We start from the raw sequence: 115,343 nt of genomic DNA, 5'->3' as shown, positions 1-115,343 counted from the left end.
GGCGATGTCATCTCAGGAACAGAGTCGCTCTCATCGCAGTCTCTTATGACTAAACGGTAAACCTATTAGAGTATGTAATGGAAAGTATACAATGTTTTAAGAAAGTTTTAATATGACATTATTATAATATCTCAAATGGTGTGAGCCAAGTTTGCAAATGAGTATAACCATGTCTACTTTATCATCCAGTGTTGCCAGTTGCGAATCTCATAGTGAATTGGTCAAAAAGCTTACTAAAGCTTATTATGGGGACGAACAACAAGAAAAATTTATTGACCTGCAAGCGGAAGTAGATTCCCTGCTACAACAGTTACAGAACCTCAAGAGCCAAAGACTAGAATCTTCTAGCCACGAAGAATAAACCCAAGAATTTGCTCACTATTCTAGGCGCTGATTAGTGGCTGACCAGCGCCTCAAGCTATATTTATCATTATTTTCTACCAACAAAGCTAGAGATTGGTCACTGTTAAGTTTAGCGATCGCGATCAGCGTTTGCGGTGATTTGGCAGCAAAATCAGTATAGATAACCTCACCATTAGCCGAAAAAATCACAGTCCGGGAACGTTTATTCTCTTTTCCATTGCCCCAATTTTCATTTCCAGCCTGAGTCAAAGAGGCTATAGCTGAACCAGAAATAGTCAAAACCACATCAAGAGTGCCATCATTGGTGATATCAATCATCTGCACAGGCCAATTACTCATTTTTCCCTTTATTTCCTCAAAGTTGGGAACCTGACCAGGAGAAATATCGCCAGACTGCTGCAAAGAACGCCACACACTCGGTAAAATTGTCTGTACAGCTTGAGGATTTTGTTGATCAAGAGCTTCAATACTGATGGGAGATGCTTGTACCCATTCTAATGCAGCGGAAGTTAAAGCCAGAGGTTTGGGTTGAAGAGAACTATCTTTATTTTCCCGAATCAAATCACCAGCGGCTAAAAGTCGTAAAACCCCGTTCCTCATTTGTACAGCTTTAATAGTAGCGGTATTTATTTGCTGTTCTCCATTAGGTAGCCAAACAACTATTTGGATATTGGGATCAGCACTAATTCCCAAAATTTTCGCCCAAAATTGGCTAGTTTGAATTTTTGGTAGTGAGAAATTAGCAAACGGGTAACTTAACCAACTTGTTCCATCATGGAATGCACCCACATCTACCTGATACCAAATTTGGTTATCTGCAATTTTTACCTCTGCTTGACCATCTACTGGTAGCCAATCAATATTATTAATCTTGGAAATTTTTTGCACCCCACCGATAATCTGACTCTGATGAGCATTTGTCACTTCGTCATTGAGTTTTGCTAACATACCTTGAAGATAAACTAGAGTTTCTTCATTAATGTTTGGCTGTCCTTGTAACCAAGTATTAGCTCGTTGCTCTCCCCTTTGCACAGTTAATATCAGATATGCCCAAGCTAACACGGCCTTTCTACTGGGGTTTAGTTGCAAAGCCACAGTTGTCCGATTCCATAATCTACCTCTATCACTTTTAAGTAGGTTAGAAATTTCTTGCTCGTTATTATAAGATGTTGTCAAAACCTGTAAAGCTCGTTCCCAGCGACCATCAATTAAAGCTGTCAGCACTTGTTGACTAGGACTAGCCCAACTTTTATCAGCTTGAATTTTGGTAAATTGAGAATGCAGGCGAATTAAATCAATTTGCGCCTGGACAGAATCTGGAAAAGGCTGTTGACGCTGTTTTTGGAGAGATGTCAACCAAGCATCAGCTGGTGTCCACAATCCATTTCGCGCCAATAATAGGGATTTTTGATAACTAAAATCCTCAAATAAAGATTTAAGGTTAATTGGTTCTAGTACCACAGAATTCTTAACTAATTTGCCTTCTTTGATTTGATAAACTTGTAACTGTGGATCTAAACCTACTGTTTGGTCTATAAATAACTCTTTTGTAGCACTACCGGTTATCTGCTGCCATTTGGGTAATTGCCCATTAGGATTTTTCCAAGATAACATTTGTTGTAAACTGCGAAGCTCTTGATTGTAGTGAACAATTTGTCCATAAGCAATCGCCCCATCTCCTTGTTTATGTTCACCACGCAAATAAAACCAGAACCCTGGTGATAATGGAGAATCATTAAAAGCTTTTATCTCAGTTAAAGGTAACTGAGTTTTTCCCTCCTGCTTCTGGGACTCGGAAACATTTTTACCCAGGGGAGATTCCACAAAAGACTTTGTAAGTCCAGTGATAGCCAGTTGTGTGACTAGATGGTAGTAGGTTTGTGCTTGAAATTGATATTCTAAATCTTTTGAGCGTTGATAAACCCTCACTTCCACCAGTTCTTGACAATCAGACTGACAATTATTACGTTTTTGGAAAACTGGCAGTAGAAATAAATTTGCTTTTTGATTATTTTTTGGATTTACAGCATCTAAAGATAGACTTTCTCCAACTATGCGGTTTTGTTTCTCTAAGGTAAGTTCGATTTCGGCTAGGGTTTGGGGGATATCTTTTTGACTGACATCAATTTTCGCGCCTTCTGGTAAATATTTATTTAGCCAGCTAACCTGTTCTGGATTAAGTATAAAAAGAATGCTAATCCAGCCAAAAGCGATAATTACACCAGCACTACCCAACAAAATAATCCATGCCAAGGTTGACAACAGCCAACTGCGCCATCGAGATTGTTTTTGAGATTTTTTAGCTATTCTTTTCAATGCACCAGCACGAGGCTGATCAGTTCTAGCTGCTTTTGGTTTCACCTTACGCGAGTGCTTGGCCATCTTGGTTTTCAGTCAATGCGGAGAATCTTTTGGAACTGAGTATTTTTACTTTTATACTCGTGATTCGAGCAGTTGCCCATAATGATTAAGTTTAAATTTTTACATTTTATTTTACATTTTACAAAAAAGTACAATTTATCAGAATAGACATCTCCGGTAATTAAATGTGCGTGGTTTGAAACCCTTGTAGAGACGTTCCGGCGGAACGTCTCTACCATATTTCCGGAGAGGTCTAATAGGCATAACCTATCTTTACACGCACCTTAAACAGTATCCCTGGTTGGTTAAAATTACTTCAGATCCTCACCTTTTCTAACAAGTCTGGGATCTTAATTTAGGACTTACGCAAGATTGAACTCAAAACCTGATTCTTGCGTAGGGGTAATTCATGTAGCTTGCTTGCCCGTTGCAGTATTACTCCTACTTCCGTTCTGTTTTGCGTAAGTCCTGACGCAACAAAAACTCTCCCAAACTCTTATTCAGACCTTTCCTCAGTGTCCTCTGTGGTTAGTTTTGACCTTACTTGCGCGTAAGTCCTGTTCTTGTTCAGTAGCGTGTTTGTAGAATCTATGATTTACTATTGCTATATGCTGCGGTTGATCAACCCCTACCGACTGGATGTAGCGATCCTGGCAAATCTGTATTACTTTCTTGCTGACGGCTAAAGTTCTAAATGCTGATAAACAAAAAAGGTTTGGTGGTTAACCAAACCTCAATATAAATCCAGTGCATAACAACATCCCAAACTAATTTAGCCTGTCTGGTTTTGTAGCTGCATCTTCCTAGAGGATGTATGCAAATATGCGAAAAACTGATAATAGATGATGCGGTTGCAAAAAAAATAAGTTATCCTAGTTCTCCAACTTTAAAAAACGTAATACCCATATCCCCGACTTATTGGAGAAGTCGAGTCAATACTTGTCGGTTAAGCTCAAAACCATGAAATTGGGTAGGTTGGGTTGAGGGACAAAACCCAACATTTACAGAGATTTGTTGGGTTTCACTTTGTTCAACCCAACCTACAAAAATCCTTAACCGAACAGTATTGGAAGTCGAGTATCTATCTGGTGAGAATTTTCTGTTTAATATCAAAAAAAAGACGGGGGGTTATCCCGTCCGCACTAATAGCTTGAAAGTGGCAATACACCTTGGAATATGGAAAAAAATAGTAGAAATAAAATTCAATAGGTTGTCAGGATTGTAAATGAAATAAACAAGAAGAACGGGAATTTAACCCGTGCAAATTGTTTTATTCATTAATTAATCGCTGCAATTTTTATCAATATAGCACAATTATTCTGTTAACTTCTGCCAAAATGGCAAATCCTCAAATGACAAAAAAGACGGGTTTAATCCCGTCTCCTGTATAAAAATTAAAAACATCTTGGTAATTTCTGCAATATATCAAGTTACTTTACTAGACGAGTGCCAAAATGCCAAATAGCTGGGGATTGGGGACTAGGAAGAGGGAATAAATAATTGTTACCCCTGCTTCCCTTGTCTCTAATTAAGAATTACCATGTTGCTTTTAAAGCAAAAATTTTCTCAATGATATCTTCTACTACCTTATCGGGTGTAGAAGCACCAGAGGTTATACCGACAACTATTTCTCCTGCTGGTAACCAGTTTTTTGTTGTTACCAATTCTCCTGTTAGTTGTCGATTTTCGATGGCATCACCTGATTTAATGCGTTCAACACTATCAATGTGATAGGAAGGAATACTGCGATCAAAAGCAATCTGTTGTAGTTGAGTAGTATTTGATGAATTAAACCCACCAATTACTACCATTAAATCTAGTTTGTGTTCGACTAGTTCCAACATTGCATCTTGGCGTTCTTGGGTAGCGTCGCAGATGGTGTTAAAATTTTGGAAATGCTGATTTAATTCTGTTGTCCCATATTTTTGCATCATGGTTCGTTCAAGCAGTTTACCAATTTTTTCGGTGTCACCTTTGAGCATGGTGGTTTGGTTGGCAATACCTACCCGTTCTAAATCTTGATCAGGATCAAATCCGGCTGAACAAGCTTTAGCAAATTTAGCTAAAAATTCCTCACGGTTGCCACCATTGAGAATGTAGTTAGTTACATATTCTGCTTCTGGTAAATTCAAGACAATCAAATATTTACCTGCAAAAGAACTGGTAGCAACGGTTTCTTCGTGTTTGTATTTTCCGTGAATAATGGAGGTATATTCGCCTTTTTTGTGTTTTTCAACTGTATTCCAAACTTTGGAAACCCAAGGACAAGTTGTATCCACAATTTGACAACCTTTATCATGTAAAATCTGCATTTCTTGAACGCTGGCACCAAAGGCAGGTAGGATGACTACATCACCTTGATCAACAACAGAAAAGTCTTTTTTATGGGCTTCAACAGGGATAAATTTTACTTCCATTTCCTGCATCCGTTGATTCACAGAAGGATTGTGAATAATTTCGTTGGTAATCCAGATGCGTTCTGTGGGAAAGTGCTGACGGGTTTCATAAGCCATAGCTACTGCACGTTCTACACCCCAGCAAAATCCAAATGCCTGTGCTAGTCGGATGGTAACATTGCCTCTAGTGAGGATGTAGTTGCGATCGCGTATTTGTTGAATTAAGTTACTTTGATACTCAGAATGCAACTGGGTGGCCACCTCTGCTTGATGTCCAAACCCTTTACGATTGTAATTTTCTGAATGTTGGAGGCTGCGTTTGAAAGCTTTGGTATCCATTGAGGTTTTGCTGATAAAATCACTATTTATCATTTTCTCGTGCTAGGACACAATTCAGTTGTTATTAGTCATTAGTTATTAGTTATTGGTCATTGGTCATTAATTATTCTCCCCTGTTCCCTGTTAAGAGTTCCCTGTTCCCTGTTCCCTGCTCCCTGTTCCCTGTTAAGAGTTCCCTGTTCACTGTAAATCTGCAATGCAGTGCGCCAAACTGTATAGCCTTGGGGATTGAGGTGTAAGCCATCGGTGCTAAATTCTCGACGCATATCACCTTGCTTGTTAGTGAACAAGGGATGCAAGTTGAGATATTGAATCCCTTGCTGATTAGCTATCCTTTGTAGTTCCTCGTTTAACTTGCGAATATGACTGTTAGAAATAGCCAGTAGTTTTTCCCGTCCTTCCCAAGTTACTTCTTCTCCCCCGTGAGGCAAAATCGACTGGAGGACAATTTTTGCTTTGGGGTGCGTTCTCCGTAGATAACGGATGATTTGTTTTTGATTGGCTAAAATTTCTTCATCACCTACCCTGCGGATCAGGTCATTAATCCCAACCATGACTAAAATTATCTCTGGCTGGGTACGGTCAAATAAATCTAATCTTTTTAATAATCCCTCGCTAGTTTCACCGGATATTCCCTGATTTAGCCAATTTCTGTCTTCGGGTAATAAATCAGGTGGAAACCATAAACTTAAAGAATCTCCGGCCAATACAGTTAAATGCTGAGGCGGGTTTTCGGCAGCTACTTTGGCTTCTTGTTTGAGGATCTCTAGCCATTGCTTGTAATTGAGTTTATGGCGGGGTCCTAACTCCGGTACGAAAGCTTGGTTTTGAGGGTTGAGGTTGACTTGTTGTGGGGAAGTGCTGGTTGCAAACGCAGTGGTCAATTTCTGCTGTCGCCAAATCAGTAAAATGATGGCTAACATCAGGATACCGTTGGTTATCAGTAAGAAAAATCCCCAGATAGGAAATGGTTTTGCAGAAGTGGACACGACTAAAAAATTAAAAATTAAAAATTAGAAATTCAAAATCAGTTCTGTGGTCAGTTGATGCCGAGTAAGTTAAATGTACATCAAGTTAACAAAAATTTAGCAATTTTGCATCTGATCGTTAATAATAAGATCCCCGACTTCTCTAAGAAGTCAGGGATCTGAGACTGTTACCATTAAGGGAATAGGCAAAAGAAGCAGGGGGGTAGGGGGCAGGGTGCTGAAGAGAGGTATTTCCCCTTCCGGGTTCCCAGTCCCCAGTCCCCAGTCCCCAGTCCCCAGTCCCCAGTCCCCAGTCCCCAGTCCCCAGTCCCCAGTCACTCTAAACGTTGATCCGATCGCCAAACTCGGAGTTATAACCTTCTTCTCCGTGTTCGCTGATATCTAGACCTTGATTTTCTGTTTCCTCTTTGACACGCAAACCGATGGTAGCATCAATAATTTTCAGAATGATCCATGTACCAGCAGCCGCGATGATATAAGCTATGGCGATCGCTGTTAATTCAATGAATAATTCCCCGAAATTACCACGCAATAACCCTTCTTTACCTCCTGAGTTGACTTCAGTGGTGGCAAAGATAGCAGTTAAAATTGCTCCTAGTGTTCCTCCTACACCATGTACAGGAAAAGTATCTAAGGCATCATCAACATTGAGCTTGTGCTTGAAACTCACAGCATAGAAGCACACGACGGCAGTAGTGAACCCAATTAAAATCGCTGCTAAGGGTGTGACAAATCCTGCGGCTGGAGTAATACCAACTAAACCAGCTACTGCACCGGTGGCTGCACCAACGGCGGTGGGTTTACCTCTGAGGGTTGCTTCTAAAATTAACCACATTAACGCACCAGCAGCGGCTGATGTATTAGTAGCAACAAAGGCTACTGTAGCCACACCACCGGCAGATAAGGCGCTACCAGCGTTAAAACCAAACCAGCCAAACCAGAGTAAGCCAGCACCCAATAAAATAAAGGGGACGTTATGGGGTGGACTGAGGCGATCAGGGTGGTTTTTCCGGGGACCGAGGACCATGGCTGCGACGAGTGCAGAAACCCCAGAACTAATATGTACGACTGTGCCACCGGCAAAGTCAAGAGCGCCTAAACCGCCGTATAAACCTAGAAATCCACCTTTTGCCCAGACCATGTGAGCTAGGGGTGTGTAGATAAAGGTTGACCACAACAGCACAAATAGGCAATAGGCGCGGAAACTCATGCGTTCGGCGATCGCCCCGGAAATTAAAGCAGGGGTGATAATTGCAAACATGGCTTGATAGATCATGAATGCTTGATGAGGTATTGTCCCCGCATAGGAAACAACTTCCGCAGGGGCTGAACCTTGCAAATAACCGGTTGTTTCTAAACCTACACCGTTTAAACCTAACCACTGTAACCCACCGATGAAGGGTAAACCAGGAGCAAAGGACAAACTATAACCCCACAGAACCCAGGTGACTCCGACAATGGCCATCAACACGAAACTCATCATTAAGGTGTTGAGGATATTGCGCGATCGCACAAACCCACCATAGAAAAATGCTAATCCTGGTGTCATCAGCAATACCAATGCTGACGAAATCAGCATAAATGCTGTGTCTCCAGTATCAGGGGGAGGAGCCGCTGCTTCAGCCCAAGCATTACCTATCAATGGAAATCCTAACAAAAATAGGGTCAAAACCCCAACCATGAAAACTTTCTTCAGCACTTATTTTTGTTCCTATGCACCAATCACTGGACGTTACTTAAATAGCTTCCGTAATCTTGGATAAGACTTCTGTCTTAAAAGTTACTCAAGTTTAAGTTTTCGAGAAACTTTAACAAAAAAATAATCCTGATTATATTGACTAATTGCCCAATTAATTATTGGGTTATGTATTATTTACATAATTTAATATCAAAAACTACATCGAAGCGCACTGGGGACTGGGGACTGGGGACTGGGTAAGAATTTTACTAATAACTAATGACTAATGACTAATGACTAATAATTTTAAATCTTGAAGAACAGCAGTAGCAGATTGATAGCGATCGCCAAAATGGTAACAGACCATTTTATCTAAAATTGCTCCTAATTCATCGCTGACATTGGTTCTTTGTCGCCACATAATATTACCAGTTTCTGGATTTACCGGCAATTCCTGGGGTGGTATGCCAGTAATAGCTTGAATACCAATTATACCTAAAGCATAAATATCACTTGATAAGCGGGGATGACCTGCAAATTGTTCTGGTGGTGAATAGCCTCTTGTGCCGATAGCTACTGTAGCTAATTCTGTTGCCTCATCTATTCTGGGTTGAATTAATTTGACCGCACCAAAATCTATTAATACCAAGCGATTATCTTGAGTAGATCTCATAATATTTGTTGGTTTAATATCCCGATGAATTACACGATGATCGTGTACAAATGCTAAAATTTCTAAAACTTCTTTAAGCATACTCACAACAAATACTTCATTTTTGACAGATGTTTCTGGTGGTAATTCTTCGCTTAAAGTATGTCCAAGAATATATTCTTGAACTAAATAAAATTCTTGATTTTCTTCAAAAGAAGCAAACAATTCGGGAATCAGAGGATGTTTTCCCACCACTGCTAAAATTTGAGCTTCAGTGTTAAATAACCTGCGGGCAACGTCCATAAATCTTGGATCTCGACGGGCTGGCATTAATTGTTTAACTACACAGATAGGATTACCCTGTTTTTGTGTATCTTCTGCTAAATAAGTACGTCCAAAGCCACCGGAAGCCAGAGTTTTTAAGATTTTGTAGCGTCCAGCTAACAGTAAGTCATCGGTTTTGAATATTGATATTTCTGAAAAATTAAACTCATTAAATTGGGATGGAAGTGCTGTTGTCTGTTCTAATAGTAAGCTAATTTGAGCGATCGCTTCTTCTTGTTGTTCAACTTGGAGGAGAATAGCTTGATTTTGTTTCTGAGTTTGGTAAGTAGTGTAACCCATGACAGCAAAACTAGTTATTACCAAAGCTAAAGAAGGTGTAAATAATGGTATCCATATTGCTTGGAGATACAACCCAGCCGCGATTCCTACCACACCAACAAGAATAAAACTTTCTACTATTATTAACATCACAGGATGTCGCCATTGCCATGCTAAAACAGCACCCACCAAAGCACAACTCCAAATCCACAACCATTCAGCCCAGTCTGGCCAATAATAAATTAGAGGTCTGCCATCGAGAACTGTACTAATAATTTGACTTGCTATTTGGGCATGAATAAAAACACGAGGCATTCTCGCAGGTTGGTCTGATAAACTGCTATATGGTGTATAGTAACCAGGATGCACACTAGCCGCAGTAGTCCCAACAATTACCAAGCGATCTTGTATCCAATTAGGGTTGACTTGATCTGTGAGAACTTGTGTAAGGGTGACTTGTTTGGCCAGGTGATTCGGATGGCGGTAATTTAATAAAATTTGATAACCATAGGCATCTGTATTCTGATAACTACCTGCATTTTTATCTAAGCGAGGAAATATAGTTTTACCTATTTGCAATTGCTCATTTTTAGTGAAATTATATTCAATTCCTTGTTTTTCTAAATAACTCATAGCTAATAGAAATGCCAAGGAAAATCTTGTTTGACATTTATTGTCTGTATTTGTAACATCAGTGAATAACAAAGTACGACGCAGAATTTGATCTGTGGCATTGTCGCTAACTACATCATCAAACCCGATATTATCTATAGGTAAGTTGGGAGGTGGAGGAATTTCTGTTCTCGCAATATTACTTAACAAGCAAGTGCCAATCATCAGATCTTGCTTGTGCAGATTAGCCGCTAAATTTTTTTGTCCTTGTCGATAAATGTTTAACCCAATCACGCGGGGTTGATAAGACTCTAATTTTTCTAATAATTTATTGATAGTTTGGTCTGACAAAGGCCATTTTTCCCGTGTCAGATCCTCTTGTGTAATTGTGACTAATAAAATTCTGCCATCAAGTGGTTCTTGAGGACGCGATCGCAACATCCTGTCATAAATGCTTAACTCCCCAGCTTGTAACCATTTCAGTTCACGCACTCCCCATACCAAAGCAGTCACTCCCACACTACTTAGCAGAATAATTGACAGGAAATTAGGGAATCTAAAAGTTAGACGTGAACCTTTATCTTGAATGAGAACAGCACGGAATTTTGCTAAAAGTCCATTAATCACGGTACTATGGCAGCAACCTGGTGTTATAGATGTGGAATAACTGAAACCTCAGTTCCAGTTTATGAGTTAGTTGATCTCAATTGTATATAGTAGTTCCCATGCTCGCGAGGCACAAAGTTTTTTAGTTTTAGGGAACAGGGAACAGGGAACGGGGAACAGGGAATAAATTGGTGTGTACTTCATTAGACGGGGAAACGCTATATAATGTAGCCATTTATTCCTGTGGAGATTTTTGAATTTCTTCCACAGGAGTTAACATAGTCAAAGAAATTGGAGTTGATGAAATTGAAGTTGGTGGAGTTGATGCGTCTAACTTCGGTAGTTCGGGTAAAATTTCCGCTTGCACTTCACTGAAATAAGACCCAACAATTTTATCGTAGTTGGAAGCAACCGCTAAAAATGCTCCGCCTAAAATATAGATAGGTAATGGTAGAGACAATTCTTTTACCCAGTCAAAAAATTCTGCTAAGGCAAATAATACAAAGAAACAGGCCAGCCAAACCCTCATCTTTTCTTCCCCTGCTTAGAAACAACTATCTTATATGTTAAACAGCTTGCATAATACTCGATGTACGCCACAATCACAAACATAATCACAAATCTTTTGCTAAATCCTGTATCACCTGGTGATAAGATTGTTGCACATCCTTGCAGTCTTGTGCTTCTGGTAAACTCTCTTGGCTACCATTATTGATCATATCAGCATGATGGCGCAAAACTGAATGGTATTGGGGATTTTGGGTAAAAGGGACGATATACCCCTCTGACTCGCTCTTCATACTCCTCATCAACTGCCAAATCTTCACTAAATTCTGGCAAATTTTCCACTTGTCCTTTAGTTAATCTCGGCACTAAAACACGTCTATTTTCATAGTCAATTTCAGCCAAACCAACTGGTAGTAAAACTTTTTACCAAACACCCAAAAGCCTGTATCAATGATAAAATATCGAAAACGACCATCATCTTCATCAACTAAGACATTTTGGACAGAACCAACTTTGTCATCAACAGCATCAACATCAAATGTTTTGATGTCATAACCATCAAAATCTTCAGCTTTATAATCAGGATAAAATTCATCAAGTTTATACCATAAAAACCCAAGTATCACTATTACCAGCAGTTACAATCTTAGCAGTAGTTATTTTTGGCAGCTTTTTTGGATTTTTAGGTGTATTCTTAGCTGTTCCTTTAGTAATTATCTTACAAATTTGGATCAAAGAAGTTATAGTTAAAGATATACTTGATCACTGGCATAGTAAGTGGGAATAACTGCTATTTATCCCCACTTAGATGATGAGAAAAAACCAATAATTTAACTGAAGCGTTAACTTATGTTATGCGATCTCGTCTATCAATGATTTCCACGTCTTATGGGGTAGTAGTTCGACCTGCATATATGTCAGTGTTTCGATTTACCGTACTAGTGGGAGGTAAATCAGAATTGTAACGACCATTTGAGATATCATCTACTCTCCAAGCCCGAATAGCCTGAGTGCTTAAAATAGAAGCAGCACGTCTGATTTCGTCCTCAGATCCTTCTAAAATTACCAAGTATTCCCCTTGGGATACTCTTTCACTGTAGTCTCTCGCTTCTTCTTCAGGAATACCTAAACCTGTAATAGCGCCAATTAATCCCCCTGCGGCTGCACCAATACCCGCACCAGCTAAGGTGGTGGCAATAGTACCCGCTGCCAGAAATGGTCCGGCTCCAGGTATAATTAAAGCTTCTAAACCTACAAGTAAACCACCAAGACCTCCCAAAAGTGTGCCTGTTGTTGCACCAATACCCGCACCTTCTTGAGCTTCAGTGTCACCACGATCTTCAACCCGCGCTCCCGCAATTTTTTCATTAGGGTCTGTGTCTTTCGCTAACACAGAAACTGTATTCATGGGAAAACCGGAATTTCTCAATTCAGACAGTGCTTGTTGAGCTTGCTGACGATTAGCAAATGTACCAATGGCACGTTTATATGGTTGAGATGTCATTTTACCTCCTGACATAATTACCAGTGTGTTTACAAAGAAACAAACAAGTAATTTTTACTATAGTCACTTACTTAATTTTCTCTTCTCAACCCTATATCTTCATCACTCTATAGGTTTAGCTTGCTATCTATCAAAAGAATTGTCTTACTATTAGACCTCTCCGGAAATATGGTAGAGACGTTCCGCCGGAACGTCTCTACAAGGGTTTCAAACCACGCACATTTAATTACCACCAGATGTCTATTGCTTGCGATTTGTCCCACAGTACAGATATCTCTGCTTTCATGCCTCAGCCTCACTCGTTAGTCGTTGCTGATGATAGTTAAAATATCAGGCAATCGAATCTTACTGGGGGTGATAAATTGGTTGACTAGGAGAGGGATTTTTTACCCACTCAAATCAAAAACCACCGTAAGTTGCGACAGGTATAAGTCAGCAAATCACAGCGGTTTCTTTGTAAGGAAATGATTCAATAAAATGGTTTAATCCGAATTAACTACATCAACTAGGGTGGACACTATTCGCAATCTACCAATCAGAATTGTGCATCCTTAAATTCCAACTAGGCAGGCATTTCTGGCTGTGCGTTTAAAGACCTCCAATAACAACTCGATGAAATCAAGGCTAAAACAGCAGGAAGCCACAACCTAACAGTGATTACGAGGACATTAGAGCAGGAGGCACAGGCTCTAATTCAGTTGTTTTTGGTTTGAATTGTTAACCTTTCTGTACCCTGCTCTTAATCTATCATGGGTTTTTTCCTTTGAGCAGTATATTTACTAAAGTTGAATTTCTGTAATATCTCGCAACAATTCTGAAATTTTTCTGAAAAAGATTAATATAATTTTTGTTATGCGATATCGTAGTGAGCTAAAAATTTAAAAAATGCAGAAGTTAGATTTTGGTCTAATTGCTGCATTTTTAGAATTTATTTATCAAAAACTAAGTTTTAACCTTGATATGGGTTGTCGAGCCTGTCCACAGAAACGTTGTAAGATAATGGCAGACGACCAGGATTTAAGCGTGGTTCTGCGGCATAACCTACAGGAACTAAGAGAGCGATCGCTAAATCAGGATTATCTGCTGCACCTATCACAGCCTTTACCTGATCCTCAATCCAACCATTCATAAAGCAGGTGGATAAACCCAGGCTTTCCGCAGCTAATACCAAATGGGTAGCAGCAATTACTGCATCCTTAATTGCATATTCGCGGCGCTTGTCTCCTAACCCTGCTTGAAATTGGGGAATAGCATTTTTAAAATAGTTTACAGTCCCTTCATTCCAAGCCCCAGTTTGTAAACCGGCTTCTAAAATCGGAGTCAAATCTTGTTCTCCAGTAGTAGGATCAGCTGCAAATACGAAGGTAACAGGTGCTTGAATTATTTGCTGTTGATTCCAAGATGCGGCTGATAATGCGGCCTTTTGTGCTGCATCTTGGACGAGAATAATCCGCCAGTCTTGAATATTAAAACTACTGGGTGCTGCTACTGTCAACTCTACCAATTGCTTCAGTAAATCTGGCTCTATGGGATCTGATTTAAAAGTTTTAATTGAGCGCCGTTGAGTGATAGCAGTGGGTACATCTAAAGCTTGGATTTCTGTGATTGTACTCACAAGATTTTCCTCATGTTTTGATTCACCGGTTTAGAGTACCGCTTTTTACGTTTAGAGTCAATAGACCTATCGAGAGAATAGGTTTAAAACCTTGACAAATAAAACTTTTAGGCTAATTTATTAATATGTATAATATTAAAACTAAAGCTTTCAAGATGACCAATATTAGAGGATATCTTCAAAATATCCGGCGAATATAATGTTGAAATTTGAGACATAGTAGTTATTAGCGATCGCCTGTGGCACAATCGCACATATTCAAAAATAGGCAACAAATAAAAATATATGGTTATTCTTCCCAAAAACTTCCTAGACTCAACCCAAACACCCCACAGCGGCTACCATTGGGACGGTACAAGTCGCCGCTTCTTTGAAGGTTGGTATTATCGCGTTACACTGCCTGAAATTGGGCAAACCTTCGCTTTTATGTATTCCATCGAAGATCCCATCGGTAGTAAACCTTACAGCGGTGGTGCTGCCCAAGTTCTTGGACCAGATGACGAATATCTCTGTCGGACATTTCCCGATGTCAGCAAATTTTGGGCTAGTCGAGATGTCTTAGCTTTAGGACACTGGGGAAAAACCAACTTACAAGTATCACCCCTCTATCTCCTCCCCCGTGAATTTGCACATCATATTCAAGAAGGTTATCAAGCCACAGCCACCTTAAATCAAGGCATCATTACCGATCCTGCTACTGGTAATTATTGCCGTTGGCAGTATGAAATTAAACCTGTTTATGCTTGGGGTCATCAAAATAGTCTTCAGCAATCAACCGCTGGCTGGATATCATTTTTACAGATTTTTGAACCGGGATGGCAAATTTTAATGGCTCACGGTTTGGCCACTGGCTGGATAGAGTGGAATGGGAAAATTTACGAATTCACAAACGCCCCAGCCTACGGGGAAAAAAATTGGGGCGGTGCGTTTCCCCAAAAATGGTTTTGGCTAAATTGTAATTCTTTTGACAACAAACCCGACTTAGCTTTAACTGCTGGTGGGGGAAAGCGTGGTGTATTATGGTGGATGGAATCTGTAGCCATGATTGGTATCCATTACCAAGGCAAGTTTTATGAATTCGTTCCCTGGAACTCACAAGTAAACTGGAAGATTCAGCCTTGGGGTAGATGGCAAATGCAAGCCAGAAATTCTCATTATGAGGTAGAATTAACAGGAATTACCGATTTACCAGGTACACCCCTACGCGCACCAACAAGCAATGGTTTAGCAATCTGTTGTTGGGATACCATGCAAGGTAAACTAGATTTGGAATTGCGACAATTAAATGGCAGCAAATCCAAAATTATTCTCAAAGCACAGAGCAATCTTTGTGGTTTAGAAGTTGGTGGTGGTAGTTGGGAGAATAGTTGGCAATCTGACTAAAACTACTGCTATCATTATATATGGTACTTAATTTGGGGCTGTAGCTCAGTTGGATAGAGCGGTCGCCTCCTAAGCGACAGGTCGTGCGTTCAAGTCGCACCAGTCCCGTATTTTACTTCAATTTCCGATATTCTTGTCCGCAATTGGAGATTCTCACCTGCTCGAAAATTTAAACGGTTTAGTCTTGAGGCTGCACAATTGATCAATAAATGGGGTCTTTACCCCTATAATATATTGTCTGATATAAGTTAGGATAGTGCATCGAAGATAGCAACCACAGTTACACCGTGGCTGAACCCTTTTGTTTATAAATAAAAATTCACCAAATCCTTATTTGGGTTTATTTCGCTTAAATTTTTTAGTCTACATAATTTTTAGATAAAATTCTAATGTTCGCAAACACACTTAGACAGCCTTGAAAAAGCTATTGTTTAAAGGTAAATCTTTGCGGGTTATGTCTTTTATCCTACCTCTGTTAGTTTGGTGGGGATATAAAGAAGTACAAATCCGATTTGTACATCCACAAGCCGTGTTAGTTTTGGGCGGTTCTACTAAACGTCTAGAAAGAGAGAAGTTTACAGCAGATTTTGCCAAAAAGCATCCAAATATACCAATATGGATTACTGGAGGCAGTCCACCTAGCTATACTAAAGAGGTATTTGCTAAAGCTGGAGTTGATTCGCGGCGTTTATATTTAGATTATGAAGCCGTAGATACAGTTACTAATTTTACTACATTAGTAGATGATTTACAAGCAAAGGGCATCAAAAGTGTTTATTTGATTACTTCCGATTTTCATATGCGCCGTGCTTGTGTGATTGGTGAGATTGTTTTGGGCAGTCGGGGGATTGAGTTCAAAGCAGTATCTGTTCCCTCAACAACAGCACCGGAACCTATCGAAAAAGCTATCCGCGATGGAGCTAGAGCCATAATATGGGTAGCAACTGGTTATACAGGGGCGGATAAAGTTAAAAATCAACGCTAAACTCAGTCAATTGGGAGTTAGGTATTATTAATGGTGAATTTTCTTCTATATACCTCTAATTTGCGGTTTGATTTTGCTTATGACTGCCGATGAGAGTTGAATTAACAATTGTGCTTATGTGATATTAATCACATAAAATTAGTTCAGAGATCGTATTTTAGCTTGTTTATTTGCTCTAATATACCTATTATCACATTAGGTTAATTGATATTTAAAGCAAAAGTTCCGAGTTTATACGGAGGGATTTATATTAACAAAACTTAATATCTATGTAATAATTGTAAATGAAATTCCATCGGGCTATCCCAAATCGCCAAAAAACCTAATTTACTCATAATGGATTAAAAAGGTTGAACAAATTTCTTTCAAGCTCAGATAAAGCAGTTATAAATTTTCTGGTTTATCACCATAACTTGTGGAGAAATTACTCATAAAGCAACTTACTAAGAGTATGGAATTTAACCTTCGACGGTCTTACTAGGTATACACATCGGTATTGAATTCATCAAAATTACATCGCTTAAATCTGGGTAAAAAAAGTATGGATAACTATCAAGTCATGGAATCAAATAAACTTATTAAGGAATTTAATATTTCTACCCAATTCAAATACACTGGGCAGTTAAAGGTAAAGAATTCTCAAGGAAAAACTTGGAAAATTTATTATCAAATTGGAAAGATTGTTTGGGCAACAGGAGGCACACATCCCTATCGTCGTTGGCTGAGAAATATAGCTCAACATTGTCCACAAATAGATCTTAATAATATCCAGCATTATGCTGAAGATATATTGGTGGACTATTGGGATTATCTATTGTTAGAGAATTTATTTGCAACTCAGAAAATTAGACAGCAACAAATTAATAATATTGTTGAAAGTACAATCACTGAGGTTTTATTTGATCTAGCTCAACAGACGAATTCATCATCTTTGAGTTTTGAACGAAATCAAGAAATGATCTTGAAATCACCTCTCATTTCCACAAATGGGAATATGTTTCTCAAACAAATGCAAGAATGTTGGCATAAGTGGTTAGAAGCAGGATTAGCGGATATTTGTCCTTATTTAGCCCCAGTGTTGCAGAAACCAGAGCAACTCAAGCAGCAGGTAAGTCCATTGGTATACACAAATTTTCAGAGATTAATTAATGGCAAATATACCCTCTGGGAATTAGCAGTGAAGATGAAGCAGAGTGTTTTATCCGTCGCTCGTTCATTGCTTCCTTATATCCAGCAAGGAATTGTGAATTTAATAGAATTACCTGATGCACCGTTACCGACAAATAAGGTTAGTAAAATCCATCAGGTTACAGAAGAAAATAGAACAAATTCTCCACTTGTTGCCTGTTTGGATGATAGCCCCCAAGTTTGTAAAATGCTAGAGCGAATTATTACCTCTCATGGGATGAGATTTATTGGTATTCAACATCCTTTACAAGCTTTACCAACTCTAATTGAGAAAAAACCAGACTTGATTTTTCTGGATTTGATGATGCCAGTTGTCAATGGTTATGAGGTCTGTAATCAATTACGACGCATTTCTTTTTTTGCCAAGACACCAGTGGTAATATTAACTTCTAGTGATGGTGTGTTTGATAGAGTCCGTTCCAAGGTATTCGGTGCAACAGAATTTATCACCAAACCTGTAGAGACTGATAAAGTCATCGAGATAGTGGATAAATATTTACAGCCTGCATTGACAGTTGACAATCTATCTAATTTGGCATTTTCTTATTAAAGATGCTCTAGATTCTCTGGATTCGCTGGATTGTTGGGAATAAATTACTCAAAGTTGATTGGTAAACCATCCTGAAATACTAGTATTTCTCCTGGTTGGATAGGTGTCCAAAATTCATTATCTGTCAAGGGAGTAGTAGCAATGACAGCAACGCGATCGCTGGGTGTAGTTAATTCACTAAAATCTACAGTCATCTCTTCATCAATCAGGTGTGCGGCTGCAAAGGGTGCTTGCCGGATAATGTAACAGAGTTTGGTGGAGCAATGGGTAAAGAAATGTTCTCCGTCAGATAGCAAATAGTTAAAAATACCTAAAGAACCTAATTCCGCCGTGATTTCCCTCAAGACAGGGTAAAGTAAGCGTAAAGGCGGTTTACCTTTAGGAAAGTTATTTCGCAAAGTGTTGAGAATCAAACAAAATGCTTTTTCGCTATCTGTGTCACCCACAGGTTGAAAAATGCCATGATTTTCAGGATGGAAGTCTGGTAAATTACCATTATGGGCAAATACCCAATACCTACCCCAAAGTTCGCGACGGAAAGGATGACAGTTTTCCAGGGCAATTTTACCTTGGGTAGCTTTACGGATATGAGCAATGACGTGGGTAGAATGGATGGGATAGCGTCGAACCAACTCAGCTAGGGGAGAATCGATGGAGGGTTTGGCATCTAAAAAAAGCCGGCATCCTTTACCTTCAAAAAAAGCAATCCCCCAACCATCGCTATGATCATCGGTTTTTCCTCCCCTAGCTGAAAAACCTTCAAAGGAAAAGCAAATATCCGTTGGTACATTGCAGTTCATTCCTAGCAGTTGACACATCACTCTGAATTTTCAATCGATGTTTCTCCATCAACATACTTCAGAATGGCTTAATTGTGCTGATGCGATCGCTGCAATCTGAAAATTTAGCCTTGTGATCTAATTTTAATCAGTTTATCAGGGTTTTCTCAGAGCGATCGCTGATGATATGTAAATCCTCAACTGGAGTTACTTGGCTAGGAAGGAAAAAAATAGCAAATAATAGATATATGGACAAACGCCATTTTTTACAGATTAGTGCCGTATTAGTTGGCACAGCCTTTTTTTCACGTTATCTCAATGGGAGTTCAGAAACTATGGCAGCTGCGGATACTAAATTTGAAGTTACCAAACCAGAAGAAGAATGGAAATCGATTTTAACACCGGAACAGTTTCAGGTTTTGCGGAAACATGGCACAGAACGCGCTCACACCAGTCCCCTGGATAAAATTTATGACCCAGGTACGTTTGTATGTGCTGGGTGTGGACAACCTTTGTTTACTTCAGAAACCAAGTTTAACAGTGGTACTGGCTGGCCAAGCTTTTTTAAACCTATTGATGGTGCGATCGCTACTACTGTAGATCGTTCTTTTTTCATGACCAGAACTGAAGTTCATTGTAGCCGTTGTGGTGGACATTTAGGCCATGTATTTAATGATGGTCCTAAACCGACAGGCTTGCGTTACTGTATGAACGGTGTGTCATTGCAGTTTGAACCAGCGTAAATTTAGGTGACAGGTGACAGGTGACAGTAAGAAGAGAATAGGTAACAGGTAACAGGTAATATTTATTTTTTATCCTGCCTTCTGCCTCCTGCCTCCTGCCTCCTTCTGCTATAACCAATCTCGATAAGCAGAGATTTCATGTACGCCAATTTCAAAGGGCATTCCTTTACCAAAAGGCGGATAAACTCGAATTCTTGCGTTTGTGGTAAATCGTTCTAACCTATTACCTAATTGGGGAATGTTGCTGACTATATGCCAGTAAGATACTATGTCAGGAGCGTCAATAATCAACATTAGGGTACTACCATTCCTGGTGATGTACCAATGACAGTTAGATAACAGGACTTGGGTAATGCGATCGCAGGCATAATAAAAGCATCTCCCAAGAGACTGCTCTAATTCCATCTGTAGCATTCCATCCTGTTTTGTCACCTCTACAGGCGGTAAATCATCAGGAGGAAGCAACGGAAGTTTAGACATAATTTCGCACCTCTTGATTGTAACGCTGCAAACTCTCAATATTTTTTTGCAGAGATAAAGATGAGGGTTTGAGTGCTATTGTGCCGAGATTTAATTCGTCCTGGAATTTTTTGATTTTGTCGCGACAGGTTTGGACATCCCCAATAATCGAATTCTCAAGCAAATAATCTTCTTCAAAACAGATATTTGTTTGATCATAAGGTTTCTGGGGATGCGGACTATTCTGCATTACTTGAGTCGAGTTAGCTATCATTTTCTGGCTAAATTTACGGATGAAAGGTAAGGCTTCATTCACGGCTTCATCATAAGTTTTAGCCACAAAAAAGAACCGCGCTAACAGGAATTTATCTGCACCACTGTCATTTATTTGCCGATATTTGCTGACAGTATTTTTCAATCTTGTCAGGGAAAAAGGTGGCCCTCCCATCAAGCCGAAGGAGTTGTCAGCAGCATATCTAATAGCATCATCATCACCACTAGCGATATATACAGGAATGGGTTTTTGTAGTGGTTGGGGATAAACTGTTAAGTCGGCGCATTGATAGAATTGCCCATTAAATGATACATCAGTTTCATATAAAAGCTTTTGAATCAATGCGATCGCTTCCAGCATCCTGACACGAGATTCTTGCATCAAAACGCCAAAATGCTGATTTTGTTCAGGAAAAGGACCACCTTTAGCTATCCCAAAAGCCAATCTACCACTACAAAGATTATCCAAAGTCGCAATATCTTCCGCTACCCGAATTGGGTTGTGAAACGGCAACAATACCGCCCCCGTTCCTAAGCGAATAGTGGAAGTAACACCCGCCAAATGTGCCACTAACAGCAACATTGACGGGCTAAGATTGGATTGACTAAAATGATGCTCACTTATCCAGGCTTCTTCAAAACCTAAGTTTTCCGCCTGTTTCACCAGTAAAACTTGTTCAAAGATGGCGCGACGGGCATCTTGGTGATGATTTTCGTAATTGCAGAAAAGTCCTGTTTTCATTTTTGGCTATTTTTTAGGCTACCACTTAGGCTGCCACTAAATGCAACTCCAACCATAAGCGCGGTTCAGAATGCCTGAGCTTGGAAAGCGGGTCGCGCAACAATCGCTTGGCATTTATACAAACTACTTGAATAAGTCCCATATTGGCTGCCACTTCCCTCAATATTTCTTTTTGTGCTTGCACATAGGGCATTATTTCGTCAGAACAATAAACCCCTATATATTGAAAGCGTTTAGCAGGTCGTCCCCAAAAGGAGGTAATAACTTTCACATGGCACTTTGCCAATATTTCCCCAGTTTTAGGATAATAATGGGTGACAATCCTTGTGAATTCTTGAGCTAGGATATCTTCAGCAATCATTTGACTGATATTTCTGTAGCGTCCATAACTACTATTTAGCATAACATAATTTTGTCACTTAAACCTGACAAATCGCCAATTTAAGTTAAATAAATTATTAAGTTTTTAGGAGTCAGAAGTCAGAAGAATTTTAGATTTTAGATTTTAGATTTCTTAATTTCCTGTTCCCTGTTAAGAGTTCCCTGTTCCCTTGTTTACGAATTATAAAAAGGGGTGTACTCTGATGAAGTATCACCCCTAGATAATGACCATATATAATGAATTCAAAATCTTTGAACTAGCACAAATAAATTTTGAACTTTACTTATCGGGAATTGCGTTCAGCAACTAAAACATCAGCGATGATATCTGGTAAATTTTTTAAATCCAGATATCCCTCAGAACCAGAGATAGGGGAGATAAATGTATAGTTGGGGTCACAGGCTCCTGTATCATAAACTTGAATAAACCACTTATCAGGAAAACCTTCAACACCCAATTCTACAATGTACCAATACTCCCCCGTTAACCGAGAGTTAAAGATAGTAAACCAATCTCTGTAATCTTCCGAGATGTTCCAGTCTGCTAATAGGAACTCTAAGGCTATTTTTCCAGCATCAGTTGAAGTCAATAGCATTATTACTCCTGAGTTGCAACCTCATTAGAAACTTCAGGATATAAACCCAGTTGTTTAGCTAACTCCCGCGCTATAAAAAATAAAAACTGAGCGCCATCTTGATTGCCTTCATGAGCAAACATAGTAGCAACTTGTAGCATTGTATGAACAAAACCGGAATCAATTAATTCTGGTTGAGATTCCAAAACTTCCGGTTCTTGACCATTAGGACATCTGAGCAATTCATCAATCAAATTAAAATACTGAGTCTGGCGTTCTTCTGACATGGTAATTTAGTTTATGGTGAATAAGAAAACTGAAAATTATTGCTCGATGCTCTGCTGCCAAAGCTTTTCTAACATTTCAACTTGCGCCTTGAAAACAGCAGCACGATACACAAGATACCTATCGTAACCAATAATCCCAAAGCCGATACAAATAGGTATAGTCAAAACCAACCATTGCAAAATTGTCGCGATTTTATATTGTTCGACTAAAATTTGCATCTGGACAAAAAAATTATGTTGAGATAATTTTTGGTTAGCTGGAGACTGAAGAGTAGTTATACTCTGTGGCTGAAGAGATAAAGAGTCAGAACCTTTATTAATCTTGGTGAGTTCACAAGATAAATTCTGTGTCCTAACTAACTCTATATGTCGTCCCCAAATTAAATTAAAGACTATTATTCCCGGAGAAAGCACAGCTAAAGCAACCAAACCAACTGTCAGCACATTTAAAATTTTTAATTTCATCTTCGCTCTCCCTTGCTAGGTTACAATCACCCAGTAAGAAAATGTATTTTATGGCTTATTGCTGCACCTTTTTTTGCTTTTTCTCAAACAGCTATTAAATTTTAGATTTGATTTGGTAAATTTAGATTCTAAATACAAATTTGGTAGATGATATCTAATATTTTCAAATTTTCTGTGAATCTAAAACTTTAAATCTAAAATTGTCAGGTTTATGAGTTACAACTGTATGTGCAAACTACTCATAAATTATTACTAAGCAATTGAAAATTAAAAATCCCAAATATACTCCTCCAAATACACTCCATTTAGTAATTAGTAATACTGACAGGATTAAACGGCTTGTGAATTGAGATTACCATTGAATTAGGGTTAAGAAGTCCCCCCTAGTTCTCCAGACTTGCATCTAGGAATTTCGGGGGGTAGAGGGGAATCTCTGCGTAAATCCTATATCGTTTATATCAGCCACCTCTACACAACACAGTTTACCCCACCGCAATTGAAATTATTAAAATCATTAAAATAGCACTCAAAGCCTGTAAGACTTATCTGGTAAGAATTATAAAAATTATTTGGGGTAGAGGTGCTAGTGTTTTTGGTGGGGGGTACTAGCATTTATCAGGTGGGGTGCGGGGATTTTTGTACTCAACCTAAACGCTTTATGGGCTAAAGCTTGAGGATATTTGAATCTGATTATTGAGGAGAAAACTTGTACTCAAATAACAGTATATCATGACAAAGTGGAACTGAATTAAAAATAAATCAAAAAAATAAAAAAAGCAATTAAAATTTGTTCAATATATTTTTTTATCTTGATAAATTCAAAAGTCAGGATATCTCGTTCCCAATCTCCGCCTGGGAATGTCATCACCGAGGCTCTGCCTCTACTTTCAAAGAGAAGTAGTCGAAAATGATATAGCGTTTCCCAGTCTAAGAGGTTGTTTGAAAAGTATTAGATGAAACCAATAATCTTCAGCAACCTAACCCCCCTTCCCTACGAGGGAATGGGGGTTTCAAAGCCTCTCCCCGCGTCGGGGAGAGGTTTGGAGAGGGGTTTATTTATACATTCAAAACTTTTAAAACATCCTCTAATGAAGCACACACCCATTTATTTCCTGTTCCCTAAAACTAAAAAACTTTGTACCTCACGAGCGTGGGAACTGCTATATTTAGTGATATTTATTTAACCAAATGTTACTCAGCTACCAAACAAATAACTAAAAACCTAGTATGATCAATAAAGGCTTAGAATGATTATTTATAATTTTAGGAGTTAATAAATGCGAATTGCTAAAGACGTAACAGAACTTATTGGTAGAACTCCTTTAGTTCAGCTAAACAAAATTCCTCAAGCTGAGGGAGTAGTAGCCAGAATAGTTGTCAAACTAGAAGGCATGAATCCAGCAGCTTCTGTTAAAGACCGCATTGGTTTAAGTATGGTACTTTCAGCAGAAGCAGAGGGTTTAATTACACCAGGAAAAACTATTTTAGTTGAGCCGACTTCAGGAAATACTGGTATAGGTTTAGCAATGGTAGCAGCTGCACGAGGTTACAAATTAATATTAACCATGCCAGAAACCATGAGCCAAGAAAGACGGGCAATGTTGAGGGCTTATGGTGCTAATTTAGAACTAACACCTGGTGTTGAAGGAATGCGGGGAGCAATTAATAAAGCAGAGGAAATAGTAGCAAATACTGCCAATGCTTTTATATTGCAACAATTCCGCAACCCAGCTAACCCGAAAATTCACAGAGAAACCACCGCTGAAGAAATTTGGACGGATACAGATGGGGAAGTTGATATATTAATTGCTGGGGTAGGTACTGGGGGAACTATTACCGGAGTAGGGGAAGTTATTAAACAGCGAAAACCGAGTTTTCAAGTTATTGCTGTAGAACCTAGTAACAGTCCTGTGCTTTCTGGTGGGAAACCTGGTTCTCATAAAATTCAAGGTATTGGTGCTGGTTTTATTCCCGATGTTTTGCGTCAAGATTTAATTGATGAAGTGGTTCAAGTTAATGACACAGCAGCAATGGAATATGGACGCAGATTAGCAACAGAAGAAGGTTTATTATCAGGTATATCTTCTGGTGCGGCTTTGTGTGCAGCTATTGTAGTGGGTAAACGTCCAGAAAATGCAGGTAAGTTAATTGTCATGATTCAACCTTCCTTTGGGGAACGTTATTTGAGTACGGCTATGTTTCAAGAATTGATGAGTTAAATATTCTGTAAGTTGGGGAGCCATCGCCGTGGACGGTTTCCCCGGCTTGTGGCCAATGACCTTTGATGCAAGGAAACCCAACAAAATAATTTTTTAAAGATCCGCGAAATTCCCCATCCCTCTACCGGGTGGGGATGGACACAGGGTAAGAACGAAATATCCTTTCAAGGATAGTTGAGTTTTTAGCAATTTTTAGGTATTGTTTCATAGTAGTTGATCAATCAAGGAGGTGATAAACATTGGCATTACGTAGAGCAACATTTAGGCTTTATCCAACCAAGAAAATAAATGAAATACTTTACTATCACCGCAGACTCCACAAGGATCTGTATAATGCCGCTGTTTATCACCGCAAAACCCAATATCAAAAGTTTGGCAAATCAGTCAAATATCTAGATCAACAAAATTGTTTACCCGCATTCAAGGAGCAGTGGACAGAATATACAAATATCAATTCTCAAGCATTACAAGCAACTCTAAAACGAGTTGACTTTGGATTCAATAGATTTTTCACAGGTTTAGCAAAATATCCCAAACTAAAATCAATTAGACATTATTCTAGTTGGACATATCCTTTATTAATTTCTCATCCTTTTTGGTAATTTACATTAGGCGTATGAATACAACATTGAAAGATTTTTTGGAAGCTTGTGAAAATTTAGGAACTGTGCGTTTGATTGTCACTAGCAGCGCGGCTGTATTAGAAGCACGCGGAAAAATAGAAAAACTATTTTACGCAGAATTACTTAAAGGTAAATATGCGAATCTGCATACAGAAGGATTTGAATTTCACTTGAATATGGATAAAATTACTCAGGTGAAATTTGAAACAGGTGAAGCTAAAAGAGGTAATTTTAAAACCTACGCTATCCGGTTTTTAGATGAAAAACAGGAAGCTGCTTTAAGCATATTTTTACAATGGGGTAAACCCGGAGAATATGAACCAGGACAAGTAGAAAATTGGCTGGCTTTACGGGAGAACTATGGTGAAATTTGGCAACCTTTACCTATTGAAACTTTGTAATTTTCAAAGCTAAAAATCCCCAATTTATTCAATAAATAAGGAGGGGAACTTTAGTTTTGTTATTAATTTATTATTTATCTGGTTTTGTTATGTTGGTGAAATTAATTTTAAGTAGTTACTTAATGCTTTTATTTCTACTCACAAACGGAGACGCACAAGCAGGTGAATTAGCAGAAAGATTAGCCAATTTTCCTCACTGGGAAAAATTAACATCAGTCAAACCCGCAGAGGGAGATTTAGTTTACCCTGACTGGATGGCTGGAACTTGGCAAGTTACTAGTACCTTGGTAGATTTAGCCGCACCTTTAGCACCAGATATTATCACCCCTGGATTTGAAGGAAATCGCAGTCAATTAAATCAGCCTGTGAGTTTTTTAGTGAGATTTGTGAAAGTTAAACCGCAGATTTTTGGGATAAAAACTCTTCCTAAAATAGATAATCAATCAGGAATATTAGTAGCTGATAGAGTATTTAATAGCTTGAATTTATCCAAAGCTTATTTAGGTGATAAAGCTGTATTAGCAGTTAAAGTAGATCCAGAATCTCCTAATCGTCAAATTACCCTTTTTCGCGGTGAACGTCAATTAGTTTCTCTCGTCACTGCACGCACAACAGAAAATACACCTAATCAGTTCATCACCACAGAAGTTTTTCAACAATATTTTAAAGGTGGTTCTCGTGCCTATTTCAATACGGTAGAATCTACAACAGCTTATCATCTATTTTCTCGAGCAAACCCAAAAATTGAAGCAGATCAAGTTACTGCTGTTTACCTTTCTCCCCAAGATCCCGATTATTTTACCGCAGGTTCTCGGCCTGTCGCGCTTTATCGTTATCGGTTAGAATTTGTTCCCTCAGTACAGTCAAATCAGTAAGTCAAGATAATTCAACATAAAACGCTCAGGACATAGATAGATCACCGACTTCTTTAAGAAGCCGGATATCTGGGTATTACTCTTCAAGAAGGATTTTATTGTTTCACCCTTGACAGCATTGTATTATATATGTAGCATAAATATTCCCGGCTAACAGTTATGCTTTGGGATGGTGTGCATCATGGCGAATTTTCGAGATATTGTCAATTATTTTCGTCCCTATTGGAAGCTGAGTATTTTTAGTATTACTGCGTCCAGTCTTTACGAAATTATTGATTTAGTTGTACCTTATGCGATTGGACAAATTTTAAATGTTTTATCTAACCAACCTTTAGACAAACCAGTACAAGGAGTAATTGTCACTTTTTCCAACATAACAAATTACCCAGTTAATCAAACTCTATCTTTATTAGTATTACTGGGCTTAATCTTCCTTGTCACCGTAGTTAGAGCGCCAACACAACCTTGGTTAACCACTTGGTTTCACTGGGATATAGCCTTAAGAGCGCGTCGAGATAAAAGCCAAACAGCCATAGAAAAAATTCTCACTCTTCCACTGGAATTTTATGATGAAAATAATCCTGGACGCATCGCCGGCAGAGTAGCGAGAGGAATTTTTAACCATACTTGGGGTTATCCAGAAATTGCTGGACAATTTATTCCTAAACTCATGCGTGTGGTGGGAATATTTGTATTTATAGCCTTTATTGAATGGCGAATTTCTTTGTTATTTCTGATTTCCTTTATATTGATTCTCAGTTTTAGCTTGAAGCAATTACAGAAGCTAGTTCGGTGCGAAATTATGATAGATAAACACATGGAAAATACAGAAAGCCGCACTTCAGAAATTGTCACCAACATCAAAACAGTTAAAGCCTATGCAACGGAATATAGGGAACTAGAACGACAAAAGCAACGTTTAGAACGGGAGCTAAATGTAGTTGATTATCGGCTACACAAAGGTTATATCAAACTTTTTACTTGGCAAAAAACTGTAATTCAGTTTTGCGTGTTTATGATTCTCGGTTTAACTCTAGTCGCTACAGTCAATGGCAAAATTTCTCTAGGTCATTTTGTGATGACTTTAACTCTTTCTAGTATGGCGTATTCTGAGTTAGAACCTATCAGCCATTTAGCCGAATCTTTTGCTCGTCGCTATTCTGCTTTGATCAGATTTCACGAATTTCTACAAACACCATCAGGAGTAGATTCAGAAGGATTGTTAACAGAGGTAAATCAAACAGAATCACCATATCAATTTACCGGGAAAATTGAATTTTCTCAAATCAGTTTTGGCTATGATAGCAATCGTCAAGTTTTGCAAGAGATCAATTTGTTAATTGAAGCATATCAAACGGTAGCATTGGTAGGAAAATCGGGTTCTGGGAAGTCTACTTTAGTCAAATTGCTATTGCGTTACTTTGAATCGCAAACAGGGCAAATTTTAATGGATGGGAAAGATATTCGCACCTTAGATGTCGGTAAATATAGGCGAAGATTAGCAATCGTTCACCAAGAAGTAGACGTTTTCAACGGTACTATTTTGGATAACCTCAAATATGCTAGACCAAATGCGACCTTTGAGCAGGTGCAAGAAGCCTGTAGAATTGCCAGCGTTGATGAAGTAGTTCAGCATCTACCCCAAGGTTATTACACCGTAGTTGGGGAACGTGGTGTGAGGTTATCAGGAGGACAAAGACAGCGTTTAGGAATTGCTAGAGCGTTGCTAGTAGAACCAGATGTGCTTATTTTTGACGAAGCTACTTCTAGTCTAGATTACGAGTCTGAGCGTGCCATTCAAGTGGCTATGCGCTCAATTCAGGGAACTCGCACCACAATTATTATCGCTCATCGTCTCAGTACCGTTAGAGAAGCAGATAAAATCGTAGTTCTCGATCAGGGAAAAATTGCCGAAGTCGGTAGCCACGCTGAATTATTGCGTCAAGAAGGCATTTACCACCGCTTACACTCCCTGCAAGAAACAGGAGAACTCATTGGTTAATTTCCTGAAACCCTTTTGATGTAAACCTTATAGGTGTTTTTGAAAAAATATTTTTCCAACCCCTTGCCAAACCTAAAAACTGCTGCTAATATAGGAAAAGTGGAACAGAGCGGGTCGGTGTCCGAGTGGTTAATGGAGACGGACTGTAAATCCGTTGGTTTGCGCCTACGCTGGTTCAAATCCAGCCCGGCCCACCACTTCTAGAGATGTGAGTTACAATAGCTGAGTGTCGAGAGAAAATTCTCAGCTTTGTACCTTGCTAACTCTAATTGTAATTTTCAGTTTTGCCCGTGTGGCTCAGTGGTAGAGCACACCCTTGGTAAGGGTGAGGTCACGAGTTCAATCCTCGTCACGGGCTTTTTAGTTAAAGTATTACCCTGTATGAGTTCTGGTGTTTCAAAGGGAAAATAGAACTAGCCTTATATTTGATTAACCAGTAAATTCTACCACTTTTCTACCAGTACAAGATTTTTCTAGGGCAATTTATAAGATTTTAGTCCTCACTATTAATAAGTAAGCACTTACTCACGAATAGTTTGCTATAAATTCTAAAACTATTGCTGTGTATAGGTTTCAGGTGTTTTGATTTTGTTACAAAGGGTACGAATTACTTTCTTATCCCTTAAAACCCTTACTACACAAGGCTTTTGGCTACTTACTGATTTACACATAAGTTTTACTTTTGCGATTGCATCTGTATTTTGAGATTTTACTTATCAGTCACTCACCCCAAAAATACTTTATATATATCTTTGAGAATGTAATACAAATCGTAATAGAAAATGTATTACAAAATGTATAAGGATTTTAGAGAAGGCTGAAAAGCTTGTTTTCTCGTTGGTAGGTTTTATGGGGTATGTATCTTTGGAAATCTAATACGATTTGTAATACAAAATGTAATAGGATTTGTAATAGGATTCAGAACACATAATAATTCCACCTTAGTAAACACCAAAGCGGGTTTTATTTTTGTTTGGTTACTGGTGTTTTAGCCTTTTGTTTAGTGCTAGTAGCTCTTGAGCGTATCCAGCATTCTCAAATCCCAGAATAAAACTATCTACATCCGTACCAAGACATCCGATTGGCGGTACTCTACACTGTTCATTCGGCTTACCCTTGTTGATATGATGTGCTACCATATCACGGATTTTTGCAAACAAAAAATACACTATGCAAAGTATTACCGCTGTTACTGCAAATAGCACTATGCGTCTTGTTCCTCCCACGGGAAGGAAGATTATTAATGCTCCCCATGTAAATACTATTAACCCAATAAAAGCAAAAAATATCGCATATAACTTGATTGACGTAAGTCTACAATCTATCCATTTCCTACATTCGTTGCATATAAGAAAGCTCACAACAGATACACCATAAATTCGTGCATCACGTTTCATGCTAGTTTTATGTTGAACGTGCATTGTGTAATCCATATCTGTCTTATTGCGTCCACAACAACAGCATTTGTTTGGGATAGTAAGACTAGGATTTGACGGGAATTGGATTTTATACATAAAGCATTACTTGTCTGTACCCACATAGAACAAATCCTACCTTACATCTAGTTAGGGTAGGATTTTATTTTTTTTGCATGGGCTTGAGATTGCTTATCAGTTACCCGTTGAAACGGCTGGAATCAGATGCCAAAAGTAGCGTCTTTCTCACAACAATTTTTTAATACCTTAAAGTATTAAAATAATGTTTTCTACAAGGCGCTGCTAAAGGCAGAAAATTCCAGCCGTTTCAACCAGGTAGGGTAAGCATGATTACTTACCCGTTTATTTTGAGCTAGAGTACCATCTGTTGTTGTCTTTCGACTAATCGCACATCCTTATAGCTAACAGGCTCTGTAGTTACTTTCTCTGGTTTCTTTTTAGCAGTCCCTTCTTTCAAGCGAATCAGCTTCACCCCATAACCGGGGCATACTTCACCTACTTCAAACTTCGCACCTTTGATAAGTGGGGATGTGAGGTTATCAGATGTTATTTCTACCCAGTCCCCTGCGTCTGGGTTGCGTCCAACTTCTGTCATGCCATTGGGTAGAGAAGTCTTTGGCGATAGGTTTGGTAACACATTAGAAAAAGTTTCAGTTTCAGCGGTAACAGCGGTAACAGATGGCTGTAACCCTTGTCCCGTAGGTGTTACCGTAGGTGTTACCGTGGCGTTACCATGAACATCTGACGGTAACGTTTTTGGTGTATCTGTTACCGTTGGTTGGGTTACGGTAACGGGTCGGTAACACAACGGTAACGCTTGTCCTGTATGGCTTTCGGCATCTGTTACCGTCGTTACCGTCAAATCCTCAACTTTTTTTAATTTCCACACAGAGGTGGTTTTCCCGTTTCTGCGTACTTTATGACCGCTTGTGTACCCCAATCTAGTCAAAGCATCAGATATTGGTTTCCAGTCACCTGGTTTTAATGCTTTACCATCTGATTCAGGGTACAGGTAAGTATATATCTCAGGCATGGTTACATATTCCTCAGAGTCTTTAACCCAGCCTATTACCCGACAAGCATCTTCTACTGCATCGAACAATGGGTCAAAACTGGTATATTTTTCATTGTTAGCAGCACTAGCTATTTGCTCATCTTCTGATAACTCATAAGAGTATCCAGATTCAAATAGATTGTATGCACAAGCCCAAATCAAATCACGATATTCAAGTAATGATTGAAAATTGATTTTTCCTGGTATAGCTACAACCCAAAAACGAGTATGACCTGTAGGGTCTAAAAGGATATCTTGCTTGTTTGTAGATGCAACTAAAATTGAGCTTCTTTGTAGCGTAACTGTTGTTCTACCATAGGGTAATACAACTTTATCAAATGGGTCACTAATTACAGCTTTAAGGTTAGCTACATCTGTTTTTCTGTATACCTTATCGAATTCAGCTATCTCGTTAATCCATGCTGAATGCAAAGACATTAAATCATGCTTATCGGTAGTGCCTTTGTAGGAACTATTAAAGAATTTATCACCAGCTAACTCTCTCCAAAAGCTAGATTTACCCGCGTCTTGTTTACCATAAAATACACATACCCGTTTAAAGAAACAACCAGGTCTAAATACTCTATTGACAGCAGCTACCAAGGTTTTAGAGATAAAGGTTAGCTCTAGTTCATCCGTTACACCTGTTATCTCACTAAGCATTCTGTGAAGTTCAGACAATGCTGTTTTTGTATCTAGACTTGTGGCTTTATCCTTAACAGAATTTAGGTACTCAATAACTGGATGGTATGCCTTGTTTCTAGCAAGCTTTATCAAATACTTGACAGCATACGAATCAGATACCTCTATCTTAGTTTCTTCACTAATGTCAATGAATGCGGTATCAAGATAGTATTCTTTACCATCTTTTTCTATATCATTAGTCATCTCATTTAGTCTGATACGATTGCCGTAATATTCAGATAGTTCAGCAACTATATCTGCGTGAGTTTTTTTCTTGCTGTCAGATGATTGTTTTCTAGTTTTTGCTTTATCCCCAAACTTATCAATGTATTCATCTAGGGTGTATGCTTTCTCAAGTATTGCCCTAAATGCTTCTATGCCATTTTTGGAAATATAATCATCCATGCCTTTGCCTTGTTCGGGTTGCCACAATCCAGTTATTAATTTAACTGTACATCCCATCGTGGCTAGATGTGAACCTAATTGGATTGATGCTTTATGTACATTTGAATTGGTAATAGAATCAGCATCATAACCTATGATGAAATTTCTTAGTCCAGAGTCATACACAGCTTGCAGTGTTGGGACTAACTTTTTATTGCCGTTATCATCATTAGTCAATCCCATCCAGATGCCAGGAACGGAGATTGTATATATATCCTCACTACAGCCTTTGATAGCTTTCTTCACCCCTTCTGTGATTAAAGCGAAGTCATTTATTGAATTTTCACCAGTAATTAATCCATCTGAAAACTTTTCGTCATAGCGTTGACCGTCGGGACAGTATGGAATAAAAGCGTCTGGCTTGCTGCCAAATTTAGACTTATATCTAAGCGTCTTACCTTTAGCATCTGGCTTAGGGTCATCGAATCTTAACTGAGGGTTGTTGCCTTTGTGTCCTATCAACCATGCTTTTTCCTTCTCATCCCTAATCGCGTTAGCCTCTATCCATTCGACAGGGATATCCCATTCACGAGAAGCGCCGATTGCTGTGGTGATGTCGTTGCCATCTATTGTTAATGCCATGATTGATTTCCTATCGTTTTTCTATTGGGTGGATAGGAAACAGCGGGTTTAGTATGATAAGATTAGTCCATCCTATTAGGATTTGTATTACAATTCGTAATAGGATTTGTAATAGAACTGGCATAAAACACCAGCTACTATTAATCTCAAAAGATGATTGGTAAAAGGTTTGCTCTGTGATAAGATACCACTTAGTAACCATTACAAATCATTTAAATGTACCGCTGTTTCCTGTAGCGTCTGGTTCAAAAACAAACTTGGCGGGATGGTTTGAACTTGACAACTTAAAGATTAGAATATCACGCTATCACTTCAGACGGCGTGATATTTGCTTTTATGGCTATTCTTCCTCACTACTTGCATAAATACCCTTGATATCAATTCCCAAGCCATCAATACGTTCTCTGATTGACGCTGCAAGCTTTCTTGCTTGTTCGTAGCGCGGTGATGTTTTCTTGGCTTCACAAGTTGCTTCCCACTGGGTAATCTCCATATCTAGCTCAATCAAGAAAGCGTACAAATCATCAAGTTTTCCAGCAATAGGTACAGGAATCCATTTTTGTACCGTATCAGCACCATATTTTTTACTTCTACCGCCACCGGGGTTACGCTTTCCGGCTTTAGGTATTCCTCTAGGCATGGTTTGAGATCCAAATAATGCTTTTATGATCACCGCAACATCCTGGTTATTGAGTAGAGATCATCAAATCGCTCAAATGTCCTCTGTGCCTTGGTTATCTTATTTATATCACATTATTAAGAAGGAAGTAAAGAGTACGGGCGAACTATTTTATTATTGTTGTGACGAAATAAGATGTATAAGGATTAATGCCATCTGCTATCTTCTCAGGATAATTAGTGGATACAAAAATCCTGATGAAGAGGATACTTGTTGTGTGCGATGGTATCCGGTTTGAAGCGAAACTATAAATACAGTGGTCTATTACAAGATCACCCCCATACATGAGAAAAATGCTAAAAATCACTATTCATCTCAAATCATTGAGAGAAGCAAAAGGACATACACAGAGAAGCATATCTAGATTGTTAGATATGACTGAGGATAATTACGCTAGATATGAGCAAGGGAAGATTAAGGTTATACCCTTGGATTTTCTGGATCAATTATGTGAAGTGCTTGAGTGTGAAGTGTCTGATATCTTGCGACGGGAATAATCCTAAAATGTTTTATAAAAATATCCCTCTTAGTCCTGTGGCTAAGAGGGTTTTTAGATTGTAATACGATTTTGTATAACAAATCGTATAACAAATTGTTATACAATTGCCCTAAGCAAGAGAGATATAACAACAAAAAAGCTCTAGCCAGAACTTAATCTAACTAGGCTTGGTTGTGTAAAATACTCTTTGTTTTATGATACGTTAAAACTCCGGTAACTCAATGTCATCATTACTAGCAAGGTAATACTTCATGATTGTCTCAGGACTGTTACCAACAATAGTAGCAATAGTTTTGATGTCTACTCCATCTCTCAACATCCACGTGATAAAACTATGCCTCAAATCATAAAATGTTAATTCCTTGGATATCAGCTTTTGAGTGAACAGTTTATTTACTATTGGATTCCAGTATCTGTTATGAAAATTATGTTGGTCGATATATGTACCCTCATAACTAGGGAATACCAAATTATTATCATTAGGTGTTTCTGGCAATAATCCCAAGAATTCTATCATCTGTTTATTACAAGGAAAGATTCTAGCATCTACACCATTTTTAGTACCCTGTAAAAGTTGCCCGCTAGAATATCGCTTGTTAAAAATGATTGATACTTTCTCATTCCCGAACTTAATATCATTCCAAGTGAGTGCTATTGCTTCACTAGGTCTACATCCTGTTCTGATTCTGAACTCTACATATCCAGAATAAAAAGCACTTGAATAAGCTGATTTATCTTTATCAAATCTTCCATCCTTGAAAGCCTCTAGTATTGTTTTTGCTTCATTCTTGGAGTATATTTGTATGCTTCTGGAATCAACTTCTAGTATTGATAGCAGTGTTGAGAATGGATTACCAGATTTTAACTTACCTAACTTGATAGATAGATTTACAGCAGTTCTGATAGTGCTTAACGGTGTGTGAATATATCCATCACTGTATTTACTCCTTAGCCATGCTAAAAGCCTATCTGCGTTAGATATCACTAAACATTCGCTAGGGCATTCACTCAACCATCTATCTACAGGTATCCATCTATTGTTGTATGTACTTTTAGGTGGTTCTGGTTTTAGTGCTTTGTATGATTCCCATATCTCCATTAGGTTAGGTTCAGATGGTAGTGTGATTATTTCTGTAAGTTTAGGGGTGCTTTCCTTTGCTAACCCATATTTGACCAAGGTATTATCAAAGTTACCTCTGTAATAGTCTGACTCTATTTCCTTGCATATCGCTGTAGTTGCTTCTAAGCCATCCAAGGTAGAAGCATGAGTGTATTTACAAAAACTGATATCACGCTTTCTACATCTAATTCTCAACCTAGATTTATCAACTTCTATTTTAAGGATGTCTAATTTCTGGTTAGCACGTTCTAATGCTTTTTGTAGCTTACTGTCCTGTAATTGCATCTCTTGCACCTACTGAGATAAATGCAAGAATACTTCTATACCTTTTTTCTACCAGTAGCCTACAGGATGATTTTCGCTACAAATGCCCTCTACAAATCACCAATTACCATCAATTCACTTTGGTAAGGGTGAGGTCACGAGTTCAATCCTCGTCACGGGCTTTTTAAAATGACGAAAAATCAATAATTCTAGCGACTTGCATAAGTTGGCTGTACTCTACCAGTATCTCATTAGATATGGGAAGTTGCATAACAGGACTAGTTAATTTCAGTAACCAGAATAAGAATTATATGTAATCAGGTATTTTTAGGTACAGATAGCCGTATAATTCATAAGGTTTTATTATGACTGTTCCTCCATGCCAGCCAACACAACAGAATTAGAAAAACGTTTATGGGATGCTGCTGATGAACTTAGGGCAAATTCTAAACTAAAATCATCAGAGTATTCTGTACCAGTATTAGGTTTAATCTTTCTCCGTTATGCTGACTGGAAGTTTACCCAAGCGGAGAAGGAATTAAAAAGCCAGGGAAGCGGTAGAAGAGGAATTTCTAAAACCGATTTTCAGGCTAAGGGTGTAATGTACTTACCTGAAGAAGCACGTTTTTCTAAATTACTAGAATTACCAGAAAGTGAAAACTTCGGTAAAGCTATTAACCAAGCAATGAAGGCGATAGAAAATGAAAATACAGATTTAGATGGAGCTTTATCTAAAAATTATAACAAACTTGATAACGAGTTATTAATAGAATTACTGAAAAAGTTTAATAAAATTGATTTTGGTGAAGATTTAGAAGGAGATGCTTTCGGCAAGATTTACGAATACTTCCTTGGTAAATTTGCCATGAGTGAAGGACAGAAAGGCGGAGAGTTCTTTACACCTACTTCTATAGTTAAATTAATTGTAGAAATACTAGAACCCTATCACGGGCGGATATATGACCCTGCTTGTGGTTCTGGTGGTATGTTTGCCCAAAGTGCAAAGTTTATAGAAAGACATAAGAAAAAACCTAATGAAGAGATTAGTATTTATGGTCAAGAGAAAGTAGGAGAAACTGTTAATTTATGTCAGATGAACTTAGCAGTACATGGACTTTCAGGAGATATTAAACAGGGTAATACTTATTATGAAATTAACCACGATAATATAGATATTATAGGTTTCTTTGATTTTGTGATGGCTAATCCACCATTTAACGTTGATAAGGTGGATAAGGAGAAAATGCAGGGTGATATCCGGTTTCAAGAATTAGGATTACCCAAAATAGATAATGCTAATTATATCTGGATTAATTTATTTTATAGTGCTTTAAATGAAACCGGGAGAGCAGGGTTTGTGATGGCTAACTCTGCTAGTGATGCTAGAGGTTCAGAGTTAGAAATTAGGAAGAAATTAATCCAGTTAGGTGTAGTTGATGTTATGGTCGCTATTGGTTCTAACTTCTTCTACACTGTGACTTTACCCTGTACTTTATGGTTTTTTGATAAGGGTAAATGTAGAGACGTTCCGGTGGAACGTCTCCATAATCGCAAGAATAAAGTATTATTTATTGATGCTAGACATATTTATACACAGATAGAGCGCATCGAGAATTTACACCAGAACAGATTGAATTTATTGCTAATATTGTGAGGTTATATAGAGGGGAAGCGGTAGAAAATAATCATCAAGTAGGGATAATTCATGAACAGGTAGGGAGAATTCATGAATTCTCCCTACAAGAGAAATTCCCAGAGGGTAAATATATTGATGTTGCTGGTTTGTGTAAGGTAGCAACTATTAATGAGATAGAAGCACAGGGTTGGAGTTTAAACCCTGGTCGTTATGTGGGGGTTGCTGAGAAGGAAGTGGAAGATTTTGATTTTGCGGAAAGGTTGGAGGAGTTAAATGAGGAATTGGAAGTTTTGAATGTGGAAGCGCGGGAGTTAGAAGAAAGAATTGCGGAAAGTGTTGCTTTGTTATTGGAGAAGACACTATGAGAAATAAAAGTGTCGCTTGGGAAAGTGTAAATTTAGGAAGTATGGCAGAATTTAGAAATGGAATTAACTATACAAAAGATAATTTTGGTAAGGGAATTAAAGTGATCAACGTTAAAGATTTTAAAAACGACAATATTGCTTCATTTAATAGCTTGGATGAAGTTGAGCCTACAGGAATAATTAAAGAACAAGACCTACTTCAAAAAAATGACATTATTTTTGTGAGGTCAAATGGAAACAGAGAATTAATTGGTAGAAGCCTATTTATTGCCGATATTAAGGAACAAGTAGCACATTCTGCCTTTACAATAAAGCTTAGGTTTAAATCAAAAAAAGTAGTCCCAAGGTTTTATGCTTATTTATTTCGTTCATCTTTGATGCGACAAACTTTGTCTGCACAAGGAAATGGAACAAATATTTCTAATTTAAACCAAGGTATACTTTCTAATTTAGAAGTTCCCTTACCTCCAATTGCTACCTAAAAGAAAATATGCTCTATTCTATCAGCCTACGACGACTTAATCGAAAACAACACAAGACGCATCAAAATATTAGAAGAAATGGCGCAAACTCTCTACCATGAGTGGTTTGTAAAGTTCCGCTTTCCTGGTCATGAACAGGTAAACATGGTTGAGTCTGAGTTAGGTTTAATTCCTGAAGGCTGGATAGGAAAGTTAGAAGATGCTTTAATTCTTCAAAGAGGTTTTGATTTACCAAGTAAACAGCGTCAAGAGGGAAATATTCTAGTCTATGCAGCTACAGGAGTTGTTGGAACTCATAATGAAGCTAAAGTTAAAGCACCTGGTATAGTTACAGGTCGAAGTGGTTCTCTTGGAACTGTAATGTATGTTGATGAAGATTTTTGGGCTTTAAATACTACTTTATGGGTTAAAGAATTTCGTACAGTTACACCTATTTATGCGTTTTATTTACTCAAAAGTTTAAGATTAGAACAATATAATTCTGGTGCTGCTGTTCCTACTCTGAACAGAAATGATATTCATGGTTTACCTGTAGTCATTCCATCTGCTGAAATTCTTGAAAAATTTAGCCAAAATGTTGAACCTTTATTCATATTAAAGAAAAACTTAATTAAAAGAAACCAAAACCTCCGCGCTACCCGTGACCTACTCTTACCCAAACTCATCTCAGGAGAAATAGACGTAGAAAAGCTAGGCATTGACATTCTAGACATTGCTGCATGATATCATTACTCGTAGAGACGACCCGCCGGGTCGTCTCTACAATATGGGGTAAACACCAAGAATTAATAACAACATCAATTTGATTTCCATGACTCTATACAAAAATAAATATCGCATTGAATCAGCAAGATGTCCAAAGTGGGATTATACATCTAACGGCTATTATTTCGTCACTATTTGCACCTACAATAAACACCCTTTTTTTGGAGAAATTATTAATGGGGAAATGGTTTTAAATCTCATTAGTGAAATTGTCGCTGTAGAGTGGCAAAAAACAGAAGAAATTCGCCCTAATATTAAATTAGATGCTTGGGTAATTATGCCAAATCATCTACATGGTATTGTGATTATTGATAAAACCCTCGTAGAGACGACCCGGCGGGTCGTCTCTACACATCGGAACGTCTCTACGGATAAAACGCGATTACAATCTAATTCTCTAGGTTCAATAATTGGTCAATTCAAATCAGTTTGCACCAAACAAATTTGGGCGGCTGGATATACAGATTTTCGGTGGCAAAGTAGATTTCATGACCATATTATCCGTGATGAAGAAGCTCTAAATCAAATTCGAGAATATATTATTAATAATCCTATGAAATGGGAAGAAGATGAACATCATCCGGCGAATTTCAATGTGAGAAAATTCAATTAGACGACCTGCATGGAGGAGACGACCCATCGGGTCGTCTCTACCATCCAATTAAAAAATAGCGCATAATAAATACAAAACCCTGCGTAATCACACCAGCACCTATGCGCTACCTTCACCCCGACTCAGAACAAGCATTAGAAAACGCTAATAAAGAAATTTACCAACTACTAAAAACTGGGGTAAAAGTCAGCTTCAAAGATGATAATGATGAAGAACAGGTAGAAACAGTTAAGGTTATTGACTGGGAAACACCTACTAATAATGATTTCTTCCTAGCTTCTCAATTTTGGGTGACAGGAGAAATATATACTAGACGTGCTGACTTAATAGGGTTTGTAAATGGTTTACCCTTAGTATTTATTGAACTGAAGGCACATCATAAACGCTTAGAATTAGCCTATAAAAACAATCTTCAAGACTACAAACAAACAATACAATACCTCAGCTTTTCTGGTACAACGCCTTCATTATCCTTTCTAATGGTAGTAAAAGCCGCATCGGTAGTTTAACAGCATCCTGGGAATACTATAGCGAATGGAAGAAAATCAATAGTGAAGGTGAAGAAGGCATAATTTCTCTAGACACAATAATTAAAGGAACTTGTGACAAAACGCGACTTCTAGACCTGATAGAAAATTTTATCTTTTTCTATACAGCTAAAGGTTCATTAGTAAAAATAGTAGCTAAAAATCATCAGTTTTTAGGGGTTAATAGTGCCATTGAGGGAGTTAAAAAAATTCAACAAAACCAAGGTAAGTTAGGTGTATTTTGGCATACTCAAGGAAGCGGTAAAAGCTATTCTATGGTATTCTTTTCTCAAAAAATCCTGCGTAAACTAATAGGAAACTGGACATTTTTAATTATCACAGATAGAGAAGACCTAGACGACCAAATTTATAAAAACTTTGCCTATGCTGGTGTAGTCACAGAACCAGAACAAGAAGTGAGAGCAAAAAACGCTGAACATTTAAAATTGTTACTTAAAGAAGACCATCGTTATATATTTACATTAATTCAAAAATTTCGCACTGATAAAGTCAAACAAGTAGCAAGGGAACTACTAGAAATATTAAAACGAGAGAAGTTAGTTTTAGACTGGAGAAAACGTCAGCAAACTAGAGCAGGTGTAGAAGTGACAATTAAAGATATTCTAGATAAATTACCTCCAAGTTATTCAATAGAAGTGTATGAGAAAAAATGTCTGGAGGTTTATCAGCATATTTATGAGAATTATTCAGAACGAGGAATTAGTATTTATCAAATATTTAATGATTAGAGATTCTTCTATGACTGCTGTGGGCAGGAAAGCCCACCCTTGTGTACCGTTCGGACATTCGGAGAAGCCTCCGTCGAGCCGCTGACGCTCACAGAAGCCTTACTCAGATGAAATTTGCTGTATTTAACTCAACTGCGCTACAAGTTGATTTTCTACCAAGGTATCATTAGTTAACAAGTCCTCAACGGTAATTCTTAAAAAACGTTGTTCATCGACTTGAAAGAGGATTTTAATACGATCGCTCCCTGGAAAACCAGGGGGTGAAAGTTGAGCAATATTTCTCGCACCTTCACTATCATTGAGGGGTTTGACGGTGGTTGTCAAACATTTAATTTTGCGAGTTACTAAGCGTTCACCATCAAAATAAACTTCTGTATCTCCTGTTTCGTCCCCCAATTCTCCCAAAATTAACTCAATACTGGGTTGATTTTCCCTAGAAGCACCCAAAACTAATTCTACTGGTTGACTCATGGGATAAGCTTGACCTGCTTTAATAATGGGTTGCCAACTATGACGCTGGTTACGTCGATCCCAGTACCGTACACCATAGCTATGATAAAGAAAGTCTTTAATTTCCAAACCTTGTGTAATTTGTAGCGCACCTTGAGCGATCGCTTCAAACGGACGTTCACAACGGATTTTTTCAGGTTCAAAATATTGGCTTACCCATGTCTGCACTGCGGGTAACTGCACAGTTCCACCCACTAACAAAACGGCATTAATATCATCAAGTTCGATTCCTTGACGACGGGCTTGCTGTAACAATGTCATCATGGCATCATGTAACTTGTCAAAAAATCCATTTTCTTTGAGGATATTCTCTAAAATTTGGCGGTCAAGATCCAATTCATAACTTTCAAAAGTCTCATCATTAAAATAAACTTCACTCGCTTGATTTTGGGTAGATAACTGAATTTTTACCCGTTCCGCTAACTGAGTAATTAAAGAATTGACTGGCAACCCTTTAGTTTTAGCAAAGTAATCAACTATCCAATTATCAATATCTGTACCACCTAAATTTTCTCCTGCTTTTGCTAGTACACGGGCAGTTTTTACCTTTTGTTTTGAATCTTCAGCTAGGGATTTATTACCCCACTTCAATAAAAATCCTACTGGTTTAGGATTAGCTTGTACCTTTTGATCTAGACGTACCAAGGACAAATCTAATGTCCCACCACCAAAATCAATTACTAACAGATTTTCTTGTGCTGTTAAACCATAACCCAACGCTGCGGCCGTGGGTTCATCTAATATCCTTACTTGTTCTACAGGCAGTGCTTGACAAACTTGGCCTAACCAGTGGCGATAAGCTTCAAAACTGTCTACAGGTACGGTTAAAACCAAAGAATCTAAACCACCTTCCATGGGTGCTAATTCTTCAATTAGCCTGGTTAAAAACCATTTGCCCACTTTTTCAAAGGTGATAATTTCCCCATCCAGTTCTGGTAAAAAACCCTGAATATCTGCCCCTATACCGCGTTTAAAGCTACGGAAAAACCTGGTATTACCTTTGAGATCCAAACCGCGATCGCGCACTTGCTGGCCAACTAAGATTTTACCCTGACTCGCTTCTTCTACATAGACCAAGCTAGGAATCAGTGGGGGATTGAGACTTTGTTGAATAGAAAAACCCGCTAAAGTCAAGGTTTCTGGCTGCTGGGTGACGGGGTTCCAGCGAGTAATCACTGTGTTGCTAGTACCAAAATCAATCGCAATCGCCATATCTGATTTTATTATTTTGCACCAGGAGGAAAATACCTAAGTAAAGTTAATATATCCTTAATTCTTCTGAATTAACCACCAATCCCGCAAATGAGCGATCGCTTTTTCTTTGTGTTTCGCTTCCACCTCTATCCAAGGTACTTGGTAATAAGCATCAGGCATAGCAGTAATTAAATCACTGTGCTTTCTATCATTAAAACCTGATTCACCATTAGATATGTGTACTAACTGCCAATCTGGATTTTTCCAAGTTTCTCGCGCAGCCAAAACCATACACTCTACACTTGAATGATTATAAGAATCTAAATTTTCATAGCAAATATGGTGATGGGCATCAAAAACCATCGGTATACCTGCCTGTTCACATACAGCTAATATATCCCTGGCATTATAGGCATATTCATCATTTTCTAAAGTCAAGCGGTTTTTGATGCCTGGTGGTAGTTCAGAAATTACCTTGACCAACTTTTCTGCACGTTGGGACTTACCACCATGAATATTCATTAACGCCCAAGGTGACTGAGGTAAACCGAGTAAATCTAAAGTGTGGGCGTGGTTTGCTAAAATTTTGATACTGTTTTCTATGACTTCATCAGAATCAGAACTCAACACTACAAATTGATCAGGATGCAACACCATCCTGATTCCTAAACTTTGGGAGCGTTGCCCAATTTTACTTAAATCAACGCTCATTTCTGCTAAAATATTTGCGCCAATTTCATCTTCCAGATCACTCATTGGAAATAAAGCCGAAGTCATTCGATAAAGCCGAATATTCTGCTGTTGACAGAAAGTTAACGCCCCATCCAAGTAGCGCAAATTATGCTGATAAAGTTCTCTGAGGGTATCTTCACGTTGTTGAAGAGAAAGTGTTAAATAACGAGTGCGGGTAATAGTCCGAAAACGCACTTGCTTATCAATAGTGATGCAAACCAACCCTAAGTGTGGGATAGTGCTTTGTTGCATCTGTGTATCTTTGCTTTGTAATTGAATTTTAGTCATTAAATTTCACACTGTTTTTCTATAGGACTACTATTTGATTTTTGATAGCGTAGCGTGGCGTAAGCCATAAAAAACTCAGTATGCCTTGATTCCTTGTTTTCTGTTCCCTGTTCCCTGTTTAGAGTTCCCTCCCTCTACGAATAATTTCAATAATCAAACAGGCTTCCTATAGTATTTTTGCAGAAACTTTTGCGAAATTCTATCTGTCAAGTTGTTTAAATATTTGAAAATCTACATATCTACCCATGTCCCCTTCTGCTCAAGGTATACCCGGACTGCCAGATTTAACACATCCTGATGAGTTAATCAAGTTTGGCACGCAACTACTTCAAGGTTCACTATTATTTGTATTTTTAATTGTAGCCTTGGGAGTAGCGATCGCCCTCATCAGTTTTTCCCTGAGACAAAACACCAGCGAACAAGCTGTTTTCTTTGGGGAATGGTCGATTCGTTATTCCCAACTTCTCAAAGGACTACAACATTTAGCCCTGATTTTAATTTTATTAGTTACCGGATTTTTCTTCACTTCCACTTTAAGCAACCGTTATCACCATTGGGAACAAGCAAAAGTGGCACAAGTATCCGAAAGTGTAGCAGGTGATAAATTAGAACAAAATGCGCCCCAAGTACGTTATGTCACCGAAGAACCATACAGCTATACTACCCAAGTTAACGGCAGAATAGTTAAGGTGAATGATAAACAAAAAGTTACCCGCTATCTCAACTTAGCCGGCTCACAAATTCAAGTTAAGATTGACCAAAGTGTAAACGTTCAAAATCGTAGTGCCATTTATAGCACAGACTACACTGCTGATTACAAAATCATCAACCAATTAAGTGATATTAATAGTTTTTTCTTTGAAGCACCCCCACCATCAGGTTACACACTACTATCTAGTTACAAAGTAGAACGAGATGGAACCAGATTAAAACAAACTAACCCTGGAGATTATGGTTTTCCCTTTCGCTTAGAACCAGGACAAGAAACCACATTGAGAGTTACCTATCAAGCGCAAGGTGGACCACGTTGGGTTTATAATGCTACCAATCAGTTACTTTCTCAATTTCGTCTCACAGCAACTGCTAATTTTAGAAATGCCGACTTTGCTAGTGGTATTGTTCCTCATGAAATTAAAAGTGGTAGTGACAGCACTCAATTTACTTGGATATTTGATGATAACGTCTCCGTGAGAAATCCCTTTGGCGTATTTACCAGCACCCAACCAATTGGTAAAACTGGCATTATTCCCCGGTTGTTACTGTTAGCTCCAGCGTTATTTTTGTGGTGGATATTGCTTTTATATTTGTCCCTACCAATGAGTTTAAAAAATGTGGCGATCGCGGCGGGTATTTTCTTCGCTTGTTTGTTAACTTTAACCTACATGGCGCGGGTAATCAATGCAGAAATAGCTTGGTTGATGATTTCATTGATTTTACTGGGTTTAACCTATGGTTTAGGTGCAAATAGTCAAGCTGCTTTAGCCGCAATTATTTGTACTATTGCTGGAGCAATTTTACCTGTATTTGGATTATTAATACCCTTTAGTGGTATCACTCTGAGTCTGGCAGGTTTGTTATCAGTTGGGTGGTTAGCGGTACATCATTGGTATGGGTCGTATAACGAAGGCAGGAGGCAGGAGGCAGGGGGCAGGAGGCCGATTTTGTAACGGGGATTTATGCCCCTCTGCAAAAACTTTGGACGAAGTCCGGTTTTAGACCAGATTGTTTCGATAATTTGAGAGGAGAGCGTTAAGATTTTACATCAGTTTTCATGTATGAAGTTACACTTAATTCTTCTGAAAATAACCGCAAAGTACACAAAGGAAGAAAGCAAATTAAGCCGTTAAAGATTAAGTGCAGTTTTCAAGTTTATTGATATTTTACCACACCCTTAATTAATCTTTTTCCCTTTGCGTCTTGGCGTGAAATTTAAAAATGTGGTTCATTTACCTGAAAATAGCTGTAACACAAATACAGCAGATTGCAGATCAATGAGGTACAGAATCTCAATTGAAACCTATACACAAAGCCTGTTTTACTCCTGACTCTTGACTCCTACTGTATCACTTCAAAACGGAAGTAAACTTATCTGTAGCCTCAATTAAAGCAGTACGAATTCCTGGTTCACTCATCGAATGTCCCGCATCAGGAACAACAATAAATTCCGCTTCTGGCCACGCTTGATGTAATTCCCAAGCTGATACCATCGGACAAACCACATCATAGCGTCCTTGGACAATAACAGCAGGAATATGACGGATGCGGTGAACATTTTCTAATAATTGATTTTCAGTTGTAAAAAAGCCCTGATTAATAAAATAATGGCATTCAATCCGCGCAAAAGCTGCCGCAAATTCATCATCACCAAACTGTTGTATTAGTGTAGGATCTAATAATAGTTTACTTGTACTCGCTTCCCAAATTGACCAAGCACGCGCCGCTGCTAATTGAATTTGTAAATCTGGACTTGTCAAGCGTTTGTAATAAGCTTTAATCATATCCCCACGTTCAGCGATGGGAATGGGTTTCAGATATTCTTCCCAAGCATCAGGAAAAATATAACTAGCACCTTCTTGATAAAACCAGGATAATTCCTTTTGTCTTAACATAAAAATGCCACGCAAAATTAATCCTGTGCAGCGAGAAGGATGGGTTTGACTATAAGCTAATGACAAGGTACTACCCCAACTGCCACCAAATACAACCCACTTTTTTATACCTAAATATTCCCGTAATTTTTCAATATCGCTGACTAAATCCCAAGTCGTATTTTCCCGCAATTCTGCATGAGGTGTACTTTGACCACAACCACGCTGGTCAAACATAATCAATCGCCATTTTTCCGGGTGGAAATATTGTCGATAAAAGGGAGGACATCCACCACCAGGACCACCATGCAGTAAAACAATTGGTTGACCTTGGGGATTACCAGATTCTTCAAAATGAATCCTGTGCAACTGGGAAACTTGTAAATAATCTTTTCGGTAGGGTTGGATGAGTGGGTATAGTTCTCTCATTTTGTGGGTTGTGATAAAAATAATTAAGTAAGTCAACATTCAATACTGCTCGGTTAAGCCTAAAAAGTAATTATACGGTAGGTTGGGTTGAGGAACGAAACCCAACATTATCAAGGATTTTGTTGCGTTTCGCTATCGCTCAACCCAACCTACATTTCCTTAACCGACAAGTATTGAGTCAACATTTCTGAGGAGATAGATCCCCGACTTCTCAAAAAAGTCGGGGATATGGGTATTATGGGTATTACCTTTTTTTAATTTTAACTACTTACTCTGTTCATTTATTCAGAATTTTCAGTATAAACTCAGAATAATTTTTGAATCAAGAACCTAATATATTCTTGGCATTAAGGATAACATATTTATTATCTAATACTGACCTTTGATGTTTATGGCATTTTGGCAGATTTTTGAAGTGTTGCATTGCTATCTTAGATGCGCGAATGTCTTTGTGCGATAATTCCGACTTGCAGAATCCCTCGGTGTACAACCGGGGGTCTTTTTTTATGTCTGGTTAAACAAACCATGAAATTTACTACAAAACCGCTTTAGGTAGTCCCAAAGCGGCTTCGCTAGTGCATCTATATTGATGCTCTATTTTGGCTATAGAAGATTCGGTATAAAGTCGTCCTATTACCTCTATTCGAGATAAATTTAATCTACCCGGAATCTCAGTCAGAAATGACCACAATACTTCCTTTGATATATTCAGGATGAGTAGAAACCCTTTCCTTCCGATAGAGTGAATAGGTTTGTGAGCAAGATAAATTGGTCTCAAGACTAGTTCACATTCCAATGTCTTTGATTCCTATCCTCCAGTGATTGACCTTCGCTGGAGGTGATTTTTTTCCAAGTCTATGGGATCAAGCTATGAAAAAGCGCCAGAGAAAGCGGATTAAAACCTGGCGCTGAGATTCCATCAGTTGTGTACGTGTTATAAACAAAGTGTAGACAACAGTAACAGAACCAAAGTTTCTTAATATTTAAGCGACTTTTCGGCTGATCTGTTATCAGTACCACTAACATTTCGCTACCAGAAAAAACAAGTTTTCTAACAGTTTCAGTGGCACACTAGTTTGTATTAGAATCATAGTCTATTTACTCAATCTTCATAATTAACTTATTAGTTCTTAATAATAGGATTTGATAGTAATTTCTATATTAGGTTGTTATTAATCATTAGGTCATTTTTTCTCACATATTTGAGCAATTTCATCAAATATCAGTTATCAGCTAACTGCCTCCTGTTACCTGTCAACGGCTATAAATACAGTAGGTGTTGCGTCCTTGAGCTTTTGCCTTATAAAGTGCCTGGTCTGCTGCGGCAATGATGACTTCTGGTGAAGTGTCATTTGTAGGAACCATACTGACAACGCCAATACTCAAAGTTACTTGCTCACTGGCGGCAGAATATTGATGAGAGATGGCTATCCTGGCTATTTCTTGCTGAATTTGTTTAGTAATATGAATTGCCCCATCTAAATCGGTATTAGGCAGTAAGATAGCAAATTCTTCACCACCATACCGAGCGACTAAATCAGCAGGGCGGTTGCAGCTTTGTGCCATTGCCTTTGCTACTCGCCGCAGACATTCATCACCTGCCTGATGACCATAATAATCGTTATAATACTTAAAATAATCTATATCGCCTAGTAGCAGTGCCAAGGGTGATTTTTCCCTTTTCAGTCGGAGCCACTCTTGAGCAAGAGATTCATCAAAACAGCGGCGATTGGCAATTTTTGTTAAACCATCTAGATTTGCTAACCTTACTAATTCTTTATTTGCTTGTTTGAGAGCTTCTTCTGTTTGCTTACGCCCAATAAATCCACTCAATTCTAGAGCAACTGCATTTACCAATTCTACCAGTTCTGAATTGTAAGGTAAGAGCGATCGCTGGAAGAAGCACATAATCACCAGTACCTTTCCTTCTATAGTAATTGGTACAGCAAAGATAGTTTTCAATCCTGTATCCTGCACCAGTTCAAACCGTGAGAATACATCTTCCTGCACCTGTGAAATATCTTCAAGCCATTCTGGTTGTTGAGTTGCCCAAACTTGTCCTATTAGTTTGACTCCATAGGAAAAACTGTATTCTAAACTTGCTTGATGAAACTTTTTTAAAGCTTGATCAGAAAATTTATAATAAGCTTGACCTAGTTGTAATTCTGTACCATCTAAATTAGCAATCCAAGCCTCACCATAGTCCCAATTAATCGTCCGACAAACTTCGCGCAAAACAGCTTCTAGGGCATGATTTAAATTGGGGGCTTGACTGACTAAATTAATCGTTGTTAGCAACAATTTTAGTTTGGACTCAATTTGTTTGCGATACTGAATTTCTTGAATTAAGGCCTGATTATGTTCATAAAGTTCCTGGCGTTGTCTGACAATAGTGAGTTGATGTTTAATTCTAACTAATACATCTTCTACTTGAAAAGGTTTAGTAATATAGTCAACACCCCCTACTTCAAATCCTTTCACCCTATCAGCAGCAGTATCCAAGGCACTTAAAAAAATGACGGGAATATCACGAGTTTCATTACTTTGCTTGAGAATTGAGCAGACCTTGTAGCCATCAATTTTTGGCATCTTGATGTCCAACAGAATTAGATCAGGGGCTTCAACTTTAACTGTATCTAAGGCGATTTCTCCACTGATTGCTTTTCTGACTTTGTACCCTTCCTGACTAAGAATTGCAGATAGTATACGCAAATTGTCAGGATGATCATCAACCACTAATAAATTAGCTTTGTACTCTGATGCTGCTTTTTTCACTTATCTGTTATCTGTTATCTGTTATCATTTATCAGTTATCAATGTTTATTTTTCACTGATTTAAAAAATCATTTTCCCTATAAAAAATTTGACCAATAAATTCTGATAAATAATTGTTGACCTGATATAAAGCAACTAATAACATGATCTTTTCGGTTGGGTAATAATGCTTTATTATGCACATTACATGAAAAATAGCTCATACCACACAACACCTTCGCAAAAAAAAGAAGTAACCCTGATTTTGCCGAAACAGTGCCAGGTAAGGTCGGAGTTGACTGGTAGGCAAAACCTGAAGCCGTTACTAGCCCTCTGGCAGATAAGGCAATCTTGGGGATTGGAATCGCCAACCTGTGCATTATATGTGTCGGTGGGATGATGCTTTTAGTTACAGGTAATTGAGAAAATATGTAAGTTTAGAACTTGCTTTTCAATGACTTACTTAGCTTTGCCAGAAACCATACAAAGTATTTTAGACAAATATATCGAGCCAGATTCTATCTTTTCTGCAATACTGCCGGCAGTTGGGGAAGTATTACAATGCGATCGCTGCTTTCTGTACTTGAGAAATCCTCAAACTCAGTTTGGCAAAGTTGCTTATTGCTGGCGGCGAAATCAAAATATTCCAGATATGACAGGTTCCGAGTGGAAATTAGAGCCAGTATCATTGCCCCAAGAAGACCCTTTGTTTGCTGCTGCACTGCGAACTGAAGCTTCTGTATATATTGAAGATGTTGAAACTGCAAGCCCAAAAGTCGTAAATAAAGAGTTTGAGCGCCAGAACTTTGGACATCGCTCGCTGGTTCATGCTCACTTATGCCAAGATGGTCAACTCTGGGGAATTTTGCAGCCTTGTGTCTTTGGTCAAAAACGAATTTGGTCACATTTTGATCATAGTGTGATTACTCAATTGGAACGCGAATTAACGCCTTTAGCAGTTGCCTACATCACAGCCGAGAATTACTCAAACTGACCAACTTAATCAAATAAATTACTATGCTTGCTTGAAAAGCCATAGTATCAAAAGCTCAGGAGATAAGGCAGCGATTTCCTGAAAAGTCTATTATCTGGGTATGATATTTATTTCTACCCACCTACTTAGCGATCGCCTATTTACACAAGTTGTGAGTTATAACGGTGATGGGAAGACGGGGAGAATAATATAATATATTACTTGCTGCTTCCTGACCCCTGACCCCTGACTCCTGACTCCTGACTGCTGCTATATGATGAACCAATTAACACCCAAAAAATGGCTTATTATTCAACATAAATTAACGCCTTATTTATTTTTATTACCTGCTTTAGTTCTATTAGGGTTAACTGTTTTTTGGCCAGCACTGCAAGCATTTTACCTCAGCTTCACCACCTATCAGGATATTGGGGAAGCACCTAAATTGGTAGGGTTTGAAAACTTTCTCCGGTTGTGGAAAGATGCAGTTTTTTGGAAAACCTTAGAAAACACCTTTCTCTATCTTGTTTGTGTCGTGCCGATTTTGGTAATTGCTCCCTTAATTTTGGCAATTTTGGTAAATCAAAAATTGCGGGGAATGAATTGGTTTAGAACTGCATATTATACACCTGTAGTAATTTCAATGATAGTTGCAGGCATAGCTTGGAAATGGTTGTATGCAGAAAACGGTTTATTGAATCAAATTTTGAAAACTTTCAGTATATTTCCCGAAGGAATTCCCTGGTTAACTAGTCCAGCCAAAATATTAGGAATTTTGCCAATTTCACTAGCTAGTGTAATGGCTGTGACTATTTGGAAAGGCTTAGGATATTATATGGTAATCTATTTAGCAGGGTTGCAATCTATTCCTGCTGATATTTACGAAGCCGCAGCAATTGATGGTTCAGATGGTATTCGCAAACATTTAGATATTACCATTCCTTTAATGCAGCCTTATTTAGCTTTAGTAGCCGTAATTTCTGCTATTTCTGCCACTAAAGTATTTGAAGAAGTTTATATTATGACTGGAGGTGGTCCCCTGAATAGTTCTAAGACAATTGTTTATTATTTGTATGAACAGGCATTTAGTAATTTAGAATTCAGCTATGCTTGTACAATTGGATTAGTGTTATTTTTAATAATCTTAGGATTATCAGTTTTGCGATTATTTATCAATCAACAAGATAGTAATAATCTAAATATATGACATTGGGCATTTCTTTTTGTAGAGTTCTTTAAGTGCCTGAAAGGCTGATAATTTAGGATTGCTATATCAAAGATTACAAAAATTTAAACCCCAGAACTCATAATTTGTGCTAACTGCGGTTATACTCAGCAACGTGAGATGACTACTGCTGTTAGCGTAGCGCGGATGAAATAACACTACTTCAGGCAATCGTAAACCTAAAGGATACGGAAAAATTATGGCTAAACCGATGATTCTGACCGTGGATGATGACCCGCAAGTATTACAAGCGATCGCTCGTGATCTACGAAGAGAATATGGCGATCGCTTCCGCATTTTACGCGCAGAGTCAGGCGCACAGGCACTAGAAGCCATCAAAGAATTAAAATTACGTAATGAAACAGTAGCCTTATTCCTAGCGGATCAAAGAATGCCGCAAATGACTGGCATAGAATTTCTGCAAGAAGCAATCACCATCTTTCCCGAAGCCAAACGCGCATTACTCACAGCCTACGCTGATACGGATGCAGCGATCGCCGCCATCAATAAAACCAATATCAATTACTATTTAACCAAACCTTGGGACCCACCAGAAGAACGTTTATATCCCATCCTCAACGATTTACTAGATGACTGGTTAGCCTCCTACCATCCACCCTTTGAAGGTATTCGCATTATTGGTAATCGTTGGTCTCCTGACTCCCATAACATCAAAGATTTCCTCGCCCGTAACCACGTTCCTTATCAATGGTTAGACATTGAACGCGACAAAGAAGGACAAGAACTACTCAACTACAGCGGTGAAAACAAACTCAGCCTCCCCCTCGTCATTTTAGGAGACGGAGAACGTTTAGTTAAACCTAGTAACATCCAAATCGCCGAAAAAGTAGGACTGCAAACTCAAGCCAAACAACCATTTTATGACCTAGCCATTGTTGGTGGTGGTCCTGCAGGTTTAGCCGCCGCAGTTTATGGCGCATCAGAAGGGCTAAAAACCGTGATGATCGAACGAGAAGCCCCCGGAGGACAAGCAGGTACAAGCTCCAGAATTGAGAACTATCTTGGCTTTCCTGTCGGTCTTAGCGGTGCAGATTTAGCCAGACGCGGAGTTACCCAAGCCAAACGCTTTGGTGTAGAAATTCTCACACCCCAAGAAGTCAGCGGTATTCGCATCGATGGTTTCTATCGTTACGCTATCCTCAAAGACGGCTCAGAAATTGCTTGTCATGCCTTAATGCTGGCAATGGGTGTATCTTGGCGACGGTTAAACGTCCCTGGAATCGAAAAACTCACAGGTCGCGGTGTATACTACGGCGCAGCCATGACCGAAGCAATGGAATGTAGCAACGAACAAGTCTACATTATTGGGGGTGCAAACTCCGCCGGACAAGCCGCCATGCACTTTAGTAAATTTGCCAAACAAGTGCATATGTTAGTCCGTGCAGACAATCTGGGTAAGGGAATGTCACAGTATCTCGTTGAGCAGATTGGTGCTACAGAAAACATTATTGTTCAACTCAATTGCAGTGTCATTGAAGCTAAAGGTGAAGATAGTTTAGAAGCCTTAACTATTCTCAATAATGTCACTGGTGAACAAGAAACTGTTACTGCTAACTCCCTATTTATTTTCATCGGTGCAGTTCCTCATACCGACTGGTTAGAAGGAATTGTCGAGCGAGATGAACGCGGTTTTATCCTCACCGGTCCAGATTTGTTTAAAGATGGTAAACGTCCAAAGGGATGGTATGTAGACAGAGAGCCTTATTTATTAGAAACCAGCGTACCCGGTATTTTTGCCGTCGGTGATGTCCATCATGGTTCTGTAAAACGGGTGGCTTCCGGTGTCGGTGAAGGCTCAATTTGTGTGAGTTTCATTCATCAATATCTGGCTAAGGTGTTGTAAGTAGAGACGTTCCGGCGGAACGTCTCTACAAAAGGCGGAACGTCTCTACAAAAGGCGGAACGTCTCTACAAAAGGCGGAACGTCTCTACAAAAGGCGGAACGTCTCTACAAAAGGCGGAACGTCTCTACAAAAGGCGGAATGTCTCTACAAAAGGCGGAACGTCTCTACAAAAGGCGGAACGTCTCTACAAAAGTCAGGAGAATAAATTTCTCCCCTGCACCCCTGCACCTCTGCACCTCTGCACCCCTGCACCCCTTCCCCATTCCCCATCTAAATTACAATGCTGGATATAGAAGTTTTACGTCAAGTAGAATTGTTTGCCAGTTTAAATGACGAACAATTACGGTGGTTGTGTGAACAAGGAAAAGAAGTTTGGCTTCAACCAGGTGAAATACATCGCGATTTTGGTGATCCGGCTGATCAAGTTTTTGTTTTGATTGACGGTGAGGTGCAAATTAGTCAACAAGTAGGAAATGAGAAAATTGTTTTGGTAAATTATGGACCTAAAACCTTATTTGGTGAGTTGATAATTTTAACCGGACAAACTCAATTACCGGGTACTGGTACAGCTGTGCAACCTTGCCATATTCTGGAATTAGAAAAAGATACATTTTGGCAAATGCTGGCCACGATGCCTACTGTCACTACTTCTATTCTGCAAACAACGGCACAGCGGTTACAAGAATTACAATCTATGTCCCAGCAACGGGAAAAATTAGCAGCTTTGGGAACAATGGCTGCTGGACTTTCTCACGAGATGAATAACCCAATGGCAGCGGTAAGACGTGGTGTTGGAGAACTGCAAAAGCTGTTTCAACATTTGCCATCTTTGGTTATTCAACTTAGTCAGCAGCAACTCAACAAAGAACAAGTTGAATATTTGGCTTATTTGCAAAAAGATGTAATTGAACGTCAACAAAAATCTTCTCAAATTTCTCCTCTGACTCGGTGCGATCAGGAAGATGAGTTAATCGATTGGCTAGAAGATCATGGAGTTAAAGATGGTTGGAAATTAGCCCCTACTTTGGTGACAGTAGGACTCAATGGTGAAGACATCGACAAAATTACTCAGCAAGTACCTGATCAGTCTTTAGGAGATATCTTGGCTTGGCTAGAAGCCACTTTAACTGGATTGGGGTTGCTTTCTGAACTGAAAGCAGGTTCAGATCGTGTCTCGGAGCTTGTGAAGGCACTTCAGGATTATTCCTACATGGATCGCGCCCCTCTACAAGAGGTGAATGTTCATGATGGTTTAGAAAGTACCCTGAAGATGATGCACCATAAATTCAAAGATGGTGTGGTCATAACTAGAGAATACGGTAATTTACCCAGAATTAGCGCCTATGGCAGTGAGTTAAATCAAGTATGGACTCATCTGATTGATAATGCTTTGGATGCGATTTGTAATCAAGGTCAAATTTCTATTCGGACTAAGTGCGAAAATGATCAAGTTTTAATAGAAATTATTGATAATGGACACGGTATATCACCGGAAATTCAATCCCGCATTTTTGAACCTTTTTTCACTACAAAAAGTGTAGGACAAGGTAAAGGATTAGGTTTGGATATTGTTTACAGGACTGTAGTTGGCAAACATAAAGGTGATATCAGATTTACCTCTTGTTCTGGTAAAACCTGTTTTCAAGTTCGTCTTCCAGTTGAGATTAAATCATGTGACGGGTGACAATTCAAGTCAAAAGTTAAAAGTTAAAAGTCAAAAATTCCAGAACTTTTTCTTCTGAGATGTTTTTTATGCTGCAAGAATCCAATAATTCTCCTACTCTTTTTCCTAAGTTGTCAGATGAGGTTTTACAGCATCTGCAAAAATATGGAGCGGAGATTGATTTGAGTGTAGGTGAGTGTTTATTTAAAGAAGGAGATAGGAGTTATGATTTTCATGTTGTTTTAGAAGGAGAAATTCAGGTAACAAAGCAAATAGGTGGACAAGAAAAAATACTTGCCCAACATCAACGCGGTGAGTTTATTGGTGAGCTTTCTATTCTTACCGAAGCTGATTCTATTGTGAGTGGATATGCAACTTTAGCTAGTCGGGTACTCAAATTAGAACTCAAAACTTTTAAACAAATTATTGCTACTTTTCCACCTTTGGCTGATATTGTTATCTCCACTTTAGCTGCGAGAACAAAAACGGTTGAACAACAATTACAACAACAGGAAAAACTTGCATCTCTGGGTAAACTATCAGCAGGAATTGCTCATGAGTTGAAAAATCCAGCCGCAGCAGGAGCGAGGGTAGCAGAAGAATTACAAACTCGTTTTCAGGAAGCACAAACTTTAGCTTTAAGACTGAATCAATATTCATTTGCTAAAGAAGAATTAGATTTTTTAGCTGATTTCCAAATTCAAGCACAAGCTGGTATTTCTACTGCTAAAATTGATTTGATTTTGCAAAATGATTTGGAAGATGAAATTACAGATTGGTTGGAAGAACATCAAGTAGGCAAAGGTTGGGAAATTACTTCAACTTTGGTTGATGCTGGTTTAGATAGGCAAAAACTAGAATTTCTCACTTCTCAAATTCCTGATGATGCTATTAATGATGTCATTCATTGGTTAGCGGCTAATTTAACAACTACAACATTAATTAAAGAAATTGCCCAAAGTAGCGCCCGAATTTCGGAGTTGGTAAAATCTGTTAAATCCTATGCTCACATTAATCAATTTCAAGTTCATCAAGTCGATGTCCATGAAGGAATTGAAAATACTCTCACCATGCTTCGTCATAAATTAAAAGGTGGGATTGATATAAAACGGGAGTATGGAGAAAATTTACCAGTTATCAGCACCTATGGTAGTGAACTCAACCAAGTTTGGACAAATTTAATTGATAATGCTATTGATGCCCTAGATGGAAAAGGTAAAATTTGCATACGTACTTTCCAAAATCATGACTATTTAATAGTAGAAATTGCTGATAATGGTCCTGGTATACCCCCAGAAATTCAGTCTCGCATTTTTGAACCGTTTTTTACCACCAAAGGAGTTGGTAAAGGTAGTGGGTTAGGTTTGGATATTGTTCATAATCTCATAGTTGATAAACATCACGGACAAATAAACCTCCACTCTCAACCAGGAAAAACAAGTTTTCAAGTTTTTCTACCCATTGGGGTTGTACTAGGTTAAGTTGAAACATGAGATAAATAGCTCTGATTTTTGTAGCTATAATATAGGAATCCTATCTGATTGTTGGAAAAAACCTAGTTTGTAGGAAGTAAATTACTAATCATGAAATTCTTAATTTCAGCTATCACTGTATTGGGTATTAGTTCTACTTTATTAGTGTCTGATCAGAGTATTGCCCAATCATCTAAGATTGAAGAATTCACTGCTAGAGGGACGGAACCCTTTTGGAGTGTGACTGTTAGCAAACGGGGAATAGTTTACAGTTCACCAGAAATTAAACAGCAAACTTTCCCTTATGCAGCACCATTAACAGCCCAAGGAAGACCGACGGATTTAGTTAGAGTTTACCGATTTAGAGGTAGGGAAAACAATATGTTAATTCTGAAAAAAGTCAGCAATTGTGGTGATGGGATGTCAGATAAAAGTTACCCCTATTCGGCTATTTTGATGTTAGGTAACAGGGTTTTAGAAGGTTGTGCTGAGAAAAAATAAGGCGAACTTCTAAGAGGATGTTTTAAAAGTTTTGAATGTATAAATAAACCCCTCTCCAAACCTCTCCCCGACGCGGGGAGAGGCTTTGAAACCCCCATTCCCTCGTAGGGAAGGGGGAAAGGGGGGTTAGGTTACTGAAGATTATTGGTTTCATCTAATACTTTTCAAACAACCTCTAAGAGGTTTTTTCAAAAGTTTTTGGAACTATTATCACACTGATTGATCCCCCCAACCCAATACTGTTCGGTTAACGAAAATGACCACGCAAAGAACCCATTGTATAAAACCAACAAAACATTGAAAATGTTGGGTTGAGGCACGAAACCCAACCTACGTATTTTCGTTTTTTAGCCTTAACCGAACAGTATTGAATTACGAGTTACCTAAAATCTTCTTTCAAATTCAACAACTGCACGACTATCATCAGTTAAATTTGTGGAAGCGCGGACACGAAAATCATCATTGATTCTGTAATTAATCCCCCATTGGAAGGGGTCACTAGCTGTTAAAATTTTGATACTAGAAAAAGAAAATCTGCTAGAAATATCAACGCCGGCTTCTAATGCTAATTCTAAACTCGAACTACTTTTACCGGCTTCAGGTTTATCAGAAAGAATAGTAGGAAATAGTCGCAGTTCACTTAAACCAAAAACATCACCAATCTGGTTAAATGCCGATTGAAAGTTATTGAAAACAGCCGAACCAGCAATATTAATTAAACCCAATGTACTGTCACCACGTCCTTGGGTGTCTACAAACCCACCTCCTAACAAAGTGACGATTTCTGTTTGTGAACGGCTAGGACTACTTTTCAATTCTAAATTCTCATTCAGTTGACTAGCGGGACCTTTGACTATTGCTTCAACGCGCACGGTTTCTAATGCTGATAACCCTGTAGAAACTTGTCTGCTCAAATCACTGGTTTGGATTCCATCTAATACTTTAGCAAATAGCTTAATATCTAATTCAGGATCACGCGGTTGAGACGTTCTAAAAGTTGCAGTATGTTGATAGTTGCGAGCTAAGGTGAATTGAGTAGTAAATAAATTTACACCACCTTTAGTTAATCTGATAGTTCCTGTGGGTAAAGGATCACTTAAAGAACCACTCACAGTTAAATCACCAGATGCTAGAAAGTTGAAAACAGGTGGACGCGCTATTTGCACGTTTTTCCCTAGCTTAATTTTTAAATCATTTAACTTTGTAATTCCACTTTCAACATCACTGATTTTGTTTTGTTTATTAGCTGCAAAGGTGGATAAATCAGAACTAGTTTTAGATAAAGTAGCGGTGTTAGATTCTGCTAGTAGAACTTGACCATTTGATAATTCTATCTCACCACCAATTGCAGGTTGCAATACAGAACCAGTAATTTCTAAATTCCCACTTGCACCGCCTTGATATAATCCCTTGAGATTTAATGTTAATTGTTCTAGGTTAACACGGAATTTATTATTGATTGTGATGTCTTGACTATTAAAAATGGGGATTTCTCCAGTGGCTTCTATTTTACCATTGCTAAATTGACCTTGGAGGTTTTCTACTACTACTTTATCAAAATCAAATTCCGCTCTTCCAGAAACATTGGTGAGCTTTCCTTGTAATGCTTGAGCTACAAATGTGGCATTATTCAGAGAGGCAATACCTTTAACTAATGGTTGTTGTCTGGTTCCCCGGACAGTTAAATCTACTTCTCCTTCTCCGTTCTCGAAGGCTATTTGATTGGTGAACAGATTTAATAATCCTAAACCTTCATCTTTTACTTTTACATCCAGAGTAATTTGATTGTTGTCTGGTTCTACAGATGCAAATGGTAATTTATAGGGAATATCACCACTAATGTTAACAGGTTCGGGTCCAGCAGCTACCACCTGACTTCCAAATTTTAAGCGTCCATTGGTATAACTGAAACCTGCGGTAGCTGATTCTATTTGTTTTTGATTGAGTGTTCCTTCTGTGATTTCCAATTGTCCTCTAGCTTGAGGGTTGGCTATACTGCCAGCTAAAGCAGCATCAACGTTGAGATTACCTGCAATCCCAACTGGTAACTTGACGAAATTATTTAATAGTTGGATGGGAAAATTATTGACTGTTAATTTTCCTGATTGTTCTTCACCACCGATATTACCAGTAAAGGCGATAAGTCTTTCTTTAGCTTCAATGCGTAAAGGTTGTAACCGCAAAACGCCTTTTTCAAAACTACCTTCAGCAATGACTTTTTCTGCCCGATAAAAACGATTGGGTTCTGTTTCTCTACCCCAAGTAAAGTTTTGTCCTTGTAAGTCAAACTGCACTGCAAGTCCGTTTTTTGTAGCGGTATTGATGGCAATTTCACCGTTAAAGATTCCCTTTAAGTCTTTTAAGTCTGGTATTGGTTCAGATTCCAACCGTTTTTGTTCTTCTGCTGCTATGAGTGCATCAATTTCTGCTAGACGCTGAATTTGAGTTAATAAAGGTTGATTTGGTAAGCCTCGCGGGTTGGTTGCTAAATCCGCAGATGTGCCGTAATTTGGTGGTGTTAAACCTCTTTGTAAATCTTGGAGTTCAAATATCTGGGCAACGGTGAGCAAATCTTGAATGTTGCCTTGGTTAATATTAATTTTGGCTTGGAGTTGGGGACCTGTGGTGGTTTGTTGGAGGGTAGCGTCAAAGAGGTAGCGGCTTTGGTTGGCGGTAAATTCGCTATTTGTGAGGGTGGCTATATTATTGTTATAGTTCAACTGAGTGGTAAAGCGATCGCCTTTAATTCTACCAAGTTGCGGTTTGGCGATCGCAATATTTCCCCTAGTTGCTAATGTCTTTTGATTAACCTGCAAATCTCCGGTCAACAACCCAGCTAATGCACCTTTACCCAAAATTGGATTATTAGGTAAATTTAAATTTAAAGCTTGTAAGGGAAAATTATTGACTTTAACTGCCCAATTATCTCCTTTAGCTTCACCTGTAGCTAGTGCTTGTTGCCACTGTACCAAAAAGGCGCTAGGTTGATTATTGGCATTTAATCTAGCTGCTAATCTGTCCCGTTCACCAGCAACATCCAAACTTAAACCCCGTCCTTGTACCAAATTAATTTCACCAGTTAATAATGGTTCAAAGGCAAATTTCTGAATTTGCAAATTTCGCAAACCTAAAGTACCAACAACATTTGGTGCTGTGAGTTTTCCTGTAATTTGTCCTCTAAAATCTACTTTTCCGGCGACATCTACAGCATTAGGCAATTTAAAAGGTAATTTTTGCAGGTCATAATTTTGCGCTTGCACATTCAGATTTAATTGAGTAATTTCGGGTATACCTGGCTGTTGAGCATTGGCTAAAATGTAACCACTGGCATTTAAATTTGGAGTTCTCGCTTGGGGAATAGTGAGTTGTTGACCATTCCAAACAATCGCTGCATTTAAAGGAGAATTAATTCCCGGAATCCCCCTACTAAACTGCACCTGACCAGCAGCACGTACATCAGCTAATTTCGCAGTTCCGACAATCCCAGTAACTTGTAATTGACCTGCAAATTGACCTTGTAATTGTTTATTTAAGCGATTTAATTGTACCCCTGAACTATTAACTACAGCTTGGTAACGACCATCAGCAAGTTGGATATTAGACGCTGTAACTGTTCCCCCTGCAATATTTAGCCGTGCTTGACCAACAGCTTGGATAGTTTGCGGTTTAAAAGACTCCACAGAACCGGCAACATTGAACTGACCAGCTAACACACCTTGTAATTGAGGTGGAACATCTGCTAATCTCTGCACAGGTACATTTTTAGCTTGAATTTGCGCCTTATAGCGACCATTACTAACTTGAATATTCTTAGCTGTAATTGTCCCATTACCAACTTCTAGACGGCCTTCACCAATAGCACCAAAAGTATTGAGGCTGAAATTTTCGGTATTACCTGCAATAGTGAATTTACCTGCGATGGGATTATTTAAAATTGGAGGAGATTGTTTTAATATTTTCCCCAAACGCACATCTTGGGCTATCAAGTCAGCCACAAAGTTTTTATCTTCTAACTGTAGACGAGAAATAGCAATTTTACCGCCAGCAATATCAATATTTGCATCTTCTGGACGAATATTAGTAACTTGAAATTTTTCAGAAGTTCCTGATATTAATAACTTACCGTTAAATGTTGCGTCTCCCAAAGAAATATTTTCGAGTTGTTCTTCTTTGAGGAATGGTGTTAATTTCACACCAGAAGCTACAGCTACAGCTTGCCAACTTTGACGATTATAACTACCATAACCCCGCACTATGTTACCAGCAATATTGACAGCGATATCACGAAAATCAACAGTACGATCTGCTTTGATAATTGTTTCCCCAGTAGCAGCGTAGGTGGCTTGTGGAGCTTGCCATTTAACTAGAGTCTGAACATTATTAGCTGCACCGCTGATGTTAGCTGTAGCTGAGACAGTACCGATTTGGAATGTAGAGTTAATATTATTATTATAAAGTTTAGCGATCGCATCACCCGGAACATTTTTGGCTGTTAAATTAACATTTATTTGCGGTACTTTACCAAGGGCGATTTTTCCCGCCCCCGTAACTTCACCGCCTAATGTAGTTTTGCCTTGAATATCCTTAAGAGTAATCAGAGAATCACGAGTAGAAAGCTCAAATTTACTACTAACTTTCTGAAAATCGACTTTATCAATTTGAGCCGTTTTGATATTAGAAACTGTTCCAGAAAGCACTGGATTGTCGATACCACCCAATATCTGTAAATCTGCTTTGACTACCCCACTTACAGGGAAAGGTGATTTAACTTTGAGAGTTTCTAGGGCATTTGATAAACTTACTGCATTAACACGTCCTGCTAATTTAAAGCCATTGTCCCGGTCAATAATACCTGTAGCTACTAAGGGAATTTTGCCATAATTGCTAACTATATTATCTAGCTCTATTGCCAATCCTTGAAACTTGATATTTCCCTGAGTATTGCTCAATAGTTGGGGTACTTTTGGTATTTGCAGCGTTACCCCTTGTAAAGCAGCGGAGCCATCTAATAAAGTTGGTTGTTGTGGTATCAATTGAATTTGTAAATCACCATTTACCCGACCAGCTTGTAAATCTAGTGGTAACTTAATCAAACGAGTAACATCTGCTGCCAATAAATCTTGCGTTTTTACCCTTAAGTTACCTTCTAAAGTTGACTGGGCGCGGATATTTCCCTGAAGAAAAATATTACCACCATTCTCAGGTTTTCCTGCTACGTCAAACTTAATCAGTTGGTTATTTTCTACAAGTTGGGCAGTTCCATATAACCCCGAAAATACCACAGGTATTGGGGACTGGGGACTGGGGACTGGGAAATTAATATTTCTTCTCTGCTCCCCTGCTTCCCCCGTTCTCTGGTTCCCTAGCAAGACGAGCTTGGCATTGCGAAAGCGCAGTTTATCTAAGTCGGTTTTAATTAGTCCTGGTTTTCCTGCGGGGGCTATAGTGGTAGTGATCCAGCGTTCTTTGTTATCTTGTTGAATATAAATATCTGGGTTAATGAGAGTGACATCTAATTTTAGTTGGCGGTTAACAACTAACTGCCAAGGATCAAAACCCACGTCTACGGCTTCTATAGTTGCCCGATCTGGATCTGTAGCTGTTGCGGGGATAGCTGAAGCAGCAAACCTGACTCCTGTGAGGGAAAATTCTGTTACTTGTCCGAGTTCAACGGGACGGTTGAGGGTATTAGTGAGGTTTTTTTGTGCTAAAGGTGCTAACTCTGTTTGAATAAAATCCCGTAACCGCCAAATACCAGCGATGATTAAGAGTAGTAACAATGCTCCTAAAGCCATGCTACCACGACTCAATATCATCAACCATAGGCGTTTGCGACCTGTGGTTGGAGTCTGTTGATCTTGTTTGGAAGAGTTAGACATGGGTTTTCACTCTGGAAATGGCCGCAGCTAGTTGGCAAACTGCTATTTATAATTAGCACATATATAAAGACCAGTTAACTTTTTCCCCAAGTTGTAGCCAGAGATTACCATAATTATTGCTTAAGTTCCCTCAAATCGGCAAAAATATACCTTTCGGTCTATAGTTGGCTTTACCAGAGGCACGATCTAGAACTTTAATGGAAATAATATAGACGTGAACTCAAAGGATGAATGATGCGTGTTTTTGTATTAATTTTCAATGCTGGCACTGATAATGAAGGAATTCACTCGATTCGGGTGGGCGATCGCAATACAATCATGATGTTCGAGTCAGAGGATGACGCTACACGCTTTGCTTTAATGTTAGAAGCTCAAGATTTCCCAACTCCTACAGTGGAGATGATGAATGCTGACGATATCAAGGAATTTTGTGAAGGTGCTGGGTTTGACTGGGAAGTTGTGCCAGAAAATAGTAATTTGGTGATCACTCCTCCAGAATTGAATGTAGAAGAAACTGATTGGCAAGTGAACGCCCAAAACCAAGACACTGATGATTCTTACCGTCCTAGTTCAGCAAGCGAGACAGAAACGGAAATTTCTGATTCTGATCTAGACAGCCTCCGTCGCCGACTAGAAGGGTTATTGTAGTTAGTCAGGGAATAGGGAACAGGGAACAGGGAAGAATAACAACTGACAACTAACAAACATGACAAATTTGCAGGAACGCGGGCATCTCCTCACAGAACAGGTAAATCCTAATAGTCTGAATTTAGACCAACTCAATTCTCTGGAGTTGGTGGAGTTATTTAATCATGAAGACCAAAAAGCTGTAGAGGCAGTGGCAGGGGCTAAGGTTCAGTTAGCAGCAGCGATTGAACGCACGGCGGAGCGTTTACATCAAGGTGGGCGTTTATTTTACATCGGTGCGGGAACCAGTGGCAGATTAGGGGTGTTGGATGCGGCTGAGTGTCCGCCTACTTTCTGCACACCCCCAGAGTTGGTACAGGGTATTATCGCTGGTGGTGCAGGGGCGCTGTTACGCAGTTCTGAGGGTTTAGAAGATTTGGCAGAAGATGGAGAAAGTGCGATCGCTCAACGTCAAATTACTCAACTTGATGTAGTCGTCGGTATCACCGCTGGAGGAACTACTCCTTATGTTCACGGTGCTTTAAATGCTGCCCGTCAACGGGGTGCTTTAACTGTTTTTATTGCCTGTGTTCCTGCTGAACAAGTAGATTTTGAAGCTGATATTGATATTCGCTTGTTAACGGGGCCAGAAATCTTAGCCGGTTCAACTCGCTTGAAAGCTGGTACTGCAACTAAATTAGCTTTAAATATGCTTTCTACCGGGGTGATGGTGAAATTAGGTAAAGTTTATGGCAATCGCATGGTTGATGTAGCGGTTACAAATCAAAAATTACGCGATCGCGCTTTAAGAATTTTACAAGATTTAACCGGTTTAAGTCGGGAAGCAGCGGGTTTTTTACTAGAACGCAGTGGCACGAAGGTTAAACTGGCTTTATTAATGCAGTGGACTGGTTTAGATAAAACCGCTGGTGAACAACTATTAACAGCGCATAAAGGTAATTTGCGTGTTGCTGTTGATAGTTATAAAAAAGATAAATAATAGATCACCTTAACCCCTAAGAGGATGTTTAAAAAGTCATAAAGTTTACGGAATAACCCCTCTCCAAACCTCTCCCTAACCCTCTCCTAAGAGGAGAGGGAAAAGGAATAACATTTAATACTGGAGAGGCTTAAAAACTTAATTTAATGTTGCCAATGAGGGGTTAAAATGCCCCTCTCCGTGTCGGAGAGGGGTTGGGGTGAGGTTCATCGAACTGACGTAAGTTTAAAACATCCCCTCAGCCTTTCGCACTTCCTCCAATTCCTCTGGAGTAAAAGGATTTAGACCTGCTTTGAGTGCTTCTATCCAACGCAGTCGGCGCTGTTTATCAACTTCTGAGTAATCAAGCGCATTGCTATCTACTGCTGATTGAAAGTCTGTTAATGCTCCAGTTAAATTACCTGTTAATGCCCTAGCCAGTCCTCGACTATCTTGCCATATTTTATCTTCTGGTTCTGAGGCAACTGCATTTTCACAGGCATAAATTACATCAGCAGGATCACCATGAAGAGTACCAAACCAACCTAGAATATTCCAAGATTCGGCGGAAATCTGTAAATTAGGGTCTATGCTTAAAGCCTGATTGTAAGCTTGAATAGCCTCTGCAAACTTACCTTCTCCTACCAAACTCATCCCCTCACTTAACGCCACCGCAGCTGAAAACAATGGTTGTTGTGCCAACTCTGAGGGAACGTTTAAAGCTTCATGCAGCCACAAAGCGTTTACCCATCTTGTATTATTGTTCCATTGAATTGCTTCAAGAATAGTACCAAAAAGCTTCGCACCGATAAGGTTGGCATCATTAAGGTCGGCACCGTTGAGGCTGGCATCATTGAGGATCGTCCCCATGAGATCAGCTTCGGTTAAACTAGTACCCATGAGATCAGCTTCTGTAAGGTCAGCTTCGTTGAGGTTAACATTATAAAGGTCAGCACCGTTAAGGTACGCTCCGGTGAGATTAACACCGTATAGCAAAGCTGATTGGAGATCGACACCCTTAAGTTTAGCATTGCTGAGATCAGCTTGACTGAGATTGACTTTGTAGAGGTCGGCACCATCAAGGTTGACACCGCTAAGGTTCGCATGGCTGAGGAAAAATCCCAGATTTTTGTTAAAGGTGTCAGCACCTAAGCACTGACTATAGCCAATTATGCGAAGTAAGCATTCGTCATCAAACCCCTCTGTATTAGGCTGACCACAAGGATGAAAATTGATGTCATCTTTCAAGTCATCATTAAATTTAGCGTAACGATGCAACTCCAACAGCAAAATCAACACATTCAGTCCCGTGTACACATCCACCTGTCGCAGTCCCAAATGTTTTTCTCGCTCTGGTAATAGCTTCTTCAACTGCTCTTTCTTAAACAGAGGCAAGATTTCTGTTTCTGGAGGTGCATCAATAAATTCTCCATCGCACCAACGCAGGTAAAATTCCTCCAATCTTTGGAACAGTTTTACATAGCATTTAGCATTAAATTCTGATCTTTCAGCTAACAACCCCATCAAATATTCAACAATTTCCGGCGTTAAATTTCCATAACCCAACAAATCATAAATTTGTTTATCCATCACATCTGTTGAAACTGAGTCTTCTTGACGGTTACGCTTGGTAACTTGATCTGTCCAATCACAAAAACTGTTTACCAATCGTTCTGCAAATAAAAATTCGCCAAAGCTTTTGTGAACAAACTCCATTGAACCGCCTTCTTTCCCAGAAGCAGGTTTAATGTAAAAAGCTGTTACTAGGTTATTTAATGTTTTCTGTTCTGTCAGCTTTTCGTAGGGTATCTCCTTTCTGGCTTGCTGAAGTAAATTGGCAATGGGTTGATTGTCTTTAATTCTTGCCTCTAACATTTTGATATTGGCAGATTCATTACCAGACTGCACCACACACAAAGCCACCTCAGTTAAAAACTCTCGCAAATCTTCGCTTTCTAGTCCAGCCAAACGTAGGTTTTCGTCCTGACGCTGTTTTTCTAAAACCCATTTAATTGACTCATCATAAATGCGAATTTTGGCTTTAATTCCTTCTGCACCTGCAAACATCTGAGCATTAAAATGTTTTTCCCGGTGCATTCTTGCTAAGAGATAAAGTAGTAAAGGCTCTCGTGCTAGTGTCTCTTGAATTTCTTCAGGACAAGATTCTAAAAATTCTTTAAATTCAGTTGTTTCCTGATTACCAAATTTAGCTTCCCATTTATTCAGCCATGTTTCCCTAATTTCATCATCCATCGGCTGAAGTTCGACTCTTGTTAAGCATTTGGTTTGTGTAATCAAACGCTCAATGTTTTGCAATGCTAAAGGGCGACCTGTCACCAAAAACCGATGATGGCTATTATTTTGAAAACTCTCTACTTGCTGTAAAACTTCTTGCGCTTCTCTGCTTTCTCTTCTTTCTAACAAAAGTTCATCAAATCCATCCAGCAAAAATAAAAATTGAGTATTTTTATCCGTCAACCAACCAGAATCACTTTGAACAAAATCAACTGTTTCTAAATGCTTTTTCAAAGTTTCAGTCAGATTATCCCCTAACACCCGTAAATCCCGCAAGCGAATTAAAATCGGCGTAAAACTGGGGTGTAATTCTCGCCGCACCCTATCAGCAAACATCCGACTAAAAACACTCTTTCCCCTGCCGGCTTCACCTTGAATAAACAAAACTTTCTGTTGTTTATCCGAGTCAGTTAGCATTTTTATCACCCATTCCTCTATTTGCAGCTTTTCATCCCCAACAGGTTTACCATTATCATCTACTGGACGCACTTGCAGAGGAACATACAAATCCCGGAAGGTAATTTCTTTTTCGTCAAAAATCTTTTCTTCTGGTTTGGGTTTAATTTGCTGTTCTAAATAATCTTCTATACTCAAATATTTCTCTAGTTGTTCTTTCCCCCCGACGCTATACCATTCTACTAACTGCTTAACTTTATCCCCAGTTTTTACCAGTTCTGAGAACAGATATTCATCGGTTTTTCGTGCTACTTGTTCAGTTAAAATTTCTGCTTTTTCTGCTTCTAAACCTGCTTCTTGTAAACGTTGTTGTAAAACTTCATTGAATGATGCCGCTAATTTGGATTCATGGAAATAAACTATGGCTTTTTTCGCGTCCCGTTCATCTAATTCCTGTTCACCCAATTTTTTAATCTTCTGTGCAACTGCATCAGAAGCGGGAGATTTATTTAAATTTAATTTCTCTATTAATTCTGGCTGTTCTCTGACAAGTTCCTGAAAACTTTCTAAATAAGCAGCTTGGCTAACTAATGCCACACACTGTTCTAAATTTAACTCTTTGTTGGTCTGATCAATAATTAATTTAATCATCGTCAGCGCGATGGGTGCAAAGGGAATGACTGCACCTGCAACCTGAACAAGTGGACCATTGAGGACATCTAGAAGCGAGGATATTTGTTCTGCATATGGCTTGAGGTCGGATAACTTCGATTTTTGCTCATTGACAGCTTTTGCCAGGTCTAACACAGCTTTGGCGGCTTCTGAGCCAGTTTTTACTACCTCTACCCCTTGTCCCCAGTTCAAATCCCGAAGATAAATATTTCTTGTCAACAACTTCCACAGCGTCGCCATTCCCTACACTCCAGTACAGTTTGCAAATAGGTATTACCTGTTACATGAAGTATTTTATCACTACAATATATCTTGGTTTATTTGGACACATATAATTAAAGTATGGGATTTTCTATGGCAGGCATAATGAAATAAGCAATGATGACTTTTGCAGTAGATGATTCAACTTATTTGTACCTCACTTACCGGCAATATGCTGTAACATCGAAAAATTATTTCATTAAAAAAATCCCCATACCATTTCTTTCTAAAATCCAGTAAATCATCAAATCCTGTAAATCCTGATTCTGACAATGACCAACCCACACAATCAGATCCCCGACTTCTTTTTTAATATTATAAATAAATTATAAATTGATGTAAGAAGTCGGGGATCTACGCATGACACTATTTACTAATTTGTTATCAATTACAAATTCGACTTTGATAATGTTTCAATCTTTTGAACAAAATATGTTTCTTGATGTTTGAGTTGTCGCGCTATTTCTAAACCTTTTTGAAAAGCTGCTAATGCTTTTGCATCTTCTTTTTTTTCTAAATACAATTGTCCCATTTGATCATAAGCTTGCATCAAACCATAAAAGTTGGTAGCTAATGTTTCGGTTTCTAACAAAATCTGACTAGCTTGCAAAGCTTCATTAATTTGATTTTGGGAACGGTAAAGCTTGATTAATTTCTGCAAAGCTTCACTAGCAGTAACGTACTGTTGTAATTGCCAAGCGGTAATGTAAGCTTCTTGATAGTTGTTAAATGCTTCTTGCCGTAAATTGGGATTTTCTCGTGCTACCGATTGATAATTTTCAGCTATGGCTATTTTTAGGGCAGGAATTCGCGTCAGATTTTTATCTCTAGTGTAAATTGCTGCTAACTTATTCAGGACATTTATCGCTTGTTGAGGCTGTTTTCCCTTGTCATAAATATAAGCTAGTTGTTGTAAATAATTAACTTTATTTGGCCTATCACCATTGCTAGTAGCAAAATTTAGCAATTCTTGGTAAGTTGTGGCAGCTTGGGAATAATCAAACCAACTTAGTTGTAATTCTCCAATTGTCTTTAGAGTTTCTAGTTCAGCAGTAGTATTATTTTGCATTTTTACTAATGTTAAAAGCTGCTGATAAGCTCCTACAGCCAGTTTGGGAACACGAAGATTTTGGTAAGCTTCACCAAGCGATCGCCATAATTCTACATCAGTGCTTTTTTGAGTCAGCATCTGTTTTTCAATTACCTGCAATCGCTCAGTAATATATTTTACCTCCTGACGCTCATTTTCATTCCAAGCGATCGCACCCACCCGTGATAATGCTTGCACTTCAGCTAATGAACCTAAAAAGCGCCGCAGTCGTAGTTCTCGGTTCCAAATATCAAACGCTGTTACCTTATCCCCCGCTTGTAGTGTCGTTGTAGCTTCTTGATTTAACTTATCTAGCGCGGTTTCCAGCTTTTGCAGTTCTTCAGGAGTTAACGGCTGTTTTTTCACTGAACCCCTGACCAGAGGATCTGGTGTGGTAGTCTCCAATGGACCTGAAGGAAACTTATCCATTTGTTCTGGCTTTTTACTTTCTGCCAGTGTGACAAAACTGCACAGATGCCAGAAAATAATAGTAGTAACTATAAAACTTAAGCGTCTTAGCATAAACAACCCTCCTGTCCTGTTGAAAATTGTCTAGAGAATTTAGCATTACAACTTGTTTGACGCACATCTGATCGATAATTATCCCCATCTTCCATTACATTGAGTTCCTGATTTTGAGTTGTCTGTATCAACTATTTATTTTTTAAATTCTTGAATGTGTCATTTTTTATGTCACCAATCACAGTAATATAGTTAAGACTGGTGATTAAAATTCTCTAGAAGATAAAATTACACTCATATCAAAGACCACCGTAAACATCCAATGACCTCATATTTGCTATTTATACATCTCATCTACTCGTAACACAATCAACAAAGCAGCATACTGAAACGTTAGCATCGATTTTTATTTTTACTATGTTTCTCAGTCAATAGTTGTTGTATACGTTTTGTCAGCATGAATAAAATAATTACTGCCATCAGAGTCAAAAATTTTAGCTTTTATTACGACAATCAAAAAATCATTGAAGATGTGTCAATGGAGATTCCCCAAAATAAAATCACAGCCATCATTGGACCTAGCGGTTGTGGTAAGTCTACTTTTTTGAAATCTCTAAATCGTATGAATGAATTAGAAGGAGAAGTGAAAGTTGAAGGGAAAGTAGAATTTTTTGGCCAAAATATTTATGGTCGTCGTGTCAACTTAAATCGCTTACGTCGTCAAATTAGCACGATTTATGCCAGACCAAATCTTTTTCCCATGAGCATTTATGATAATGTTGCCTATGGAGTGAAATTAATCGGATGGCATCCAAAAGTAGAATTAGATGAGATTGTCGAGTTAGCACTTAAAGCCGCCGATATTTGGGAAGAAGTCAAAAATAAACTCTATAAATCTGCTTTAGAACTATCTTTTGGACAACAACAGCGTTTGTGTATTGCCCGTGCTTTAGCAGTCAAACCGCAAGTTATCCTCATGGATGAACTTTGTGTAGGACTTGATCCCATCGCTACCATGAAAATTGAGGAACTAATTGAATGTTTGCGTTCTGAATTGACAATTGTATTTGTCTCTCACAACATTCAGCAAGTTTCTCGCTTATCAGATTTTACAGCTTTATTTCACTACAATGAAAATCGGATTGGGCAACTGCTAGAATTTGCACCCACAAAGAAACTCGTACCCCATACTTTTAATTCTCGCAGTCGTGATTATGTTTCTGGACGCTTCCGTTAAACTGGAGCTACTAATTTCCAACTCACTATCATCAAAATGGCATAAACAATAAACCTTAATGGACGTTGAGGAGCAATCTGGCAGATTTTTGCACCTAATAAAACTCCCGGAACTGAGCCTAACCATATCGGTAAAACCAAACTCCAATCAACTGTTCCCAAGGTTAAATGTCCCAGGGAGGTAAAGAGTAATAAAATTGCTGCTTGTGCAATATCTGTACCTACCAATTTACGGGCATCAAGGCGAAAAAAGCCAATTAATACTAGCGCAAACATTGAACCGGAGGAAACACTAGTTAAACCAACAAAACAGCCTAAAATGGCTCCTATAGTTATTGTGAGAAAACGTCCCCGATTGGTTGTGATATCTAATTTTGGCAGTTCAGGTAAATTAAAATTGGGGAAAAAACTCATAAATAATAATTGTATGAGTGCCAAGAATGTGACTAACAAAATCATGATCCCCAATAACCGCAGCAAAATGTGATCTAGGTTATATTCTCCACTCCGTCGAATCAGGTGCAAAATTCCCACACCTACCAGTGATCCAGAAACACTACCCATTGCTAACCATTTGACAATTTCTGTGTCTAGGGTTTGCTGTTGCCAGTGCTTAACACTACCAACTAACTTCATTAATGTGGCCGCTACAACGTCAGAACTCACCGCAACAGAAGGTGGCACTTGGAAGACAAAAATCAACATGGGGGTAATCAAAGAAGCTCCACCAATTCCGGTTAAACCAACCATGATGCCAATGAAGAAGCTGAAAGCTGGTAATAATAAATAGTGCATAAATCAGTGATGTTAAAAAGCAAGTTTTAGTAATTCAGAAAAAGGGATTTTGATATGTGGTCAAGCGATTGTTAAGTTTTACTTTTGTTTTTCAATTTTGAATTGTTTAACATCCTCTAACACTGTATTTATAATCCGGTAGTACACGTTTCATCAGCATATTGAAAAAAGTATCCTAGAATTACCCCTTGTATAGTAGGGTATTAATGGCTCTTGTAGCTACAATTTATTGGGAATCTGAGGGTTGTCACCATTTCCCAGGCACGAAAATCTCGATTTTTCGTGAAGACTAAATTAGTTTATTATGATTATTTATTATCTTTATCAGGCGTTGCTGAATTAGGGGATGAAATTGAAAAATCAATGATTTCAAACTCTTACTCTCTGTGACTGGAGCGCCTCTGCGTGAAACAAAATCATACTCTTGATCAGCAACGCCCTTTATCATTAGCCAATAATATTCAACTTGCCGTTTCAGTTCTCAAGCAAAATACATCTGAATAAAGAGGAACAGACTTTGAGTATACTGGCATTTTCTTTACTAGTCTGGCTGGGATCATTTGGTGCTGGTTTGTTAGGAGCCTTAACTGGCTTAGGTGGTGGAGTAGTAATAGTTCCTTTATTAACTTCTGTGTTTGGAGTTGATATCCGTTATGCTGTGGGTGCTTCACTTGTGTCTGTAATTGCTACATCTTTAGGATCAGCATCTACTTATATTAAAAAAGGTTATACAAATCTGCGGTTGGGAATGTTTTTGGAGGTAGCCACAACCATTGGTGCAATTATTGGCGCTATGGTTGCAGCCTTTGTTTCGGTGAAAGTCCTGGGAATTATCCTAGCAATCGTGCTAATTTATTCAGCATACCTGTCTCAGCGACCTAGACCGGAAAACTTTGAAAATGATGCATTAGAACCTTTAGCAGCATATCTCAAACTTAATGGCACTTATCCAACCCCTGATGGATTGATATCTTACCAGGCGCATTCTTTACCAGCTGGGTTTAGTATCATGTTAGTAGCTGGAGTAATTTCCGGTTTACTAGGAATTGGTTCAGGAGCATTCAAGGTATTGGCAATGGATCAAGCCATGCGTTTACCCTTTAAAGTTTCTACTACTACTAGTAATTTTATGATTGGTGTGACAGCCGCAGCATCAGCAGGGGTTTACTTAACACGTGGTTATATTGATCCAGGTTTGTCGATGCCAGTAGTTTTAGGGGTATTGCCTGGTGCTTTTTTGGGAGCAAGAATCTTAATTGGAGCTAAAACGCAAATTTTAAGAATTATCTTCAGTCTGGTTCTGGTGGTGATGGCTTTGAAGATGATTTATAACAGTCTATAGGTGAATTTTTATGTATCAAATTAATTCTGGTTTTCGGTGGACTCCAACAGCATCAACAAAAAATGAAACTCTAACACTAGCTTTGTTGCCAGAAAAGCTAGATGCTGATAATCAAAAGTTAGAACAACAGCACCAAACTAATGTAGAAATGCTGAATAATTGCTGCGAAATTGACAGTAATTACAACTTTGCCAAAACATCAAGTGACCAACGATTAGAATATTTATTGAGTAATTTGCTCAAATATGGGGTTTTAATTGCTAGTGCGGTTGTTTTTCTCGGTGGCATATTGTACTTAGTTCGTCATGGTGCAGAACCTGCTAAATATCAGTTTTTTCAAGGTACACCATCTGATTTGCGATCGCCAATTGGTGTATTAAATGCTGTGGCATCAGGTAGCAGTAGTGGTATTATTCAATTAGGATTATTACTGTTAGTTGCAACTCCAATTTTACGGGTGATTATCTCTTTTTTAACTTTTCTATGGCACCGAGAATTTATTTATGTAATTATCACCTCTTTAGTTCTCGCTACTTTAACTTATAGCCTAATCGGGGCATATTATTGATATATAGAAATTTCAAACTAATTGGTTCCTATTTCACAACTATTCCATCTGCTAATTTTGGTGTGGTAGTGCTGGCAAATAAATCAGGATTTAATGCTGATCCAAGTTTTGAATCTATTGTAGATTCATTATTAAAATTACCAATGTCGGTAAAACCTCCTATCACTTCACTGATTACAGCCGCAAAGAAATTTACTATGAATAAGTTGCTAGTCAATGATTGGCTACAAGCAGCAGTGGTAGCTTTGCGCTCTGGATTAGTTTAGCTACCGTAGACGCAAAGCGGCTTGCTGTAGGCTAGGCTTACCGCAGTATAGGCTGAAATATTTATAGATTGCTACATTGCGATTACATTAAAAACGAACGGGCTAGAAAAAAGCTGGTTATCGTTTTAGCATCTACAGGTTGTCCTTCATGAATAGCTGTTTCTAGTTCTTCAGGAGTGAAAAATACTGTTTCGATATCTTCATCTTCTTCTGGTTGTGGAGGTGTCTCCAGTTTTTCCAAATCTCTAGCTAAGAAAGCATAGATAATTTCATCGGAATAGCCAGGAGCCAAGAAAAACTCTCCCAGTTTATCCCACTTATGAGCGCGGTAGCCTGTTTCTTCTTCAATTTCCCTTTTCATTGTCTCCAAGGGTTCTTCATTGGGTTCTACAGTTCCTGCTGGAAATTCTAACAATCTTCCCTGAACTGCAAAACGATATTGGCGCACAAGAATCAGTTTACCCTCAGCGGTGACGGGAACAGCCAGAGCGCCACCAGGATGACGAATACACTCCCATTCTCCTTCGGATTTATTGGGTAAACGCAAGCGATTAACTTCAAAGTCAAACTTGCGTCCTTTATGAAACAAACGTTGCTTGAGTAGCTGTGGTAATTCTCTACCTAGTGGCATAGTAAAATTCTATTGTCTGTAGATACACAGAATATATACGGGGGTTTATTGTGGAATCAGGGTATTTCTGCTGCCAAGGATGGTAATGTAATAGTCGGTTGTTCATCCTTAACTAAGTGTACATCAGAACTGTCAATCTCTTGCAGCAGATGTTGGATTATACGCCCAGAGACTGGTTCTATCCAATCTGGGGCAATTTCTGCCAGTGGGACTAATACAAAAGCTCGTTCATACATCCGGGGATGGGGGATCTGGAGATTGGGGTCATTTAAGATTAAGCCATCATATAACAACAAATCCAAATCCAGGGTTCGCGGTCCCCAATGTTCCTGACGCACACGCCCAAATTTTTGTTCAATAGCTAACAATGTTGCCAACAAGGTTTGGGGTAGCATTTCTACTTGCAATATGGCACAGCCATTTAAATAATCGGGCTGGGGCGGTCCGATGGCTTTGGTTCTATACCAGCTGGATTTTGCTTCGAGAATAATACCAGGAGTTTGGGCTAAAGTCTCTAGAGACGCTGCTAAAATTCCTTGGGGATCACCCATATTACTGCCGAGAGCGATGGCACTTCTGGCCAATTTTTTAGACATCGTTGCTTTGCCGAATGCTCTTTTTAGGTGGCGGGGGATCAGTTTTGCTTCATTGGTTACAGACTTTGCCAATGGTCTTGATGTCCCAAAAATTATTTAATCATGTTCAGAAGCCAATTTGACGAAGAGTTTGAGAAGTAATAGGATTTTGCGCTCTGATTAAGTTGATTATTTATGGGATATTATAAACTAACGCGATTAGCATACAAACCCTGGACTTTGGGCATCAATCAATAAATTTAAGTAGCTCTGACAAGGAGAAACTGCTCTTGCCACTTGGGAATCATCACAAAAACGAGGAGTCCACAAATGACAACTTACCATCCACAATGCTGCTAAAGGCAAGGCAGTTACTGAACCAGATGACGACTGTATCATCTGGAATGGCTGCCAGAATTGGTAGGAGCGATAAACCTTTTTATCGTCGTCTTTGGTTTTGGACAGGTTTAGGTTTAGGTGGCGGGATCATTGCCTTTAATTATGGTATGAGAACAATCGATAGTTCTTTACCAGATAAATCTCAACTCAACGCTGTAATACGAGAGCAAACACTAACTATTAAGGCTGGTGATGGTACGGTTCTTCAACAGCAAGGAGAAGCAACAAGGGAACAGCTAAAGCTAGAACAAATACCCGATAACTTAAAGAACGCTTTTATCGCTTCAGAAGACAGAAGATTTCAACAACACAATGGTGTAGATGCTCAGGGGATTCTCAGAGCAGTTGTGAATAATTTGCGATCGCAAAATGTGGTTGAAGGTGGTAGTACCATCACCCAACAAGTAGCGCGAATTCTCTTCCTCAGCCAAGAGCGAACTATTTGGCGCAAACTTAAGGAAGTCCGTCTGGCTCAGAAAATGGAGCAAGAACTCAGCAAAGAAGAGATTTTAGAACGCTACCTAAATTTAGTGTATTTGGGTTCTGGTGCTTATGGTGTCGGAGATGCAGCCTGGGTATACTTCAGTAAATCGGTGGATCAACTTACCTTGTCAGAAATGGCCACCATCGCCGGACTCGCTCCTGCTCCTAACATTTACGCCCCCGATAAAAATCCCCAACTGGCTAGAGAAAGGCGAAATCTGGTGTTACAAAGGATGCAGGAAGATCAAGTAATTACACTAGAACAAAAGCAAGCAGCAATTCAAGAACCACTCACCGTTAACAGCAATTTACCCAGACGCTTTCAAGTCGAGTTTCCTTATTTTACTACCTACGTTCAGCAGGAATTACCAAAATATGTTGCGCCTGATGTGTTAGCAGCAGGAGGGTTGGTAGTAGAAACTACCTTAAACCCGACTTGGCAAAAGGCGGCAGAAGAAGCAGTGGCTAAAACCCTCAGAAATCAAGGTCGTTGGGAAAACTTTAAAGAAGCAGCTTTAGTAGCCATTGATGCCAGGAATGGTGAAATTCAGGCCATGGTAGGGGGTAAAGACTTTGGTAAAAACCAGTTTAATCGTGTTACGCAGGCACAAAGGCAACCAGGATCGACATTTAAAGGATTTGTCTATGCTGCGGCTATAGCTACAGGTAAGAGTCCCTTTGATGGCTATCTAGATGCACCTTTGGTAGTAGATGGTTATGAACCAAAAAACTACAGTGAAAAATTCTATGGCTCGATGAACATGAGGGATGCCCTTACCCGTTCTATTAACACAATTGCGGTGAAGGTATTAATAGATGTGGGATATGAGCCAACAATTAAACTGGCACAGGATATGGGGATTCAATCCGAACTCAAGCCTACCTACTCTTTGGCTCTGGGTTCTAATGAAGTGAATCTCCTGGAATTAACCAGTGCTTATGGTTCCTTTGCTACTCAGGGTTTACATACAGGCGTGCATGGGATTCGCCGCATCCTCAACCGTCAGGGTAATGTGATCTGGACTGCTGATTTTCAACCTAAGCGGGCTTTAGATGCAGATAGCGCCGCCATTATGACCTGGATGCTCAGGAACGTAGTCAGAAACGGAACTGGTGGTGCTGCCCAATTAAATGATAGGCAGGTAGCTGGAAAAACTGGTACATCTGATCAAGCCCGTGATTTGTGGTTTATTGGCTATATTCCCCAAGTAGTAGCAGGCGTTTGGCTAGGTAATGATGATAACCGCCCTACCTATGGTAGCAGCGGTAGCGCCGCTTATACCTGGCATGAATTTATGAAAAAAGCGGTGGAGGGAATGCCAGTAGAAAAGTTTCCTGAACGACCTAAATTAGAAAATCGTAAAGGTACAATTAAAGCCCAGCCCATCAAACCGAAAAAAATTATCAACCGCGCAATTTCTGCCAGTGATGAAAACTCAGATCAGGATCATGGTAATTCATCCACCAGACGCAGACGCAGACGCAGTAATACGGAAGTAGAACAGCAATCAGACTACACTCCAAGACGTAGAAGGCGTTACCGTCAACAAGAGGAAGATACCACTCGCAGAAGCCGACGGAGCAATTCTCAACAATCAAGCGATAATTCTTCTTCAGAATCATCTCGTTCACGACGACGCAACAGAAGACAAGATTCAAATTCTTCTCCTGTAAAAAAGAGTGCCTCTGAATCTTCCTCATTACAACCTTCTTGGAGGGAACGACTCAAACCCGGTTCATCCTCTTCTTCCTCGGATTGAGAATATATTGGGCGAAGTTTTACAATACACAAAATGGTAGAAAATTAACTTCCTCGTCGCTACATCTGGTTTTTTACACCCTAAATAGCAAGTATTTCAAACTACGGGGAGATGTAGATGGTAAGTTAGTTTTATACTTTGTTAAGAAGTGTTAGGCATAGTAGGATCATTTACTCATGACTTTATTACTCGAAATAGCAGCACCAGTAGCAAGCGGTCCCCATTTTCCTCTAGCTTTTACTTTAGTGTATGTAGTTGGTTTTATTGCTGCTGTCACCATCGGTTCAATTGCTTGGTACAACTCAAAACGTCCCGCAGGTTGGGAAAGCAAAGATCGTCCTGATTTTGTACCCAAAGTCGATAAAGAATAATTGGAGGTAGAAGGAAGAGGTGACAGGTGACAGGTGACAGTGAAGAGGAAAGAGAAAAGATTTTTCCCAGTCCCCAGTTCCCAGTCCCCAGTCCCCAGTCCCCATCTCCCCAATCCCCTAATTCTGCACATCCACCCAGCGACGGTAAAGCTTTTTAATTTGTTTTAGCAGTGGGGTATAAATTGGTTGGGTGGTATCATGGGATTTACTTAACTCTTGCAATGTGGTTAGAAGTTTAGCTTCTTCAATGGCAACTTCACCGTCGCTGTAAATCAATCCACTAATAGCTTCAATGAGATTTTCGCAATCTTCTAAGCTGGGGCGATCGCCTAAATACTCTCTCACCCATTCGTAACATTGACTTGGTTTGACTGGTACTAATTCATACAGCCATGGCTTAATCTCTGGATCACTAGCCAAACCTTTAGCTTGAGCTATTTCCCGCAGATATTGTCTTTCTTCCGGCTGGATTCTACCATCAATCCAAGCTGCTCCAATCAGGATTTTAACTAAGTTTTTAACATGGGAATGATTAACCATTGCTGCCTCCTCTAGTAGATTCGGTCTTTCATCAAATGGTACAATCGTTAGCAGTATTCACTCGGAATCCTTGGTTTTTCTTAAGCGCACCATGAAAAAACCATCCATGTCCTGTTGATGAGGCCATACCTTTAACCACCCTGGGGTAGAAATATCCAGGAAATCAAAGCTGGGATGTTCAATTTGCCAATGGGAATTAGCTGCTAAAAATTCAGAAATCACCTCTTCATTCTCCGCTGGATGCAGTGTACAAGTTGCATAAACTAAAACTCCTCCAGTCTTGACAAAATTAGCAGTATGTGATAATAACTCTTTTTGCAGTTGGGAAAGTTCCTGAACAGAAGCCGGAGTTTGTCGCCAACGCGCATCAGCATGACGGTGCATAGTTCCTAAGCCGGAGCAGGGAGCATCTAATAATACACGATCAGCGACGTTGTGAAATTGGGTCAAGTTGCGAGTATCACCCGTGCAGATTTCGATAGATTGTAAATTCAGACGTTGAGCGTTTTCCTTGAGTTTACGTAATCGGGAAGCGGTTTGATCACAAGCGTAAATTTTGCCTTTATCTCCCATTAATTCAGCAATATGAGTAGTTTTCCCCCCTGGTGCTGCACAAGCATCAATCACCACATCACCAGGTTTAGGGTCAAGCAAATGACCAACTAATTGGGCGCTACTATCTTGAATAGTCCACCAACCATCACGGAAACCTGGTAAATTTTGAATTGCTCCGGTACTACTAATTAATCTTAAAGCTTGGGGTAAATGGGGAATAGGTCTCACTAAAACACCAGCAGATTCAAAAGCTGATTCTACCTCTTCTAATGAACTGCGAAGAATATTTACCCGTAAATCAATTGTCGGGGTTTGATTCATCCATGCACAGAGTTTTTCTGTTTCTGCAAAACCTAATTGTGATAACCAAACTTCAATTATCCAATCGGGAAAACTATGTAAAATTCCCAATCTTTCTACCGGATTTTCAGGTAATTTTAAAGGTTCTGATGATGTTTCTAAAAGACGTAGATATTGACGTAAAAAACCATTAACAAACCCTGTTAAACCAGAAATACCGTTTTCTTTTGCTAGTTCAACTGTGGTATTTACAGCAGCAGAATCAGGGATTTTTTCTTGATAACGCAGTTGATATAAACCGAGATGTAAAATAGTGCGGAGGTCTGGTGGTTGTTGCTGCGCTTTTTTGGTAGCGAGTTGGTCAATGATAGTGTCTAGGGTGCGTTGTCTTCTTACACAGCCATAGACTAATTCTGTCATTAACCGACGGTCATTGTCGGGTAATTTATACTTTTGTAATACACGGTCGAGGGCTACATCAGCATAAGCTCCTTTGTGTACTTCTTTCAGGGCGGTAAATGCAACTTGACGGGAATTAGTCATGGAAGGTAGGGACAGTTTTCACTGTAAGGTGTGATTTATGTGTTCTTCATTCCTAGATTTTAACAGCCAGGGAATAAATTAAGAGTCTCATAGCAGAAGTCTGTTTTAACCGACTATTTTCAATTCATTAATTAGATATTTTTCCATCAATTATGATTGAAGTTTGAGTTAATCATAGTAGGTTTTAACCTACTTGAGCTATTAGCCCGGAAATCAATTTCCGGGTGAATTTGGCTAATTACTTTCCGTGTTCTTCTTCCTCTTCTTCCAGAATTTTCAAAAGTTCATCTTTAGATTCTTTAGCCATATTCAAGCTAGTCATAGTTGCTAAAGCACCAGCACTTGCATAGGACTTACGCAAGATTGAACTCAAAACCTGATTCTTGCGTAGGGGTAATTCATGAATTACCCCTACTTCCGCTCTGTTTTGCGTAAGTCCTGTTGCAGTTAAACTCGCTTCTGAGATTTTATTGAAATAGATTAAAGCTACTCCAGATAAAGTAATCATAGCTGAAATAGCAGAGACAGACACAGCGACGTTAAAAGTTAGTTTTGCTTGGCGGAGTAATTCGTTATTAATTGCTTGTTTCATGGTTTTACTCACCTTTTATATTAATGTTTTTGGCTCCTTTCATGTTTTTATCTTGTCATGAATCTCCAGAGATGAAGTCTAGTGCAAGTATAGAGATAGGTATATTCAAAGTAGATATAAAGTAAAGTATATGCAAAGTACATTAGATGTATATTGAAAGTATATTGAAGGTATAAATATTAGAATTCATGTAAGCATTTAGGAGTGGAGTGATAAGATCCCCGACTTCTTTTATTATCCTGTCAATAAATTGTGAATTGATTGCAGAAGTCGGGGATCTGGTTGTCACTGAAACATCCAAAAACCTCTTTGAGTCTACTTTAGTAGACTTTCGCTATGAGACTGGGAATTGATTCCCAGGCGGTTTATAATGCAAATCGAAAAATGACGGTTAAAAAACATTAACCAGACCATTTTTACCAAAAATCAGTTATAATCCTTACTAAAATCTAAACAACATCCATGACTTGGCAAGAATTTCTCAACCAAGAAGCAGGTAAACAAGGTTTATCTATGGATAAATTCGCTCTTAAAATTTACTTGAGTTTGCCTTATTCTTTGGCAAACTCAGTCTTAAGAAAACCAGAAAATTTAGCTGAATATTACCAAACTCTCACAGATTATAAATTCATATCCGCCAAAATTAATCATCCCGAATTTGGAATTCAGGCATTAATAGAAGATTATGATTTACTAGATGATAACCAAACCCAAAACCACCCAGACCAAACCGAAACCTTAAAATATATTCAAAGTGCGCTGCGACTGTCGGCACATATTGTCACCCAGGATAAACAACAATTACCTAGTCAATTATGGGGAAGGTTACAAGCTATCCACACCACAGAAATTCAACAACTATTACAACAAATATCACAAACTCAAACTCACCCTTGGTTGCGTACCCTCACCCCCAGTCTCACACCACCAGGAGGAAGGTTACTCCGCACCCTCTCAGGTCATAGTAGTTGGGTAAACGCAGTCGCAGTCACAGCCGACGGAAAACGGGTAATTTCTGGTTCAGAAGACAATACTGTCAAGGTGTGGAATTTAGAGACGGGGGAGGAACAGTTCACCCTGAGAGGTCATAGCGGTGGGGTAAGAGCAGTCGCAGTCACAGTCGACTCTAAACGGGTGATTTCTGGTTCATCTGACAATACTGTGAAGGTGTGGAATTTAGAGACAGGGGAGGAACAATTCACCCTGAGAGGTCATAGCGGTGGGGTAAGAGCAGTTGCAGTCACAGTCGACTCTAAACGGGTGATTTCTGGTTCATCTGACAATACTGTGAAGGTGTGGAATTTAGAGACAGGGGAGGAACAATTCACCCTGAGAGGTCATAGCGGTGGGGTAAGAGCAGTTGCAGTCACAGCTGACTCTAAACGAGTGATTTCTGCATCTTGGGACGAAACTGTGAAGGTGTGGAATTTAGAGACAGGGGTGGTACAGTTCACCCTCAAAGGTCATAGTAGTTGGGTATTAGCAGTCGCAGTCACAGCCGACTCTAAACGGGTGATTTCTGGTTCATATGACAATACTGTCAAGGTGTGGAATTTAGAGACAGGGGTGGTACAGTTAACCTTGAGAGGTCATGGTCGTTCGGTATTAGCAGTCGCAGTCACAACCGACGGCAAACGGATGATTTCTGGTTCCGGTGACAAAACTGTCAAGGTGTGGAATTTAGAGACAGGGGAGAAAGAGTTCACCGTGAAAGGTCATAGTAGTTCGGTATTAGCAGTCGCAGTCACAACCGACGGCAAACGGATGATTTCTGGTTCCGGTGACAAAACTGTCAAGGTGTGGAATTTAGAGACAGGGGAGAAAGAGTTCACCGTGAAAGGTCATAGTGATTCGGTATACGCAGTCGCAGTCACAACCGACTCTAAACGGGTGATTTCTGGTTCATATGACGAAACTGTCAAGGTGTGGAATTTAGAGACAGGAGAGGAACAGTTCACCCTGAGAGGTGATAGTGATTCGGTATTAGCAGTCGCAGTCACAGCCGACTCTCAACGGGTGATTTCTGGTTTATATGACGAAACTGTCAAGGTGTGGAATTTAGAGACAGGGGAGGAACAGTTTACCCTGAGAGGTCACAGTGATTCGGTATACGCAGTCGCAGTCACAGCCGACTCTCAACGGGTAATTTCTGGTTCATCTGACGAAACTGTCAAGGTGTGGAATTTAGAGACAGGAGAGGAACAGTTCACCCTCAAAGGTCATAGCGGTGGGGTATCAGCAGTCGCAGTCACAGCCGACTCTAAATGGGTGATTTCTGGTTCATCTGATGAAACTGTGAAGGTGTGGAATTTAGGGACAGGAGAGGAACAGTTCACCTTTACAGGTCACAGTGATTTGGTATCAGCAGTCGCAGTCACAGCCGACTCTCAACGGGTAATTTCTGGTTCATCTGATGAAACTGTGAAGGTGTGGAATTTAGAGACAGGGGAGGAACAATTAACCCTGAGAGGTCACAGTGATTCGGTATACGCAGTCGCAGTCACAACCGACTCTAAACGGGTGATTTCTGGTTCTTTAGACAATACTGTGAAGGTGTGGAATTTAGAGACGGGGGAAATTATAGCTACTTTCACAGGTGACAGTTCTATCTATTCCTGTGCAGTTGCACCCCCCAATAAATTCACAGATAAGTTAACAATTGTTGCGGGTGACGCTTCGGGGATGGTGCATTTTTTAAAGTTGGAAAATGCGGGAGAGTGAATTTATGAACTCCACACCCAGACCACCAACGGTTAATAATTACCTGGATACTCAGCAACAATTCACGGAAGTTATTAACACCAAAAGCGCGAATTTTATCGGTCGTGATTTCGTGTTTACTGCTATTAATAATTTTCTCCACCGCTATAACCGGGGTTATTTTACGATTATCGGCGCACCGGGTAGCGGTAAAGGTGCGATTATTGCTAAATATATTCAGGAAAATCCTCATGTTATTTATTACAACGCGGAGTTAGAGGGTAAAAATCACGCTGCGGAATTTTTAACTTATGTATGTTCTCAAATTATCGCCAACTTTCAAAATATATCCCTGCCAAATTTACCAGATAACGCAACAGAAGGGAGTTGGTTTTTATCCTTGCTTCTCCAACAAATCAGCGACAGTTTACAACCAAATCAAAAATTAATTATTGTCATTGACGGGTTAAACTGCATCAACCGCAATTTACAACCACCAGGAACAAATATTTTTTATCTTCCCCGCTACCTTCCCCAAGGGGTGTATTTTCTCCTTTCCCGTCGTCCGTTTTTATCAAGTAATTCCGGTTTATTAATTGAAGCACCGGTGCAAAGTTTGAATTTAGCAGATTATCCAGAGGAAAATAAACAAGATATTCAAGCTTATATTATAAAAAACCTAACCCCCCTAACCCCCCTTCCCTACAAGGGAATGGGGGAACAAGAATTATCTAACTCCCCTTTCCTCGCAGGATAGGGGTTGGGGGAGAGGTCTATTATCAAATCTTGGTTAAATACCCACCAAATAAATGAAGCAGAATTTATTTCTAACTTAACCAACCGCAGCGAAAATAATTTCATGTACGTGAGTCAAGTTTTAGCTGCTATTGCTGACGGTTTCTATACCGAACCTTCCCAGTTAGAAACCTCTCTATCACCTGGTTTAGAATCTTATTACCAACAGCATTTACAAAAAATGCTGGACTCGACAGATGAAGATTTTGCTCTAGCAATTTTGAAAGTTTTAGCAGAGAAAACACAACCTATCTCTGTTGCAGATATTGCCAATTTCCTAGATTGTGATGAATTTGATGTAGAGGAAATTTTAGAATCTTGGTTTGAGTTTTTACAGGTAGAAACTATCACTGATGTTACGGTTTATCGCCTTTATCATCATAATTTCCGCCAATGCTTGATATCTTCCAACCTTTAGCAATAACACAATTTTAACACTGTCATTTGTTCCCTATCTCTACTATACATCACAAAATCGTTCATCCTTCTCAATATCAGATTCTCCAAAATTAATTAACTCTAAATAAGCAGGATTTCGCATTAATTCTTTTGCTAATAAAAAACCTGTAATTGTCCAAGTTTGATATCTCCTCGCTTCTTTACCAATTAATGACCCACGCGCACCATCGTAATATTCTGGCCATTCATCTTGACTCAGCCTTGCTTGAGCAATTTCCACAGCACGTTCACTCAGATCAGTTCTACCTGTTTTTTGAGCGGCAGCAGTTAAAACCCACAACAAAACTGGCCAATTACCACCATTATGATATGACCAAGGTGTATTTTTAGGGTCACAACCGGTAAAAATTTTATATTCAGATTTTGATAAAGCCGGAAAACAGATTTTCATAGGCATTTTTCCCACTAAATCATCCCATTGTTCTTCAATTAAATTCATAATTGCTTGGGACTGACGTTCATTAGTGAGAGAACAAATAATAGCCATTAAATTTCCCAGAGAAAAGAAACGAGTATCTAATTGAGAAGGTCCAACATTTCCGGCTAGATAACCACCATGTTTTGGCAACCAAACAGATAAATCAGCATAGGGAATTGAATCTGCATAGACATTGAATTGGTTTACTGCTGTATGTCCATATTCTTCACTTTTAAAACGATAGATAACATTGAGGCGTTTCATATCTATCCAATAATGATGACGAATATGATCTCTTAATAAAGGTAAGCGATTCTCAATAGCTGTAACAATCTCTTCATCACCTGCACAAATTAATAATTTACGTGCTGCACGTAAAGCGGCATAAAATAAAGATTGAATTTCTAAAGGATAGCCATAAATACCCATCCGACGGTAAATCATACAAGCACCATCAGGAACTAATAGCGTTGGGTTCATATCAAACCGAGTCGCTAAACAAAGTTCCATTATTAACATAATGCCTTGCTGAAATTGAGGCTGCATGGCAAATTTTACATCTTTTGTCGCTTTCACATAAGCGTGTAAGATAATAATCCACCACAGACAAGAATCAACAGGTGTAACTCTAGCTATACCTTGTTCACCAAAATCCGCTTCTAAGGATTCTTCTCCATCTATTGATACAACTTGAAAACTGGCTGGTATCAAACCTTTACTTGGTGTATAAGCATTAAATTGGCTTTTTTTTGGTTGTAATTTTAACGTCTCTTCGAGAAAGTTACGTACAATATCATATCTACCTTTGATCAGAAAAAGTAAAGCTGATGGCACAAAATCACGAATAAAGCAATGATCGAAATTTAATATAGCTTGTGTTTGATCACAAACAGTTATTGTTCCTATAGGATTACCTTTATAATAAGTTACTGATTTTTCTAGAAGTTCCCAAGCCTGGTTTTCTAGAGTATTTACTATTGATTTTTCTTCTTCTTTCATAGGGTAACTACTCCATTTTTATGAGATTGCTTAGTAAGTCATACTTTGCTTTCTGGATGAAAAAATTTTGGTTTTTGGTTTTTTCTGATTCTTTTCTTATGATATCCTCTTTAACTTGTTACTGAAAGCTATTTATCAATAAAATAAAAAAAGCCCCATATTTTCTCATAGGGGCTAAAAATATTGTTTACCTTGGACAGTTTTTCAGATTAGTAGAAGTTCAACTATGGTGAAAATTTCGTAAGCATTCAGCGTAAAGTTGCCAACAGTCAGCTTTTGAAGGCTTGTGATCAAACTCACTATTTGATCATCTACCAATTTATCAAACATTCTAACTCCTGACTCCTGAACTCTTACAACATTTCTACATCTGTTATAGAGACATATAAGGCTGTATACTGCCCACTTCAAATTCACAAGCTCTAGAAACCGTTTCTGGAGGTAATTTATCAAAACTAACTAATGGCAAGAAATTGGGGTTATCCATGAGTTCTTTCGCTAATAAATATCCTGCGATAGTCCAGGTTTGATATTTCCTCGCTTGTTTGCCAATTAGTCTTCCTTTTTTACCATCGTAATATTCTGGCCATTCATCTTCACTTAAACGCGCTCTAGCTATTTCCATCGCTCTTCTGGCCATACCAGTTTTATTGGTTTTCATTGCTGCTACGGCTAACATCCACATTAAAACTGGCCAACTTCCGGCATTATGATAAGACCAAGGTATGTTTTTAGGATCGCATCCTGTCACAACTCTGTATTCTTCATTTTCTAAAGCCGGGAAACAGATTTTCATGGGCATATCTCCCACTAAATCATCCCATCTTTCTTCAATCAAAGTCATAATCGCTTGAGATTGTTCTTCTGTAGAAAGATCGGAAATAATAGCCATTAAATTTCCGAGGGAAAAGAAACGAGTATCTAACTGGGATGGTCCAACATTACCTGCTAAATAACCACCTTTTCTGGGTAGCCATTTATCTAATTCATAATAAGGCAGAGAATCTACATAAATGTTAAATAGATTCACGGCCGCTTTCCCATATTCTTCACTCTTGAATCGGTAAATTGCATTCAACCGAGAAATATCTATCCAATAATGTTTACGAATATGACCACATAACAAGGGTAATCTATTATCAATTGCTTCCACAATATCTTGATTACCTTGACAAATTAGTAGCTCACGCGCTACACGCAATGCAGCAAAAAATAGAACTTGAATTTCGAGAGGATGGCCATATATACCCATACGTCGGTCAATCATGCAAGCTCCATCGGGAACTAACAAGGTTGGATACATATCAAAACGATTAGCCAAACAGATTTCCATGATTAACCTGATACCTGTTTGGAATTCAGGTTGATAAGCTAGAGCATAATCATTTGTAGCAATTACATAAGCACGTAATAAAATTAGCCACCATAAACAAGAATCAACTGGTGTGACTCTAGCGATCGCGTGTTCTCCAAAATCAGCTTCTAAATGTTCTTCCCCATTGACAGAGACAACTTTGAAGCTGGCTGGTATCAATCCTCGTCCTGGTTTATATGCGTCTAATGCTCTTTCTTTAGGCTGTAACTTTAACGTTTCTTCTAGGAAATTACGAACAATATCTGTTCTACCTTTAATCAGAAAAATCAGTGCAGAAGAAACAAAATCTCTAACGAAACACTGGTCATAATTCAGAGATTCTACAGATGGATCATAGGCGGCTAAAGTCCCAATGGGACGACCTTTATAGTAAAGAATTGAATTCTCTAATGCCTGCCATGCCTCTTTTTCTATATTTTCACTTGTGCTTAATTCATTTAGTTGCATCGCCAGAATAACTCCATTTACATAGTGAATTTGTGGTGAATGCGCCTTGATTTATCATTGGTATTTGCTATAATCATCATGAGAACATGATTTTGGCAATAGCAAATATAAATCATCAATAGAGATCCTCGAACAAGAACAGTTACAACTGCCGAATATTAGCAAATTAACTAATAATTAATTTGCTTTTGATAAATTGTCTTGCGGTGAATGCCAGTTATCTGGTCATTCACATTAATCAATAAAAAAATTTGCATCAGAGCAATGACAGCAAGATATCAGGATATATTTTTAGATTCTGCATTATCCCATGATAAAACCAAGGACTGTGCTTTACCAAACAAAAACATATCCCCGCTGCTGTTTAAGGCTTCTATGAAGTTTAAACCCCTTACAGTATATTTACTTGACTAGGATTGACTGTTGGAAACTGCTAATTAAATTATTCCCCTATAACTTAACAATTTATAACCTTTTTTCGCAATATGCAATATGGATGTTTAAAAACTTTAGAATGTCAATTTTCCTCAAAACCTTTATATTCTAACCCAATAATCAAATAACAGGGCAAATAACTAGCTTCTACTCGAAAATTTACAACCTACGACGTATACATCAGTAAAACTATCCCATGGCTTTTTTTCCTGTCCTAACAGCTTGTTAGCAGCTATAAAAGCCAAAATCGCCTAATTTTTGCAATTCTACTAAATTTAGTTACATCCACTACCTTTTGATTCAAAATCAAAGTAGAGACGTTCCATGAAATGTTGCTACATCAAATCATGAAACATCTTGAAAATAAAAATTAACTGTAACTACTTACACAATTTCCTGTTGGAAAATCCGATTTATTTTTTAACATTAACAAGCATCTGAAAATGTTGATAAGCTTGATTAACTGCTTGCATTGCAGCTTTAGCAGTAGCCGTTGTGTTAATATCAGGATGATATAATCTAGCCAATTGTCGATAGGCAAGTTTTACATCTTGAGGATGAGTATTTTTATCAACTCCTAATATTTCCCACCATTCCCCAGTTAAAGTTAAATATTCGCTGTTTTCTAGCTGTTGCCAAATTTTGATTATTCTACCATCACCACCACTAACAAGAATTTTTCCATCAGGTGAAAATGTTATAGGACTCATACCAGAAAGAGTTTCTAAAATTTCCCCAGTTTGCAAATTCCAAAGTTTGATAATTCCGTCTTTGCTACTACTAGCAATAGTTTTACCATCTAGGTGAATAGCTATAGATAACACTGCTGTTGAATGTTGGGTAAAAGTGCATTGTAATTCTCCAGTTTGTAAATTCCAGATTTTAATAGTGTTATCGCTACTTCCACTAATCAATGTTTTACCATCTGGAGTAATAACTAGAGTATTTACCTCTGCTAGAGCAGTTCCCATGCTCGTGAGGTAGAAGGTTGTTTAGTTTTAGGGAACAGAAAATAAATTGATGTGTACTTCATTAGACTGGGAAACGCTATAAATGCTCAGTGAGCATCAAACGTTGTTGTCCAATTTGTCAATGCGTAAGTCCTGAGTTTGATGTTTTAATGATATAAAAAAAATTATAATATGGTCATTGCAACATAGTTTAAGAAACTTGAAAAGCAATCGCGCGGTAATCGTCTAACAGGGGCAAATCAGTAATTTCAATCACTTGATTCTTTTGATCCCAAATAGCTAATAAAGGGGTTGGTTGGGGTAAAAAAATTATTCCTTCCACTGGTTGAGAAATGGAAGCGATCTGATACTGAGCAATTTGTAGTCGCAATAGATAGCGATCGCAAAAGAAGGCATGGATTGCTGAGGAATTCGACTTTGAATTAAGATTTTAGGCTTCATTTACATAATTCATGACTTACGCATTAAAAATAAATACAAAATATGAAACCTGGGTTTCAGATTTTCAAACATGATTTTTTTAGCGGTTTTTTAGTTATCGCTATCAGCAAGCCCTAAATATGTAAATTTAACATCATCTTAAAAAGTGCGCCCTGCTGGAATCGAACCAGCCTGAAGACGAATTATGAGTTCGTTGCCTCCCCAATCGGCCAAAGGCGCTTGTTGTGCTAGATTTTAGTTTTGTCTACTTAAGCTTTAATGCTAACTCTTTGTTATTATTTGAGCTTGAGTCAATGATTTTTGACTTTTAGACAAATGCACGTCTATTAGTATAGCATGATTTTACAACATGAGCAAAATTAAAAAAAAATTTCTAGTTTAGGCAGGTAATTGGGAAAGAAGGGAACACGGAATAGGTAAATAATGTTCTCCCCAGTCCCCAGTCCCCAATACCCAATACCCAGTCCCCAGTCCCTGTCTTTCTTGACTAATATATAAACTACGTTTTTTCTGTAATAGCTTGTCAGCGATGAAAATAAATTCCACTGTAGTTCTGACGTTGATTTTGTTAACCCTAATGCTGGGAGCAGGTTCTGTGAGCGCCTTTTTGGGGTTTTCGATGGGAAGTTCTGCTCTCAAGGGTGTGACATCACCAGATGGTCGTCCCACAACTAAATTTGCCAGTAATAAGAATAATAACGCTCAATCGGCAGGAGTAGCCCTCTTAAAAGAGGAAGATATTCTCAAAACTGTCAAAGCGCGAATGCAGGATAATAAACCTGATAACAAAGCCAAAAAACAAGACGAGGATGAAGAAGAAATCAAAGCCAAGAAGTCTGAAGCCGAGGAAAAGCGCGAAGAAGTCACGGAAGAAAAACTAGAACCAGGATTTCCGGTTGTAGCTGAGAGCGAGGGTGTAACCATGTCTGTACAATCGGCTCGTTACTCTGGTGGTGAGCTATTACTAAAAGTGAAAATGCAAAATAAAAGTGCTGATTCTGTACGGTTCCTCTATAGTTTTTTAGATGTCACTGATGATAAAGGCAGAACTTTAAGCGCCATCACAGAAGGACTACCCGCCGAATTACCAGGCAAGGGACCGACATTTACAGGCACAATCAGCATTCCCACAGCTTTACTGGATGATGTCAGTAATATATCACTGGCACTAACGGATTATCCTGCTCAAAAACTAAAGTTACAGGTGTCCGATATTCCTGTGGAAAAATAGAAATGCTATTGTTAGCGTTTTAGTATCGGCGTAATTTTGACACGAGCTTTAGCGGTGAGTGCTTCTTCTGAGTTAATTTGGACAGATTTAGGGTTGAAATTGTTGTCAGTGCTACTGCTGATTGCGATTAATGCCTTTTTTGTGACAGCGGAATTTTCAATGGTGACAGTGCGGCGGACTCGTATCCATCAGCTGGTTCAGGCTGGTGACATACCTGCGATCGCTGTAGAAATGTTACAACGTAGTATTGACAGGTTGCTATCTACTGCTCAATTAGGTATTACCCTCTCTAGTTTGGCATTAGGTTGGATTGGAGAAAGTAGCATTGTGGTGCTGGTGGAAGCATGGTTAAAATCCTGGCCTTTACCTGGGAGTTGGAGTAATTTTCTAGCTCATTCTCTATCAGTTCCCCTGACCTTTTTTTTAATTGCTTATTTGCAAATTGTTTTAGGGGAGTTATCTCCTAAATCAGTTGCTATGTTGTATTCAGAACAACTGGCCAGATTTTTGGGTCCTTCTGTTAAAGCCATAGTCCGTTTTTTCAGCCCAGTGATTTGGATTCTCAACCAATCAACCCGTTACCTGTTACGATTATTTGGCATTGAATACACAGGTCAAAGTTGGAGACCACCAGTTACCCCTGAAGAATTGCAACTGATTATATCTACAGAACGGGAATCAACAGGTTTAGAATTATCAGAAAGAGAACTGCTTAACAACGTCTTTGAGTTTGGGGACATCACCGCCCAAGATGTAATGATTCCCCGTACCAGCATTATCGCTTTACCAGAAGATGCCAGTTTCCAGTCATTACTTCAGGAAATTACCTCTACTGGTCATTCCCGCTATCCCATCATTGGTGAATCTTTAGACGACATTCGCGGTATTGTTTACTTTCAAGATTTAGCAAAACCTTTAGCTACTGGGAGACTGACATTAGAGACACAAATTCACCCTTGGATGCGTCCCCCCCGGTTTGTCCCAGAACAGACTCTTTTGAGCGAGTTATTGCCCATGATGCAGCAAGAAAAACCAGCTATGGTGATTGTGGTGAATGAATTTGGCGGTATTGTGGGACTGGTGACAATTCAAGATGTGATTGCTGAAATTATTGGTAATGCAGGTGAACAAGGAATCAGCAATGACTTGCTCATCGAAATGTTAGACCAGCAAACATTTTTAGTGCAAGCACAGATAAACTTAGAAGAACTCAACGAAGTCTTAAATATTAACTTACCCTTGACACGAGAATATCAAACTTTGGGCGGCTTTTTACTTTATCAGTTACAAAAAATTCCCACTAAAGGGGAAATCTTACATTATCAAAATCTTGAATTTACGGTCATGTCAGTTATTGGACCCCGCTTGCACCAAATTCAAATTAGAAAATTGCCAGATGACGCTTCAGGTTAAATAGTTCCAAAAAACATAGACAAATATCTCATGCCTTTCGTTTGCCGGGAATAACCCCGACGGGGCGTTAGCGAAGCTCCTCCGAAGGAGGCACTACAACGCCCCCTATCCCTAGACTAAACGCTGTCGGGACTACTTTACGTAAAATATTCAAACTACCATTCACATCAGCGTGAATCAGTTTACCATTACCAGCTTTATAAAGCTTAGTTCTGATTCTTCGACCACTAAATTTCACTTCTTGTGAGTCAGCTTTGCCATAAGTAGGAATAGTATCTTGGTCTAAAAAAGAAGCTACACTCGTGTAAGACTCCTCAGCAACCAATACCTTTATCCCTACTAACTTCGCCTTATAACTCAACTGCTGCACAAATCGAGCATGGGGAATACAAACAAAGTTTTGATTATTTCGGCTGCCCAAATTAGCATTTTGCTTCCACAGTGGATTTTGACCTATTACTAAAGTCCCAATCCCCTGCTTCGCTAAATGGTCAATAATTAACCGACTCGCTTTATGCAGATAATCATCTACTCGAAAATTCCGTTTTTTAGTTAAACTTTGTAATCGTTTAGATGTCTTTTGATGACTTGGTAGTAAAGATCTGAGTTTACCGTTTCTTTGATTATAATAACGGTTAGCCAAAGCTTACAAATCATTCTGACTATCTATAAATAATCAACAGGATCTTTCAAACCCAACTGGGCAAAAGCATCTAACCGCAACCGACAAGAATCGCAAACCCCACAAGCTTGATCACCACCAGCATAACAAGACCAAGTTAACTCCCAAGGTACACCCAACTGATTGCCAAGTTGGATAATTTCGGTTTTCTTCAAATTAATTAGCGGTGCAATAATGTTAATAGGTTGCCCTTCCCGGCCTTGTTTAGTTCCCAAGCGGAAAACTTCCTGCATCGCTTGGATATAATCAGGACGACAATCAGGATAACCAGAGTAATCTAAAGCATTAACGCCGATGTATACACGTTGTGCGCCGATAGTCTCAGCATAACCCAAAGCAAAACTTAAAAAAATAGTATTCCGAGCCGGGACATAAGTGACAGGAATATTTTGTGACATCTCATCGAGGGAACGATCTTCAGGTAGAGCGATCGCATCATCCGTCAAAGCTGAACCACCCCATAGCCGTAAATCAAAATTAACTATCTGATGTTGAACTACCCCTACAGATTTCGCTACAAACATAGCTGATTGTAACTCTCGGCGGTGTCGCTGCTGGTAATCAAAGGAAATGGCGTAACATTCACAACCATCAGCCCTAGCTTGGTAGAGAACCGTAGCAGAATCCAATCCCCCAGACAACAGAATTACAGCTTTCATCACTCAAAATCACCCTAAAAAATCGCTAACACCAATTTCACCCAAAAGGTGAGACAATCAACAAAATGCAACAAACAGAAAATTAAGTTCAAAATGCAAATCAAAATGCAAAAAATAATTTACAGTATCGATGGCAACATTTTTACAGACAATCTTGCTGAAAATTGCAGTTATTGATAATTTTACTGAAGCATAAATGTAATCAATTTATCCAGCCCGAAATCAAGTAGTTATCTTAGTTATTAATTGCCTAACTGCCACTTGAGAACTATCACTTAGGTCTTACAGAGATTGTAAAGTCAGCAAAACAACACATTCTCTTTGGTGTCAATTACAAACAATAGGGCAATTAATAACTATCTATCCAAAAGTTAGCAAGATAGTGGGAACTGAACATAAACTTTGAAATTCTTCATAAATAGAACCACTATGTTACCATCTGGATGGTTTTAGACGGATCGCACCTGGCAGTTCAGTATAAATGCCAACGACCGTAGCGTCTCTAAATTTGGTGGTTGAGGAGAAAATAATAGTGCAGAATAGCATGTCAGTGGCAGAACCAAATCTATATTCACAGCGCAACCAGCCACGAGCAATCCGCATAGGCGTGATTGGGGTGGGTAACATGGGACAACATCACACCCGCGTATTGAGTTCAATGAAAGATGTTGAACTGATAGGCGTTTCCGATATTAACGTTGAACGAGGCTTAGAAACCGCCAGCAAATACAAAGTCCGTTTTTTTGAAGATTATTGCGACTTGCTACCCCATGTAGATGCAGTTTGTATTGCTGTTCCCACGCGCTTACATTATGCCGTAGGCATCAACTGTCTGTTAGCGGGAATTCATGTTTTGATTGAAAAGCCAATCGCTGCGAGTATTTCTGAAGCGGAATCTCTAGTCAACGCTGCTGCTGAGTCTCAATGTATTTTGCAAGTAGGACACATTGAGCGTTTTAATCCAGCGTTTAGAGAACTGAGCCAAGTCTTGAAAACAGAGGAAGTCCTGGCGTTAGAAGCTCATCGGATGAGTCCTTATTCAGCCAGGGCGAATGATGTTTCAGTCGTGCTGGATTTAATGATCCATGACATTGACCTACTTTTAGAATTAGCTGGTTCTCCCGTCGTCAAATTGACAGCTAATGGTACTCGTTCCCTAGACTCTGGTTATTTAGATTATGTGACTGCCACCTTGGGCTTTGCCAATGGTATTGTCGCCACTCTCACCGCCAGTAAAGTCACTCACCGTAAAATTCGCCGCATCGTCGCCCATTGCAAAAATTCATTCACTGAAGCCGATTTCCTCAAGAATGAAATTTTGATTCATCGCCAAAATTCCCATCCTCATAATGACCATCGGCAAGTCCTTTACAGGCAAGATGGTTTGATAGAAAAAGTCTATACTAGTAACGTTCAACCTCTTAGCGCAGAGTTAGAGCATTTTGTCAACTGTGTGCATGGAGGCAATCAGCCTTCCGTTGGTGGTGAACAAGCCCTAAAAGCTCTGAGATTAGCCAGTTTAATTGAGCAGATGGCTGTAGAAGAGCGGGTTTGGAACCCATTAGAATGGCAATCCGAATCGAGATTAGCATTGTCATGATTGATTATTTACTAAACAATGTTCAATATTGCTGAACAAAGCTAGAGTGTTGAGGTATCAATTGCGAGATGCTAAAATCAATCCTGATCGGCATTGCGCCGTGCCTGATAGCTTTGACCAGTGGCAGGAAAGTCATGGTTGATTAAGAGCGTCAGCGTCAAAACCAAGACGTGAAAAATAGGTGGTCAATAAGCGTTGTAGATTTACACCTACAACTTTGAGGGATTCCTCCTTCACCGAAAGGTGATGAGATCGTTACATATTCAGCATTGTTCAACGGTGTTGAGATGTGTAAGCGCGTAAATGAATCAGTACAATCATTAACGCCAACTGTCTAGAAGAGGTGACAGGTGACAGGTGACAGGTGACAGGTGACAGGTGACAGGTGACAGGTAGAAGGTTATTCTCCCCACTTCCCATGTTCCCTGTTCCCTAATCCCTATTCCCTATTCCCTATTCCCTATTCCCTATTCTTTATTCCCTAATCCCTCATCCCTATTCCCTGTTCCCTGTTCCCTAATATGCTCGAATGGATAACTAACACTATCAACTCCTTGGGATATTCAGGAATCGCTCTACTGATGTTCTTGGAGAATGTATTTCCCCCCATACCTTCGGAATTGATTATGCCACTGGCAGGATTTACAGCCAGTCCTTACCAACCAGGAGGGGCAAAACTAAATATATTGGGCGTATTTTTATCAGGACTTTTGGGTTCAGTAGCTGGCGCACTGGTCTGGTACTATCCAGGTAAATTCTTGGAAGAACGACGCTTGAAAAAACTAGCCAACAAGTACGGTAAGTGGCTGAGTATATCTAGCGAAGATATTGATAAGGCTAAAAGCTGGTTCAACAGACAAGGTGGGAAAGCAGTATTAATTGGTCGTCTTGTGCCGGGAATCCGTACCTTAATCTCTGTTCCCGCAGGTATGAGCAATATGCCCTTGCTGCCTTTCTTATTCTACACCACCCTTGGTAGTGCTGCCTGGGTTGCCTTGCTCACATATTCTGGATACTTGTTAGGAACTCAGTATGAACTTGTGGATACATACCTTGCCCCTGTATCTAAAATTGTCCTGGGGGGTGTAGTGCTGGTATTCTTCCTTTGGATACTCAAGCGCAAACGTCAAGGAACTGGCAGATGAATTTAGTTCAGTCAAACAATATGTATAGCAATGTATAGCAGTTGCTAAGGTGATGAGGACAAGCTGACAAGCTCAAATTCTCAACTCCTGATTAGACAAAGGTTTTCCAAATCTGACTGCTTTACAAACCTTCTACCGGAACTTATCCACTGACTACTTGCTATATGTGAACATTTCGCCTATACCATGAAGCCAAAATAATGCTAAATTTTCAATCGCCTACAATAAATTTTGACGTATTTCTAGCTACACTTGACCCAACTGAAAATTTTTCTGATCTTGCATTTTTGTAAGATGGGCATGATAACTTTTTACAGTTAAGTCACCACATAGGAGCTTTCATGACAGACCAACCGCCCGTAGCTAACCCAATGAATGCCGCTGCTATACCCATGAATCGAGTAACGGCAACCCCTATAAATAATAATGCTAATAAGCCCCTCAGCACTTCTGGTAAAAACATTCTCAGCGTTGACTTAGGTAGAACCTCTACCAAAACTTGTGTCAGCCGTGAACCTGCGAATGTGGCTTTCATACCTGCTAATGTCAAGCAGATGTCAATTGAAGAAATCAAGGGTGGCGTGTTTGAATCCAAAGCAACTGATCCTTTGATGGATTTGTGGCTGGAATATAAAGGCAGTGGCTATGCTGTAGGGCAGTTAGCAGCGGATTTTGGCGCAAATTTAGGAGTTGGACAATCTAAGGTAGAGGATGCACTAGCTAAAGTTTTAGCTTCTGCTGGCTACTTTAAACTCAAGGACGAAATTTCTGTAATTGTTGGTTTGCCTTTCCTGTCTCTAGAACAATTTGAGAAGGAAAAAGCCCAGCTAATTAGCTTAGTGACCGGACCCCATGTATTAAATTTCCGTGGTGAATCTTTATCACTCAATATCACTAAAGTTTGGGTGATGCCAGAAGGTTACGGCAGTTTGCTATGGTCTGAAGCTCAACCTAATAAACCAGCGACAGCCCCCGATTTTACAAAAATGTCAGTAGGCATTGTCGATATCGGTCATCAAACGATTGATTGTATCATGGTAGATAACTTCCGCTTTGCTAGAGGTCTTTCTCAAAGTGAAGACTTTGGCATGAACAAGTTTTATGACCTGGTGGCTAACGAAATACACGGGGCTGATAGTCAATCTCTCGCATTGATTTCTGCTGTTAATAAGCCCAAAGGTGAGCGTTTTTATCGTCCTAAAGGTGAAAGCAAGCCCACCAACTTAGATGATTTTCTGCCTAACCTCACAGAGCAGTTTTCGCGGGAAATTTGTTCTCGCGTTTTAGCCTGGTTGCCAGAGCGTGTGACAGATGTGATTATTACTGGTGGTGGTGGAGAGTTCTTCTGGGAAGATATACAACGTCTGCTCAAAGAAGCCAAGATTAATGCCCATCTAGCTGCACCCTCTCGCCAAGCTAACGCTTTAGGGCAGTATCTTTATGGAGAGGCGCAATTGTCTGCTGTTCGCGCTGCTAGGTAATAAAACTGATGTTCCAATGGTCAAAAAAGGTAGTTAAATCCGTCACTTTTAATCCAGAAATTGGTGATGAGAGCTTGTTAGCACAGGTAGAAAGTTTCTTGGAGGCACAGCCAGAAAAGACTTTCAGCGACCTCTGTAAAGAGGCTCTTTGGCAAGCTTTATGTGTACCGGACTCTGTACCACCTTCTCCGAATACAGCAGCACTGCCGATGGAACAACAAATCGGTGAGTTGCAACGTCAAATAGCTGGACTTGAGGAACGTTTTTTTGCTAAGGAATCCAATCGTTTGCAGGCTATGGAAAGCCAGATATTGCAGCTTAGTCAACAAATGGCACAACTGGCAATTATGGTCAATCAAGCAGGATCTATTCAGCCTGCAAGTTCATCAGTACCAACGGCAGAGGTAGTTAACAATCCTGCTTTTATTACCGATACCACTCCCCAAGAGGTTGACCCTGTAATTAGTCGCCTGAGTTCTTTGGTTGATGATTTCTAAGGAAAAAACCAGTTATTAAGCGTTTTTACAAGATAAATCGGGAAGTGTAAGAAGTTTATTAGTTACACCCAGAAGTTTAAAACAATTTCTGGGTGTAATATCTTTTTAGGAGGCAGAAGGCAGAAGGCAGAAGGCAGGAGGTAAATATTTATTTCTCCCCACCTCCCCATCTTTACTGTCACCTGTCACCTGTCACCTGTCACCTGTCACCTGTCACCTGGCTATAATTGCCGGATTTTCCACAAATAGCTAGATAGGCAATTTGTGAGGATATGAGCCAGTATTGGCACTAACAAGTTGCCACTCAATAAGGCGCTATAGGCCAAGATGATACCGATAATACTTGCCCAAATCACATAAGGCCATTGTTCGGAACCACTGAGGTGTAAAACTCCAAAACAAAGACTTGAGACAATAACGGCTACATGGTCAGCACCTAAAGCTGGTAGCATGACACCGCGAAATAATAATTCTTCACTTAAACCCGGTAACAACCCCAGCCAAATCAAGTCTGGTAAAGCTAAAGGTTTAAGTACCATTTCTAGGTAATAATCTGCACTTTGACGATAGGGAGGAGAAAAGCGATAAGCTAAACCACTGAAAACAGTGATGACTAAACCCAACCCCAAACCCAAAAATAAATCTCTGGGCTGCCAGTACAACTTAAACAGGGGAAAGTTACCAAAGCGCAACCACAGCTTGGCGACTATCCACAAAATAATCGCTGTTGCCCCCATAGCCACCAGTACTTGGGTGCGTGTGAGGTAAGGAATTTCTGGTTCTTGTTTTTGTTCAACCACAGGCGTTTAGATAATGGGGACTGGGGAATAGGGGAGCAGGGGAGCAGGGGAGCAGGGGAGCAGAGGAGCAGGGGAGCAGGGGAGCAGGGGAGCAGGGGAGAATAATTAATGACTAATGACTAATGACTAATGACTAATGACTAATGACTAATGACCAAGGATTAATACCTGCTTTGTGAGCGACTAAAACACCTACTACCTCTAAATATGAGTTTACTTGTATAGATTTGATTCCTAACGCTGGCGCGGAAACTTGTATTAATGTTTTATTTTCTGTAACTGTAATGATCTGGCATTGCTTCTGGCTTAAACTGAGTAAGGTGCTGCTCCCACAAGCGTTTGCTGGTGCTATAACAGCATCAACTTGATCTGCCCAAATATCTGCTTGTAAAGAATTGATAAATTCTCTGTTGACAATAAACTGGGGAGCGCGGCTCAAGCCGACAAGAACACATGGTAAAAAAGTATAACCTAATTCTTCGGCGGCGGAACGGGGGGATAAGTCTGGTTCTGGGGGTGCTGGTGCAAGGGCGGGAGCATGGGCGCAAGGAATTTGAAAGGTTCGCACTAATAAATGGCTAATTACGGCTTCTGCGCCTGCTAGGGGGTCTACGCCTTTACCATGACGGTAATTTTGCGTTGCTTCTTTATCTATATTATCGGGGAAACGGGCAACAACTGCGATCGCTTCTGCTTGCTCTTTTTTAATCAATATTTCCGCAGCCCGTAATAAACTATCTGGGTTGCCAATAGTTCCCCAACTTGCGCCGGATGAAGATATGCGTAATTCTACGTTTAATGGAGCATCTGTAATTACATGATTGGTAAGATTTAATCCTAATGTGGCTCTGGCTGCATCTGCGGCTTGCAGGTGTCTCAGCATTAATTCTGGTTCAATTCCCTGGTCTAAAAGTAAACCAACGCGGTTACTATGGACAGGACGTAAACCCCATTCACCAGCCGCAAATTTATCCAAACCATATCCTTCCACATAAAAGGCGTTGGGGATATTCCAGTATAAACTTGCACCGTTGAGGACGTTGGGATGAGTGATCAAGCGATCGCACACCTGTGATATAACTCTAGCTGCTGGTAATGCGTCACCGGCATAACCGCCAATGGCTGCTCCAATGCCAGTAGGTACAATTAAAATCGCTGTGTATGGGCGTTGCATGATGGCATTATAAATTACGTTTCGCGCAAAGGCGCAAAGGAGCAAAGGCACAAAGTTGCTAATTGTAAATTTCTCAATTTTTTCATGCTCATTCAGCAACGCCTTAATCTTAATTATTAAGCATTTGCTGTGGTAACAACTGCTTCTACTGTGGCTTTTTCCTGTTCTGCATCAACGGAAGTAACAGCCCAGCGCAGGGGTTCACCTTGTTTTTTCAGTTCCGCTTCAATAGCTTTTTGTAATTCTGTGGGTGTTTCTTGTAAGTCGATTTCGGCAGTAATAAAATGAGTGGTCATGATTGTAAAATATAGAGTTTTGGTTATTTCTAGAATACAGCTATTTTTGGGTAATTGGTAATTTGTGATTGGGAAAAATATACTACCCATTACCCATTACCCATTACCCATTACCAAAGTCAGTTTACTAGTCTTTAAGTAACTTGGCACAATTAAATATAAAACCTCTCTCCAAACCTCTCCCCTACCAGGGGAGAGGCTTTGACTCCCCCTTCCCTAGTAGGGAAGGGGGCTGGGGGGTTAGGTTTATATTATATTTTTTAACGCCCACTTACTTACCAAATTGCTTCTGATAAACGATGTCTTCTTTTTCTGTCTCAACTTTTAAATCAGAACGGGGTTTAGCTACACAAAGTAGGACATAACCTTGTTTTTGCAATTCTAGACTTACACCCATACCGTCAGTTTGGTCTACAGTTCCCTCAATAAGCTGACCAGCGCAAGTGGTACAAACACCAGCACCACACGAAGTTGGCAAGTCTAAACCAGAATTTTGAGCAACTGTGAGGATAGCTTGATCTTCGGGAACTTGCAAGGTATGAATTGTGCCTTGGTGGTGAATTTCAACGGTGTAAGTTTTAGACATATATAACAGCAGAGTCTTTCAACGGATAAATCACTCATTTTATCTGATAATGTGCAACTTTAACAATGGTTACTCTTGACCACAAATTCTGCTAGTCATGACTCCTGACTCCTGAATGCTTACTAAAGATTATCATTTCATTACCCACAACTGGACTACGTGCAATTAATTTATCTTGAGAATCAAAAAGTTGTAAATGAGTGAAATCTAGTTCTTGAGAACGTTGTAATATATCCGCTGCTAATTGTTGCTGTTGTGATGGTTCTAAGATGTACCAATCATCACTTATTTTAATGGTTAAATCGCTAGTACGGAAATTGGCTTGAATTGATTTTATCAGGTTGACAGAAATATTTTCATCTCCGGTTTGCTGTAAGGGAACGGTAATTTCCGTCAATTGATTTTCAATAGCTGCAATTAAAGCTTGTTCCGGTGTCAATTCTACAATCTTTTCTGGTTCTGGTTCTAGTGTTGGAATCGGTTCTGGTTCTGGTTCTACAGTCGGTGTTGGAATTGGTTCAGGTTCTACTGTTGGTGTTGGAATTGGTTCAGGTTCTACTGTTGGTGTTGGAATTGGTTCTGGTTTCGCCTCTGGTAGTGTAGATGAGGGAACTTCCTCAACTGGGGGAAGGGTTGCTATTTCAGCAGGTTTAGAGGTAATTAGAAATGTAGTTGTACCAACTATCACCACAGCAATTACCGCTAGAATTCCCGTCAAAACTGTATCTGATACATTATTAGAAACCTTTGATGGTAAAAACAAGCGGAATGTCTGTAAAAATCTATCCCATCCCCGCAAAACCCTTTCTAAAAGATGAGGTTTTTTTTCAGTAGTGGGAGATGGTTCTGTTTCCAGTTTGACTACTGTATTTTCTAATAACCCTATTGTTCCTCGCAAAAATTGAATTATTGTCGTCTTCCAAATTGGCGGGTTTTGCTGGTAGAGTTTTGGGGAAGGTTGAGTTTCTTGCTCATCCCTTGGTTTCCGTCGCTTGTCTTGTGACATGGAACTTTCACTCAGATTAATGAATCAATATCAGGAGTCAGAAGTTAGAAGTCAGAATGCTATATATTAGACCTCTCCGGAAATATGGTAGAGACGTTCCGGCGGAACGTCTCTACAAGGGTTTCAAACCACGCACATTTAATTACCGGAGATGTCTATTGTGTCATTTATTGAAGTTATTGATTTATGAAACTTAAACGCCGTCAACTTTTATTTTTAGGTAGTCTTAGTGCGATTGGTTCAGGATTTTTCGGTTGGAAGTTAGCCTATAAAAATGCTGATAATCCTTTTGTAGAAACCGCCATAGCTGGAAATTTAAACCCAAAGGATTTGTTCTTGCGTTTTGTGTCTGTTGCTGATACGGGAACGGGTGCTAAAGGACAGTACGCTGTAGCTAGGGCGATGAATTTTTATCATCAGAAAAATCCCTACAATTTAGTTATTTTAGCTGGAGATAATATTTATAACAATGGCGAAATTGAGAAAATAGGGGCAGTTTTTGAGCGTCCTTATCAATCTTTGCTCAAAAAAGATGTGAAATTTCACGCTTGTTTAGGTAATCACGATATTAGAACTGATAATGGTGTTCCACAGGTAAATTATCCTGGCTTTAATATGACGGGACGATACTATACATTTATTCGGGAGAATGTGCAGTTTTTTGGTTTAGATACTAATGGTAATGCTGACTGGAAAAATCAGCTAATTTGGTTAGAGAAGGAATTAAGTTTAAGTAAAGCTGCTTGGAAGGTGGTATTTGGTCATCATCCAATTTATGCTTCTGGTGCTTATGGGAGTAATGCGAATTTTATTAAGACGTTTACGCCTTTATTTCAAAAATACGGTGTGCAGCTTTATATTAATGGTCATGAACATCACTATGAACGGACTCGTTCTATTAATGGTACGACTTATTTAATTTGTGGTGCTGGTGCGGGAAATCGTCCTGTAGGTCGTTCTGTGTGGACTGAATATTCTACAAGTAATTTAAGTTTTGCGGCTTATGATGTGTATGCAGATAGAATTGAGGTGAGTGGTATTGGTACTGATAACCGTGTTTTTGACCGTGGTTTGATTAGGGTGAAGAGTGTTTGAAAAATAATTGTCTGAATCAGGATATCCAGGATTTAAGGATTTACAGGATATTGAATTTATTAACAAATACAAAATTATTTTAGTCTGTTTTAACAGACTTTCGCTCTTAGACTGGGAATTAATTCCCAGTCGGTTTAGTATGCTTCACGAAGTATGATATTTTGTCTGAATCAGGATTGACAGGATTTAAGGATTGACAGGATTTTTACCTATTTTAAAATTAGTTGATGCAAAAGTTTCCTTAACTCAAACAACACTTACAACAAACTAGCCATAAGCGGTGCATAAACGTTACTACTATCGACTCTTTGCATAAATTCTTTGGTCAGTTCAATCATTACTTCATGTCCATCACCATATTTTTGTTTATAGGTTAATGGATGATGAAAATCTAAACCTTCAGCAATTTTCGCTCTTTCTGGTATTCTCGTTGCAAAAGTTGGCGGGAAAAAGGGATTAACAATAATAAAATTCAAATTGTGTGTTTGGGCAACAGTACCATTATAACGAGAAATCAAAGTGCCAATGGTACTAATTTTATGTTCGTAATCTTTCTTAAATTGTGAAATTTGTTCTAACAAAAGTTCTAAGCCGTTAATTGACATTCGGCTAGGTACACAAGGAATTAAACAAAAATCACTGGCATAAAAGGCACTTTTGATCACATTATTGATACTCGGCGGACAATCGATGAGAATATAATCGTATTCTTCTATTAAAGGATTGATAATGTTATGTAGAATTGCCACCGCATTTGCTGGTAAGTATTCCTGGACTTCAAATAATCTGGGACTACTAGGAATTAAATGTAGACAATTAAATGAGTTTTTATTTCTGACATTGGAAACTTCCTCTTTGACTATAAATTTTTGACTCTTACCCTGTTCTAAAAAATAATCAGCATTTTTCAAGAGAAAAGGTAATGTCAACCCCTTTTGATTATATTGCCATTCCCAGACTTCTTCTGACATCAAGGCGCTAGTTAGATTACTCTGAGGGTCTAAGTCAATAGTAAGTACCCGCTTACCATACATGGTATCTCCGGCTAAATACTCCGCTAAGGCCATGACGAGGGTGGTTTTGCCAACTCCACCCTTAAGGTTGCAAACACTAATTACTTTAGCTGTCATAGTTCCTGGTAGAGGGACACCTTTCAAGGGATATAATTCTATTTTTGCCTGAAAGTGTGCAAAAGTTACAATCCTAAGTCAACTTAATATATCCCAAATGACCAAACCACCCATAAAAAATTTATTTAGTAATTAGTGATTTTTATAATTTAAGTAAATATACGTTTGTAATCAAGTAAAATTTAAATATGGAGTAATCTGGAATATGATTATCCTATATTTAAGCTAATAGCAAGTTTAAATATGGCCAAACTACAAGATGAATATAAGGAACAAACACCAAGCAGATTTGTAAATGAACAGTTTGGTGATACCAATGTTTATTTCCAAAATGCTAAATCACTACTAACAAAAGCGACTGGTTTTATTGCTGCTTATGATTTTACTCTCAATCCTTATCGGGGTTGTCAATATGGATGTAGTTATTGTTATGCTGCTGCATTTAGCCCCAATACTCAAATGCGAAAAGATTGGGGTAAATGGGTAATTTACAAAGAAAATGCGGCTAAAATTTTGGGAAAAGAATTAGAAAAATGGTATAGAAAAAATCCGAATCAGCCTCCCAGGATTTACATGAGTAGTGTAACAGATCCTTATCAACCTTTGGAATCTAAACATCAATTAACTCGTAGTTTATTAGAGGTGATGCTTGATTATCGTCCAACTCTAGTAATTCAAACTCGTAGTCCGATTATTACTAGAGATATTGATTATTTACAAAGATTTCAAAGGCTGCGAATTAATATGAGTATTACGACGGGAAGCGAAGCAGTACGAAAGGATTTTGAACCTCGTTCACCTAGTATTAAAGCTAGATTTAATGCTATCAATAAAATCAAGCAAAGTATTGATAGTTCTAAAGGTTTTATTCCCAAAATTTCTATTACTGTTACACCACTACTGCCGACTTTAGTAAATGATGAAGATGATTTTATTGAGAGATTAGCAATTGCTGATAGAGTGGTAATTCAGGATTTTCACAAAAGTGATAGTCGCTCTCTTGTAGCATCAACTCGTCAAGAAGCTGAAGAATTTAAGCATAAATATAGTTGGTGGTATGACCAGGGAAAATACAATTATATAAGATTTAAAGAGAAATTACTTTCTCGGCTTTCAGGAGTGGAAATAAAAGAAGGAAAAGATGGTTTTGGCTATGAGTAATATTTTGGTCAATTGGTGGCGCAGTCAACAATTTAAATCAGCATTACAGCGTGGTGATATCGGACGGGCAATCTCAATATTAAAAGCTATTCAAAAATCTGGTGCAAAATTTTCATGGTTAGAAAAACTTTTTAGAGATAAGCTGCAACTTGAACGTAGTCACCTTGATTATAAAAAAGAAATAGCTAGTTTAAGTAAGAAATTTCAACAAGCATCGCAGCAAATAAAAAATTTGCTATTAACGCCAGATGCTGAATTTATTAACTATATATATAATACTTTTAAATTGGTGAAACATGATGAATATAAGCTACAATCAACAGGAATACATCAAAAAATATTTGATGAATTAGAAGATAAACTAGTTGAATATCTGCAAGCAGAATTTAGTAAAATTCCTGAGCAACAACTAGCGATGAGATTAGAAGATGCTGTTGAGGATCTTAATAGCTTAAAAATTGGACAAGACCCAGACTACCGTTTTAGTCTGACTCCTCATGTCTATTTCATGAAATACTTTTTAGAAAATGTATATTGTCTATATTTAGCTTGGTTTCTTATTTATCAAGATGGTTTACTTTCCACTAAGTTTAATATTCTTGATATTGCAGCGGGTCCTGGAACAAGTGCTTACGGTTTGGCTTTGTTATTCCAGAGTTGTAGCAACTTCTTCGACATACCTCAAATGCACTTATCTTACTATTCTTTAGAAAAACAAGATGCTTTTCAGTATCGAGGACTTCAGTTTTGGCGTAAATATATTGAGTCACGGATAACTCCTGTAAATACTTTCTTTCGCTTTGTTACTGCTGACATATTTTCGTGGGATGCCAAATCTAGTAATATACCTACAGAGTTTTTTGATTTTATTGTTGTGTCTCATTGTTTTTTGCAGATAACTCTAAAAGAATTCAAGCTAATAATATTTATAAACAAATATTTGCAAATTGCCTTAAAGCTCAAGGTTATGTGCTGCTAATTGTCCAAGATAAGAAGTTATTTAAGGCTTACGACGCTGTTCAAGTTGAAGATAAAGAACAGGAAAAGAATGTAGTCGATAAATTTCTAGGAGAACTTGATTTAGAATTAGTTTGGTATAAATATCTAACTTCAACTGCTTTAAGAAAACCTTTAACTAGTTCTGAATTTGGTAAATTTGCTAAAGATAAACTACCAAAGCAGTTGTCTATGACTGCAATTTTGCAAAAGTATTTTGGTCAAAAATATCAAACTCACTATAGCTTAGATGATTATGTGATTTTGGCGAAAAAATCATGCTAAATTATAGGTAAAAGCAAGTTAAACTTGACACTATTAATAAATGACCTATAACACCCAAATAGATAAAAACTGGCATGGTAAACTGAATTTAGTTTATGCTAAACGCCAAGATTCCACACAGTTAATTTACAATCACAACCAAGCACCTTTCAAGATTCAACGTCCTTTTTACCCAGAGGGTGAACAAATATGTCATAGTGTGATTTTACACACTGCTGGGGGTGTGGTGGGAGGAGATAGCTTATCTTCCCAAATTCACCTGCAAGCAGATACAAAAGTATTAATTACTACTGCTGCTGCTAGTAAAATATATCGCAGTAACGGTTTACCAGCAAGACAAATTGTAAATATTCAAGTTGATGAGGGGGCTTGTTTAGAGTATTTACCCCAAGAAACTATTTTATTTAATGGTGCGGTTTATCGCCAAGATGTGCGGGTAGAATTAGCTACGGGAAGCAGTTTTCTGGGGTGGGAAATTACGAGATTTGGTAGAAGTGCCAGAGGGGAGAAATTTGTACAGGGAGAGATGCGATCGCACACGGAAATCTGGCAAAATAATATCCCATTATGGATTGATAGGCAATATTTACCTGGTAGCGAAGAAGTATTTCACAGTCCCCACGGGTTAGCAGGAAACCCGGTTGTTGGTAGTTTCCTATGGGTTGGTTTTCCCATATCTCAGGAAATTATTAAACAAGCACGTTCTTCAATTGTTCAAAACTCTGATGCTGGGGTAACTCGTTTAGAACATGGATTTTTGTGTCGATATCGTGGGAATTCTACATCTGAAGTCAGAAGTTGGTTTACAAATATTTGGCAAATTTTACGAGTATCGTTGTTAAATCGTGGTAATTGTATACCTAGAGTCTGGCAAATTTAAACGAATCGCAGAGACGCAGAGTACACAGAGGAGATAAGAATGCAACTTACACCGCAAGAAAAGGACAAGTTATTAATATTTACTGCGGCTTTGGTAGCAGAAAGAAGAAAAAATAGAGGTTTGAAATTAAATTATCCAGAAGCAGTTGCTTTTATTTCTGCTGCGATTTTGGAAGGTGCAAGAGATGGACAAACGGTGGCAGAATTAATGAGTTATGGTACAACCCTATTAAATTGTGATGATGTCATGGAAGGTATTCCTGAAATGATTGATGAAGTGCAGGTAGAAGCAACTTTTCCTGATGGAACTAAGTTAGTAACTGTGCATAATCCTATTAGATAGTATAAAAGGAGTAAGAACAGAAAAATTACCAATTAACAAATAATATGAGATTAAAATCCATCAATATTCAAGGTTATCGACCTTTCAGGAATTTTGCAGCACAGTTAGAACCGCTAGAAATTATTGTTGGTGCTAATGGTGCTGGTAAATCAAGTTTGTTTGAATTTCTCAAATTTTTGCGAGATAGTCTTTATCAAGATATACCTCCTGAAATAGTTCCTGGTTCTATTGGTCAACAGATTTTTCATATTCCAGGACCAGAAAAATTCCAATGGAATATTGAAATTGATACAGGTCGTCCAGTTGGTATTAGATATTTAGGGGAACTGATGGGTCCGGTTGGTCGAACTCAAGTTTCCTATGAACGGGTAGAATCATCTCAACCTTTTAGTGATATATACCCTAATCCATACATATATATGGATATTCGAGGTAATAAAGGTGTGATTCGAGAACCTGGAGAAACAGGATTTACACAAGTCAAAATCAAACCAGCCATACAACAAGATATTGCTTTAAAACGTCATAATCAACTAACCTTGAGTGCAATGACAAATCCATCACTAGAAGCATTATATAACTTACGTGAATATATTCGTGATTGGAGATTTTATAGTTCCTTCAACATAGCAAATGATAAAATTCGTAAATCAGTTCCCCTGGAACAAGAACCTATTTTACATGAAGATGCAGGTAATTTAAGTTCGGTTCTCTTTTCTTTAATGACTGAACATAGAACAGCATTTGATGAACTACAACAACATTTACGTTCTGTCATTCCTGGGTTTAAAGGTTTAACAGTAAAAGCACGTGGTGGACCTGGAGAAGTCATCGCTTTTTGGCAAGAATCAGGAGTTAATCAAGAATTAAGTTTAGCTGACTTATCAGATGGAATTTTACGGTTAATTTGTTGGATTTGTTTATGTGTACAACCAAATCCACCATCTTTAATTTGTATTGATGAACCAGATCAAGGTGTACATCCCCGTACACTTCCGGTTCTAGCTGGTTTATTTGAAAAAGCATCTGAACGGACACAAATTTTATTAGCGACTCACTCTTCTTACTTTCTGACTCAGTTTGATATTTCTCAAATTGCTGTACTCAGAAAAGAAACAGGAGAAGCAAAATTTATTAAACCTGGAAATTCTCCAGTTTTAATTGATATGCTTAATGATTTTGGTTCAGATGAATTAGAACAATTACACCGTAGCGATGAACTAGAGAGACTTCCATGACTAGAGAGACTTACATGAGAATTTTAGTTTATGTTGAGGGGACATCTGATAAATCAGCAATGGAAGCATTACTAGCACAATTAATTGAAGAGAAACTAAACCAGGGTATCAGTATTGAATTTTTTGCGGTTAAAGGCAATGATAATAGTAGAGGTGGAGATGCTAAAAAAGATTTATTAACTCAAACTCCAATTAGAGCAATTAATATTCTTAAAAATCAGCAAAATTCGACTGTAGTAATTATACCAGATTTATATCCTAAAAATAAAGGTTTTCCTCATGAAACAGTGGCAGAATTAGCACAAGGAATTTTTAATAATTTTGAACAAGCATTACACAACAAAGGAATTAATGATCATCGGTTAAAAGAACGCTTTAAAATTTTCTGCTTTAAACATGATTTAGAAGCATTAATTTTAGCTGCTGAAAGTGAATTATCAAGTATACTTGGCATTAATACCATACCAAAAACATGGACAATACCTGTTGAAGATCAAAATCATGACGTTCCACCTAAAAGAATAGTAGAGGAGATATTCAAAAACTATGGTAAACGTTATAAAGAATCTATAGATGCGCCAAGAATATTAGGAAGTGCAAGATATCAAGATATAGCAGCAAGATGTCCACAAGCTTTCCAACCCTTTGTACAATTTTTAGAAAATCTTTAAATTAGGAGAAATACAATTATGATACCAGGCGAAATAATCACACCACTTGGTGAAATCGAACTCAATGCAAATCGTCCCACCACCCAATTAATAGTAGCAAACACCGGAGACAGACCAATTCAAGTTGGTTCACACTTTCACTTTTACGAAGTCAACAACGCCCTAGATTTTGACAGAGAAAAAGCGCGAGGAATGAGATTAGATATTCCCGCAGGAACAGCAGTCAGATTTGAACCAGGAGACGAAAAAGAAATCACCCTTATTCCCCTAGTCGGTAGCCGCCAAATCTACGGATTCAACAACAAAATAAACGGAAAACTCTAAACTTCTCTCTGCGCCTCTGCGCCTCTGCGTGATACAAAAAAGGATAAAAATATGCCCTACAGAATGAACCGCCAAGCCTACGCCCAAACCTATGGACCAACAGTAGGCGATCGCATCAGACTAGCTGACACAGAATTATTTATTGAAGTTGAACAAGACTTTACAACCTACGGCGACGAAGTGAAATTTGGTGGAGGAAAAGTCATCAGGGATGGGATGGGACAATCTCCAATTTCTAATGCTGATGGTGCAGTAGATTTAGTAATTACTAATGCTTTGATTCTCGATTGGTGGGGTATTGTGAAAGCCGATATCGGCATCAAAAACGGCAAAATTTACAAAATTGGTAAAGCCGGAAATCCCTATATTCAAGACAACATAGATATCATTATTGGACCTGGAACCGAAGCTTTAGCCGGTGAGGGAATGATTTTGACTGCGGGGGGAATAGATACCCACATCCATTTTATCTGTCCTCAACAAATTGAAGTAGCGATCGCATCTGGAATTACTACCATGATCGGTGGAGGAACAGGCCCAGCAACAGGTACAAACGCCACCACCTGCACTCCCGGCCCTTGGAATATGTACCGAATGCTGCAAGCAGCCGACGCTTTCCCCGTCAATATCGGCTTTTTAGGCAAAGGTAACACCAGTCAACCCCAAGGACTAATAGAACAAATCCAAGCAGGTGCAATAGGCTTAAAACTCCATGAAGACTGGGGAACTACTCCCGCAACCATTGACACCTGTCTCACCGTTGCTGATGAATATGATGTACAAGTAGCAATTCACACTGATACTTTGAACGAAGCAGGATTTGTGGAAGATACCATTGCTGCTTTTAAACATCGTGCCATTCACACCTACCACACCGAAGGCGCAGGAGGAGGACACGCACCCGATATCATCAAAGTCTGTGGACAAACCAACGTTTTACCATCTTCCACTAACCCCACTCGTCCCTACACCCTCAACACCCTAGATGAACATTTAGATATGTTGATGGTATGTCATCACCTAGATCCTGCAATTCCCGAAGATGTCGCTTTTGCTGAGTCTCGCATTCGTCGAGAAACCATCGCTGCTGAAGATATTCTGCACGATTTAGGCGCGTTTAGTATGATTGCTTCCGATTCCCAAGCAATGGGGCGTGTAGGTGAAGTCATAATTCGTACTTGGCAGACATCACATAAAATGAAGGTACAACGCGGAAGTCTTGCTGGTGATAGCAATGCAGACAATTTACGGGCGAAAAGATACGTTGCTAAGTACACAATTAACCCAGCAATTACACATGGTATTTCTCAATATGTGGGGTCTGTGGAAGCAGGGAAACTAGCAGATTTGTGTTTATGGCAACCTGCATTTTTTGGCGTAAAACCAGAAATAGTCATTAAAGGGGGAATGATTGCTTGGTCACAAATGGGTGATGCTAATGCTAGTATACCCACACCTCAGCCTGTACATTCCCGTCCCATGTTTGGCAGTTTTGCCGGTGCGCGTCACGCAACATCATTAACGTTTGTTTCTCAAGCAAGTTTAGAAAGAGAAATTCCCCAACAGTTAGGTTTGAAAAAATCAGCTGTTGCTGTTTCTGGAACTCGTCAAATTACTAAACAGGATATGAAATTAAATGATACTTTACCTCATATTGAAGTAGACCCAGAAACCTATGAAGTTCGCGCAGATGGAGAGTTATTAACCTGTGAACCAGCAACAGTTTTACCAATGGCACAAAGATACTTTTTGTTTTAGTTTATGGCTGAACAATTTACTGATTATGATAGTCCTTGGAAAGAAATTATAGAACTCTATTTTAATAGATTTTTAGAATTTTTCTTTCCTTTAGCTTATGAAGAAATCGACTGGAACCGTCCCTATCAATTTTTAGATAAAGAACTACATCAACTAGAACCAGATGCAGAAATTGGTAAACGTTTAGTTGATAAAGTTACTAAAGTTTGGTTACTGGATGGAGAAGAAGCTTGGGTTTTGGTTCATGTAGAAGTCCAAGGACAATATGACAGTGCATTTACTCAAAGAATGTATACATATAATTACCGCTTGTTTGACCGTCATCAAAAGCGCGTGATTAGTTTGGCAGTTTTAGCAGATGAAGAAGCAAACTGGCGACCATCTAGTTATAATTATCAATTAGGAGGGTGTAGAGTTAGTCTAGAATTTCCTATTGCTAAATTATTAGATTATGAACCATCCTGGTCAAGTCTAGAAACAAGCAAGAACCCTTTTGCTATCGTTGTGATGGCACATTTAAAGAGTAAATCCACTAAACGCAGTCCTGAAAATAGATTACAGTGGAAATTAAGTTTAGTCAGATTACTCTTAGAAAGCGGTTTCAGTCGGCAAGATATCAGACAATTGTTCCGGTTTATTGACTGGATAATGGTCTTACCTGAAGAACTGGCAATTAGTTTTAAAACAGAAATCAAAAGTTACGAAGAGGCAAGGAAAATGCGCTATGTAACCAGTATTGAAAGACTAGCTAAACAAGAAGGAATTGAAGAGGGAATTGAAGAAGGTCGTCAGTTAGGAGTTCTTCAAACAAGTCAAGATAGCGTGATTGAAGTCTTGGAAACACGATTTGGTGAAATACCAACATCTATAATTGATGCGGTGAATAATATCAATGATTTATCTGTATTGAAAACACTCTTAAAAAGAGCGATATCAATTCCTTCACTTTCTGAATTTGATCAATTATTACCATCACTTTAAAATATTGTTATTAATGCAGTAAAAAATTAATAATTCATATGCATTAATAACAATTTCATAAAAAATGATTCTTTCTGAATATGAATTTCAGCAACTCTTAAATGATATTGCTGCTGAAAGTTAAATAGATAAAACGTCCTAACTCATTTTCCTAATTAGCTTCTAATTACGCACAACATCATTGTTTCTTTCTCTTTTCTATTTCACTTATCGGTAACAGTAAAGTATCCTCAATGTATTGTCTAACTTCGCGGCTGACATAACAATCGCTATTTAGGCAATCCATAAGTAGTAAATTAGCAGAGTAATACTGAAGCAATAGTTCATCTTGCTCATCACTGAACTGCCAGTCATGAAAAATATTATGATATTTAGATACATTATACCTTATTTCTGTCCACCATCTATTACTATTTTCTCCGCATAATTCTTGAAATTTTGCTTTTTCTTGCTTGGGATCAGGTAATTCATTCTTAATTTTTTCTAATACTTCTTTTAGTTCTAAAATAGGCTCATAGCTGATAAGTTCATCAATATCTTGAAAAATAGCATCATTGGGAGAGAAGCTATTATTATAATGATAAAAATCCAGAAAAAAATAATATGAATTATTAAGTCCACATTCAGTTTTATCAATAATCCAGTGATCAACCTGAGTATGAACATTAAAATAATCAGCTAATTCAAAGTGTTGATCGCTAGTAAAAAACTGAAAATTATTAATATACTCTAAATGTAAAAAAAATATTCTTGTTTCGACTAATCTTCCGTAACATTTAACAGAAAGAGATTTTTGGAAAAGCCAAATAAAGAAAATTAATACTTTTTCATCTTTAGCAACTATTTCATCAATTTTTTGTTTCATCAACAACACTAAATCATCAGCTTTACGCATCATTACCGTAAGTAAAAATACTTCCCTCCAGCGTATTTCTGTGATATGTTCGACTAAACTATCCCAAGCAGAATTAGCAACAATTTCCTTGGCTGTAAAATACTCATGAAATGTCAGATGCGAAAAAGAATAGATTCCCCTTGCTCTTTCTACGTAAAAGTTCAGCAATTTCTATTCTTCTACTTCGGTTGAGTTTCTGCAAAATATTGACATTTGTATAAATACCCCTCTCACCAGTTAACTCTATCGGTTGCGCCATATCTAAAACGCGCATAGTTCCACATTTTTCTTTGATATGGGGTTTTACCAATGCACGAATTTCTTGGACTAGAACATCTATTTCAGAGTCTTGTTCTGAACTTGCCTTAACTTCAATTTGTTGATTTTCAGACGTTTCTTGCCACTTTAATCCCAATTTTTCCCATATCCGCACGAATAACTCATTATCAACTGTCTTTCCATTGAAAAACTTACTGATTGGTTGACGAGTTACCGCTAGTGCATCAGCAAGCTTTTGCTGTGTCCCAAATTTGTCAATTAAAGCTAATTTTGCCTTTTCAATCCCTTGTTGAGAAGCCTGAAGCGATCGCTTAACCATGTTTTACTTAGCAATTTTGACACAATTGTAGCGCCGTTAGCAAAAGTCACACATAGCGATTACATAACTCACACATCCAGCAAGCCTTGTAAATACAGGATTCGAGGGATTTTAGAAAGGCGTAAATACAAAATAAATTCTTACTGAGGCAATCGCAACGCAATGCTAGAAACTGTAACCACCCAACTACTCAACAAATCTCTAGAAGTTATCCTGACGCTACTGCTGGAAAAATTATGGAAATGGCTGCTAAAAGATGAAAATAGCCAACATCTCTACCACTTACTGAAAATGCAGATACTTGTGCTTTATATCGATTGAGTTTTACTGAAAACGCCTCTCAACTCCGTTACCAAAGATACAAAAAATGAACAACCCAAAAACAGATGAGTTGTATCGAAAATCTATGTGTAATACCAAGTTAATATGAAGCTGCATAGAAAAGAGCTTCGAGAATAAAGTTATAAGATGAGATAGATATCACCTCGTCAAAAGTAAGTTGCTCGAATAATTG

At 38.7% G+C, this 115,343-nt stretch carries 102 protein-coding genes, 4 tRNA genes and 1 pseudogene; 58 read left to right on the top strand and 49 right to left on the bottom strand.

Features of this window, described 5'->3' with window-relative positions:
* The first annotated feature begins 169 nt into the window (after window positions 1–169).
* Entirely contained in the window at window positions 170–361 is a 192-nt protein-coding gene (locus H6G06_RS17845; RefSeq protein WP_190562520.1) for a hypothetical protein, read from the top strand.
* Window positions 362–378: 17 nt separating this feature from the next.
* Here the strand turns inward: H6G06_RS17845 and H6G06_RS17840 are convergent, their stop codons facing one another.
* The 8 genes from H6G06_RS17840 to H6G06_RS27510 all read right to left on the bottom strand — a co-directional run bounded on the left by H6G06_RS17840 (window position 379) and on the right by H6G06_RS27510 (window position 11,732).
* A complete protein-coding gene (locus tag H6G06_RS17840; RefSeq protein ID WP_190562519.1) occupies window positions 379–2,745 on the bottom strand; it encodes a hypothetical protein in 2,367 nt (788 codons plus the stop codon).
* A gap of 1,514 nt (window positions 2,746–4,259) precedes the next feature.
* Complete coding sequence (locus H6G06_RS17835) at window positions 4,260–5,459, bottom strand: 4-hydroxy-3-methylbut-2-enyl diphosphate reductase (protein WP_190562517.1); 1,200 nt, start codon at window positions 5,457–5,459, stop codon at window positions 4,260–4,262.
* Window positions 5,460–5,548: 89 nt separating this feature from the next.
* Entirely contained in the window at window positions 5,549–6,448 is a 900-nt protein-coding gene (locus H6G06_RS17830) for a GDSL-type esterase/lipase family protein (protein WP_190562515.1), read from the bottom strand.
* A 319-nt stretch (window positions 6,449–6,767) separates the two neighbouring features.
* Window positions 6,768–8,129, bottom strand: coding sequence for an ammonium transporter (locus tag H6G06_RS17825; protein ID WP_199306779.1), 1,362 nt, complete (start codon window positions 8,127–8,129; stop codon window positions 6,768–6,770).
* A 280-nt stretch (window positions 8,130–8,409) separates the two neighbouring features.
* On the bottom strand, window positions 8,410–10,620 hold the full coding sequence (locus H6G06_RS17820; RefSeq protein ID WP_190562510.1) for a CHASE2 domain-containing protein: 2,211 nt from the start codon (window positions 10,618–10,620) through the stop codon (window positions 8,410–8,412).
* A 214-nt stretch (window positions 10,621–10,834) separates the two neighbouring features.
* A complete protein-coding gene (locus H6G06_RS17815; RefSeq protein WP_190562508.1) occupies window positions 10,835–11,128 on the bottom strand; it encodes a hypothetical protein in 294 nt (97 codons plus the stop codon).
* A gap of 85 nt (window positions 11,129–11,213) precedes the next feature.
* Window positions 11,214–11,399, bottom strand: coding sequence for a hypothetical protein (locus H6G06_RS17810; protein WP_190562618.1), 186 nt, complete (start codon window positions 11,397–11,399; stop codon window positions 11,214–11,216).
* A 72-nt stretch (window positions 11,400–11,471) separates the two neighbouring features.
* The gene (locus tag H6G06_RS27510; protein ID WP_338422951.1) at window positions 11,472–11,732 is read right to left on the bottom strand and encodes a PRC-barrel domain-containing protein; all 261 of its coding nucleotides are present in this window, start codon (window positions 11,730–11,732) and stop codon (window positions 11,472–11,474) included.
* Between H6G06_RS27510 and H6G06_RS17800 the strand changes: the two are divergent.
* Window positions 11,714–11,893: pseudogene (locus H6G06_RS17800) on the top strand (AI-2E family transporter); the annotation flags it as partial. The gene H6G06_RS27510 and the pseudogene H6G06_RS17800 overlap by 19 nt on opposite strands.
* A 99-nt stretch (window positions 11,894–11,992) precedes the next feature.
* Here H6G06_RS17800 and H6G06_RS17795 read toward each other — a convergent pair.
* On the bottom strand, window positions 11,993–12,610 hold the full coding sequence (locus H6G06_RS17795) for a general stress protein (protein WP_190562506.1): 618 nt from the start codon (window positions 12,608–12,610) through the stop codon (window positions 11,993–11,995).
* 949 nt (window positions 12,611–13,559) lie between these two features.
* The gene (locus H6G06_RS17790) at window positions 13,560–14,225 is read right to left on the bottom strand and encodes a nitroreductase family protein (protein ID WP_190562504.1); all 666 of its coding nucleotides are present in this window, start codon (window positions 14,223–14,225) and stop codon (window positions 13,560–13,562) included.
* 285 nt (window positions 14,226–14,510) lie between these two features.
* On the opposite strand from H6G06_RS17790, the gene H6G06_RS17785 reads away from it, so the two are divergent.
* The 4 genes from H6G06_RS17785 to H6G06_RS17770 all read left to right on the top strand — a co-directional run bounded on the left by H6G06_RS17785 (window position 14,511) and on the right by H6G06_RS17770 (window position 18,331).
* Window positions 14,511–15,608 carry a tocopherol cyclase family protein gene (locus H6G06_RS17785; protein WP_190562502.1) on the top strand — a complete coding sequence of 366 codons (1,098 nt, stop codon included), beginning with the start codon at window positions 14,511–14,513 and terminating at the stop codon, window positions 15,606–15,608.
* Window positions 15,609–15,642: 34 nt separating this feature from the next.
* A tRNA-Arg gene (locus H6G06_RS17780) sits at window positions 15,643–15,716 on the top strand.
* A gap of 346 nt (window positions 15,717–16,062) precedes the next feature.
* Window positions 16,063–16,593 carry a YdcF family protein gene (locus tag H6G06_RS17775; protein ID WP_190562598.1) on the top strand — a complete coding sequence of 177 codons (531 nt, stop codon included), beginning with the start codon at window positions 16,063–16,065 and terminating at the stop codon, window positions 16,591–16,593.
* 541 nt (window positions 16,594–17,134) lie between these two features.
* Window positions 17,135–18,331, top strand: coding sequence for a response regulator (locus H6G06_RS17770; RefSeq protein ID WP_190562500.1), 1,197 nt, complete (start codon window positions 17,135–17,137; stop codon window positions 18,329–18,331).
* Window positions 18,332–18,375: 44 nt separating this feature from the next.
* Here H6G06_RS17770 and H6G06_RS17765 read toward each other — a convergent pair whose 3' ends face one another.
* Window positions 18,376–19,149, bottom strand: coding sequence for a class II glutamine amidotransferase (locus H6G06_RS17765; protein WP_190562498.1), 774 nt, complete (start codon window positions 19,147–19,149; stop codon window positions 18,376–18,378).
* 209 nt (window positions 19,150–19,358) lie between these two features.
* Here H6G06_RS17765 and msrB point away from each other — a divergent pair, with 209 nt between their 5' ends.
* A complete protein-coding gene (gene msrB / locus H6G06_RS17760) occupies window positions 19,359–19,853 on the top strand; it encodes a peptide-methionine (R)-S-oxide reductase MsrB (RefSeq protein ID WP_190562496.1) in 495 nt (164 codons plus the stop codon).
* A gap of 108 nt (window positions 19,854–19,961) precedes the next feature.
* On the opposite strand, the gene H6G06_RS17755 is transcribed toward msrB, so the two are convergent.
* The 6 genes from H6G06_RS17755 to H6G06_RS17730 all read right to left on the bottom strand — a co-directional run bounded on the left by H6G06_RS17755 (window position 19,962) and on the right by H6G06_RS17730 (window position 23,035).
* Window positions 19,962–20,333, bottom strand: coding sequence for a hypothetical protein (locus H6G06_RS17755; protein WP_190562493.1), 372 nt, complete (start codon window positions 20,331–20,333; stop codon window positions 19,962–19,964).
* Entirely contained in the window at window positions 20,326–21,327 is a 1,002-nt protein-coding gene (locus H6G06_RS17750) for an LLM class flavin-dependent oxidoreductase (protein ID WP_190562492.1), read from the bottom strand. The genes H6G06_RS17755 and H6G06_RS17750 overlap by 8 nt, the downstream gene beginning before the upstream one ends.
* Before the next feature lie 25 nt (window positions 21,328–21,352).
* The gene (locus H6G06_RS17745) at window positions 21,353–21,730 is read right to left on the bottom strand and encodes a hypothetical protein (protein ID WP_242039752.1); all 378 of its coding nucleotides are present in this window, start codon (window positions 21,728–21,730) and stop codon (window positions 21,353–21,355) included.
* A 262-nt stretch (window positions 21,731–21,992) separates the two neighbouring features.
* Window positions 21,993–22,304, bottom strand: a complete 312-nt coding sequence (locus H6G06_RS17740) for a hypothetical protein (protein ID WP_190562490.1) — start codon at window positions 22,302–22,304, stop codon at window positions 21,993–21,995.
* Window positions 22,305–22,306: 2 nt separating this feature from the next.
* Window positions 22,307–22,570, bottom strand: a complete 264-nt coding sequence (locus tag H6G06_RS17735; protein WP_190562488.1) for a hypothetical protein — start codon at window positions 22,568–22,570, stop codon at window positions 22,307–22,309.
* 36 nt (window positions 22,571–22,606) lie between these two features.
* Entirely contained in the window at window positions 22,607–23,035 is a 429-nt protein-coding gene (locus tag H6G06_RS17730) for a hypothetical protein (RefSeq protein WP_190562486.1), read from the bottom strand.
* Between the two features lie 1,277 nt (window positions 23,036–24,312).
* On the opposite strand from H6G06_RS17730, the gene cysK reads away from it, so the two are divergent.
* The 7 genes from cysK to H6G06_RS17695 all read left to right on the top strand — a co-directional run bounded on the left by cysK (window position 24,313) and on the right by H6G06_RS17695 (window position 29,513).
* On the top strand, window positions 24,313–25,254 hold the full coding sequence (gene cysK, locus H6G06_RS17725) for a cysteine synthase A (RefSeq protein ID WP_190562484.1): 942 nt from the start codon (window positions 24,313–24,315) through the stop codon (window positions 25,252–25,254).
* Between the two features lie 239 nt (window positions 25,255–25,493).
* The gene (locus tag H6G06_RS17720; protein WP_190562482.1) at window positions 25,494–25,856 is read left to right on the top strand and encodes a transposase; all 363 of its coding nucleotides are present in this window, start codon (window positions 25,494–25,496) and stop codon (window positions 25,854–25,856) included.
* A 14-nt stretch (window positions 25,857–25,870) separates the two neighbouring features.
* Window positions 25,871–26,278, top strand: a complete 408-nt coding sequence (locus H6G06_RS17715; RefSeq protein WP_190562480.1) for a ChuX/HutX family heme-like substrate-binding protein — start codon at window positions 25,871–25,873, stop codon at window positions 26,276–26,278.
* 89 nt (window positions 26,279–26,367) lie between these two features.
* Window positions 26,368–27,153 (top strand): DUF6816 family protein, encoded by a 786-nt coding sequence (locus H6G06_RS17710; protein WP_190562594.1) that lies wholly within the window; start codon window positions 26,368–26,370, stop codon window positions 27,151–27,153.
* Between the two features lie 181 nt (window positions 27,154–27,334).
* Window positions 27,335–29,155 (top strand): ABC transporter ATP-binding protein, encoded by a 1,821-nt coding sequence (locus H6G06_RS17705; RefSeq protein WP_190562478.1) that lies wholly within the window; start codon window positions 27,335–27,337, stop codon window positions 29,153–29,155.
* Window positions 29,156–29,266: 111 nt separating this feature from the next.
* Window positions 29,267–29,352, top strand: a tRNA-Tyr gene (locus H6G06_RS17700).
* An 89-nt stretch (window positions 29,353–29,441) separates the two neighbouring features.
* Window positions 29,442–29,513 (top strand) — tRNA-Thr (locus H6G06_RS17695).
* Window positions 29,514–30,943: 1,430 nt separating this feature from the next.
* Here the strand turns inward: H6G06_RS17695 and H6G06_RS17690 are convergent.
* Window positions 30,944–33,355: a VapE domain-containing protein gene (locus H6G06_RS17690; RefSeq protein WP_190562476.1), complete on the bottom strand. Its 2,412-nt coding sequence runs from the start codon at window positions 33,353–33,355 to the stop codon at window positions 30,944–30,946.
* A 340-nt stretch (window positions 33,356–33,695) separates the two neighbouring features.
* The gene (locus tag H6G06_RS17685) at window positions 33,696–34,028 is read right to left on the bottom strand and encodes a hypothetical protein (RefSeq protein WP_190562474.1); all 333 of its coding nucleotides are present in this window, start codon (window positions 34,026–34,028) and stop codon (window positions 33,696–33,698) included.
* A 299-nt stretch (window positions 34,029–34,327) separates the two neighbouring features.
* Here H6G06_RS17685 and H6G06_RS17680 point away from each other — a divergent pair, with 299 nt between their 5' ends.
* On the top strand, window positions 34,328–34,531 hold the full coding sequence (locus H6G06_RS17680; RefSeq protein WP_190562472.1) for a helix-turn-helix domain-containing protein: 204 nt from the start codon (window positions 34,328–34,330) through the stop codon (window positions 34,529–34,531).
* 204 nt (window positions 34,532–34,735) lie between these two features.
* Here H6G06_RS17680 and H6G06_RS17675 read toward each other — a convergent pair whose 3' ends face one another.
* Window positions 34,736–35,938: a tyrosine-type recombinase/integrase gene (locus tag H6G06_RS17675; protein WP_190562470.1), complete on the bottom strand. Its 1,203-nt coding sequence runs from the start codon at window positions 35,936–35,938 to the stop codon at window positions 34,736–34,738.
* Between the two features lie 358 nt (window positions 35,939–36,296).
* On the opposite strand from H6G06_RS17675, the gene H6G06_RS17670 reads away from it, so the two are divergent.
* The 7 genes from H6G06_RS17670 to H6G06_RS17645 all read left to right on the top strand — a co-directional run bounded on the left by H6G06_RS17670 (window position 36,297) and on the right by H6G06_RS17645 (window position 41,054).
* Complete coding sequence (locus H6G06_RS17670; protein ID WP_242039751.1) at window positions 36,297–37,571, top strand: type I restriction-modification system subunit M; 1,275 nt, start codon at window positions 36,297–36,299, stop codon at window positions 37,569–37,571.
* The gene (locus tag H6G06_RS27505) at window positions 37,568–37,918 is read left to right on the top strand and encodes a hypothetical protein (protein ID WP_242039750.1); all 351 of its coding nucleotides are present in this window, start codon (window positions 37,568–37,570) and stop codon (window positions 37,916–37,918) included. The genes H6G06_RS17670 and H6G06_RS27505 overlap by 4 nt, the downstream gene beginning before the upstream one ends.
* Window positions 37,915–38,400 (top strand): restriction endonuclease subunit S, encoded by a 486-nt coding sequence (locus tag H6G06_RS17665; RefSeq protein ID WP_190562468.1) that lies wholly within the window; start codon window positions 37,915–37,917, stop codon window positions 38,398–38,400. The genes H6G06_RS27505 and H6G06_RS17665 overlap by 4 nt, the downstream gene beginning before the upstream one ends.
* A 78-nt stretch (window positions 38,401–38,478) precedes the next feature.
* Window positions 38,479–39,123, top strand: coding sequence for a restriction endonuclease subunit S (locus H6G06_RS17660; protein WP_190562466.1), 645 nt, complete (start codon window positions 38,479–38,481; stop codon window positions 39,121–39,123).
* An 88-nt stretch (window positions 39,124–39,211) separates the two neighbouring features.
* Window positions 39,212–39,778 carry a transposase gene (locus H6G06_RS17655; RefSeq protein ID WP_190562464.1) on the top strand — a complete coding sequence of 189 codons (567 nt, stop codon included), beginning with the start codon at window positions 39,212–39,214 and terminating at the stop codon, window positions 39,776–39,778.
* Window positions 39,779–39,879: 101 nt separating this feature from the next.
* Entirely contained in the window at window positions 39,880–40,287 is a 408-nt protein-coding gene (locus H6G06_RS17650; RefSeq protein WP_190562462.1) for a type I restriction endonuclease, read from the top strand.
* Window positions 40,215–41,054 carry a DEAD/DEAH box helicase family protein gene (locus H6G06_RS17645; RefSeq protein WP_338422953.1) on the top strand — a complete coding sequence of 280 codons (840 nt, stop codon included), beginning with the start codon at window positions 40,215–40,217 and terminating at the stop codon, window positions 41,052–41,054. Before H6G06_RS17650 ends, H6G06_RS17645 begins: the two co-directional genes overlap by 73 nt.
* Window positions 41,055–41,177: 123 nt before the next feature.
* On the opposite strand, the gene H6G06_RS17640 is transcribed toward H6G06_RS17645, so the two are convergent.
* Window positions 41,178–42,776, bottom strand: a complete 1,599-nt coding sequence (locus tag H6G06_RS17640; protein ID WP_190562460.1) for an Hsp70 family protein — start codon at window positions 42,774–42,776, stop codon at window positions 41,178–41,180.
* A 57-nt stretch (window positions 42,777–42,833) separates the two neighbouring features.
* Entirely contained in the window at window positions 42,834–43,778 is a 945-nt protein-coding gene (gene uvsE, locus H6G06_RS17635; RefSeq protein WP_190562458.1) for a UV DNA damage repair endonuclease UvsE, read from the bottom strand.
* Window positions 43,779–44,023: 245 nt separating this feature from the next.
* Here uvsE and H6G06_RS17630 point away from each other — a divergent pair, with 245 nt between their 5' ends.
* Window positions 44,024–45,445, top strand: coding sequence for a hypothetical protein (locus H6G06_RS17630; RefSeq protein ID WP_190562456.1), 1,422 nt, complete (start codon window positions 44,024–44,026; stop codon window positions 45,443–45,445).
* 396 nt (window positions 45,446–45,841) lie between these two features.
* Here the strand turns inward: H6G06_RS17630 and pip are convergent, their stop codons facing one another.
* Both pip and H6G06_RS28010 read right to left on the bottom strand, forming a co-directional pair.
* Window positions 45,842–46,795: a prolyl aminopeptidase gene (pip, locus tag H6G06_RS17625; protein WP_190562590.1), complete on the bottom strand. Its 954-nt coding sequence runs from the start codon at window positions 46,793–46,795 to the stop codon at window positions 45,842–45,844.
* 1,254 nt (window positions 46,796–48,049) lie between these two features.
* The gene (locus tag H6G06_RS28010) at window positions 48,050–49,570 is read right to left on the bottom strand and encodes a diguanylate cyclase domain-containing protein (RefSeq protein ID WP_190562454.1); all 1,521 of its coding nucleotides are present in this window, start codon (window positions 49,568–49,570) and stop codon (window positions 48,050–48,052) included.
* 433 nt (window positions 49,571–50,003) lie between these two features.
* Here H6G06_RS28010 and H6G06_RS17615 point away from each other — a divergent pair, with 433 nt between their 5' ends.
* The 6 genes from H6G06_RS17615 to H6G06_RS17590 all read left to right on the top strand — a co-directional run bounded on the left by H6G06_RS17615 (window position 50,004) and on the right by H6G06_RS17590 (window position 57,248).
* Window positions 50,004–50,543: a GAF domain-containing protein gene (locus H6G06_RS17615; protein WP_190562443.1), complete on the top strand. Its 540-nt coding sequence runs from the start codon at window positions 50,004–50,006 to the stop codon at window positions 50,541–50,543.
* Window positions 50,544–50,799: 256 nt separating this feature from the next.
* Complete coding sequence (locus H6G06_RS17610) at window positions 50,800–51,729, top strand: carbohydrate ABC transporter permease (RefSeq protein ID WP_190562588.1); 930 nt, start codon at window positions 50,800–50,802, stop codon at window positions 51,727–51,729.
* 217 nt (window positions 51,730–51,946) lie between these two features.
* Window positions 51,947–53,611 (top strand): FAD-dependent oxidoreductase, encoded by a 1,665-nt coding sequence (locus tag H6G06_RS17605; protein ID WP_190562441.1) that lies wholly within the window; start codon window positions 51,947–51,949, stop codon window positions 53,609–53,611.
* 281 nt (window positions 53,612–53,892) lie between these two features.
* On the top strand, window positions 53,893–55,296 hold the full coding sequence (locus H6G06_RS27840; RefSeq protein WP_190562439.1) for an ATP-binding protein: 1,404 nt from the start codon (window positions 53,893–53,895) through the stop codon (window positions 55,294–55,296).
* Window positions 55,297–55,364: 68 nt separating this feature from the next.
* Window positions 55,365–56,756 carry an ATP-binding protein gene (locus tag H6G06_RS17595; RefSeq protein WP_190562437.1) on the top strand — a complete coding sequence of 464 codons (1,392 nt, stop codon included), beginning with the start codon at window positions 55,365–55,367 and terminating at the stop codon, window positions 56,754–56,756.
* 102 nt (window positions 56,757–56,858) lie between these two features.
* Window positions 56,859–57,248 carry a COG3650 family protein gene (locus H6G06_RS17590; protein WP_190562435.1) on the top strand — a complete coding sequence of 130 codons (390 nt, stop codon included), beginning with the start codon at window positions 56,859–56,861 and terminating at the stop codon, window positions 57,246–57,248.
* A gap of 383 nt (window positions 57,249–57,631) precedes the next feature.
* Here H6G06_RS17590 and H6G06_RS17585 read toward each other — a convergent pair whose 3' ends face one another.
* Entirely contained in the window at window positions 57,632–63,127 is a 5,496-nt protein-coding gene (locus H6G06_RS17585) for a translocation/assembly module TamB domain-containing protein (protein WP_190562433.1), read from the bottom strand.
* 234 nt (window positions 63,128–63,361) lie between these two features.
* On the opposite strand from H6G06_RS17585, the gene H6G06_RS17580 reads away from it, so the two are divergent.
* Together H6G06_RS17580 and murQ are read left to right on the top strand one after the other, a co-directional pair.
* Window positions 63,362–63,775 carry a DUF3110 domain-containing protein gene (locus H6G06_RS17580; protein ID WP_190562586.1) on the top strand — a complete coding sequence of 138 codons (414 nt, stop codon included), beginning with the start codon at window positions 63,362–63,364 and terminating at the stop codon, window positions 63,773–63,775.
* 58 nt (window positions 63,776–63,833) lie between these two features.
* On the top strand, window positions 63,834–64,754 hold the full coding sequence (gene murQ, locus H6G06_RS17575; protein ID WP_190562431.1) for an N-acetylmuramic acid 6-phosphate etherase: 921 nt from the start codon (window positions 63,834–63,836) through the stop codon (window positions 64,752–64,754).
* A gap of 225 nt (window positions 64,755–64,979) precedes the next feature.
* Here murQ and H6G06_RS17570 read toward each other — a convergent pair whose 3' ends face one another.
* Window positions 64,980–68,336, bottom strand: a complete 3,357-nt coding sequence (locus tag H6G06_RS17570) for an NACHT domain-containing protein (RefSeq protein ID WP_190562429.1) — start codon at window positions 68,334–68,336, stop codon at window positions 64,980–64,982.
* A 409-nt stretch (window positions 68,337–68,745) separates the two neighbouring features.
* The gene (locus tag H6G06_RS17565; protein ID WP_190562427.1) at window positions 68,746–69,969 is read right to left on the bottom strand and encodes a tetratricopeptide repeat protein; all 1,224 of its coding nucleotides are present in this window, start codon (window positions 69,967–69,969) and stop codon (window positions 68,746–68,748) included.
* Window positions 69,970–70,366: 397 nt separating this feature from the next.
* On the opposite strand from H6G06_RS17565, the gene H6G06_RS17560 reads away from it, so the two are divergent.
* Window positions 70,367–71,146, top strand: coding sequence for a phosphate ABC transporter ATP-binding protein (locus tag H6G06_RS17560; RefSeq protein WP_190562425.1), 780 nt, complete (start codon window positions 70,367–70,369; stop codon window positions 71,144–71,146).
* Here H6G06_RS17560 and H6G06_RS17555 read toward each other — a convergent pair.
* A complete protein-coding gene (locus tag H6G06_RS17555) occupies window positions 71,143–71,940 on the bottom strand; it encodes a sulfite exporter TauE/SafE family protein (RefSeq protein WP_190562423.1) in 798 nt (265 codons plus the stop codon). The two genes, H6G06_RS17560 and H6G06_RS17555, sit on opposite strands and share 4 nt — an antisense overlap.
* Window positions 71,941–72,457: 517 nt before the next feature.
* On the opposite strand from H6G06_RS17555, the gene H6G06_RS17550 reads away from it, so the two are divergent.
* From H6G06_RS17550 to H6G06_RS17540, 3 genes are read left to right on the top strand one after another with little or no spacing between them, the layout of a single operon-like run.
* A complete protein-coding gene (locus H6G06_RS17550; protein WP_190562421.1) occupies window positions 72,458–73,282 on the top strand; it encodes a sulfite exporter TauE/SafE family protein in 825 nt (274 codons plus the stop codon).
* A 10-nt stretch (window positions 73,283–73,292) separates the two neighbouring features.
* Complete coding sequence (locus tag H6G06_RS17545; RefSeq protein ID WP_190562419.1) at window positions 73,293–73,850, top strand: DUF1634 domain-containing protein; 558 nt, start codon at window positions 73,293–73,295, stop codon at window positions 73,848–73,850.
* Window positions 73,847–74,116: a hypothetical protein gene (locus H6G06_RS17540; RefSeq protein WP_190562417.1), complete on the top strand. Its 270-nt coding sequence runs from the start codon at window positions 73,847–73,849 to the stop codon at window positions 74,114–74,116. The genes H6G06_RS17545 and H6G06_RS17540 overlap by 4 nt, the downstream gene beginning before the upstream one ends.
* Window positions 74,117–74,198: 82 nt before the next feature.
* Here the strand turns inward: H6G06_RS17540 and H6G06_RS17535 are convergent, their stop codons facing one another.
* The 3 genes from H6G06_RS17535 to H6G06_RS17525 form a co-directional block, all read right to left on the bottom strand.
* Entirely contained in the window at window positions 74,199–74,747 is a 549-nt protein-coding gene (locus H6G06_RS17535) for an NUDIX hydrolase (RefSeq protein ID WP_190562415.1), read from the bottom strand.
* A gap of 56 nt (window positions 74,748–74,803) precedes the next feature.
* Window positions 74,804–75,343 (bottom strand): 2-amino-4-hydroxy-6-hydroxymethyldihydropteridine diphosphokinase, encoded by a 540-nt coding sequence (folK, locus tag H6G06_RS17530; protein WP_190562414.1) that lies wholly within the window; start codon window positions 75,341–75,343, stop codon window positions 74,804–74,806.
* Window positions 75,344–75,541: 198 nt separating this feature from the next.
* A complete protein-coding gene (locus H6G06_RS17525) occupies window positions 75,542–75,721 on the bottom strand; it encodes a hypothetical protein (protein WP_190562616.1) in 180 nt (59 codons plus the stop codon).
* Here H6G06_RS17525 and H6G06_RS17520 point away from each other — a divergent pair.
* Entirely contained in the window at window positions 75,673–77,964 is a 2,292-nt protein-coding gene (locus tag H6G06_RS17520; protein ID WP_190562412.1) for a transglycosylase domain-containing protein, read from the top strand. The two genes, H6G06_RS17525 and H6G06_RS17520, sit on opposite strands and share 49 nt — an antisense overlap.
* A 176-nt stretch (window positions 77,965–78,140) precedes the next feature.
* The gene (gene psb35 / locus H6G06_RS17515) at window positions 78,141–78,335 is read left to right on the top strand and encodes a photosystem II assembly protein Psb35 (protein ID WP_190562410.1); all 195 of its coding nucleotides are present in this window, start codon (window positions 78,141–78,143) and stop codon (window positions 78,333–78,335) included.
* Window positions 78,336–78,452: 117 nt separating this feature from the next.
* On the opposite strand, the gene H6G06_RS17510 is transcribed toward psb35, so the two are convergent.
* From H6G06_RS17510 to H6G06_RS17500, 3 genes are all read right to left on the bottom strand, one after another.
* The gene (locus H6G06_RS17510) at window positions 78,453–78,875 is read right to left on the bottom strand and encodes a tellurite resistance TerB family protein (protein WP_190562408.1); all 423 of its coding nucleotides are present in this window, start codon (window positions 78,873–78,875) and stop codon (window positions 78,453–78,455) included.
* Window positions 78,876–78,932: 57 nt separating this feature from the next.
* A complete protein-coding gene (locus H6G06_RS17505) occupies window positions 78,933–80,273 on the bottom strand; it encodes a 16S rRNA (cytosine(967)-C(5))-methyltransferase (protein ID WP_190562406.1) in 1,341 nt (446 codons plus the stop codon).
* Window positions 80,274–80,511: 238 nt separating this feature from the next.
* Complete coding sequence (locus H6G06_RS17500) at window positions 80,512–80,865, bottom strand: TRADD-N-associated membrane domain-containing protein (protein WP_190562614.1); 354 nt, start codon at window positions 80,863–80,865, stop codon at window positions 80,512–80,514.
* Between the two features lie 462 nt (window positions 80,866–81,327).
* On the opposite strand from H6G06_RS17500, the gene H6G06_RS17495 reads away from it, so the two are divergent.
* From H6G06_RS17495 to H6G06_RS27485, 3 genes are all read left to right on the top strand, one after another.
* Window positions 81,328–83,586 (top strand): WD40 repeat domain-containing protein, encoded by a 2,259-nt coding sequence (locus tag H6G06_RS17495; RefSeq protein ID WP_242039749.1) that lies wholly within the window; start codon window positions 81,328–81,330, stop codon window positions 83,584–83,586.
* Between the two features lie 4 nt (window positions 83,587–83,590).
* Window positions 83,591–84,322, top strand: a complete 732-nt coding sequence (locus H6G06_RS27490; RefSeq protein WP_242039748.1) for an ATP-binding protein — start codon at window positions 83,591–83,593, stop codon at window positions 84,320–84,322.
* Window positions 84,323–84,424: 102 nt separating this feature from the next.
* Window positions 84,425–84,778, top strand: coding sequence for a hypothetical protein (locus H6G06_RS27485; protein ID WP_242039747.1), 354 nt, complete (start codon window positions 84,425–84,427; stop codon window positions 84,776–84,778).
* Between the two features lie 42 nt (window positions 84,779–84,820).
* Here H6G06_RS27485 and H6G06_RS17485 read toward each other — a convergent pair whose 3' ends face one another.
* From H6G06_RS17485 to H6G06_RS17465, 5 genes are all read right to left on the bottom strand, one after another.
* A complete protein-coding gene (locus H6G06_RS17485) occupies window positions 84,821–86,236 on the bottom strand; it encodes a glycoside hydrolase 100 family protein (RefSeq protein ID WP_190562404.1) in 1,416 nt (471 codons plus the stop codon).
* 373 nt (window positions 86,237–86,609) lie between these two features.
* Entirely contained in the window at window positions 86,610–88,058 is a 1,449-nt protein-coding gene (locus H6G06_RS17480; protein WP_190562402.1) for a glycoside hydrolase 100 family protein, read from the bottom strand.
* 848 nt (window positions 88,059–88,906) lie between these two features.
* Complete coding sequence (locus tag H6G06_RS17475) at window positions 88,907–89,464, bottom strand: DnaJ domain-containing protein (protein ID WP_190562400.1); 558 nt, start codon at window positions 89,462–89,464, stop codon at window positions 88,907–88,909.
* Between the two features lie 190 nt (window positions 89,465–89,654).
* Window positions 89,655–89,834 (bottom strand): hypothetical protein, encoded by a 180-nt coding sequence (locus H6G06_RS17470; protein WP_190562398.1) that lies wholly within the window; start codon window positions 89,832–89,834, stop codon window positions 89,655–89,657.
* Window positions 89,835–90,051: 217 nt separating this feature from the next.
* Window positions 90,052–90,124 (bottom strand) — tRNA-Ile (locus H6G06_RS17465).
* Window positions 90,125–90,434: 310 nt separating this feature from the next.
* On the opposite strand from H6G06_RS17465, the gene H6G06_RS17460 reads away from it, so the two are divergent.
* Window positions 90,435–91,136, top strand: coding sequence for a hypothetical protein (locus H6G06_RS17460; RefSeq protein ID WP_190562396.1), 702 nt, complete (start codon window positions 90,435–90,437; stop codon window positions 91,134–91,136).
* A gap of 36 nt (window positions 91,137–91,172) precedes the next feature.
* Window positions 91,173–92,549 (top strand): hemolysin family protein, encoded by a 1,377-nt coding sequence (locus tag H6G06_RS17455; RefSeq protein WP_199306763.1) that lies wholly within the window; start codon window positions 91,173–91,175, stop codon window positions 92,547–92,549.
* 67 nt (window positions 92,550–92,616) lie between these two features.
* Here H6G06_RS17455 and H6G06_RS17450 read toward each other — a convergent pair whose 3' ends face one another.
* On the bottom strand, window positions 92,617–93,192 hold the full coding sequence (locus H6G06_RS17450; RefSeq protein WP_242039746.1) for a transposase: 576 nt from the start codon (window positions 93,190–93,192) through the stop codon (window positions 92,617–92,619).
* A 23-nt stretch (window positions 93,193–93,215) separates the two neighbouring features.
* Window positions 93,216–93,890 (bottom strand): 7-cyano-7-deazaguanine synthase QueC, encoded by a 675-nt coding sequence (queC, locus tag H6G06_RS17445; protein ID WP_190562394.1) that lies wholly within the window; start codon window positions 93,888–93,890, stop codon window positions 93,216–93,218.
* Between the two features lie 532 nt (window positions 93,891–94,422).
* Here queC and H6G06_RS17440 point away from each other — a divergent pair.
* The 4 genes from H6G06_RS17440 (at window position 94,423) to fcmC (ending at window position 98,613) form a co-directional block, all read left to right on the top strand.
* Window positions 94,423–95,490, top strand: a complete 1,068-nt coding sequence (locus H6G06_RS17440) for a Gfo/Idh/MocA family oxidoreductase (RefSeq protein WP_190562392.1) — start codon at window positions 94,423–94,425, stop codon at window positions 95,488–95,490.
* A 521-nt stretch (window positions 95,491–96,011) separates the two neighbouring features.
* Window positions 96,012–96,635 (top strand): DedA family protein, encoded by a 624-nt coding sequence (locus H6G06_RS17435; RefSeq protein WP_190562390.1) that lies wholly within the window; start codon window positions 96,012–96,014, stop codon window positions 96,633–96,635.
* Between the two features lie 341 nt (window positions 96,636–96,976).
* Window positions 96,977–98,116, top strand: a complete 1,140-nt coding sequence (gene fcmB, locus H6G06_RS17430) for a filament morphology actin-like protein FcmB (protein WP_190562388.1) — start codon at window positions 96,977–96,979, stop codon at window positions 98,114–98,116.
* 8 nt (window positions 98,117–98,124) lie between these two features.
* Window positions 98,125–98,613: a filament morphology membrane protein FcmC gene (gene fcmC, locus H6G06_RS17425; protein ID WP_190562386.1), complete on the top strand. Its 489-nt coding sequence runs from the start codon at window positions 98,125–98,127 to the stop codon at window positions 98,611–98,613.
* Between the two features lie 221 nt (window positions 98,614–98,834).
* Here fcmC and H6G06_RS17420 read toward each other — a convergent pair whose 3' ends face one another.
* The 5 genes from H6G06_RS17420 to H6G06_RS17400 form a co-directional block, all read right to left on the bottom strand.
* Complete coding sequence (locus H6G06_RS17420) at window positions 98,835–99,413, bottom strand: CPBP family intramembrane glutamic endopeptidase (RefSeq protein ID WP_190562385.1); 579 nt, start codon at window positions 99,411–99,413, stop codon at window positions 98,835–98,837.
* A 133-nt stretch (window positions 99,414–99,546) separates the two neighbouring features.
* Window positions 99,547–100,587: a DUF3326 domain-containing protein gene (locus H6G06_RS17415; protein ID WP_190562383.1), complete on the bottom strand. Its 1,041-nt coding sequence runs from the start codon at window positions 100,585–100,587 to the stop codon at window positions 99,547–99,549.
* A gap of 116 nt (window positions 100,588–100,703) precedes the next feature.
* The gene (locus H6G06_RS17410) at window positions 100,704–100,883 is read right to left on the bottom strand and encodes a hypothetical protein (RefSeq protein ID WP_190562381.1); all 180 of its coding nucleotides are present in this window, start codon (window positions 100,881–100,883) and stop codon (window positions 100,704–100,706) included.
* A gap of 271 nt (window positions 100,884–101,154) precedes the next feature.
* Window positions 101,155–101,469, bottom strand: a complete 315-nt coding sequence (locus tag H6G06_RS17405) for a 2Fe-2S iron-sulfur cluster-binding protein (protein ID WP_190562379.1) — start codon at window positions 101,467–101,469, stop codon at window positions 101,155–101,157.
* A gap of 91 nt (window positions 101,470–101,560) precedes the next feature.
* On the bottom strand, window positions 101,561–102,475 hold the full coding sequence (locus H6G06_RS17400; protein WP_190562377.1) for a hypothetical protein: 915 nt from the start codon (window positions 102,473–102,475) through the stop codon (window positions 101,561–101,563).
* A 186-nt stretch (window positions 102,476–102,661) separates the two neighbouring features.
* Between H6G06_RS17400 and H6G06_RS17395 the strand changes: the two genes are divergently transcribed.
* Window positions 102,662–103,570: a metallophosphoesterase family protein gene (locus tag H6G06_RS17395; RefSeq protein WP_190562375.1), complete on the top strand. Its 909-nt coding sequence runs from the start codon at window positions 102,662–102,664 to the stop codon at window positions 103,568–103,570.
* 257 nt (window positions 103,571–103,827) lie between these two features.
* Here H6G06_RS17395 and H6G06_RS17390 read toward each other — a convergent pair whose 3' ends face one another.
* Window positions 103,828–104,700 carry a ParA family protein gene (locus tag H6G06_RS17390; RefSeq protein ID WP_190562373.1) on the bottom strand — a complete coding sequence of 291 codons (873 nt, stop codon included), beginning with the start codon at window positions 104,698–104,700 and terminating at the stop codon, window positions 103,828–103,830.
* A 243-nt stretch (window positions 104,701–104,943) separates the two neighbouring features.
* Here H6G06_RS17390 and H6G06_RS17385 point away from each other — a divergent pair, with 243 nt between their 5' ends.
* From H6G06_RS17385 to H6G06_RS17345, 10 genes are read left to right on the top strand one after another with little or no spacing between them, the layout of a single operon-like run.
* Entirely contained in the window at window positions 104,944–105,861 is a 918-nt protein-coding gene (locus H6G06_RS17385; RefSeq protein WP_190562371.1) for an SPL family radical SAM protein, read from the top strand.
* Window positions 105,842–106,840 carry a photosystem II assembly protein gene (locus H6G06_RS17380; RefSeq protein WP_242039745.1) on the top strand — a complete coding sequence of 333 codons (999 nt, stop codon included), beginning with the start codon at window positions 105,842–105,844 and terminating at the stop codon, window positions 106,838–106,840. Before H6G06_RS17385 ends, H6G06_RS17380 begins: the two co-directional genes overlap by 20 nt.
* Complete coding sequence (locus H6G06_RS27480; RefSeq protein WP_242039744.1) at window positions 106,831–107,142, top strand: hypothetical protein; 312 nt, start codon at window positions 106,831–106,833, stop codon at window positions 107,140–107,142. Before H6G06_RS17380 ends, H6G06_RS27480 begins: the two co-directional genes overlap by 10 nt.
* 40 nt (window positions 107,143–107,182) lie before the next feature.
* A complete protein-coding gene (locus H6G06_RS17375) occupies window positions 107,183–108,022 on the top strand; it encodes an urease accessory protein UreD (protein ID WP_190562369.1) in 840 nt (279 codons plus the stop codon).
* 39 nt (window positions 108,023–108,061) lie between these two features.
* A complete protein-coding gene (ureA, locus tag H6G06_RS17370; RefSeq protein WP_190562367.1) occupies window positions 108,062–108,364 on the top strand; it encodes an urease subunit gamma in 303 nt (100 codons plus the stop codon).
* A 44-nt stretch (window positions 108,365–108,408) separates the two neighbouring features.
* Window positions 108,409–109,602 carry an AAA family ATPase gene (locus H6G06_RS17365; protein ID WP_190562365.1) on the top strand — a complete coding sequence of 398 codons (1,194 nt, stop codon included), beginning with the start codon at window positions 108,409–108,411 and terminating at the stop codon, window positions 109,600–109,602.
* The gene (locus H6G06_RS17360; RefSeq protein WP_190562363.1) at window positions 109,599–110,273 is read left to right on the top strand and encodes a DUF4276 family protein; all 675 of its coding nucleotides are present in this window, start codon (window positions 109,599–109,601) and stop codon (window positions 110,271–110,273) included. The genes H6G06_RS17365 and H6G06_RS17360 overlap by 4 nt, the downstream gene beginning before the upstream one ends.
* A gap of 18 nt (window positions 110,274–110,291) precedes the next feature.
* Entirely contained in the window at window positions 110,292–110,597 is a 306-nt protein-coding gene (locus H6G06_RS17355) for an urease subunit beta (protein WP_190562361.1), read from the top strand.
* A 51-nt stretch (window positions 110,598–110,648) separates the two neighbouring features.
* Window positions 110,649–112,355 (top strand): urease subunit alpha, encoded by a 1,707-nt coding sequence (gene ureC / locus H6G06_RS17350; protein ID WP_190562359.1) that lies wholly within the window; start codon window positions 110,649–110,651, stop codon window positions 112,353–112,355.
* Between the two features lie 3 nt (window positions 112,356–112,358).
* On the top strand, window positions 112,359–113,336 hold the full coding sequence (locus H6G06_RS17345) for an RpnC/YadD family protein (RefSeq protein WP_190562357.1): 978 nt from the start codon (window positions 112,359–112,361) through the stop codon (window positions 113,334–113,336).
* 178 nt (window positions 113,337–113,514) lie between these two features.
* Here H6G06_RS17345 and H6G06_RS17340 read toward each other — a convergent pair whose 3' ends face one another.
* Both H6G06_RS17340 and H6G06_RS17335 read right to left on the bottom strand, forming a co-directional pair.
* Window positions 113,515–114,399 carry an NACHT C-terminal helical domain 2-containing protein gene (locus H6G06_RS17340; protein ID WP_190562355.1) on the bottom strand — a complete coding sequence of 295 codons (885 nt, stop codon included), beginning with the start codon at window positions 114,397–114,399 and terminating at the stop codon, window positions 113,515–113,517.
* Window positions 114,335–114,829: a hypothetical protein gene (locus tag H6G06_RS17335; protein WP_190562353.1), complete on the bottom strand. Its 495-nt coding sequence runs from the start codon at window positions 114,827–114,829 to the stop codon at window positions 114,335–114,337. Before H6G06_RS17335 ends, H6G06_RS17340 begins: the two co-directional genes overlap by 65 nt.
* A gap of 162 nt (window positions 114,830–114,991) precedes the next feature.
* On the opposite strand from H6G06_RS17335, the gene H6G06_RS17330 reads away from it, so the two are divergent.
* Window positions 114,992–115,150 carry a hypothetical protein gene (locus tag H6G06_RS17330; RefSeq protein WP_190562351.1) on the top strand — a complete coding sequence of 53 codons (159 nt, stop codon included), beginning with the start codon at window positions 114,992–114,994 and terminating at the stop codon, window positions 115,148–115,150.
* The last annotated feature ends 193 nt before the right edge of the window (window positions 115,151–115,343 follow it).

It is taken from the genome of Anabaena sphaerica FACHB-251 (assembly GCF_014696825.1).
Lineage (GTDB): Bacteria > Cyanobacteriota > Cyanobacteriia > Cyanobacteriales > Nostocaceae > RDYJ01.
Note: the sequence above shows the minus strand (reverse complement) of the source record. Positions and strands in the feature narration are given on the sequence as shown.

Coding starts and splice junctions, on each gene's coding strand:
- H6G06_RS17460 (WP_190562396.1), top strand. CDS start 90,435: ATGAAAATAAATTCCACTGTAGTTCTGACGTTGATTTTGTTAACCCTA.
- H6G06_RS17335 (WP_190562353.1), bottom strand. CDS start 114,829: ATGGTTAAGCGATCGCTTCAGGCTTCTCAACAAGGGATTGAAAAGGCA.
- H6G06_RS17750 (WP_190562492.1), bottom strand. CDS start 21,327: ATGAAAACAGGACTTTTCTGCAATTACGAAAATCATCACCAAGATGCC.
- H6G06_RS17570 (WP_190562429.1), bottom strand. CDS start 68,336: ATGGCGACGCTGTGGAAGTTGTTGACAAGAAATATTTATCTTCGGGAT.
- H6G06_RS17405 (WP_190562379.1), bottom strand. CDS start 101,469: ATGTCTAAAACTTACACCGTTGAAATTCACCACCAAGGCACAATTCAT.
- H6G06_RS17770 (WP_190562500.1), top strand. CDS start 17,135: ATGGATAACTATCAAGTCATGGAATCAAATAAACTTATTAAGGAATTT.
- H6G06_RS17745 (WP_242039752.1), bottom strand. CDS start 21,730: ATGCTAAATAGTAGTTATGGACGCTACAGAAATATCAGTCAAATGATT.
- H6G06_RS17660 (WP_190562466.1), top strand. CDS start 38,479: ATGGCGCAAACTCTCTACCATGAGTGGTTTGTAAAGTTCCGCTTTCCT.
- fcmC (WP_190562386.1), top strand. CDS start 98,125: ATGTTCCAATGGTCAAAAAAGGTAGTTAAATCCGTCACTTTTAATCCA.
- H6G06_RS17835 (WP_190562517.1), bottom strand. CDS start 5,459: ATGGATACCAAAGCTTTCAAACGCAGCCTCCAACATTCAGAAAATTAC.
- H6G06_RS17485 (WP_190562404.1), bottom strand. CDS start 86,236: ATGAAAGAAGAAGAAAAATCAATAGTAAATACTCTAGAAAACCAGGCT.
- H6G06_RS17740 (WP_190562490.1), bottom strand. CDS start 22,304: ATGCTATTGACTTCAACTGATGCTGGAAAAATAGCCTTAGAGTTCCTA.
- H6G06_RS17435 (WP_190562390.1), top strand. CDS start 96,012: ATGCTCGAATGGATAACTAACACTATCAACTCCTTGGGATATTCAGGA.
- H6G06_RS17525 (WP_190562616.1), bottom strand. CDS start 75,721: ATGATACAGTCGTCATCTGGTTCAGTAACTGCCTTGCCTTTAGCAGCA.
- H6G06_RS17705 (WP_190562478.1), top strand. CDS start 27,335: ATGGCGAATTTTCGAGATATTGTCAATTATTTTCGTCCCTATTGGAAG.
- H6G06_RS17655 (WP_190562464.1), top strand. CDS start 39,212: ATGACTCTATACAAAAATAAATATCGCATTGAATCAGCAAGATGTCCA.
- H6G06_RS17590 (WP_190562435.1), top strand. CDS start 56,859: ATGAAATTCTTAATTTCAGCTATCACTGTATTGGGTATTAGTTCTACT.
- H6G06_RS17815 (WP_190562508.1), bottom strand. CDS start 11,128: ATGAGGGTTTGGCTGGCCTGTTTCTTTGTATTATTTGCCTTAGCAGAA.
- H6G06_RS17785 (WP_190562502.1), top strand. CDS start 14,511: ATGGTTATTCTTCCCAAAAACTTCCTAGACTCAACCCAAACACCCCAC.
- H6G06_RS17510 (WP_190562408.1), bottom strand. CDS start 78,875: ATGGTTAATCATTCCCATGTTAAAAACTTAGTTAAAATCCTGATTGGA.
- H6G06_RS17375 (WP_190562369.1), top strand. CDS start 107,183: ATGACCTATAACACCCAAATAGATAAAAACTGGCATGGTAAACTGAAT.
- H6G06_RS17650 (WP_190562462.1), top strand. CDS start 39,880: ATGCGCTACCTTCACCCCGACTCAGAACAAGCATTAGAAAACGCTAAT.
- H6G06_RS17505 (WP_190562406.1), bottom strand. CDS start 80,273: ATGACTAATTCCCGTCAAGTTGCATTTACCGCCCTGAAAGAAGTACAC.
- msrB (WP_190562496.1), top strand. CDS start 19,359: ATGGACAAACGCCATTTTTTACAGATTAGTGCCGTATTAGTTGGCACA.
- H6G06_RS17580 (WP_190562586.1), top strand. CDS start 63,362: ATGCGTGTTTTTGTATTAATTTTCAATGCTGGCACTGATAATGAAGGA.
- H6G06_RS17775 (WP_190562598.1), top strand. CDS start 16,063: ATGTCTTTTATCCTACCTCTGTTAGTTTGGTGGGGATATAAAGAAGTA.
- H6G06_RS17675 (WP_190562470.1), bottom strand. CDS start 35,938: ATGCAATTACAGGACAGTAAGCTACAAAAAGCATTAGAACGTGCTAAC.
- H6G06_RS17670 (WP_242039751.1), top strand. CDS start 36,297: ATGCCAGCCAACACAACAGAATTAGAAAAACGTTTATGGGATGCTGCT.
- H6G06_RS17710 (WP_190562594.1), top strand. CDS start 26,368: ATGTTGGTGAAATTAATTTTAAGTAGTTACTTAATGCTTTTATTTCTA.
- H6G06_RS17495 (WP_242039749.1), top strand. CDS start 81,328: ATGACTTGGCAAGAATTTCTCAACCAAGAAGCAGGTAAACAAGGTTTA.
- H6G06_RS17410 (WP_190562381.1), bottom strand. CDS start 100,883: ATGACCACTCATTTTATTACTGCCGAAATCGACTTACAAGAAACACCC.
- queC (WP_190562394.1), bottom strand. CDS start 93,890: ATGAAAGCTGTAATTCTGTTGTCTGGGGGATTGGATTCTGCTACGGTT.
- H6G06_RS27840 (WP_190562439.1), top strand. CDS start 53,893: ATGCTGGATATAGAAGTTTTACGTCAAGTAGAATTGTTTGCCAGTTTA.
- H6G06_RS27485 (WP_242039747.1), top strand. CDS start 84,425: ATGTACGTGAGTCAAGTTTTAGCTGCTATTGCTGACGGTTTCTATACC.
- H6G06_RS17795 (WP_190562506.1), bottom strand. CDS start 12,610: ATGACATCTCAACCATATAAACGTGCCATTGGTACATTTGCTAATCGT.
- H6G06_RS17355 (WP_190562361.1), top strand. CDS start 110,292: ATGATACCAGGCGAAATAATCACACCACTTGGTGAAATCGAACTCAAT.
- H6G06_RS17345 (WP_190562357.1), top strand. CDS start 112,359: ATGGCTGAACAATTTACTGATTATGATAGTCCTTGGAAAGAAATTATA.
- H6G06_RS17480 (WP_190562402.1), bottom strand. CDS start 88,058: ATGCAACTAAATGAATTAAGCACAAGTGAAAATATAGAAAAAGAGGCA.
- psb35 (WP_190562410.1), top strand. CDS start 78,141: ATGACTTTATTACTCGAAATAGCAGCACCAGTAGCAAGCGGTCCCCAT.
- H6G06_RS17380 (WP_242039745.1), top strand. CDS start 105,842: ATGGTTTTGGCTATGAGTAATATTTTGGTCAATTGGTGGCGCAGTCAA.
- H6G06_RS17665 (WP_190562468.1), top strand. CDS start 37,915: ATGAGAAATAAAAGTGTCGCTTGGGAAAGTGTAAATTTAGGAAGTATG.
- H6G06_RS17765 (WP_190562498.1), bottom strand. CDS start 19,149: ATGTGTCAACTGCTAGGAATGAACTGCAATGTACCAACGGATATTTGC.
- H6G06_RS17640 (WP_190562460.1), bottom strand. CDS start 42,776: ATGGCGATTGCGATTGATTTTGGTACTAGCAACACAGTGATTACTCGC.
- H6G06_RS17365 (WP_190562365.1), top strand. CDS start 108,409: ATGAGATTAAAATCCATCAATATTCAAGGTTATCGACCTTTCAGGAAT.
- H6G06_RS17825 (WP_199306779.1), bottom strand. CDS start 8,129: ATGGTTGGGGTTTTGACCCTATTTTTGTTAGGATTTCCATTGATAGGT.
- H6G06_RS17500 (WP_190562614.1), bottom strand. CDS start 80,865: ATGAAACAAGCAATTAATAACGAATTACTCCGCCAAGCAAAACTAACT.
- murQ (WP_190562431.1), top strand. CDS start 63,834: ATGACAAATTTGCAGGAACGCGGGCATCTCCTCACAGAACAGGTAAAT.
- uvsE (WP_190562458.1), bottom strand. CDS start 43,778: ATGACTAAAATTCAATTACAAAGCAAAGATACACAGATGCAACAAAGC.
- fcmB (WP_190562388.1), top strand. CDS start 96,977: ATGACAGACCAACCGCCCGTAGCTAACCCAATGAATGCCGCTGCTATA.
- H6G06_RS17680 (WP_190562472.1), top strand. CDS start 34,328: ATGCTAAAAATCACTATTCATCTCAAATCATTGAGAGAAGCAAAAGGA.
- H6G06_RS17730 (WP_190562486.1), bottom strand. CDS start 23,035: ATGAAATTAAAAATTTTAAATGTGCTGACAGTTGGTTTGGTTGCTTTA.
- H6G06_RS17560 (WP_190562425.1), top strand. CDS start 70,367: ATGAATAAAATAATTACTGCCATCAGAGTCAAAAATTTTAGCTTTTAT.
- H6G06_RS17565 (WP_190562427.1), bottom strand. CDS start 69,969: ATGCTAAGACGCTTAAGTTTTATAGTTACTACTATTATTTTCTGGCAT.
- folK (WP_190562414.1), bottom strand. CDS start 75,343: ATGTCTAAAAAATTGGCCAGAAGTGCCATCGCTCTCGGCAGTAATATG.
- H6G06_RS17390 (WP_190562373.1), bottom strand. CDS start 104,700: ATGACAGCTAAAGTAATTAGTGTTTGCAACCTTAAGGGTGGAGTTGGC.
- H6G06_RS17395 (WP_190562375.1), top strand. CDS start 102,662: ATGAAACTTAAACGCCGTCAACTTTTATTTTTAGGTAGTCTTAGTGCG.
- H6G06_RS17690 (WP_190562476.1), bottom strand. CDS start 33,355: ATGGCATTAACAATAGATGGCAACGACATCACCACAGCAATCGGCGCT.
- ureC (WP_190562359.1), top strand. CDS start 110,649: ATGCCCTACAGAATGAACCGCCAAGCCTACGCCCAAACCTATGGACCA.
- H6G06_RS27490 (WP_242039748.1), top strand. CDS start 83,591: ATGAACTCCACACCCAGACCACCAACGGTTAATAATTACCTGGATACT.
- H6G06_RS17810 (WP_190562618.1), bottom strand. CDS start 11,399: ATGAAGAGCGAGTCAGAGGGGTATATCGTCCCTTTTACCCAAAATCCC.
- H6G06_RS17535 (WP_190562415.1), bottom strand. CDS start 74,747: ATGCCACTAGGTAGAGAATTACCACAGCTACTCAAGCAACGTTTGTTT.
- H6G06_RS17520 (WP_190562412.1), top strand. CDS start 75,673: ATGCTGCTAAAGGCAAGGCAGTTACTGAACCAGATGACGACTGTATCA.
- H6G06_RS17605 (WP_190562441.1), top strand. CDS start 51,947: ATGGCTAAACCGATGATTCTGACCGTGGATGATGACCCGCAAGTATTA.
- H6G06_RS17545 (WP_190562419.1), top strand. CDS start 73,293: ATGTATCAAATTAATTCTGGTTTTCGGTGGACTCCAACAGCATCAACA.
- H6G06_RS17360 (WP_190562363.1), top strand. CDS start 109,599: ATGACTAGAGAGACTTACATGAGAATTTTAGTTTATGTTGAGGGGACA.
- H6G06_RS17735 (WP_190562488.1), bottom strand. CDS start 22,570: ATGTCAGAAGAACGCCAGACTCAGTATTTTAATTTGATTGATGAATTG.
- H6G06_RS17755 (WP_190562493.1), bottom strand. CDS start 20,333: ATGTCTAAACTTCCGTTGCTTCCTCCTGATGATTTACCGCCTGTAGAG.
- cysK (WP_190562484.1), top strand. CDS start 24,313: ATGCGAATTGCTAAAGACGTAACAGAACTTATTGGTAGAACTCCTTTA.
- H6G06_RS17330 (WP_190562351.1), top strand. CDS start 114,992: ATGCTAGAAACTGTAACCACCCAACTACTCAACAAATCTCTAGAAGTT.
- H6G06_RS17385 (WP_190562371.1), top strand. CDS start 104,944: ATGGCCAAACTACAAGATGAATATAAGGAACAAACACCAAGCAGATTT.
- H6G06_RS17415 (WP_190562383.1), bottom strand. CDS start 100,587: ATGCAACGCCCATACACAGCGATTTTAATTGTACCTACTGGCATTGGA.
- H6G06_RS17610 (WP_190562588.1), top strand. CDS start 50,800: ATGAACCAATTAACACCCAAAAAATGGCTTATTATTCAACATAAATTA.
- H6G06_RS17715 (WP_190562480.1), top strand. CDS start 25,871: ATGAATACAACATTGAAAGATTTTTTGGAAGCTTGTGAAAATTTAGGA.
- H6G06_RS17595 (WP_190562437.1), top strand. CDS start 55,365: ATGCTGCAAGAATCCAATAATTCTCCTACTCTTTTTCCTAAGTTGTCA.
- ureA (WP_190562367.1), top strand. CDS start 108,062: ATGCAACTTACACCGCAAGAAAAGGACAAGTTATTAATATTTACTGCG.
- H6G06_RS17400 (WP_190562377.1), bottom strand. CDS start 102,475: ATGTCACAAGACAAGCGACGGAAACCAAGGGATGAGCAAGAAACTCAA.
- H6G06_RS17615 (WP_190562443.1), top strand. CDS start 50,004: ATGACTTACTTAGCTTTGCCAGAAACCATACAAAGTATTTTAGACAAA.
- H6G06_RS17585 (WP_190562433.1), bottom strand. CDS start 63,127: ATGTCTAACTCTTCCAAACAAGATCAACAGACTCCAACCACAGGTCGC.
- H6G06_RS17845 (WP_190562520.1), top strand. CDS start 170: ATGTCTACTTTATCATCCAGTGTTGCCAGTTGCGAATCTCATAGTGAA.
- H6G06_RS17840 (WP_190562519.1), bottom strand. CDS start 2,745: ATGGCCAAGCACTCGCGTAAGGTGAAACCAAAAGCAGCTAGAACTGAT.
- H6G06_RS17630 (WP_190562456.1), top strand. CDS start 44,024: ATGTCCCCTTCTGCTCAAGGTATACCCGGACTGCCAGATTTAACACAT.
- pip (WP_190562590.1), bottom strand. CDS start 46,795: ATGAGAGAACTATACCCACTCATCCAACCCTACCGAAAAGATTATTTA.
- H6G06_RS17475 (WP_190562400.1), bottom strand. CDS start 89,464: ATGGGAACTGCTCTAGCAGAGGTAAATACTCTAGTTATTACTCCAGAT.
- H6G06_RS17555 (WP_190562423.1), bottom strand. CDS start 71,940: ATGCACTATTTATTATTACCAGCTTTCAGCTTCTTCATTGGCATCATG.